Source organism: Methylobacterium sp. Leaf85 (assembly GCF_001422125.1).
Lineage (GTDB): Bacteria > Pseudomonadota > Alphaproteobacteria > Rhizobiales > Beijerinckiaceae > Methylobacterium > Methylobacterium bullatum.
The window spans coordinates 55,070-166,986 of the sequence record NZ_LMME01000031.1 but is presented as its reverse complement, the minus strand read 5'-3'; the positions used below and the strand labels follow the sequence as shown (position 1 = coordinate 166,986).

The window sequence follows — 111,917 nt, the reverse complement described above, 5'->3', positions numbered from 1 at the left end:
CGCCCGCGGCCAGTGTTCCCGCGCATGGATCAGCCCGTGCTGGAGGAAGTGCATGGTGACCACCAGGGCGGTGGAGGGCTCGCCCCGCGCCAGGGTGCCGACGACCATCGCGGCCGCCCCGAGCCCCGCGCCGCCGCCGCCGAGCCGGCGCGGCACGATCAATCCCGGCAGGCCGGCATTCCGGAGGTCGGCGATGTTGTCATGCGCGAATCGGCCGGCGCGGTCGTGCCCCTCGGCCCGTTCGGCGAAAAGCCGGGCGAGCCCTTCGGCGGTGTCGCGCAAAGGCGGGGAAAGGATCATGGGGGAGACAGGATTCTTCGGACGGATCGGAGGGCCGGGCGCACGGGACAGACCCGCTCGACGGCCCTGGCCGAGTGCCGGGATGGTCCCGCCGAAACCCTGTCCTGTCAACGAGAACGTTCTTTTTTAAGAACAATTGATCGGAGAAGGCTCTTACTGCCGCCGCACCCCGGTCCGGAAATCGTTTCCCCGAGGCTGATGGGCAAGGGGAGAAGGCCTGTATTGTCCCGCTCCAGCCGTCATCTGCCGCGCGCGCGTTCCGCCGGGATCGTTCGACAAAACAAACGGTCCTGCGGCGTCGACGGATGCGCTGCGGCAAGCAGGGGTGGCTCGGCGGCGTCGAGATCGTCGGGATCGGGGTCGGCGGCGGAGGCGAACTTGCCGAACTCCCAGCCGTCGATCCAATCCAGCCGCTCGGCGGATTCCTCGCCGCCCGGGGCGCGGTCGATGGTCTCGCCACGCCCGTAGGCTTCGAAACCCAGCCAGTAGAAATCCGGCGTCGCGGCGCTCGTCACGGCATTCTCCCTCTCCGGGAACGGTCATGCCATGGGACGGACCGCGCCACATCCTCCGGATGGGGTAGCGCGGTCATCGGTATCGGTGCGCGAATGTCGCGGTCAGGGGGCGGCGCCCTCGCATGTGAGGAGGTCGCGCTTGCGCGCGACGCCCCAGCGGTAGCCGGAGAGCGACCCGTCAGACCGGACCACCCGGTGGCAGGGTATCGCCACGGCGATGGGGTTGGCGCCGCAGGCCCGCGCCACGGCACGGGTCGCCGCCGGCGCGCCGATGGCGCGGGCGATCTCCGCATAGGTGGCGGTGGTGCCGATGGGGATCTTGCGCAGGGCGTCCCAGACCCGCTGCTGGAAGGCGGTGCCGCCGATATCGAGCGGCAGGTCGAGACCGCCCGAGGGGCGGGCCACGAACCCCACCACCTGCGCCATCCACGCATCGAAGGCCGGGTCGCCGCCGGAGAGCTCGGCCTTCGGGAATCGGTCCTGGAGGTCGCGGACGAGGATGTCGGGATCGTCCCCGAGCAGGATGGCGCAGAGTCCCTTGGCTGTCGCCGCCACCAGGATGGCGCCGAGGGCGCATTGGCCGATGCCGAACCGGATCGCGACCCCTTTGCCGCCAAGGCGGTAGACGTTCGGGGCCATGCCGAGGCGGTCCGTCGCGTCCGCATAGAAGCGGCTCGGCGAGGCGTAGCCGGCCTCGTAGATCGCCTGCGTCACCGATCCGGCCTGGCTCAGGCCCGAGGCGAGGGAAACCGCGCGCCGCGCCGCCGCATAGGCCTTCGGCGTCACGCCGGTGACCGCCTTGAACACCCGGTGGAAATGGAACGGGCTGAGGCCGGCCGCCTCCGCCAGGGCGCCGAGGCCCGGCACCGTCTCGGATTCGTCGATGAGGCGGCAGGCGCGGGCGACGGCCTCCGTCCGGCGCGCGGCGAGGCTCGGCTCGTCGGGCCGGCAGCGCCGGCAAGCGCGAAAGCCGGCCGCCTCCGCCTCGGCGCAGGTGGCGTGAAAGCTCACATTCTCGGGTCGCGGCGCACGCGCCGCGCAACTCGGCCGGCAATAGATTCCCGTGGTGCGCACCGCATAGACGAAGCGGCCGTCCGCAGTCCCGTCGCGGGAGGCGAGGGCGGCCCATCTCTCCGCGTCGCCGGCATGGGAAACGGAGAGGGCCTCCGGAGAGGAGGTGGATTCGCGGACGGACACCGGGGCGATCTCCTGATCGGGCGAGGCGTGCGCGCATGGGGCGCCGTCTCCTCCCGTCATCCTGGCCCGGAGCGCCGGGGATCGCATCCCGGTTCTTGCTCCGGCTTTCGCTTATTCGGTGTCAGGCGGTCCTCGGCGCGCCGACGGGGGCGGATTTCGCGCGCGTGCGGGTCTGGAACCGCGCGACCTTGCGGGCAACGAGCGCGAACAGCCCCGCGAGCGCCATCATGGCCGCATCGAACCAGAGGAAGCGCGGGTCGTGCCGCAGCAGGGCGCTTGGGCCGGGCGCGGCGGCGGCGGCGAGGTCCACCAGGGCCACGGCGAGGAACAGGGCGGCGGTGACGAGGGCCATCTCCCGCCACGCGGCCCGGTGAGGCCGGAACAGCGGAACCACGGCCATCACGATCCAGGCCGCGAAGAAGGCCCGGACCTCCCAGTCGAGGCGGCCCTCGAGGCCCGGAGGGAGGATCCGGTTGGCGAGGAAATACACCGCGATTCCCGTCGGCAGGCCGATGACGGTGCCGATGTTGAGGGCCTGCACCACGCGAAGGCCGAGGAACGCGGTCTCGCCCGGTTTCGGCAGCCGGGCGACGGACCACAGGATCAGGCCGCTCGCCACCATGACGCATCCCATCAGGCCGCAGAGGAAGAACAGGATGCGCAGGGCCGGCCCGGCGAAATGGGCCTCGTGCAGGCCGACCATGGTGGTGAAGGTCTTGGCCGCCGGTTTCAGCCCGCCCTGCAGGATCTCGACGATCTCGCCGGTGGTGCCGTCGAAGGCGATCTGCGGATGCTGGTGGGCGAGCCCGTGCGGCTCCTCGAAAATGGCGATCACGGTGGCCCCGGCATCGCCCGGATTGACGATGGACAGGCGCTCCAGCGGTTCGTGGATCGTCGCCACGGCACGGGCGACCATCGGGGCGATGGGTGCCAGGGTTCCGGGCCGGCCGAGGGGCGGGCGCTGCGTCGTGATCTGGGATGTCTCGGCGTAGAAGCGCGTCGCATCGCCCTTATAGGCGGCGGTGACGCCCCAGGGCATGTACATCATCGCCAGGGTGAGGATGCCCGTATAGGTGATCATCATGTGGAACGGCAGCGCCAGCACGCCGGTGACGTTGTGCGCGTCGAGCCAGCCGCGCTGGGCCGACTTGTCCCGGCGCAGGGTGAAGAAATCGGCGAAGATCCGGCGGTGGGTGACGATGCCGCTGATGAGCGCCACCAGCATCACCATCGCGCAGATGCCGACGATCCAGCGCCCCCAGAGCGGCGGCATGTGCAGCTCGAAATGGAAGCGGTAGAGGAAGTCGCCGCCCCTGGTCTTCCGGAAGGAGGCCGGCTCCCCGGTGTGCCCGTCGAGCTGGACGATGTTCGGGGGCGCCCCCGGCTTCGTCCGCCAGAACAGGTCGATGATCGGCCGGTCCGGCTGCGGCAGGCCGATGGACCAGGACCGCGCGCCCACGGCGTGCGCCTGGAGATGGGCGATCCCGATCTCGGCCGCGCGGGGCAGGTCGAGGGCGGTCCCCGCCGATTCCCGGCGCAGTTCCGGCTGCATCCAGGCCGTGATGTCGGTGCGGTAGTAGCTCGCCGTCCCGGTGACGAAGACGGCGAACAGCACCCAGCCGACCACGAGGCCGGACCAGGCGTGCAGCCAGGCCATGGATTGGCGAAGGCCGTTCTTCATGCCGCACATCCTCCAGGCATGTCGTTCTCGAGCGGTCTCGGCCGAGGCGCGGGCGGGCGCGAAGCCATGATCTACCAGCGATACCGGAGCGTCGCGAGCACGGTGCGCGGCGCGCCGTACCAGCACCAGGCCTGGAAGGCGCAGGATTGCACGTAGGTCTCGTCGAGGAGGTTCTGGGCGTTGACCTGCAACTGCACGCCCTTCAGGTTCGGCGACAGGTAGCTGAAGTCATAAGATGCCACGGCGTCGACGACGAGGTTCGCCGGCACCTTGATGCTGTTGGCGGCGTCACCCTGCGAGCCCCCGAGATAGCGGAAGCCGCCACCGAAGCCGAGGCCGGCGAACAATCCCGTGCGGACCTGATAGTTGCCGAAGAGGGAGACCGTGGTGTCCGGCACCTGGATCGGGCGCAGGCCGATCACTTCGGGGCTTCCTCCGGAATTGATGGCGTCGATCAGGGAAAATCCGCCGATGACGGTCAGGTTCTCGGTGACGTTGGCCCGCGCTTCGAACTCGACGCCCTGAACGCTCACCTCGCCGGTCTGTACCGAGAAGGTCTGCCGGTTTGGGGCAGGGTCGGGCGAGAGGGAGTTCTGACGCTTGATGTCGAAGGCGGCGGCCGTGAGCAGGATGTCGGTTCCCGGAGGCTGGTATTTGACGCCGACTTCGAACTGTCGGCTCGTGATCGGGTCGGGCAAACGGCCGAAGGTCGGGTCGCCAATATAGATCTTTCCGGAAACTAGCGGCTCGAAGGCCTCCGAGTAGCTAATATAGGGGGCAACGCCACTATCGAAGAGGTAAAGCAGGCTTGCGCGCCCGGTGAAGGCTTCGCTCGGCGCATCCTGTTCGCTGACGAGCTTGCCCGCCATGTCTCGGGTCGGACCGGTCTGGCTCGCCCAGTCATAACGCCCGCCCAGGGTCAGCGTCAGGCGGTCGATCTTGACTTGATCCTGGAAGTAGATCCCGGTCTGGTGAGCGGTGGTGTCGGAGTAGCCCGAGAAGGCCGGGAAGGGGATGTTGGTCAGCCCGTAGACCGGGTTGAGCAGGTCGAGGCTCTGGGGAACGGGCGGGAACGGGGTGCTGAACGTCTTGGTGTAGAGCGTCTGGTGATCGAGCCCGACGAGGACGGTATGGGCGACCGGGCCGGTCTGGAAATCGGCCACGAGATTATTGTCGTTGGTGAAGGCGTCGATGGCCACGTTGGTGCCGCCGGCGGCCCGTCCGAGGAAGCGACCGCCCCAGGCGAGGGTGTTCGTGGTGGCGTCGTAGAGGCTGCGGTAATCGCCGAGGGTGCGCAGGAAGCGACCCGACGAATGGACGCGGATCCCATCGTCGAAACGATGATCGAAGATATAGGTCGCCGAGGCCTGGGTGCGGTCGGAGCGCTCGATGTTCGGGTCGCCGTCGTAGAAGTTGCGCGGCAGGCGGCCGAGCGGTCCGTTGGCGACACCGAAATTCGACGGGAACAGCGTCCCCTTGGCGGGCAGGGCGCCGTAATAGCCGGAATAAGGGTCGCGCTGGTACAGGCCGATGACCGTCAGCGAGGTGTCGGCGGACGGACGCCATGTCACGCTTGGGTTGATGAAGCTGCGCTCGATGGAGGTGGTCTTGGCCGGCCCGTCGGCGTTCCAGCCCGCCGCGATGATGCGGTAGGCGAACTGGTCCGCGAGGACGCTGTGGCCCTCGATCGGGCCGCCGACATCGACGCCGCCGCGCACGGTGTTGTAATCGCCGCCCTGGATGAAGATTTCGCCGTGGCGGACGAAGGACGGAACCTTGCTGACGAGGTTGACGATGCCGCCCGGGCCCGACTGCCCGTAGAGGACCGAGGCCGGCCCCTTGATGATGTCGACGCGCTCCAGCCGGAACGGATCGACGGACGGCCCGGCGTCACGGTTGCCGGGTAGGCGCATGCCGTCGAGGAAGAGGGGGGCCTGGAAGCCGCGGATCAGGAACTGTTCGAGGCGGGTCGAGCCGGAGCCGCCGCGTTGCTCGGTGGTCACGCTCGGCGTGTAACGCAGGGCCTGATTGACGGTGAGCGCGTTCTGATCCTCGATCTGCTTGCGGGAAATGACAGAAATCGATTGGGCGGTTTCGAGAATAGGGGTGTCCGTCTTGGTGCCGACGACGCTTCGCGTTGCAGTATAGCCTCTCACCGGGCCGACGGGGCCGCCGGCATCCGCGCCCGATGCGCTCGGACGTCCACCGGCGCCATCGACCGACAAAGTATCGAGGGTCACCGCGTGGTCCGCGCCCTGCGCCGAGACCTGCGCCGAGACCTGCGCCATGACGGGTTTCGACAGAACCGCCAGGACGGCCACGCTCGACAGCATGGCAAGGAGGACACGACCGCGAACGGACGAGACCGCGGCTTGGCCGCGATGATTGAGCGAGAGTTGATTCAAGGCGGAACCCAATTTGCCAGGACTTGATGAGTTCAGAGGCGTTACAAAGAACGACTGATCTCTAATTCGTGTTCTGCATTCTTCTGGCGAAGAAGGTAATATGCATGCAAGTGCTATCTTCTGGAATTAGTATGGATCTAAAGTGGGATTTTATACTTCCGGTGGTGCCGAGTCGTCTGCCCCGGTGAAGTGATTTTGGACCCTGATCGAGGCTCTGCGCTCTGCTTCGTCTGGCTTGTGGGACCGCCCGCGGATTGCGTGTCCGGACGGCCGTCCCCGATTCGGTGATGAAGCGGGATCGCCGTTTCGATGTGGATCGTGACCGTCGCGCAACATTCCCGTATCGCTGCCCCGGTGTCGCCCTCCACACACGAGCGAGCCTGAATTTTAATCCGTGGTATATTGTATGCCTTGAATTTTGATGCATGATGGCCGGAGCGACGCCACGCATCACCAAGCAAGAATGGATTCAGGGATGGCACCAATGGATACCGCGACGGAACGCCAGGACCCGCCGTCGGCCAAATGGCGGCAACTCGCCTTCGGCGTCCTCTGCATGGCGATGATCGCCAACCTGCAATATGGCTGGACCCTCTTCGTCGATCCCATCGACGCCAAGTTCCATTGGGGCCGGGCGGCGATCCAGTTCGCCTTCACGATCTTCGTCGCGACGGAGACCTGGCTGGTGCCGGTGGAGGCCTGGTTCGTCGACCGCTACGGCCCGCGCATCGTGGTGTGTTTCGGCGGCGTGATGATCGCGCTCGCCTGGCTCATCAACTCCCAGGCCTCGTCCCTGTGGATGCTCTACGGCGCGGCGGTGGTGGGCGGCATCGGGGCCGGGTCGGTCTACGGCACCTGCGTCGGCAACGCCCTGAAATGGTTTCCGCATCGGCGCGGCCTCGCGGCCGGCGCCACGGCGGCCGGCTTCGGTGCCGGCGCCGCGGTGACGGTGGTGCCGATCGCCAAGATGATCGCCAGCAGCGGCTACCAGGACGCCTTCCTGTATTTCGGCCTCGGCCAGGGCGCCATCGTGGTCCTGCTGTCGTTCCTGCTGCGCAAGCCCTCCGTCGCGGTGCCGATGCAGCGCAAGAGCCTGCGCCTGCCCCAGACCAAGGTCGACCGCACGCCGCGCGAGGTGGTGCGGACTCCCGTCTTCTGGGTGATGTACGCGATCTTCGTGATGGTGGCCTCGGGCGGCCTGATGGCGGCGGCGCATATCGCGCCCATCGCCCATGACTTCAAGGTCGCCGACGTGCCCGTCAGCCTGTTCGGCCTGCAGATGGCGGCGCTGACCTTCGCCATCTCGCTCGACCGGATATTCGACGGGTTCGGGCGTCCGTTCTTCGGTTTCGTCTCCGACACGATCGGGCGCGAGAACACGATGTTCATCGCCTTCGCGACGGCCGCCGCCGCGATCGTCCTGCTCCTCGGCTACGGCACCAACCCGCTGGTTTTCGTCTTCTCGACGGCGATCTATTTCGGCGTCTTCGGCGAGATCTATTCGCTGTTCCCGGCCACCTGCGGCGACACGTTCGGCTCCACCTTCGCCACCACCAATGCCGGCCTGCTCTACACCGCCAAGGGAACGGCCTCGTTCCTCGTGCCGGTGGCGAGCGTCATTTCGGCAACCTACGGCTGGTCGGCGGTGTTCTCGATCATCATCGGGCTGAACGTGGCGGCGGCGGCCCTGGCGATGTTCGTGCTCCGTCCGATGCGGGCGCGCTACCTCGCGCAAGGCCCGGCGGCCGCTTCGGACACGATGGAGGAATCCGGCCCCGCCCGCCTCGCACGGACATCCGTCTGATCCGTCCGGATCGCGTCACCGGTCCGGCCTCAGCAGACCCGGCCCCCGGGGAGGGGCCGGGACTATCCCCCGACCCTTCGAGGACCGTCATGCACCTTCCCGCCATCCTGGCGCTCCAGACCGTTCCCTTCGCCGGCCTGATACTGGCCGGCAAAGAGGACAGGGACCTGTTCACGGTCGTCTATATCGCGGTCCTCGGGCTCATCCTGGCCCTCGACATCCTGCTCGGCGGCACTTCTGAGATTGCCACGGCCTTCGGAGGCGGGGTCCGATAGGGACACCCGCGCCCGGTCTCACTCCGGAACGCCGCACCGAGTAGATGGGCGACGGTCCGCGTTCCATTCCTGTCGGGTCAGGCGGCGCGGATGGTCGAGAGGAAGCGTGAGACCTCCGCGCCGAGATGCTCGGACTGGCGCGACAGTTCGGAGGCGGCGGACAATACCTGTCCGGCCGCCATCCCGGTCTCCTCCGAGGCCTGCGCCACACCGGCGATGTTGCCGGTCACCTCGTTGGTGCCCGCCGATGCCTGGGCGACGTTGCGGACGATCTCCTGCGTCGCCGCCCCCTGCTGCTCCACCGCGGCGGCGATCGAGGCCGCCATGTCGTCGATCTCGCGGATCCGCCCGGTGATGCCGCCGATCGCCATCACGGCCTGAGCGGTGACGCCCTGCACCTCGCCGATCTGGCGGCCGATTTCCTCGGTCGCCTTGGCGGTCTGGGCGGCGAGGGCCTTCACCTCGCTCGCCACCACCGCGAAGCCCCGTCCCGCCACGCCGGCGCGCGCCGCCTCGATCGTGGCATTGAGCGCCAGCAGGTTGGTCTGGCTGGCGATGGTCGAGATCATGCCCACCATGTCGCCGATCCGGGCCGACGTGGTTTGCAGGGCCTGGACCAGATGCACGGTCTGGTCGGCCTCGCCCACGGCCGATTGAGCGAGCATGGCCGAGCCGGACACCTGGCGACCGATCTCCTGCACCGACGAGCCCAATTCCTCGGCCGCCGCCGCGACCGTGTTGACGTTGGTGGCGGCCTCCTCGGCGGCCGCCGCGACGGTGGAGGACTGGGCCGCCGTCTCGTTGGCGCTTGCGGTCATCTGCTGGGCAGTGGCCTGGAGTTCGGTGGCCGATGAGGACACGGTTCCGACGATACCGCCGACGGCACGCTCGAAGCCGTCCGCCAGCTCCATCATCGTGCGCTTGCGCTCGGCCGCCGCAGCCTCGTCCGCCCGGCGCTTGATCTCGAATTCCTCGGCGGCCTTGCGGGCGACCATGGCCTTGATGCCCTCGACGGCCTTGCCGACGGCGCCGATCTCGTCACCACGGGCGGCCTCCTTGATCTCCGCATCGATCTCACCCCGGGCCATGCGCTGAAGAACGCTGACGAGGTTGCCGAGCGGGCGGATGACATGCGCGATGATCGTATACACACCGTACGCAATGGTAACGGCGGCCAGACCGAGCGCGGCCAGCAAGGTGAGCCGCGTCCAACCGGACGTCGCCTCGGAGCGCTGGTATTCCGCCTCCGCCTCATGCACCTGCAGCGTGGCCAGTTTCGTCAGTATCGGGTTGGTGGCCTGCAGGCCTTTCAGCAAGTCCACATGCGTCGTCTCGAATTCCGAACCGCCCCCGGCAGCGATGCGCTTGAGGATCTCGGCCATGATGACGGCGTTCCCGTCGATCCGCCCCTGCAGATCCTTGGCGAGGATCTCCTCTTCCGGTGTGAGGTAAGTCGCCAGATAGGCCGACCATTGCGTGGTGATGTTCGAGAGGTCTCGCTCGATCTTCTCCCTGGCCTGGGCCGGGTCGATCTGCCGGCCGCGCAACGCGCGCGAGACGTTGGTCAGGTCGTCATAGGAATCCCGGATGACGATGAATTGCCGGAGGGGGATGACACGATCGTCGAAGGTGGTTTTGAGGCTTTGGTGACTCCAATGCAAAGCAAGGTTAGCGATGCCCGACGTCGCCAGGAGAACCAGCCCGATACAAGCCAGAAGTGCTACAAGCCTCAGCTTGATCGTCATCTTCATTGCGAATGCTTTCAAATTATGCAGATTGGGTGTCGTGGATCCACAAATTGGTCCACAGCATCATTCAAGACGCTCAAACTCTATGCAAATTGCTTATAATCTTCTAAAAACTCTCGTTCAGGCGATGAACAATAAGTGTTCTGCGTCAATTTGGCGTCATGGGAAAACGGGCGGCGGCACAGCCTGACGCCGTCTACCCGCGAGCCTTCGACAATGGGTTCGGCGCGACATCGGCCCCGCTCGCGGGCGTCCGGCAACGAGCGAGCCCCAGGCGGTGCGCCGATCTCGCTCAGTTGGGCTGGTAGGTGTGCTCGTCCGCCGGGAAGCGGCCGGCGCGGACCTCTTCGGCATAGGCCTCCACGGCGCCCTCGATCTGCCCGCGCAGGGAGCCGAAGCGCTTGACGAATTTCGGCACCCTGTCGCTCAGGCCCAGCATGTCTTCGAGGACGAGGATCTGGCCGTCGCAGGCGGTGGAGGCGCCGATGCCGATGGTCACCGTGGTGATGGAGGGGGTCGTGGCGATGGCGCGGGCCACCGGCTCGACGATGCCCTCGAGCACGATGGCGAAGGCGCCCGCGTCGCTGATCGCCTGGGCGTCCTGCATCAGCTTGCGCTCGCCGTCCTCGCCGCGTCCCTGCACGCGGAACCCGCCCATCGTGTTCACGGATTGGGGGGTGAGGCCGATATGGCCCATCACCGGGATGCCCCGCTCCACCAGGAAGCTGACCGTCTCGGCGAAACGGGCGCCGCCCTCCATCTTGATCGCTCCGGCGCCGGTCTCCTTCAGCACGCGGGCGGCGCTCATGAAGGCCTGCTGCGGGCTCGCCTCGTAGGAACCGAACGGCATGTCCACCACGATGAGAGCCCTGGAGGTGCCGCGGATCACGGCCTGGGCCTGGACGATCATCATCTCCAGGGTCACCGGCAGGGTCGTCTCCATCCCGTGCATGACCATGCCGAGGGAATCGCCCACCAGGATGAAGTCACAATGGGGATCGAGGATGCTGGCGGTGTGGGCGTGGTAGGCCGTCAGCGCAATGATCTTGGCGCCTTCGGCCTTGCGCTTGGCGAGGTCGACAGCGCGGATGCGGCGTGACTGAACGACTTGCGACATCGATCTCAACCCGGTTCGCCGGCGGCGCGAAGGCCGGGGGCATGTCGGGGATGTCTATACGCTCGGAATGCCGAAATCACGCGCCGAGATGACGGTCGCGGGCGAGTGTATGCAAAGAATTCGGAGAGGCTGACTGATCTTATGCTGACGACGTGGCGATGGCGTCGCCTGTCGTCGCAACCCTTGCCGGGCGTTTCCTCCCTAGACGTCGGGCCGTCTCCGGTGGCTTTATTCTGCCACAATCGGAGCCGTGTCAACGGGTGACTTTAGTCCATAAGCCCCTGATGGTGCTGAATTCGTCGGCACATCGCGGTCTTCCGCATGGGGCCGCGTGGTATACCTCAGAAACGGGTGGTCAGGGCGGTCAGCCAGTCCGGCGAGGCCGTCACGAGGGCCGTCTCGAGACGCTTGTCGAGCCCCGTCAGAATCGCGAGCCCGGTGAGCACGAGGACGAGTCCGAGCGCGGCCTTGAGGCCCGTGCCGGCCCGCATCATCCGCGCCCGCCACGCCATCAGCACCCGTCGCGACAGCAGGCCGAGGCCGAGCAGGGGCAGGGCCGCGCCGAGGCCGAAAACCAGCATGGTTAGGGCGACCTGCGCCAGGTCCTTTCCCTGCGCGGCGAGGAGGGACGCGGCGCCCAGGGTCGGCCCCACGCAGGGGCTCCACACCGCCCCGAGCAGAAGGCCGACCGTGAACTGGCCCGCGAGGCCGGTGGTCGCGATGTCCCCGAAGCGTCGCTCCACCCGGTCGCTGAGAGGGCCGCCCGCGGCGGCGAGACGGATCTGCAAGGCGGGCACGATGAGGACGATTCCGACGAGTACGAGCAGGAGCGCCGCCACCGGGCGGAGGACGTCGCCGTCGATCCCGAGGCTGAATCCCACCGTCGCCACGAACAGGCCGAGCGCCACGAAGGACAGGGCGAGCCCGGCCGCCAGGGCCGCCGGCCCGAAACGATGCTCGGAGGCCGCGGTCCCGAGGACGATGGGAAGCAGCGGCAGCACGCAGGGGGAGAGGATGGTGAGCAGGCCGGCGAGGAAGGCGAGGCCGAGCGAGGCATTCATGGAAGGGACGTGTTCATGACAGGGATGCCCGCTGGATTCCCGGCGCCGCTCTAAAGGGCCTTCTCCACCAGCGCCTCGATCCATTCGCCCTGCGTCTCGCCCACGGAACGGCCGACCTCCTCGCGTCCCTTGAAGACGATGAGCGTGCTCTGCATGCGGGCATCGAACCGGCGCATGAGCGCCTTCTGCGTGTCGAAGTCGATCTCGTAGACCGCCAGATCCTTGAAGCGCGGCTGTTCGGAGAGAGCCTTCAGGAGCGGCCGTTGCGCCTTGCAGATCGGGCACCACGGGGCCGTCACCTCCACGATGACCGGCCGGCCGGCGCCTTGAGCGGCGGCGAAGGCCGCCTCGTCGAACGGTTCGGCCGCCGAGGCACCGTAGGGGGCGGCGGCGAGGAGAGCCGTCGTGAGGAGGAGGGCGCGACGGCTGATCATCGGGACTGTCTCGACAGTGAGGTGTGCGCGGCGTGAGGAACCGGCCTCGCTACCGAGGCCGGTTCCTCACGCCCGTCTTTATCGCTGCGCCTCGCCGGCGGGCGTCTACCTTTGTGCCTCGCCGGCGGGCTTTTATCTTTGCGCCTCGCCGGCGGGTTTGGCGGCCCAGGCGGCGTCGACCTTCAGGATCGTGGTGTCGTGCCTGTCCTGCCAGCCCTCGACGCCGTCGGCGAACCAGTAGACGCGGGTATAGCCGTTCTGGATGAGGCGCTTGCCGGCATTCCAGCTGCCCCAGCATTCGGGATGGCAGAAGGTGACCACCGGCTTCGTCTTGTCGCCACCGGTGAGGTCGGCGACGCGGGCGAGGAACTGCGCCTCCCGCGCCGGCTCCATGGGCGCCGCGCCGGCGCCGGGCATCCAGACGCTGCCGGGAATCGAGCGGTGGGCGGGCAGCCACGGCCGGTCGGTGGGGAAGCCCACCGGCTTCTGGTCGGCCATGGCCACGTCGATCATCACCGGTTTCTCGGCGGCGACCAGCCTGTCCAGGGCGTCGATATCGACCACCGACGCCCCCGTCAGGGTCTTGGGGGTGTAGGCCTTCGGCGGCCCGGTCCAGAACCCATCGGGCTCCGGCACGTTCACGGGCGAATCGGCGGGGCTCGCCGCCCAGGCCGGTGCTCCCGACAGGGCGGCGAGGGCGATGGCTGCGGCTCCGAACAGTCGGATCATGCGCGGCATCCTCCTCATCAGTTGCTCGGGGTCGGCGTGTTGAAGCTGTGTTCCCAGCGGCCCTGCTGGTTGTCCGTGGCCACCACCTTGATCGGACCCTTGGCGTCGGGCGCGAGGGCGAAATTGATCACCGGGTTCGACGCGATGGAGATGTCGCCGTTCATGGAGAAGACGAGCTTGCCGTTCGAGGAGACGTCGAGCGTGTTGATGTAGCGGGCCGGCGTGTAGTCGCGGGTGATCTGGTTCATCTGCATCCCGCTGAAATTCGGGTGACGGACCATCAGCGTCGCCTCCGTGGGCTTGCCCTGGCCGCCCTCGGCGAACTTCATCTTCATGTCGCCGGCTCCCTTCAGGGCCTCCTCGTCGCTCATCCCCATGGGGGCGGAACAGCCGCCCGAGGCTTTGACGAATTTCACGGCCTCGTAGAGCTTGCCGTCCTTGGTTTCGGCCACGGCATGGACGTTGGTGTAGTTGTTGATCCGCACCCGGAGCTTGACCTCGCTTGGGTCGGCGGCGGGGCCGAAGGTGATGTGGGCGGCATAGGGCGAGGGATTGTCGTCGATGATGAGGTGAACGGCGGCGATCCTGTTCTTCTCCGGCATCATCAGGGTGATCGGCACCAGGGAGGCGTCGAGGGCGCGCGGCGGGGCGTCGACCTTGATGAGCGCGTCGGTCGGCTCGATCGTGCGGTCGCCGAAGATGGATTTGGCAATGTCCCGCCAGCGCTCCAGCCGCTCCGCATCGGTGTCGCTGGAGCCGGCGGCGAGGGCGGAGCCGCCCATCAGCATGGCGGCGGACAGGCACAGGGCGGCGGTGAAGGACCGCTTGGTCGCGGAGATCGGTGTCGGCGCGTGGGTGGTCATGGCGTCTCTCCTCGTCGTGATGATGTGGCGCTGGCTCATTCCCACTCAAGCTCCTTGTAGGCCTGAGTGACGTTGCGGCCGTTATAGGTGTCGAACAGGACCCATTTCTCGCGCTCCGACCGGCCGATACTGTCGATCGCCTTGTCGATGGGTTGATCGGCGGCGATGGCCTTGCGGGTCTCGTCGCGGAGCATTGTGAGGTAGCGCGTCAGGTCGGCGAAGGCGGGCGCGGCATCGACCAGGGTCGGGCCATGGCCGGGTACGGCCTTCGTCGCCCCCAGTCCGGTCAGTGTCTCGACCTCCTTCAGCCAGCCCAGCAGGCTGCCGTCGAGGGACGGAATCCTCGTGACGAACAGGAGATCGGCCGGGAACAGGATGCCCGTCCGGGCATCGACCATGGAGAGGTCGCAATTGGTATGGGCGGTGCCGTGCGCCGTGAAGCGCAGGCTCCGTCCGCCGAGGTCGATCTCGGCCGTGTCGGCCACCTCCATCGTCGGGTAGACCGCCGATCCGGCCTTGTCGGCCCCGAGGATCTCCACGAGGCGCGTCCTGTAGAAGTCGCCCCGCGAATCGAGGGCCGACCGCAGGACATGGTGGCCGATGAAGACCGGCTTGTCCTGCGCGAAGGCCTGCGCGCCGAAGCAATGGTCGGGATGGACATGGGTCAGCACCACGTGGCTCACCGGCTTCGACGTGCGTTTCGCGATCTCGGCGCGCAGCCATTCGCCATCGGCAAGGCTGCCGCCGGATTCGGTCACGAGCACGGAGTTTTCGCCGACGACGAAGCCGATATTGGCGATGGCGTCGCCGTTCTCAGGCGTCGCCTCGGCATCGAGGCCGCGCCGCATGAAGATGCCCGGCCCGACTTCCTCCATGGTGAAGGAGTCCGCCGCCCGGCCGATTCTCGGCAGGCAGCACAGGCACAGCCCGCCGAACAGAGCGGCGCGGCGCGTGGCCAGGCTCCGCAGAGGCTGCGAAATCATGGCATATCCTGCGACGATCGCCCGGCGAAGCGACCTTTCATGAATTATCCTCCCGTTTTTATGGCTACCATCTAGTAGGTAGATTTGTGCCGCCGTCAACGGCATAAGTGCTGACGCGCGAAGTGCGTGCATCACGCCTTCGTGCCCCTCTCCCCGGTTCCGCGAAGCCCCCGACCATGATCGACCGACCATGAGAGACACCAGAGCGGAGCTGCTGGCCCAGGCCGAGATCCTGGTACGGGGCCGGGGCTATTCCGGTTTCAGCTATGGCGACCTCGCCGAGGCGGTGAGCATCCGCAAGGCGAGCATCCATCACCATTTCCGCACGAAGACCGACCTCGCCCTCGCTCTGGTGGAGGCCTACGACGCCCGCTACGACGCGGCGCTCGCCGCCATCGTCGCGGCCCAGCCGGACGCGATCGCGCGGATCGAGGCCTATGGCCGGCACTATCTCACCGGGGTCGAGGATGGGCTCGGCTGTCTCTGCGCCGTGCTCGCCATCGAGAGGGACACGCTGCCGGACGCCCTGCGCGCCGAGCTCGCCCGGTTCTTCGACAAGCACATCGCCTGGCTGGAGCGGGTTCTGGCCGAGGGCTGCGCCGACGGGAGCTTGCGCCCCGGTCTCGATCCGGCCGCCACGGCCCGGATGGTGGTGGCGACCCTGGAGGGCGCGCTCATGCTGGAGCGGCTGCTCGCCGGATCGGCCGGCTTCCGCCTCACCCTGGCGGCCTTGTGCGACAGTCTCAGGCCCCCTCGGATCGGGGGACCGAACGCTCTTTCATCGGAGCGGGGTGATACAATATAACAGCCACCATACAGCTGACGCGGCCCCCCCCGCGAACCCGAAGAGCCTCGCATGTCCGACAGCCCGACCACCGCCTCGCAAAAAATCCCCGTGACCGTGCTCACCGGCTATCTCGGAGCCGGCAAGACCACGCTGCTCAACCGCATCCTCACCGAGAACCACGGCAAGCGCTACGCCGTCATCGTCAACGAGTTCGGCGAGATCGGCATCGACAACGACCTCGTCATCGGCGCCGACGAGGAAGTGTTCGAGATGAACAACGGCTGCGTCTGCTGCACCGTGCGCGGCGACCTCATCCGCATCATGGACGGCCTCGTGAAACGGCGCGGCAAGTTCGACGCGATCATCGTGGAGACCACCGGCCTCGCCGACCCGGCGCCCGTGGCCCAGACCTTCTTCATCGACGAGGATGTGGGCGCCGCCGCCCGCCTCGACGCGGTGGTGACGGTGGCCGACGCCAAGTGGCTCGCCGACCGGCTCAAGGACGCGCCCGAGGCCAAGAACCAGATCGCCTTCGCGGACGTGATCCTGCTCAACAAGGCCGACCTCGTGGAGCCCGCCGACCTCGACCGCGTCGAGGGCCTGATCCGCTCCATCAACCCCTATGCCAAGGTCCACCGCACCAGCCGCTGCGACGTCGCCCTCGACCAGGTGCTGGACCGCAACGCCTTCGACCTCTCGCGCATCCTCGATATCGAGCCCGACTTCCTCGAAGAGGGCCACCACCATCACCATGACGACGAGATGCAGTCGGTCTCGGCCAGGATCGACGGCCCGGTGGACCCCGAGAAGTTCATGCCCTGGATCTCGACCCTGACCCAGGTCCAGGGGCCGGACATCCTGCGCTGCAAGGGCATCGTGGCCTTCCCGAACGAGCCCAAGCGCTTCGTCTTCCAGGGCGTCCACCAGATCCTCGACGGCGACCTCCAGGGGCCGTGGAAGGACGGCGAGGCCCGCGTCTCCCGCGTGGTCTTCATCGGCCGCAAGCTCGATCCGCAGGCGATCCGCGAAGGATTCTACGATTGCAAGGCGGCCTGACGGGCCTCGTCCGGAATCGAACCGATCGGGGGCGGGCGCATTGTCCGCCCGTCTCCTTTTCGCCCGGATGTCCCGATGACCTTGCGCTTCGCCTTCGCCTCCCTCCTCGCGCTGACGGTGGCGGTTCCCTTGGGGAGCGTGGCGCTCTCCACACCGGGGGCGGCGAAATATTCCATGGATCGCGAGAAGCGCTTCGGCGGGATGTGCAAGCCGCCGCTGAAATTCGCGGCCGGGGCCTGCGTCAAGCGGTGCCCCGCCGGTTATCGCGACACCGGCCGGGGCTATTGCCGCTTCAAGAACATGAACCGCTGAGATCCGTCCGCTCGTCTCTCGGACGGAACCGCCGATGACGGTGTCCTTTGCCCGATGGGCACTCCTGGCGGTCCTCTTGCCACTCGGTACCCCTGCGCTGTCCGCTCCCCGGGGAACGGCGCAATCCGCGAGCCAAGAAGAGCGGTTCCGCAGCATGTGCGAGCCGCCGCTTAAGCTTGCGGCCGGTGCCTGCGTCCGGGAATGCCCGGCCGGCTATCGCGACAGCGGTCTCGGCTATTGCAGCTTTCAGCGCATGAGCGACTGAGGGCCTCTTCGATCTGATTTCTCAGCGGATGCTCCTGCCAAAGTCGATCATCCCAGCAGACCACCTCATCCTGAGGTGCCGGAGCGTAGCGGAGGCCTCGAAGGAGCCCTCCAGTTGCCGCGCGATCCCTGGAAGGCTCCTTCGAGGCCGCTCCGCGGCACCTCAGGATGAGGTAAGGCCTTGGAAAAACACCCCAACCAGACTCTATGCGATCTGTCGGATGAGAGCGATTCTCCACGCCGGATCACGCTCGGCCATCTCGTCCGAACAGTCTTGACCCAGTCGCCAAGGTAGCGGCGAGTTGCTGAACCCTTCTCGATCGGAACCGCGATGATCCTGCGCCTTGCCTGCTTCACCGTTCTTCTGTTCGCGGTGTCCATTCCCACGGTTGCGATGGCCGGTCCGGCGCAGGATTACGAGTTCCGGCCGCGGAGCGTCCGCAATGCCTGTCGCCCGCCGCTGAAATTCGCGGCCGGCGCCTGCGTCCGCCGTTGCCCCGCCGGCTACCGCGACAACGGCTCGACCTGCGGGTTCAAGTCGATGCGGCGGTGAGCGGGTTCGCAGAACCCTCTACCGGTTCTGCTACCTGAAGCCTGCGATGTGTCGGAGGCCCGAGGTCGAAGGAGGTCAGGCGGCCTTCACCCCGGCCAGGAACGCCGACACTTCGTGGCCGAGGTTCTCGGAGTAGCGCGACAATTCCCTCGCCGCGCCGAGCACCTGGGTCGCGGCGGCCCCGGTCGAACTTGCTCCGATACGGACGTTCGAGATGTTGCTCGTCACCTCCTGGGTGCCTTGCGCGGCTTCCTGCACGTTGCGGGCGATCTCGCGGGTGGCGGCTCCCTGCTGCTCCATCGCGGCGGCGATGCCGTTGGAATAGGCCGACATGTCGGTGATGGACTTGCCGATGCGGGTGATGTCGGACACGACCTCGCCGGTCGCGCCCTGGATCTCGCCGATCTTGGTCCGGATGTCCTCGGTGGCCCTGGCCGTCTGCCCGGCGAGTTCCTTCACCTCCGTGGCGACCACCGCGAAGCCGCGCCCCGCCTCGCCCGCGCGCGCCGCCTCGATGGTCGCGTTCAGGGCGAGCAGGTTGGTCTGGCCGGCGATGGTCGAGATCATGGCCACGACATCGGTGATGCTGTCGGCGACCTCGGTCAGCTTCTTCACGTTGGCCTCGGTCCGGCGGGTTTCGGCCACGGCCTGTTGGGCCATGTCGGAGGATTGGGTCGCCTGGGTCACGATTTCCTGGATCGACGCGGACATCTCCTCGCTGGCGGCGGCGACCGTATGGACGTTGGCGGAAGTCTCCTCCGCCGCGCTCGCCACCGTGGAGGCCTGCTGGATCGACTGGTCGGCGGTCGCCGACAGGGACTGGGCGGTGGCCTCCATTTCGGTGGCGGCGCCCGCCAGCCCCTGGGTCAGGGCCGAGACATTGGCCTCGAACCGGGCGGTCAGGTCGCTGAGGGCGTCGGCCCGGCGCATCTTGGCCTGGTTCTCCGCCGCCTGCTCCCCCGCCATCCGGCGCGCGTCGATGGCATTGCGTTTGAACACCTCCAGGGCGCGTGCGAGCAGGCCGATCTCGTCCTTGCGCTCGGTGCCCTCGACGGTCACGTCGAGATCACCCGAGGCGAGCCGGCTCATGGAAGCCGTCATGCCCTTCACCGGACGGGAAACCCCCAGCACGACGATGGCGCCGGCGATCGCCATGGCCGACAGGAGACCGCTCGTGGCGGACGTGATCAGCAGAAGCGACGCCGACGCAGCAATCTGATCCGCGTGGTCGGCGCCTTCCTTCAACTCCTTGTCGATCACCGCGATCCGCTCCGAGATATGTTCGCGCAACTTCGCACGAAGGGGGGCTGCCTCCTTCTGCGCGATGTCCGTTCCCCTCTGCAGGTCGTTCTTCAGTCCGGCTTCCGTCGAGCGGGCCAGGATGGCGAAGTAGGCGTCCAGGGCGTCCCGCATTGTCGCGTTCCGCGCCACGCGTTCCGGCGTGTCGGCCAATTTCGCGAGGCCGGCCTGGGCGTCCCGCGCCGATTTGATGGCCGCATCCTGCCTGACCTTGTAGCCGTCCATTTTCTTGGCATCCTGTTCCAGCAGGATGTTGCGGTTCTGAACCGTCGCTTCGGTGACGCCGATCTGCAGGGTCAGGGCATGGTTCTGCCGGGCGGACTGGATCTTCACGATCTCCTGCGTCTGGTCGGCGATCCGGCCCATGGAATAGCGCGCGTAGGCCACGAGCCCCGCAGAGATCGCAGCCGTCAGGACCAGCGGGATGATGATCTTGACCAGAAGGCTGAGGTTGTTGAACGACTTCATCGAACCGATACCCAAAGGGGGAGGTGTGAACGGATGCTGACATCTTGCAAGAGAATGTCATAAGGAAGTATTAATTGAATTACTATGTATCATGTTTGATGCATGCTGTCGGTAATGTTCAGCAATACATCGTATTAATCCCGTATTTTACCGTATATTACGACCGATGCTAAGACAACGAGCGGCGTGGGATCGCATCCGGGCGCTGGATTCAAGTGCAATCCCGAGCAACCACCGATGATCCGCCGGGCGCCGAGGCATTCGATCCTCGTGATCTGCCGCATCGTCTCGGGGACGATGGACTTCGCCGGCGGGGGCGGCCTTCGATGCCGATGATCTCGGCCGGCCATGCCCGTTGACGGAACGAGGCGAATGCAAGGATTGGTTTACCATTCCGGCACAGGATCGAATCCGAGCCGGCTTGACGCTGCCGGCGGCTGTCGGCTGCTCGTTCCGGGCGCCGTAAGGCTCACGGAGAGCGACGCCCCATGATGTCCCGCGCGGAACGCACGCCCCTGACCGACTGGTGGTGGACCGTCGATCGCGGCCTGCTTGCCGGCCTCACCGCCCTGATGGTGGCCGGCCTCGTCTTCCTCATGGGCGGCGGACCGCCGGTGGCCGAGAAGATCGGCCTGCCGACCTTCCACTTCCTCAACCGCCAGGCGATGTACCTCGCCCCGACGATCCTCATCATCGTCGCGGTGTCGTTCCTGTCCCTCCGCCACATCCGGCGCGTGGCCCTGGCCACCTGGATCGTCGGCGTCACCCTCTGCATCCTCGCCGGCAAGTTCGGGCCGGAGATCAAGGGCGCGCATCGCTGGATCCAGTTCGGCCCCTTCGGCCTGCAGCCCTCGGAATTCGTGAAGCCCGCCTTCGTGGTCGTCGCCGCCTGGGCCTTCTCCGAGGGTGCGCAGCGCCGCGACATGCCCGGCGGCCTGCTGGCGATCCTGCTCCTGCCCGTCACCATCGTGCCGCTGATCCTGCAGCCGGATTTCGGCCAGACCATGCTGATCACCATCGTCTGGTGCTCGCTGTTCTTCGTGGCCGGCCTGCACTGGTTCTGGGTCGCGGGCCTCGGCGTGGCCGGCCTCGTCGGCGTCGGCGTCGCCTACCAGTTCCTGCACCACGTGCGCGAGCGCATCACCCGCTTCCTCGACAAGGATTCCGGCGACAGCTTCCAGGAATACTGGGCGCGCGAATCGTTCAATTCCGGCGGCTGGTTCGGCACCGGCCCGGGGGAGGGCGTCGCCAAGCGCCACCTGCCCGACGCCCATACCGACTTCATCTTCTCGGTGACCGGCGAGGAATTCGGCGTCCTCGTCTGCCTCGGCCTCGTCTGCCTCTTCGCCTATATCGTCATGCGCGGGCTGAAGCTGGCGCGACGCACCGACGACACCTTCTCGCGCCTGGCCATCACCGGGCTGACCACCCTGTTCGGCCTTCAGGCCTGCATCAACATGGCGGTGAACGTGCGGCTGATGCCGGCCAAGGGCATGACCCTGCCCTTCGTCTCGTATGGCGGCTCCTCGCTGATCTCCCTGGCGCTCGGCATGGGCTTCCTCGTGGCACTCACCCGCAAGCGGCCGCGCATGTCGACCCTGAGCCAGAAGCCCCCGGGCACCGCGCCCGCCACGGTCGCCGGAGTGATGCGGTGACCGTGCGGACAGCCACCATCCTGCTCTGTGCCGGCGGCACGGGCGGCCACCTCTTCCCGGCCGAGAGCCTCGCCCATGCCCTGCGGGCGCGGGGTGTGCGCGTGGTGCTCGCCACCGACGCCCGCGTCGATTCCATCGCGGGCGAGTTCCCGGCCTCCGAGATCGTCACCATCGCCTCGGCGACGCCGTCCGGCCGCTCCATCGTCAAGCGGGCGGGGGCGCTCCTCACCCTCGGGCGCGGCTTCGGCGTGGCGGCGCGCGAGATCCGGCGCATCGATCCGGCCGCCATCGTGGGCTTCGGCGGCTATCCCACGGTGCCGCCGGTTCTCGCCGGACAGATCCTGCGCGTGCCGACCATCCTGCACGAGCAGAACGCCGTGATGGGGCGCGCCAACGCCTTCCTGGCGCGGGGCGCGCGCGCCATCGCCACCGGTTTCAGGCAAGTGCGCGGCATCCCCCCGAAGGCCACGGCCCCGCGCACCCATACCGGCAATCCCCTGCGCCCCGCCGTGCTCACGGCGGCCGAGACCCCCTATCCGCCCTTGGGCGAGGCCGACGGCCTGCATCTCCTCGTCTTCGGCGGCAGCCAGGGGGCGGCGGTGATGGGGCAGGTGGTGCCCAAAGCCATCGCCCAGCTGCCCGCCGACCTCCGCGCCCGGCTGACGCTGGTGCAGCAGGTGCGGGCGGAAGACCTCACCGAGGTCCAGAATCTCTACCTGTCTCTCGGCCTCGCCGGTCTCGAGACGGCGCCGTTCTTCAAGGACCTGCCCGCCCGCATGGCCCGTAGCCATCTGGTCATCGGACGCTCCGGCGCCTCCACCGTGTCGGAACTCGCCGCCATGGGCCGGCCGTCGATCCTGGTGCCGTTGCCCGGCGCCCTCGACCAGGACCAGGCCGCCAATGCCGCGACCCTCGCCGGCATCGGCGCCGCGCTCGCCATCCAGCAGAGCGCCTTCACCCCCGACCGCCTCACGGCCGAGCTCCTCGACCTCTTCACCCATCCGGCAAAATTGACCGAAGCGGCCGCAGCCGCCAAAAGCGCGGGCATCCACGATGCCGCCGAGCGGTTGGCCGATGTCGTCCTCGAGACGGCGGCCCGCACCTGATTCCGAGCCGGGGCGCCCTCACGCGCTCCGCGACACGACGAGACTGGTTCACACCATGAAGCTGCCCGACAAGCTCGGCCCCATCCATTTCATCGGCATCGGCGGCATCGGCATGTCCGGCATCGCCGAGGTCATGTCGAACCTTGGCTATACCGTCCAGGGGTCGGACGCCAACGACAACGCCAACGTCCGGCGCCTGGCCGAGAAGGGCATGAAGACCTTCATCGGGCACGCCGCGCAGAACGTCGAGGAGGCCGCCCTCGTGGTGGTCTCCACGGCGATCCGGCGCGACAATCCCGAGCTCATCGCCGCCCGCGAGCGCCGCCTGCCGGTGGTGCGCCGGGCCGAGATGCTGGCCGAGCTGATGCGCTTCAAATCCTGCGTCGCCATCGCCGGCACGCATGGCAAGACCACCACGACGTCGCTGGTGGCGACGCTGCTCGACGCCGGCAACATGGACCCCACCGTCATCAACGGCGGCATCATCAACGCCTACGGCACCAATGCCCGCATGGGCGAGGGCGAGTGGATGGTGGTGGAGGCCGACGAATCCGACGGCACCTTCCTGAAGCTGCCCGCCGATGTCGCCATCGTCACCAATATCGACCCCGAGCATCTCGACCATTTCGGCTCGTTCGAGGCGGTGAAGGACGCGTTCCGGCGCTTCATCGACAACATCCCCTTCTATGGCTTCGCCGTCATGTGCATCGACCATCCGGTGGTGCAGGACCTCGTCGGCCATATCGAGGATCGCCGCATCATCACCTACGGCGAGAACCCGCAGGCCGATGTCCGCCTCATCGACGTGGACCTGCGCGGCGGCCAGAGCCGCTTCCGCGTCATGATCCGCGACCGCCGCCCCGGCTTCCGCATGGAGATGGAGGATCTGGTCCTTCCTATGCCGGGCAAGCACAATGCGTTGAACGCCACCGCGGCCCTCGCCGTCGCGCACGAGCTCGGCGTCGAACCCGAGGCCATCCGCAAGGCGCTGGCCGGGTTCGGCGGCGTCAAGCGCCGCTTCACCAAGACCGGAGAATGGAACGGCGCGCTGATCTTCGACGATTACGGACACCATCCGGTGGAGATCAAGGCGGTGCTGAAGGCCGCCCGCGCCTCCACCGAGGGCAACGTCGTCGCCATCGTCCAGCCGCACCGCTACACCCGGCTCGCCTCGCTGTTCGACGATTTCTGCACCTGCTTCAACGATGCCGACACGGTCATCGTCGCCCCCGTCTACGCGGCGGGCGAAGCGCCGATCGAGGGCATGGACCGCGACGGCCTCGTCTCGGGCCTGAAGTCGCGCGGCCACCGAGACGCCATCGCGCTGCAGCGCTCCGAAGATCTCGCCGGTCTCGTGGCGACCCGCGCCAAGCCCGGCGACTACGTCGTGTGCCTGGGGGCCGGCAACATCACGCAATGGGCCTACGCCCTGCCGGGCGAATTGGCGGCGTTGCAGGGGTGAGCCCCGCTCAGATCACCGGTGCGGCCGGGACGAGGTCTTCCAGGTCGACGCCGAGCGCGTCGGCCAGTGAGCGAAGGACGACGATGTCGCTCGTCCCGGTGCCGTCCTCAATGGCCGTCAGATCCGCGTGTGAAATGCCGCTGCGTGCCGCAAGTTCGGTCGTCGACAGGCCACGTCGTGCGCGCCAGAAGGCGAGCGGAGACGGTGCGTGGCGCAAGGCATCGAGATCGGCTTCATTCAGCAACTCGTCCTCGCCGGAAGCGAGCCGGGTCTGCGACGTGACCAATGTCTGCAGGTCCGATGCATCCTCGGCCAAAGCGGCCAGCCGCTCGAACTCGGCTTCGGGCATGATGACGATGGATTCGCCGGACGGTGTCTGCGTGCGCACGATGGTCATGGTGCTGGATCCTACCCGTAGATCGAGCCGCGGGGACCGACGGCATGCACAATGACCCGATCCGGCTCGATCGTGAAGATCACGCGCCAATCGCCGATCCGCAGGCGAAACCCCTCGGCCCCTTTCAGGGCCTTGATGTTGTTGGACAGAGCCGCGGGATCGTCGGCGAGGGTTCTCAGTTTCTCGCGTATCTGCGCTTCGGTGTTGGCCGGCATACGGGCGAGCGCCCGAGCCGCGGGACGGGTGTAGACGATCGTTCGGCCCATGCCACCACCTGTTGCAGCCGCCAACAACTTTCCGTTGAATATGCCGGAAGGCAAGGGATTCGATGACCGCCTTTCCCGACATCACCCCTGAGATCCGCGCCGCCGCTCCCGCCCTGCGCGGGCGGCTGCTGGCCAACCCGTCGCTGTCCGACCTCACCTGGTTCCGCGTCGGCGGGCCGGCGCAGGTGCTGTTCACGCCGGCCGACGAGGAGGATCTGGCCCATCTCCTCAGCGCCCTCGACCCCGCGCTTCCGGTGACCGTGATCGGCCTCGGCTCTAACCTGATCGTCCGCGACGGCGGCATTCCCGGAATCACCATCCGGCTCGGCGGCAAGGCCTTCGGGTCCGTCGAGATCGACGGCGAGACCCTGCGGGCCGGGACCGCGGTGCCGGACATGCGCCTCGCCAAGGCCGCGGCCGAGGCGTCCCTCGACGGGTTGGCCTTCTTCCGGGGCATTCCCGGCTCCATCGGCGGCGCGCTGCGCATGAATGCCGGCGCCCATGGCGGGGAGACCACCGACGTGCTGGTGGAGGCGCGCGGCATCGACCGCTCGGGAGCGCTGCGGCGCTTCACCCATGCGGAGATGGGCTTCACCTACCGCCACAGCGAGGCGCCCGAGGACGTGATTTTCACGAGCGCGCTGTTCCGGGGCCGTCCCGGCGACCGCCAGGACATCGAATCGGAAATGGACCGCGTCACCGCCGCCCGCGAGGCGGCCCAGCCGATCCGCGAGCGCACCGGCGGCTCGACCTTCAAGAACCCGCCGGGCGGCAAGGCATGGCAACTCGTCGATGCCGCCGGCTGCCGTGGACTGACGATGGGCGGCGCCCAGGTCTCGGAGATGCACTGCAACTTCCTGATCAACCGCGATGGCGCCACCGCCGCCGATATCGAGGGACTCGGCGAGGAAGTCCGCCGCCGGGTGCGCGAGACGTCGGGCGTCGAGCTGCATTGGGAGATCAAGCGGATCGGTTTGAACGCAGTGGCGTAAGCCGGTAAGACGTAAGGCGAGAGCCGGAGGGATGCATGCTGGATCGTAGCGTTCGCGCCGCCTATTCGAAGATCTCGGTCAAGAGCCAGACGGTGCTGCCCGCGGAAGTCCGCGAGCGGCTGGCGGTTGGGCCGGGGGATCGTCTGCGCTACGTCCTGACCGAGGAGGGCGTCCGCATCGAGAAGGCCCCTCCGGAGGGGGACGACCCGTTCGTGACCTTCACGGAATGGGCGGGCAGTGCGGACGACGAAGATTATGCCCACCTCTGATCCGGGCGGCTTCTCGCCTGGAGCGGTGATCGTCGTGCCCTTTCCCTATGCGGATCGCCTCGTCGAGAAGCGCCGGCCGGCCCTGGTCGTCTCCGGCGCGGATGTCGCGCGGGCCGGGTTCGTCTGGGTCGCGATGATCACCAGCGCCCGCAACGCCGCCATGCCCGGCGACCTCGCGATCGAGGATCTCGACGAGGCCGGTCTGGTCACCGCATCGGTGGTGCGTCCGATCAAGATCGCCTGCATCGAGCCGTCCCGCATCCTTCGCCGGATCGGCTCCCTCCGGGCCGATTCGGCGGACCTCGTGTTCACACGCATCCGCGCGCTGATCGGCGGCGCGTGACGCTCACCCGCACATTCGTTTCCCCGCCCGATTCTGGAGCTTCGCCCATGTCCAAGCACGTCGCCGTCCTCATGGGCGGATGGTCCTCCGAGCGTCAGGTCTCCCTGAACTCGGGCCGCGCCTGCGCGGACGCCCTCGAAGGGGAGGGGTTCCGCGTCACGCAGGTGGATGTCGGGCCGGACATCGCCACCGTGCTCACGGAGTTGCGCCCGGACGTGGCCCTCAACGCCCTGCACGGTCCGGCCGGCGAGGACGGCACGATCCAGGGTCTGCTTGAAATCCTGCGCATTCCCTACACCCATTCGGGCGTCCTGGCCTCGGCCCTGGCGATGCATAAGGAACGTGCCAAAACGATCATGAAGGCCGCCGGGGTGAGCGTTCCGGAGGGGCTGGTCGTTAACCGTCATGATGCCGCGAAGTCACACCCGTTAACTCCGCCCTACGTGATCAAACCCATCGCCGAAGGCTCCTCCATGGGCGTCATCATCGTCCAGGACGGGCGCTCCCATCCGCCCCAGATTCTCGCCTCGGACGAGTGGGTCTACGGGGAGCAAGTCCTTGCGGAGACTTACGTTGCGGGCCGCGAGCTCACCTGCGCGGTGATGGGGGACAAGGCCCTCGGGGTCATCGAGATCAAGCCCGCCTCGGGGGAGTGGTACGACTTCGATGCGAAGTACGCCGAGGGGGGGTCGATCCACGTCCTCCCGGCAGAAATTAAACCAAAAATTTACCAGCGTGTCCAAGAGTTGTCGTTAACGGCGCATCAAGCACTTGGATGCCGGGGCATCAGCCGTGCGGACCTTCGATACGACGACACACCGGGTGGAACCGGTGCCCTCGTCGTCCTGGAGGTCAACACGCAGCCCGGGATGACCAAGACGAGCCTTGTGCCGGAGATCGCAGCCTACGCTGGCTTGAGTTTCGGTGAGCTCGTCCGATGGATGGTGGAGGACGCTACTCTGGGTCGTTGAACGCCGCCGGTCAGGCTGGCGTCGACGGAACCCCCGCGCCCGGTCCGGGCTCGCTCGTCGCCGGTCTGGCGGCGCGCCTGCCGCGACTGGTGCGCCCCATGCTGCGCTCGCGCCGTTCGCGGCTCGGGCAGCCGATCGAGCGGCGCATCCCGCGGCACGCGGGCACGCTGACCCTCGCGGTCACCTTCGCCGTCCTGTCGGTGACCGGTTTCGTCGCCAGCGGCCGCTACGACCGCTTCGTGCTGGAGAACGGCCACGTCTCGGACGTCCTGGCCCGGCTGGCCGGTTTCGGCGTCGAGCGCGTCACCATTTCGGGCATCTCCCGTCTCTATGAGCGGGAAGTGCTGCAGGCGGCCGGCATCGACGGCCACTCGTCCGTGGTCTTCCTCGACGTCGCCGAAGCGCGCCAGCGCCTCCTCGATGTGCCGCTGATTTCCAGCGTCTCGGTGCGCAAGGTCTATCCGAACGAGATCGTCATCAACCAGGTCGAGCGCGAGCCCGCCGCCCTGTGGCAGCGCAATGGCGAGATCTCGGTCATCGCCGCCGACGGCACCGTCATCGACGAGATGCGCGACGACCGCTACGCCGCGCTCCCCCTGGTGGTGGGCGAAGAGGCCAACGAGCGCCTCAAGGATTACCTCGCCCTCATCGAGGCGGCGGGGGAACTCGGCGAGCGGGTCAAGGCCGGCACCTACGTGTCCGGCCGGCGCTGGACCCTGAAGCTCGACGGCGTCGACATCCGCCTGCCCGAGACCGGGGCCGCCGAGGCCCTGGCCCGCCTCGTCAAGCTCGAGCGCGACAGCCGCATCCTCGAGAAGGACATCATCGCCGTGGACCTGCGGCTGCCCGACCGGGTGGTGGTGCGGCTCACGGAGGAGGCGGCCGCCACGCGCGCCGAATCCCAGAAGAAGAAGCCGAAGGGCAAGGGAACCGAGACATGAGCCGTACGATCCGTCCGGCGCCTCTCGCGTCCCGCCAGCCCGCCCTTCCCGCCTCCTTCGCCCGGTAATCCGATGCACGCGCAACACGGCCTCACGCCGCGTATGAAACCGCTCTCCGCGCGCCGGAGCACCATCCTCTCGGTGCTCGACATCGGCACGAGCAAGGTGGTCTGCCTCATCGCCGAGCTCCAGCCGGCCGAGGCCCTCACCACCCTGCGCGGACGGACCCATTTCGCCCGCATCATCGGCATCGGGCATCAGCGCTCGCACGGCCTCAAGGGCGGTGCCATCGTCGATCTCGAGGCCGCCGAAGGGGCGATCCGCCAGGCGGTCCACGCCGCCGAGCGGATGGCCAAGGTCGAGGTCCAGTCGGTCATCGTCAACATCTCCGGCGGCCGCCTCGGCTCGCAGCATTTCGAGGCCCATGTCGGCGTCCGCAGCGGCACCGTCATGGGCGCCGACGTGGAGCGCGCCCTGGAGACGGCGAGCGCCCATGGCGTCAGCCCCGGCCGCACCGTGCTCCACGCCCTTCCCACCGGTTATGCCATCGACGGCCAGGGCGCGGTCATCGATCCCACCGGGATGATCGGCGAGTCCCTCGGCGTCGATCTCCACGTGGTCACGGCGGAGGCCGCCGCCGCCCGCAACCTGATGCTGGCGGTGGAGCATTGCCATCTCGGCGTCGAGGCGGTGATCGCCACCCCCTATGCCGCCGGGCTCTCCGCCCTCGTCGACGACGAGGCCGAAATGGGCGTCTGCGTCGTCGACATGGGCGGCGGCACCACCAGCTTCGGCGTGTTCGAGGGCGGTCACCTCGTCCACGTGGACGCCCTGGCGGTGGGTGGCCACCACGTCACGATGGACATCGCCCGCGGCCTCTCCACCCGGGTGGCGGCGGCCGAGCGGCTCAAGACCCTGTACGGCTCGGCGATCTCCACCGCCTCCGATGAGCGCGACATGATCGCGGTCCACGGGGTCGGCGAGGACGAGGGCGACGCCCCCACCCACGTGCCGCGCTCGCAGCTCGTACGGATCATCAAGCCGCGGGTGGAGGAGATCGTCGAACTCGTTCGCGATCGTCTCCGCAACGCGGGCTTCGCCGCCCAGGCCGGCCGCCGGGTGGTGCTGACGGGGGGCGCGAGCCAGCTCGTCGGTCTGCCCGAGGTCGCCCGCCGGGTGATGCAGGGCCAGGTGCGGATCGGCCGGCCGCTGGGCATCCGCGGCCTGCCGGAGGCCGCCAAGGGACCCGCCTTCTCCGCCGCGGTGGGCCTGCTGGTCTACCCGCAGGTGGCGCATGCGGAACATTTCGAGCCGCGGGGGCACAGCGCTCTCCTGGGCACCGGAACCGACGGCTACATCCCCCGCGTGTACCGTTGGTTGCGGGAGAGTTTCTAGAGACGAGGCCCGCCCCCGGAAGGGGGTGGGGCGACGACACAATCGGCGCCTTTGCGGAGGCGCTCATCGGCAACGCGAAAACGGCACGAAGGGCTCGACACCATGGCCATCTCTCTCCAGGCGCCTGACATCCGCGAACTCAAGCCCCGCATCACCGTCTTCGGTGTCGGCGGCGCCGGCGGCAACGCCGTCAACAACATGATCGAATCCGGCCTGCTGGGCTGCGAGTTCGTGGTCGCGAACACGGACGCCCAGGCGCTCACCTCCTCCAAGGCCGAGCGCGTGATCCAGATGGGCCTCGGCGTGACGCAGGGGCTCGGCGCCGGCTCGCACCCCGAGGTCGGCTCGGCCGCCGCCGACGAGGTCATCGACGAGATCCGTGACCAGCTCTCGGGCGCTCACATGTGCTTCATCACCGCCGGCATGGGCGGCGGCACCGGCACCGGTGCGGCCCCCGTCATCGCCCGCGCCGCCCGCGACATGGGCATCCTCACCGTCGGCGTCGTCACCAAGCCCTTCCAGTTCGAGGGCGTGCGCCGCATGCGCACCGCCGAGGCCGGCATCCAGGAACTCCAGGCCGCCGTCGACACCCTCATCGTGATCCCGAACCAGAACCTGTTCCGGGTCGCCAACGAGAAGACCACCTTCGCCGACGCCTTCGCCATGGCCGACCAGGTGCTCTATTCGGGCGTCGCCTGCATCACCGACCTGATGGTCAAGGAAGGCCTCATCAACCTCGACTTCGCCGACGTCCGCGCGATCATGCGCGGCATGGGCAAGGCCATGATGGGCACCGGCGAGGCGTCGGGCGAGAAGCGCGCCAACCGCGCCGCCGAAGCCGCCATCGCCAACCCGCTCCTCGACGACGTGTCGATGAAGGGCGCGCGCGGCCTGCTGATCTCGATCACCGGCGGCAACGACCTCACCCTCTACGAGCTCGACGAAGCCGCCACCCGCATCCGCGAAGAGGTGGATTCGGACGCCAACATCATCCTCGGCGCCACCTTCGACGAGAGCCTCGACGGCATCATCCGCGTCTCCGTGGTGGCCACCGGCATCGAGCCGGCGCTGATCACCGCGCATTCGCAGAACAACCCCGAGATCGTCCAGACCGAGCAGCGGATCGCTGAAGTGGCCGAGCGCCTGCGTGCGGAAGCGAGGGCCAGGGCGGCACAGCCCGCCCCCACCTTTCGTGCCCCCGAGCAGCCGCTGACCGCTCCGGCCTCCATGTCCCAGGCCCCCATGTCCCAGGCCCCCGCGCCCCAGGCGCAGATCCAGCCGCAGGCCCCGCGCCCCGCGGCCTCCGAGCCGGTGGCCATGGCCCCCGAGCCCCTGCGCATGGAAGCCCCCGCCGCCCCGACGGCTCGCGACGAGGTCGTCCTGACCCAGACTCAGCCGCGCACCGCCATGGCCTACGAGCCCGCTCCGGCTCCGGTCCAGGCTCCGGCCCCCGTGCAGCAGGCCGCCGGCCCGTTCGTGCCGCCGCGTCCGGCCGTGGCGGTGGCCCGCGCCCCGCGCATGCCGCAGATCCAGGACCTGCCGATGCCCGGCCAGGCCCAGCTCCGCGCCCAGCGCGGTGAGGAGCCGGCCGAGCCGGCCGGGGATTCCAAGCGGATGACCCTGCTGCGCCGCCTCGCCACCGTCGGCTTCGGCGGACGCCGCGAGGAGGCCGAGGCCGCCCCGCTGCCGCCCATGCGCGCTCCCGCCCCGCAGCCGGCCCCCCAGCCGGAATACGCTAAGCGGGCACCCGTGGCGGCTCCCCCGGCCTATCGTCCGGCCCAGGGCAACCTCGATGCACAGGGACGTGTGGCGCCCCAGCCCCGTCTGATGGATGACGACCAGCTCGAAATCCCGGCCTTCCTGCGTCGTCAGGCGAACTGAAACGCCACGCCGGACAGCCGCTGAGGTTTTTATGCAACAAGCCCGGGGTCTCAGGACCCCGGGCTTAACCTCGTTTTAAGTCCTTGTCCGGAAACGGTTATCCAGAACGTCTCCGGAAAGCGTGTCTGTAACAGAGCGTAAGAAAGCGTGATTTGGCTAACGCTTCGGCCGCCGCGTATACGATTTTTGGAACGAAAAAGGCGCGGCGGTTTCGCCGTCAGCGCTCGCAGGGGCTTCAAGCAGCGGACGGGTCAAAGAGGCGGCGCAATCCCGTAATCCAGGGAGAGCGAGCCTGATCACGGCCGAGGGCTAGGGAATGCGGACGAACCAACAGATCACTCTCAAGGGCCCGGCCACGCTGCGTGGCATCGGTGTCCATTCCGGGAAGCCGGTGGAGATCACTCTCCACCCCGCTGCGGCCAATCACGGTATCTGCTTCCTCCGTACCGGAATGCCCACGGGCCACGATCGGCTCATCAAGGCCCACCACGCCTGCGTCTCCGCCACCGAGTTGTGCACCGTCATCGGTGACGTGGAGAGCGGCGCGGTCGCCACCATCGAGCACCTGATGTCCGCCCTCTTCGGGCTCGGCATCGACAACGTCCTCGTCGAGATCGACGGGCCGGAAATGCCGATCCTGGACGGCAGCGCCCGCCTCTACGTCGAAGCCATCGACGCCGTCGGCATCGCCACCTGCGGGGCTCCCCGCCGCTGGATCAAGGTGCTCCGCACCGTCCGCATCGAGGTAGGACGTGCCTTCGCCGAGCTCCGCCCCATCGACCGGGGCTTCCGCCTCGACGTCGAGATCGATTTCGACAACCCGGTGATCGGCCGCAGCCGCAAGGCGATGGACCTGAACCCCGCCTCCTACCGCCGCGAGATCGCCGGCGCCCGCACCTTCGGCATGATGAAGGACGTGGAGCGCTACTGGAAAGCCGGCTTCGCTCTGGGCGCCTCCCTCGAGAACACCGTGGCCGTCGGCGACAACGCCGTCGTCAACCCCGAGGGCCTGCGCTACGCCGACGAGTTCGTGCGTCACAAGTATCTCGATGCCGTCGGCGACCTGGCCCTCGCCGGCCTGCCGATCCAGGGCGCCTACCGCTCCTATTGTGGCGGCCACCGGATGAATGTCGGCGTCCTCGACGCGCTGTTCGCCGACCGCGCCAACTACACCATCGTCGAAGCGCCCGGCGCCCGCCGCGAGACCACCCGGCCGGAATTCGGCGTCGGCCTCAGCCTCGCCGCCTTCGCCAGCGACCTGTAACCGACAAGCAACATCCTCGCTTCGAATACGTCCGCCGCTCGGCCGCCGCTTTCACGCCCAAATCGGACGCCACTGGTAAATCGTCCGTGACAAGAGGCGAGGTCGCGTGTGCCCCATCGAGGCACATGGGCCGTGGCACCGTGCCGTCAGCCGCTCGACCGACATTTGTGATGGCTTGACGATGCGGCCCCCTTGCCGGGCGCATCTGTTGGGGGAACCGGAATGCGTCTCAACGATCGTAACCGCGGGGCGACGGCAGCCGTGCTCCTGACGCTGTGTGGCTTCGGCCTCGGCGGCTGCGACGCCCTCGACTCGATCAATCCCTTCGCCGAGAAGTACAAGCCCGAGGTCATTCCCGACGTCCCGGCCGACAAGCTCTACAGCGAGGGCCTGGCCAAGATGGAGGACAAGGACTTCGAGGGCGCGTCGAAGAAATTCGGCGAACTCGACAAGGCCTATGCCTATTCCGACTGGTCGCGCAAAGCGCTGCTGATGACCGCCTACTCGAATTACGAGGGCGCCAAATACGACGACGCCATCAACGCCTCGAAGCGCTACCTGCAGCGCCACCCGGCGAGCAAGGACGCGGCCTACGCCCAGTACCTGATGGCGATGTCGCATTATAAGCAGATCCCCGACGTGACCCGCGACCAGGACCGCTCCGAGAAGGCGCTGGCCGGTCTGCAGGAGCTCGTCCAGAAATATCCGACCTCGGAATACGCGGCGGACGCCAAGGCCAAGATCCAGATCACCCGCGACCAGCTCGCCGGCAAGGAAATGGAAGTCGGCCGCTTCTACCTGGAGCGCCGCAACTTCCCCGCCGCGATCAACCGGTTCCGCGATGTGGTGAGCAAGTACCAGACGACCCGCCACGCCGAGGAAGCGCTGGAGCGTCTGGTCGAGGCCTACATGGCGCTGGGCATCACCGCCGAGGCGCAGACCGCCGCCGCCGTGCTCGGCCACAACTTCCCCGACAGCCCCTGGTACAAGGATGCGTTCGCGCTCCTCCAGAACGGCGGCCTGGAGCCCCGCGAGGAGAAATCCTCCTGGCTCAGCAAGGTCTATCGCGGCGTCATCGGCCGCACCGCGGACGCGCGCTAAGCGCATCGGCCCAACCCGCGACGACACGCATATCGGTCGCGGGCCATTTTTCGGGTGAAGCGGCCGCCGCTTCGCCGTAAGACGTGGCCACCGTATCCAACGAGGCCCACCCCGCGGCATGCTGAGTCAGCTCGCGATCCGCGACATCGTTCTCATCGATAAGCTCGCCCTGAACTTCCGCGAAGGCCTCAGCGTCCTGACCGGGGAGACGGGTGCGGGCAAATCGATCCTGCTCGACGCCTTCGCCCTGGCCCTGGGCGGGCGCGGCGATGGCGGCCTCGTGCGCCACGGCGAAGGGCAGGGCGGCGTCACCGCCGTGTTCGACGTGCCCCTCGACCATCCCGCCCGCCGCCTCGCGGCCGAGGCCGATCTCGATACCGAGGGTGACCTGATCCTGCGCCGGGTGCAGATGGCCGACGGCCGCACCCGCGCCTTCGTCAACGACCAGGCCGTGGGCGTGCAGGTCCTGCGGGCCATCGGCGCCACGCTGGTCGAGATCCACGGCCAGCACGACGACCGGGCGCTGGCCGATCCCGGCACCCACCGCGCCATCCTCGATGCTTTCGGCGGCTTGCAGGCTCCCCTCGCGGCGGTGGGCGAGGCGGCCAAGCGCGTGCGCGCCGCCCGCTCGGCTCTCGCCGAGCACCGCGCCAGGGTGGAGGCCGCCCGCAAGGAGGTCGATTTCCTGCGCCATGCCGCGTCGGAGCTGGAGACGCTCGATCCCCAGGCCGGGGAGGAAACCTCGCTGGCCGAGCGCCGCATGGTCATGCAGCAGAGCGAGAAGGTGGCCCGCGAGCTCTCCGAGGCGATCGAGGCGGCGGGCGGCCCGAATTCGGCCGTGTCCCATCTGTCCTCGGCCATGCGCAAGCTGGAGCGGCGGGCGAGCCAGATCCCGGCCCTGGTGGAGCCCTGCATCGCCGCCCTCGACGCCGCGCTGTCCGCCCTCGACGAGGCCCATTCCGTCCTCGACACGGCCCTGCGCGAATCCGAGTTCGATCCGCGCGAACTGGAGCAGGTGGAAGAGCGGCTCTTCGCGCTCCGCGCGGCCTCCCGCAAGTATCAGGTGCCGGTGGACGAACTCGCCGCCCTGCGCCAGCGCTACGAGGCGGACGTGGCCGCCATCGATGCCGGCGAGGAGGCCCTCGGCGGTCTGGAGGCGACGCTCGCCCAGGCGGAGGCGGCCTATGCCAAGGCCGCGACCAAGCTCGGCGAAGGCCGCCGCAAGGCCGCCAAGGCCCTCGACCTCGCCGTGAAGGCCGAGTTGCCGCCGCTGAAGTTGGAGCGCGCCCGCTTCATCACCGAGATCGTCACCGACCCCGAATCGCGCGACCCGGCGGGCTACGAGCGCGTCGAGTTCTGGGCGCAGACCAACCCCGGAACGCGGCCCGGCCCGATGATGAAGGTGGCGTCGGGCGGCGAGCTCTCCCGCTTCATGCTCGCTCTCAAGGTGGTGCTGGCCGACAAGGGCTCGGCCCCGACCCTGATCTTCGACGAGATCGATACCGGCGTCGGCGGCGCCGTGGCCGATGCCATCGGCGCCCGCCTCGCCCGTCTCGCGGCCGGCGTCCAGGTCGTGGCCGTGACCCATGCGCCCCAGGTCGCCGCGCGGGCCGAGACCCATTTCCTCATCGCCAAGGACCCGGTTAAGGGACGCGACCGAGTCGCCACCCGCGTCTCCGCCCTGGAAGCGCCCGCCCGCCGCGAGGAGATCGCCCGCATGCTGGCCGGCGCCACCGTGACCGACGAGGCTCGAGCGGCGGCCGCACGCCTGCTTCAATCTACGGATGCCTGACGCGCGATCTTAACCTTCGGTTAACCATCTTGCGCGATGGTATGGGTACGACGCAGAGAATCTTATGGAAACGCGTCGGCACATCGGGAGTTCGCGTGATGGATCTGGGAGACGGTGAGACCGATCCCCGGCCTGTGAACGAGTCGGACGGCATGCCGATTCTGACGAGTCCGACCCGCCACCATCTCGGTGGCACCCTCCGGGCGATCTACGAAGACACGTTCGATACGCAGCCGATTCCGGACAGCCAGATCGACCTCCTGCTGCGCCTCCGGCACAAGGAACGCGACCGCCGCCGCGTGGGCTGAGACGGTCACGGTTCCTTCACCCCGGCCGGCCCGTCGCCGCTACCAGCGGCGAGCCCCCGGCATGCGCTGGTATTCGGCGCCACGGATCAGCGTCATCACCGCGTCGAGCTCCGCCAGCAGGGCGCGCTCGTCCTCGGCGGCTTTCGCGACCTCGTCCGGATCGGTCCCGAACTGTCGTCGCTGCTCGGCACGGGTGAGCTCGAGCTCCAGATCCTCCCTGCGCGCATGCAGGGCGAGGAAATCGGCATCGCCATCACCCCCGGTGGGTGTCACACTCGATTCGTTCTCCAAGGTGCTGACCTTCCAGGACGGCTGGCGAGACGGGCTGCTCCGTCGTCGCCATCGCCGAATCGTATAACGCACGAGGCCGCAAAACCGTGCCGCTTCGTCCGGGCATCGGTCCACACCCCGCTTTCTCCCTGTCCCACACCGCTCATGCGGTCAACGGGTAGCCCCTGTCATCGATCTGTCATGGCTCCGTCATAGAGCCAGCATGATCGGGCGGGTAACGGTGCGCTGCAGCAGGATCGCTCTTGCAGCGCGGCACCTACAGCGCCTGGACAGATTACGGAGAGCCACCGTGAAACCCTTCCATTTCGCCCTCGCCATCGGGCTCGCCACCGCGCAGTTCGGCGCCGTCGCTCAGGCCGCCGACATCACCGGTGCCGGCGCGACCTTCCCCTTCCCGGTCTATTCGAAATGGGCGGAAGCCTACCGCAAGGAGACCGGCACGGGCCTCAACTACCAGTCCATCGGCTCGGGCGGCGGCATCAAGCAGATCCAGGCCAAGACCGTCGATTTCGGCGCCACCGACGCGCCGCTCAAGGGCCCGGCCCTGGAGAAGGACGGTCTCGTCCAGTTCCCCACCGTCATGGGCGGCGTCGTCACCGTGGTGAACATCGCCGGTGTCGAGCCGGGCAAGCTCAAGCTCACCGGTGAGCTCATCGCCGACATCTACGCCAACAAGATCACCAAGTGGAGCGATGCCAAGATCGCCGCGGTGAACCAGGGGCTGAAGCTCCCCGACTCGCCGATCACCCCGGTCTACCGTTCGGACGCGTCCGGCACGACGAGCATCTTCACCACCTATCTCAGCGCGGTCTCCGAGAGCTGGAAGAAGGAATTCGGTGCGGCCACCACGGTCAGCTGGCCCGCCGGCCAGGGCGGCAAGGGCAACGAGGGCGTCACCGCCACCGTCAAGCAGGTGCCGAACTCCATCGGCTACGTGGAATCGGCCTACGCCAAGCAGAACAAACTCAGCTATGCGCTGATCCAGAACAAGGCCGGCAAGTTCCCGGCTCCCGACGACAAGGCGTTCCAGGCCGCCGCCGCCTCCGCCGACTGGAAGGCCGCCCCGGGCTTCGGCATCTCCCTCGTCAACCAGGCCGGTGACGATGCCTGGCCGATCACGGCGGCCACCTTCATCCTCGTCTACAAGGACCCGGCCGATCCGGCCAAGTCCGCCGACGTGCTGAAGTTCTTCGACTGGGCCTACAAGAACGGCGACAAGCTCGCCACCGACCTCGACTACGTGCCGCTGCCGGACAACGTCGTCTCCCTCGTCCACACCGAGTGGAAAGAGATCAAGGGCAAGGACGGCAAGCCCGTCTTCTAAGGCAGCCTTCCAGCTGAACTCCGAAAACCGCGCAGGCCCGGCAAAAACGCTGGGCCTGCGCCACGAGTGGACGCGGTGTTCCACCTCGCCACTCGCTACCTCGCACTATACGAGCCCTCAAGGTGAAGAAGCAGACGTCGGATGGCCGCCTTGACTGAACAGATTTCGCTGGCCCGCACGGGCTCCCCCGCTCGCAAGAAGCCGGGCGGCCTCGGCGACCAGCTCTTCCGCGCCGCCTCCTACGCGTCGGCGCTGCTGGTCCTCCTCTTCCTCGCGGGCATCCTAGCCTCCATCGCCTATGGCGGCTGGCCGGCCTTCAGGGAGTTCGGCTTCGGCTTCGTCACCTCCAGCGCCTGGAACATCGGCCAGGAGCAGTACGGCGCCCTCGTGGCCATCGTCGGCACCCTGGTCTCGGCCCTTCTCGCCCTCGTCATCGGCGTGCCGATCTCCATCGGCATCGCCGTCTACCTGACCCAGCTCTGCCCCGGCTGGGCGAGGAAGCCCGTCTCGATGACGATCGAGCTTCTCGCCTCGGTGCCGAGCATCATCTACGGCATGTGGGGCCTGTTCATCTTCGCCCCGCTCTTCGCCCATTACGTGCAGATGCCGGTGTCGAGCCTCGTCGAGGGCCTGCCCATCGTCGGCACGCTGTTCTACGCGCGGGTTCCCTCCGGCGTCGGCATCCTCACGGCGGGCATCATCCTCGCCATCATGATCGTGCCCTTCGTCGCCTCGATCACCCGCGACATGCTCGACCAGATCCCCACCGTGCTGCGCGAGAGCGCCTACGGCATCGGCTGCACCACCTGGGAGGTGGTCCGCCACGTCCTGGTGCCGCAGGCGTCCGTGTCGATCATCGGCGCGGTGATGCTCGGCCTCGGCCGCGCGCTCGGCGAGACCATGGCGGTGACCTTCGTCATCGGCAACGCCAACCGCCTGTCCGGCTCGATCTTCGATCCCGGCTCCACCATCGCCTCGCGCATCGCCAACGAGTTCAACGAGGCCGACGGCCTGCAGCTCAACTCGCTGATGGCGCTGGGCTGCATCCTCTTCGTCATCACCTTCGTCGTCCTGATCGTCGCACGCCTGCTCGTCCGGCGCGTGAAGGTCGCCTGAGCCCTCTGGAGCCCGAACCATGGACGCCGTGAACACCCTCACCACCAACGACGCTCCGCCGCTCAAGGCCAGCCGCGTCCGGTCGAGCCGCCGCGTGGCGGACAAGCTGCTCATCGTCGGAAGCACCGTGGCGACGCTGATCGGCATCGTCGTGCTGGGCTCGATCCTGCTCATGCTCATCGTCGAGGGCGTGAAGGGCTTCTCGCCGCTGCTCTTCAGCGAACCGACGCCCGGCCCCGGATCGGAAGGCGGCGGCATCGCCAACGCCATCCTCGGCAGCGTGGTCCTGACCCTGATCGGCATCGTCATCGCGACGCCGGTGGGTGTCATGGCCGGCACCTATCTCGCCGAGTACGGCCGCCACTCGAAGCTCGCCGACGTGATCCGCTTCCTCAACGACATCCTGCTCTCGGCGCCCTCGATCCTGATCGGCCTGTTCGTCTACACCCTGATGGTGCGGCCGATGGGGACCTATTCGGGTTGGGCCGGCGGCGTGGCGCTGGCCATCATCGCCACCCCGGTGATCGTGCGCACCACCGAGGACATGCTCCGCCTCGTGCCCTCGACGCTCCGCGAGGCCGGCGCGGCTTTGGGCGCACCGCCCTCCGTCGTCATCAAGAGCATCACCTGGCGCGGTGCCAGCGCCGGCATCGTCACCGGCATCATCCTGGCGCTCGCCCGCATCGCCGGCGAGACCGCGCCGCTGCTCTTCACCGCGCTCAACAACAACAGCTGGTTCTCGCCCAACCTCATGGGCGGCATCCCGAACCTTCCGGTGATGATCTACCAGTTCGCCCTCTCGCCCTACTCGAACTGGCAGCAGCTCGCCTGGGCCGGCGCCCTCCTCATCACCGCCACGATCCTCGCCCTCTCGATCGTGGCCCGCTTCGTCATCAAGAGCGAGCGGGCGCGCTGACCCCGCGCCCCCGTCCCATCCCGCCCTCCACAAGGACACGCACCCGATGAACGCCGCTCCCGCGATCACGCAAGCTCAGCTGACCGGCCGCCACAAGGCCGACGAGCAGGCCCCCGTGCGCATCGCCGTGAAGGACCTGAACTTCTATTACGGCTCGTTCCACGGCCTGAAGTCGGTCAACCTCAACTTCCACGACCGCCAGGTCACCGCGCTGATCGGCCCGTCCGGCTGCGGGAAGTCGACCCTCCTGCGCACCTTCAACCGGATCTACAGCCTCTACCCCGAGCAGCGCGCCGAGGGGCAGATCCTCCTCGACGGCCAGAACGTCCTCGACGCCAAGGTCGATCTCAACGAGCTGCGCTCGCGCATCGGCATGGTGTTCCAGAAGCCGACGCCGTTCCCGATGTCGATCTACGACAACGTCGCCTTCGGCCTGCGCCTCTACGAGAAGCTGCCCAAGGCCGATCTCGACGTCCGCGTCGAGGAATCCCTGCGCAAGGCCGCCCTCTGGGACGAAGTGAAGGACAAGCTCAAGCAGTCCGGCATGGGCCTCTCCGGCGGCCAGCAGCAGCGCCTCTGCATCGCCCGCACCGTGGCCCAGCGTCCCGAGGTGATCCTGTTCGACGAGCCGACCTCGGCCCTCGACCCGATCTCCACGGGCCGCATCGAGGAACTGATCGAGCAGCTGCGCTCCGAGTTCACGATCGTCATCGTCACGCACAACATGCAGCAGGCGGCACGCATCTCGCAGTTCACGGCGTTCATGTATCTCGGCGAGCTGGTGGAGTTCGGCCCCACCACGCGGATCTTCATGAACCCCGAGAAGCGCCAGACCCAGGACTACATCACCGGCCGCTTCGGCTGAGCCCGCCGGGGCCGCGTCCGCGGCACCGGACCCGATCCTACGCGATGCAGGCCGCCCGAGGCGGCCTCGGTCGAGGAGTGCGAGCATGCCCAACCACATCGTCAGTTCCTACGATACGGAACTGGAAAACCTGCGCCGCTCGATTTCCGAGATGGGCGGGATCGCCGAGAAGATGATGACCGATTCCGGCAACGCCCTGGTACGCCGGGACGTGCCCCTGGCCCAGGCGGTGATCGGCGCCGACAAGCGCCTCGACGCCCTCCAGCACGAGATCGAGGAACGGGCGATCCTGCTCATCGCCAAGCGTCAGCCCCTCGCCATCGACCTGCGCGAGACGGTCTCGGCCATCCGCGTCTCGAACGATCTGGAGCGCATCGGCGACCTGTCGAAGAACGTCGCCAAGCGCGTGGTGGCCATCGCCGAGCAGATCCAGCCGCAGAAGATCGTCATCGCCGTCCAGCACATGGGCGACCTGGTGCAGGAGCAGCTGAAGGACGTCCTCGACGCCTATGCGAGCCAGGACGTGAAGGCCGCCCTCGACGTCTGGGAGCGTGACGACGCCATCGACGCGCTGTACAACTCGCTCTTCCGCGAATTGCTGACCTACATGATGGAAGACCCGCGCAACATCTCGTTCTGCACGCACCTGCTGTTCTGCGCCAAGAACATCGAGCGGATCGGCGACCACACCACCAACATCGCCGAGACGATCCACTACCTCGTCACCGGCACGAACGAACTGGCCGAACAGGATCGCCCGAAGAACGACGCATCGAACTACGCCACCGTGTCGTTGCCCGCCAGCGCCTGACCGTCCCTCCGATCGGGCCATTCCGGCACGATCGTCGCGCGGCCGTCCCGTGCGTGACGGGACGGCCGCCCTCACCCTGAAAACACCCGCATGAGTACGCGCATCCTGATCGTCGAGGACGAGGAGGCCCTCACCCTTCTCCTCCGCTACAACCTCGAGGCGGAGGGCTTCGTCGTCGACACCGCCGCCCGCGGCGACGAGGCCGATCTGCGCCTTCAGGAGCAGGTTCCCGACCTCGTCCTCCTCGACTGGATGATGCCCGGTCTCTCCGGCATCGAGTTGTGCCGCCGCATCCGCGCCCGGCGCGAGACCGAGCGGCTGCCGGTTATCATGCTGACGGCGCGCGGCGAGGAGGGCGACCGCATCCGCGGCCTCGGCACCGGCGCCGACGATTACATCGTCAAGCCGTTCTCGGTGCCGGAGCTGCTCGCCCGGGTCCGCGCGCTCCTGCGCCGGGCCAAGCCGAGCCACGTGGCGGACCTGCTCATCGCCGGCAATATCGAACTCGACCGCGTCAGCCACCGCATCCGCCGCCAGGGCCGCGAGATCCATCTCGGCCCCACCGAGTTCAAGCTCCTCGAATTCCTGATGCAGAGCCCCGGCCGGGTGTTCTCGCGCGAGCAGCTCCTCGACGGGGTCTGGGGCCACGACGTCTATATCGACGAGCGCACGGTGGACGTGCATGTGGGCCGCCTGCGCAAGGCTATCAACCGCCCGCGCCAGAGCGACCCGATCCGCACCGTGCGCGGCTCCGGCTATTCCTTCGACGAGATGTTCTCGACGGACGAGTGAAACCAGGGCGGTCAGTCCGAGTGACGAAAATCTTACGTTTGGTCCCCGCTCCCGGGGCTGCTTTCGACACTTGGCAGAACCCGGGCAGGGTGGCCGAGGGCTTCGACGGTCGGAATGACCCTGGCCGAATGAGTCTCATTCGGCCAAGGGCGTGTCGGGACGCCTACCCCAGCAGGAAATCGGCGTAAGTCAGCGTCGCCTTATCCCGGTTGTCGATGATGGCGAACTGGACCGCCTTGGCCGTGGTGCCGCTGCCATCGGCATCGTAGGACAGGGCACCGGTGTCGTGATCGTAGAGAATGCGGTCGTTCGCATCGATCTTGGCACCGGTCACACCCAGGTCCTTGAACGCCGCCGCGAGGTCATCGGCCGAGAGCGCCGCGAAGATACTCTTCGAGAGCTGGATCGTGTCGATCCCGGCCGAGAAATCGGTGATGTGGTCGATATTGGTCGCGCCGAGCTTCGTGCTGAACACGAAGGTATCCTCGCCGGCCAAACCCGTCAGCGTATCCGCCCCGAGGCCACCGTCGAGATGGTTGGCGCCGGCATTGCCCTTGAGATCATTGACGAGCGTGTTGCCGGTCGCGTTGAGGTTGCCGGTGCCGTTCAGCGTCAGGTTCTCCACGTGGGAACCCCCTAGCGAGAAGGACACCGACGCCTTGACGAGGTCGATGCCGGTGCCGTCGCTCCCCTCCACGGCTTTGTCGCGAATGTTGTCGACGATGTAGGTGTCGGAGCCGGCACCGCCGATCATCGTGTCCGCGCCCGTCTTACCGTCGAGGACGTTGACGCCGCCATTGCCCCTGAGGACGTTATCGAGCGAGTTGCCGGTGGCGCTGAGATTCCCGGTGCCGGTGAGCGTCAGGTGTTCCACGTGGGAACCCCCGAGCGAGAAGGACACGGATGCCTTGACGAGGTCGGTGCCGGCGTCGCTCAGTTCCACGACTTTGTCGCCGATATTGTCGACGATGTAGGTGTCCGATCCCGCGCCGCCGGCCATGGTGTCGGCCCCGGCCTTGCCGTCGAGGAGGTTGGCGGCGGCATTGCCGGTGAGAGTGTTGGCGAGAGCGTTGCCGGTGCCGTTGAGTGCAGCCGTGCCGACTAGCGTGAGGGTCTCGACGTTGGCCGCCAAGGTCAAGCTGATGGACGAGCGGACGGCGTCGATGCCGCGATCGGCCGCCTCGACGACAACGTCGCCGGCATTGTCGACGACATAGGTATCATTCCCCGCATACCCGGTCATCGTGTCGGCGCCGCCCTTGCCATCGAGGAGGTTGGCGCCGTTGTTGCCGACAAGCGCCTGAGCGAACTCGTTTCCGGTGAGGTTCATCGCGCCCGTGCCCGTCGCTTTCGCCGTGGCCAGGGTCTCGATCGCCTGTCCGGCAGCGAGGACGTAGCTGACGCTCGTCTTGACGGTGTCCTGCCCGGCATCCTTCGCTTCGAAGACGCGATCGCCGGATTGATCGACGACGTAGGTGTCGTTGCCGGCCTCGCCGTACATCCGGTCCGCACCGAGATGACCGTCGATGTCGTCGTTGCCGGCTCCGCCGTGGATCGTGTTGCTCAGGACGTTGCCCGTGAGACGGTCGTTGAACCTGCTGCCTTCGAGGTTCTCGATGCTCAGGAGGCGATCCTTTTCCGCCCGGATCGTCGTTATGACGGGAGGGGGGGTGACGATGCCTCCGGGGCCCTCGCCGGGGTAAGGGTCCGGTTGGAACACGGTCACCTTTTCGGGGACGATCTCCTGCCAGCCCTGCAAATCGAGGGAGACGGTCACGCCAACGGTCGCCGACTTGTAGCTCGCCGTGTCGCTGCCGGCGCCGCCATCGAGACGGTCGTTGCCCGCACCACCGTCGAGCACATCGTTGCCGGTGCCGCCGAGCATGATGTCGTCGCCACCCTTGCCGTAGAGGGTATCGTGGCCGTCACCATTGGCGCCGAAGACCGTATAATCGATGTTGCCACCGCCGCCCTTGAGCGTGTCGTTGCCATCACCTCCGATGAGCGTATCGTTGCCGGCGTAACCTTCCAGCGTGTTGGGCGCCTTGTCATATGTCAGGTGATCGATCTCGATCGTCCTGCCGATCGAGTCTGCGACATCGAACTTGTGCTGGCCGCTCGTCAGCTGTCGCAGGGTATCGACAGCCTTTTCAAGGTTTGTGACCCCTTTTTGTGGGTAAAAATACTCATTCAGCCAGCTGCTTTCCTTATCGTTGAATTGTTGTTCCAATCCGCGGCTCGTAAAAAGACTTTTTATAACGTCGTAATTTGTTATATCGCGGTCATAATAGTGTCCGGGGGCGCCTGGGATTGGTACCGCGGGCGTCAAGGCAGTGTCCATGAGTTTATGATCCGCCGATCCTTGCGCGCCGATCACGATTTCCTGCTGGTATGTTCTAAGGCCGCCCGCCTCACCGTTATCGTACCAAACATCGAGGAGAACATTGCCATTGATTAAATAGACTTTGGCGCCGATTTTGTCCTGATCGGGTTGTTTTGCAAATTCTAAAACTTCATTCTTATACGAGGCGACTGTTTCATGGAGTGCATTGATCCCCGCATTCAGTGTCTCCTTGAAGTCACCCGATGTGGCGCCGTCTTCGATCTCGCGAATGACGTTGATCCGAGCGGCGAGCGCAGACAGGAGGGCTGGCATGACGAGCCCGGCGTCTGCACCCGGCTTCCCGGCGAACTCGATCGCCATGGAGAGCGCATCGGTCGATTTATCGATCGCCAGGGATCGATAATCAGCGTGCTTTGGATCGGAGGGGCTCGTATTCATGTATTGGTCGAGATGTGATTTTGACGCCTGAGCAAGCGACGAAATCTCCATCTTATTATCGTAATTGATACCTTCGCCGAGCTGATTGATTTCCGCGAGGATTTCATCGCCTTGCCGAGAAAGCAAATCTAGCTTCTGATCCATTCCCTCAAGAAATGCCTGCGTCGGATCCTCTTCTTCGCCAAATATCGCCTTTAACTCGCTTGGAATTTCGAGGCCGGGAATCATGCCAATCAAATTGACGGCTGTATTTGCAATTGTCAGAACATCGCCGAAATAGCCAAGCGTCTTTCCGTTGCCCATTGTAAGTTTCCCCTCGGTAAAAATTTCTAAGGGCAATTGACCATTTTTCGACCTTTCGCATAGGGGCGGACGCTACCCAGGTGACCGAAACCCTTGGCGCAGCGTCTCATCGCGTCGCGTCTTGCTACGATGTTGCTGTTTAGTCTGTCCCCGCGCCGGCGAGATGCACGAGCGTCGGCTTTGAAAACTTCCGCAATCGGATGTCTCAGGATTCTCGCGTCGGAGGCGAAACGTCGGCTTCGGGCCGAAACGTCAGCGTCCCCTCGCCACCTGGCTCTGACCCTCAGGTCGGGACCATCCGCCGGATTCCGACGACTGGAGGGCGCGGGGGAGGGCGGAAGGCTTCGAGTCGACGCCGGCTCAGCGGTCGAAGCGGCGCATCGAACGGCTGTCCCGCTCGGCGTTGCGCCGGGTCCTGTCATCCGCTCTGGCCCGGTCGCGCTGGACCGTCTCCATACGCCGGAGCGTCTCCGTCTGCTCGCGGTGCGCCCGCGCCAGGTCGCTCACCGCGTTCATCGCACGCACCCGGTTCGCATCCTGTGCTCGTGCGTCGAAGGACCATGCCGCGAGCAGAAGGGCGAGGACGGCCGAGGTGGGGCGGGGCATCGGGCTGGGACCTTAGGGCAGGAGAAGGGTGGATCGGGCGTGCTGCCCGACATGCATCATAGTGCGTGAAATGCAGGGCTTCGCGGGATAGTGTGCATTCCATGCGCGGGCTGCATGAGTGGTATTTGGCGTTTGGTATACCAGCAAGGCGGGGAGGCTGTCATACATGCTGCAACGCAAACGCATCGCCACGAGGAACACCGATATGACCGCTCTCATTCTCACCGCCGTCGCCGTCGCCGCTGCCGCCAACATCTCCCTGGTGGCCTTCGTCGCCGATCGCCTGACCCCCACGACCAGCACCTCCACCGTCACGGCCGGTGAGCTCGTCCTCGTGAATGACAACGCTCCCGAAGCCCTGAAGCTCGCAGCCTGATCCACGTCGCACGGCTTCAACGTCACCGCCATCGGCCCCGCCTTACCAGGCGGGGCTTTTTCACGTCGCGTACCGCCATATACCCCGGCGCATGGCGGTCGAAAGGGGGGTCGCGTGGCGGTCGATCCGCCCGTCTCATCCGACGGGTTTCGGGGCCGGCGCTTCGCTCTCCCGCGCGAGCGAGGCGGCCTCGGCGAACCGGGCGCGGACCGCCTCGCTCATCCGGCCGAGGCCCAGATGCGCGGCCATCCGCCCCTCGACGCCGGGTGCCGGATCGAGGTCGCGGGCGAGGCCTGCGAGCTCTTGGAGCGGGATGTCGGCGGGGGCTCGCCCCTCTCCTTTAGCCGGCCGGAACCTCACCGGCCCGGCAGGGGAGGCCTCCGGCCAGAGCACGATGCGGTCGCCCTCGCCGGTATGGGGGCAGCGGGGATCGACGGCCCCCAGGGCGCGCTGGCGCAGGCGGGCCGTGATCCGGGCAAACCCGTGGGCGCGCAAGAGGCGCTCGGCGAGAACGTCAGCGAAAACAGGACCTTCGCGCGCGACCACCTCGGCCGCCATCGCCGCCAGCGTGGCCTCGTAACCCACCTCGTGGAACCGCGCGGCATCGGGAGAGAAGCCCGACAGGTCGGCGGGTTCATAGAGGCCGGGGGGCTCCACCTGCGGGATTTCGGGGGCGGCCGGCGCGATCACGACCGGCTCCGGCTTCGCCCTGTCGGCGTCGAGATCGGCCCGCAACGCCGTGTCGAGCCGGTCGAGGGCGCCTTGCGGATCGTTCCACCAATCGGTGCTCCAGACCCGGTGGATGCGCCATCCGAGGTCGGTGAGCACCCATTCGCGCAGACGGTCCCTGTCCCGCGCCGTCGCCGCCCGGTGATAGGTCGCCCCGTCGCATTCGACGCCCGCGAGGTAGCGCCCCGGAGCGTCGGGATGGACGATGCCGAGGTCGATCCGAAAGGCGGAAACGCCCACTTGCGGCACGATTCTCCACCCCCGCGCGGCCAAGGCCGCCATCACCGCGCCCTCGAACGGCGATTCGACGTCTCCCCCCGTCGGCGCGGCCGCCGTTTCGAGGGCGCGGGCGCCGTGTTCGGCAAAGGCGAGGAAGTGCTTGAAATCGCGCACGCCGCGGGCGCTGCCACGGCCGAGATCCACCTGATCGGCCCGCATCGACGCGAAGACCACGAGCTCCCGCCGGGCGCGGGTGATCGCCACGTTGAGGCGCCGGTGGCCGCCCTCGCGATTGAGCGAGCTGATCTGACCGGTGATTCGGCCCGTCGCGTCGGGACCCGCCGCCACCGAGAACAGGATCGCATCGCGCTCGTCGCCCTGCACGGTCTCGAGATTCTTCACGAAGACCGGCTCTTTCCAGGCCCGCCCGTCGAAGAACCGCTCCAACTCCGGCCTTCCCCGCCGCTCGGCATCGAGCAGGTTCTCGATCAGGCGCTGCTGCTCGCCGTTGAAGGTGACGATGCCCAGCGAGCGCTCCTCCGCCGCGAAGGCCGGGGCCGAGAGGCGGGCGACCACCTCTGCCACCAGGGCGCGCGCTTCGGGCCGGTTCACCCGCGCCCCGCCGCGCTCGTAGACCCCATCGGCCACGTGCTGGAGCCGCACCGCCCGGTCCTCGGTGACGGGGGAGGGGAAGGTGACGAGCCCGCCGCGATAATAGTGACGGTTGGAGAAGGCGATGAGGCTCTCGTGCCGGCTTCTGTAGTGCCAGGCGAGGCGCCTCTGCGGCAGGTTCGCCGCCAGGCACTCGTCGAGGATGCTCTCCTGATCGGCGATGTCGAGACCGTCCGAAATCTCGTCGACGCCGCGATCGCCCACATTGGTGGGCGGCAATTGTTCGGGATCGCCGACGATGACCACCTGCCGGCCCCGCGCGATGGCGCCGATGGCGTCCCAGGGGGCGATCTGCGAGGCCTCGTCGAAGATGACGATGTCGAAGGGCTTCGCCTCGGCCGGCCAGTATTGGGCGATGGAGAGCGGGCTCATCATCAGGCAGGGGGTCAGGCGGGTCAGCGCGTTCGGCATCCGCGCGAAGAGCTGGCGCAGGGGCATGTGCCTGGCGCGCTTGGTGATTTCGCGCGCCAGGGTACCCCATTCGGGATCGGTGCCGAAGGCGCCGGCGAGCGGCACGTCGCCGCCGATGCGGGCACGCACCGCCGCCCCGGCGAGGCCGGAGAGCCGGGAATCGGCTTCGCCGAAGCCCCGGATCGCCTCTTCGTGGCGCTGGCCCATGAAATCGCGCAGGCGGACGTCGTCGGTGACGGCATGGTCGATCCACCAGCGCGCATAGGCGCCCTCGAAGGCCGGGAGGATGGCGTCGTCCTGCAGCGTTCCCGCCTCGATCTCGGCGACCAGAGGACCGAGGCCCGCCTTCGTCGCCTCGCTCACCGCCCTCTGCCAGCTGGCCCAGGCCTGCGCCTTGGGCAGCGCCCTGCGCCAGCGTTCCGCCACCGCGAGGGTGCCGGCCACCCAATCGCCCTCCGTCTCCACCGGGCGGTCGGGCTTGGCCCTGCCGGCCAGACGCCCGAGCGTCTCGATCGCCTTCACGGCCGCGCTTCTCCGCGTCGTGAAATCCTCCTTTGCCAAGGCCAGGCTGTCGCCAGGTTCGAGCCTGCCATCCTCGGTGTCGAGGAACTCGGCGAGCCTCGCGCGGACGATGTCCGGGCCTCCGACGAGCGGCGCAATGGTGGTGATGACCGGTGCGAGCCGCGTCGCCCAGGCCATCGGAGCGGTGAACAGGTCGGCGGGGGCCGCCGGATCCGACCACGGATGTCCGAGTTCCGCGGTGGCGCTCTCCAGAACCTCCGCCAGAGCGGGTCTTGTCGCCTGCAGGGACTTGATCTCGGCGAGGGTGACGAGGTCCGGCCCGATATCCTCCGGTACGCGCCCTTGCGCGAAGGGGGCGAGGAGGTCGCGAACTCGGCTCAGACGCCGCCCCCGCAGGAAGAAGTTCGAGGCTTTCGCCTCGCGCCACTCGGCCAGCAGGCGGTCGAGGTCGCTGCCGAACACCGAGGGGGCGTAGGGGACGAAGAGCCGGGTGGTCAGCCGGGCGAGCGCGTCCTGTCGGGTGCGGCGGGCCTCGACGGCCTGGCGCAAGGCCGCGCCTCCGGGGCCGAGGAAGCGCAGGCCCATCCGCGCCTCCAGCCGGAACAGGGCGGCGGCGAGGGAGGAGAGCGCGCGCAGGCCGTCATAGGTCCGGCCGAGGGGCGTCAGGCCCATCGCCTCGGCGAGACGCTGGCCGGATGTCGGGAAGTCCGGCAGGGTGCGGGCGAGTTCGGGAACAGCCTGCTCCATCTCGGCCCGCCACAGGGGCGACCATGCGATGGCACCGATGCCCCGGAGGGGATGGTTCGCGATGTCCCCGACGATGGGGCGAAGGGCAGTCAGCTCCGCGCACTGGGCGCGCAGGCTCTCCCGGTGGCCGGGCGCGGAGGTCGCGTCCTTCGGCCAGACGAGGCTGAGCCCGTCCCGGCCGGCCTGCCGGTCGGCGATGACCCGCCCCATGGCCGTATGGGCGCTGAGGCCGTTCGGCCGGGTGGCGTGCAGGCTCTCCACCACACCGTTCAGGCCCTCCCGGCGGCGCTGGAGATCGGTGGCTGCGTCCTCCCAGGGGACGGGCTCGCCGCTCCTCGCGGCCCAGGCCTCGCGGAGTTGCGCGATGACGTGCGTCTTCTGGGCCTTGGCCGCATGGACTTCGAGGCAGCAGGCGCCCAGCCCCACCGCGTCGAGGCGCCGGCGCACCACCTCCAGGGCGGCGCTCTTCTGCGACACGAACAGCACCGTGCGCCCGAGCGCCAGGCACTGCGCGATCATGTTGGCGATGGTCTGGCTCTTGCCGGTGCCGGGTGGGCCGAACAGGACGAAATCCTTGCCCGAGGCCGCGGCGAGGATCGCCGAGACCTGGGAGGAATCGGCGAGGAGCGGCGTGAAGATGCCGGAGGGTGGATGCTCCGCGTCGAGGCGCTCCGGCACGGGAAAGCCAGTGCCGTCGCCGTAGGCCTGTTTCGGCGTGTCGAGGAGGTGGCGCACCACCGGGCTTCGCTTCAGGAGGTCCGTGCGCTCGCTCAGATCCTTCCACATCAGGAACTTGGTGAAGGAGAAAGCCGAGAGCACCACCTCGGTCGTGACCTCGAACCCTTTCAGGTCGCGGATATGGGTGCGCACGATCCGCCAGACGGCCTCGACGTCGATGCCGGATTCGTCGCCCGGCAAGCCCTCGGCGAAATCCGGCATGTCGAGGTCGAAATCCTGACGCAGCATCTCCAGCAGCGTCGGGTTGAGGCGCGCCTCCTCGTCGTGGCGCACCAGGCGGAAGCCGGCGCGGACGCTGGCGCGGGTCAGGGCCGCCGGCACCAGCAGCAGCGGTGCGCGGGCGGGCGGCATGCCGTTGCCCCGTGTCCAGGTGAGGAAGCCGAAGGCGAGGAAGAGGACGTTGGCACCGCCCTCCTCGAAGCTCCCGCGGGCGAGCCGGAACAGGTCGGTGAGGCGGGCCTCCAGTTCCTCCGTCCCGACATCGGCGGCGATCTCGCCGCGTTCGTCGTCCGACGCGCCGAGCGGTGCCTCGGAAGGGGGACGGGCGACGAGCCGGAAGGCGCGGCCCGCCGCGAGGGCGTCTTCGAACGCACCCGGCTCAGGGCAATCGAGGGTGAGCGATCCCTTGCCCGGTTTGAAGTTGAGAAGCTTGTTCCGCAGCGTCAGATCGAGGAGCCGCAGCTTCCAGGCTTCCAGCCGGTCGCGGGGCTCGCGACGGGGTAGATCGAGGCGGGGAGCAGGGAGATCCTCGACGAAGGACGGCGGCGCGCCGAGCGCCTGGACGAGCGCCACCGCGATCTCCGGAGCCGGCGCCTGTGCGCCGGGCTCGCCCGTATCGAGGGGGGAGATGCCGGATAGCCGGGCGCGCCGCAGATCGAGGACCATCTCCAGGGAGGATTCGGCATCCGCATCGATCAGGCGCGCGCCGGCCGCCACCGCATCCGCGAAACTCCCCGGCGGATCGGCGGTGAGAATTGTGGTCTCGATCAGGATCAGTTCCTGCAGGTCGCGGCGCTTCCGCAGGGCTTGGGCGTCGTCACCGACCTTTTCCGGCAGGGTCTCGTCCACGAGCCACAGCCCGAGGAGCGCGTGATCGCGGGTGAGGATCAGGAGCGGATTGAGCCCGGCCTGTTCACAGCAGGCGGCCCAGAGCAGGGTGAGGTCGAGGCAGGTGGCGAGCCGCCGCTCCACGATCGCGGCGGGCTCGCGGACCTTCTGTCCCGACCGTTCGAAACTCGCGGGCGGCAGGATGTAGGTGATCCGCAGGGCCGCCATCGCCGCGTGGATCGCTTCCGCCATCTCCCAGGCCCTGGCCCTCCTTCCGCTGCGATAGCCGTCGAAGGCGGTGCTCCGCCTTGCCCGTTCCAGAATCGCGGCGGCGGAGCGCAGGATGCCGTCCACGGCCGGGTCGTTGGGCCTGACGAAGGCCGCGAGCAGTTCGGGCGCCGCATCCGCGCCTCCCCAATGGGAGGGCGGCAGGAGCCGCAGGTCGAACTCCTCCCGGGCGAGCTCGCCCGCCCGATCGCTCCCCTCGGCTGGAGCCGTCAACGTCAGCGTGAGGGTACAGAGCCGGCTCTCCCGTAATCCGGCGAGGACCGCTCCGTCGATCCGCAGATCCGGCGCATCGATACGTTGGAGGCCCCCAGCCCCGATTTGCTGGATCGGCAGGGTAAGGGGGCGGAACAGCGGCGGAATCGCTGAGATGTGGAGCGTCACATCGGACAGGTCGGCCTCGCCGCCATGGGTCACGGTAATGTCCCGGATGAGGGGAATCCCGTTCTGCCAGGATGCGACGCTGGCATGATCGGCGATCGTGCAGGCGAGACCGCAACGCGTGCGAGCCCCCTCCGACGCTTCGAGCGTATCGTCCATCGCGCCCGGTTCCCCGCCATTCGGCAAGGGTTCTACAGGCGTGGCGTTCGCACCCGCAAGACTCGCCCGGCGACCGCACCGAAGCTCGTCGGGCTCACGGTTTGCCTGAACTCCCGTGGTTCGGCGTACTTGGAATCGTTCCACAACATAGTGATTGCCCGGACAAGACGAGGCTTTGTATAGCGTTGTGTGATCGGCAACTCGGCCAAGATACTGGTCGTCGCGGCGTCGAGGCCATCCGTTTCGCTGGCGTTGCCTTGCCGAGCCCGCCTGCCGTTCGTTCCTCGCAAACCGGTGCTGCCTGCCGATGACGGATACGACCAAGCCGAATGCACGGCCATCGCAGGGCCGCTACCGTCTGATGGTGGCGGGCCGGACCCTCCTGGCGATCTTCGGAGGCTATGCCCTTGCGGCCATTGCCACGGCCTTCCTGTCTTTGACCTTGCCCCTCGACCGGTCGGAAGCCGTCGCCGCCGCCACCCTGGCGAGCTTCGCGATCATGGCTGGTGCGGTGATCTGGGTCTTCTCCGCCCGTACTCTCGCCCGCGCGGCGATAGGGCTGGCGCTTCCGGCTTTGTGCCTGGGGGCCGGTCTCTGGCTCGCCCTCGGCAGCGCGGTGCAGCCCGCATGAAGCAGGGGTTTCGCCAATCGATGGCGTGGCTGCACACCTGGGCGGGGCTCGTCACCGGCTGGGTGATGTTCGCCGTCTTCGTCACCGGCACCGCCACCTACTACAAGTCCGACATTTCCCTCTGGATGCGGCCCGAATTACGCGCGCAGGCGGAATACGACGTGGTCCGGGCGACCGAACTCGGGGTCGCGTATCTCAAGGTCCATGCCCCAAAGGCGATGGCTTGGTATGTGGGCGTGCCGCAGACCGACAAGCCGTATATCGGCGCCTATTGGATGGTCACGCCGGACGGCGAGTTCGGCAAGGCGCTCCTCGATCCGGATACCGGTGCGCCGACAGAGGCCCGGGCGACACAGGGCGGTGACTTCTTCTACCGCTTCCATTTCGAATTGCAGATGCTCCCGGCCCTCGGCCGCTGGATCGTCGGCATCTGCGCGATGGTCCTGCTCGTCGCCCTCATCAGCGGCATCGTCACCCATCGCCGGATCTTCGCCGATTTCTTCACCTTCCGCCGTTCGAAATCCGCCCAGCGCGGCTGGCTCGACGCGCACAACGTCACCGGTGTTCTGGCGCTGCCGTTCCACCTGATGATCACCTATACGGGCATCGTCTCGCTCGCGCTCATGTACATGCCGTGGGGAATGGTGAGCGCCTACAAGGGCGACGAGATGCGCTTCTACGTCGAGTCCGGCCAGATGCCGGCCTGGCGCGCCGCCGAGGGCAAGCCGGCCGAGCCGGCGCCGCTCGGTCCTCTCATCCGCCGCGCCCAGGCCGAGGTGAGCGAGCCGCTCGAACTGGTCTCGATCAACAATCCCGGTGATGCCAATGCCACCGTGGTGGCGGTGTTCGAGGAGCCCCATGGGCTCGCCCATCGCCATCCGCAGATCGCCTTCCACGCGGTGACCGGGGAGGTGGTCGAACGGACCGGGCCGCTGAAACCGGCGGCGCATGCCTATACGAGCTTCGTCGGCCTGCACGAGGCGCATTTCGCCGGGCCGGCCCTGCGCATCCTGTTCTTCCTGTCCGGCCTGATGGGCTGTGCCGCCATCGCCACCGGACTCGTCCTGTGGACCGTGGCGCGGGCGCCGAAGGGCGTCGTCCGTCCCGCCCCCGGCTGGCGCCTCGTTCATGCGCTCAACATCGGCACGATTCTCGGCCTACCCACCGGCATGGCGGCGCTCTTCCTCGCCAACCGCCTCGTTCCAGTGGAATGGGCCGCGAGGGAATCCTGGGAAGGCGGTGTGTTCTTCGGGATCTGGCTCCTCGCCGCACTGATCCCCCTCGCTCGCCCGCATCGCCGGGCATGGGGCGAAATGAGCTATGCCGCCGCGCTCCTGTTCCTCGCCGTTCCTCTGGTCGATTGGGTGCAGACGGGATGTCGTGCCGACTTCCTGGGCTTCGACGCCGCCATGGTGGCGCTCGCGCTGGTCTTCCTCTTCGGCGCGCGCAAGCTCGGGCGCCACGAGGGGGCGCGGAGAGAGTCCGCCCGTACCACCGGAGATTTCGTCCGAGCATGACTCCCGTCGCCGTATCCCTCACCTCACTCCTGAGCTTCTCCGGTCTCGCCTGTCTCTGCCTGAGCATGGACCGGCATGGCCGGACCCTGTTCCACGGGCGCCCCTCCCGGCGGCGGGACAGAGCGTTCCGCGTGGCGGGTTGGCTTTTCATCGCCCTGGCCTTCGCCGCGGCCGTCATCACGGCGGACTGGAATTTCGGTCCGGTGCAATGGCTCGGCTCGCTTACCGGGGCCGCGCTCATCGTCGTGGCGCTGATGTCCTATCGTCCGGCCTGGATCCGCCCGGCGGCCATCGCCGCACTTCCTCTCGCCATGGCCATTGCCTTCTTCATCTGAGCTGGCGGCGGGTTCCAGCCCGATCGGATGGGCCTATGTGAAGGGCGGTTCGACAGGCTTTCACGAGGACGATCGATGGCGCTCGACCCTGCTCTCGCGGACCGTATTGCCACCTCGGTGGAGTTGGGCTTCGCCGAGCAGGTGGCCCATATCCAGGCCCTTGTCCGGTTCGGCTCGGTCCGGGGCGCCGAGCACGCGATTCAGGACCACGTCTTCCGCTGCCTGAGGGAGCGCGGCTACGCCATGGAGCAGGTCCGTATGGACCATGCGGCCATCAGCGCGCATCCCGGCGGGGGACGGATCACGCCGGAGCATTCCGATGTGCCCCTCGTCGTAGGCATCCACCGGCCCCGGCATGAGACCGGTCGCTCATTGATCCTGCAAGCGCATGTGGACGTCGTACCCCCCGGTCCCCTCGACCTGTGGAGCCACCCGCCCTTCGATCCGGTGATACGGGGCGACTGGATGTACGGAAGGGGTGCGGCCGACATGAAGGCCGGCCACGCCGCCAACCTTTTCGCTCTCGATGCGCTGGCCCGGATCGGGCTTCAGCCGGCTGCCACCGTGACGGTCCAGTCCGTGGTCGAGGAGGAATCCACCGGCAACGGTGCTCTGATGGCCCATCTGCATGGCTACCGGGCCGATGCCGTGCTGATCCCCGAGCCCGAGGACGAGAAGCTCGTGCGCGCCAATACCGGCGTGCTGTGGTTCACGGTCGAGGTGCGGGGCACGCCTGTCCATGTCCGCGAGATGGGGGCGGGAGCCAACGCCATCGACGCGGCCTACCGGGTGATCGGGGCCCTGCGCGAACTCGAGGAATCGTGGAACGCCCGCAAGACGGGACGCCGCCATTTCGAGGGTGAAGCGCATCCGATCAACCTCAATGTCGGCCGGATCGAGGGGGGCGATTGGGCCTCGTCGGTGCCCGCCTGGTGTCGGATCGCCTGCCGGATCGCGATCTATCCGGGCGTCGGCGCGGCGGATGCGGCACGCGAGATCGAGGCGGCGGTGGCGGACTTCGCCCGGACCGACGCGTTCCTGGCGAAGACGCCGCCGGTGGTGGCCTTCAACGGCTTCTTCTCGGAAGGCTACGAGCTGGACGAAGGCTCGGAGGCCGAGGCCGTGCTCGCCACCGCGCACAAGCGGGCCACGGGGACCGACCTTCGGAGCTTCATGTCGCCGAGCTATCTCGATACCCGCGTCCATGCCCTCTACGACCGGGTTCCGGCCCTCTGCTACGGGCCGATCAGCGAGAACATCCACGGTTTCGACGAGCGCGTCAGCCTCGCTTCGGTCAAGCGGATCACCACCGCGATGGCGCTGTTCGTGGCTGAATGGTGCGGGACCGAGGCGCTCGGGCGATAGGCGCGGGCGTCGCGGCCCGTGTTCCCGGGCGTGCTCCTGGCGAGGGGGCACGCGCGGGCCGTGTTGCCTCGCGTCAGCGAATGCCGCCGCTGGCGGTGATGTTCTCGCCGGTCAACCAACGGGCATCGTCTGACGCGAGGAAGGCGACGACCTCGGCGATATCGTCCGGCTGGCCGGCCCGGCCGAGCGGTGTCTGCGCGATGAACCCCGCTTCCATATCGGAGCCGACGATGCCGGCTGTGTGGGTGCCCTCGGTCACCACGAAGCCGGGGCTGACCACGTTCACACGGATCTTGCGTGGGGCAAGCTCGTTGGCGAGGACGTCCGAGATCGCGTTCAAGGCGCCCTTGGTGCCGGCATAGACCGCCGCGCTCGGCGTATGCACATGGGTGATAGCCGAGGAGATATTGACGACGCTGCCGCCTTCCCCAAGATGCTTTGCCGCCGCCTGAGTCGCCAGCAGGACGCCGAGCACGTTGACGTCGAAGAGACGGCGATAATGCTCTTCGGTGATTTCCTCGATCGACGCGAATTCATAGACGCCGGAATTGTTGACCAGCACGTCGAGCCGGCCGAACCGCTTCACTGCTGCCTCGACCAATTCCTGTGCCTGAGCAGCCTTGGAGACGTCCGCCTGGACTGCGATGGCCTTGCCCCCGGCCGCGGTAATGTCCGCGACCACGGTTTCGGCTCCGGCCTTGCTCGATGCGTAATTGACCACGACGGCCGCACCCTCCTTCGCCAGGGCTTTGGCGATCGCCGCACCGATGCCCTTCGATCCGCCGGTCACGACAGCGACCTTTCCGTCAAGCTTCGACATGTGTGCTATCCTTCGTCGGGAACCGGCTGCCGACTAGCTGTCTTGGTCCCATAGTTCGGAACTTCGGAACTAAACGAACGAAGATCAAGTCCCCATATGGACAAATTATGAGGCCCCTGTTTCACCCCGCGATCGAGGACGTCCAGCCGCAAGCGATCCTCCACGCCCTGTCCGATCCTCGCCGCGCGGTGATCTTCGCGCGGATCAGGAGCGCGGGCTGCGTCGAGGCCTGCTCGGCCTTGTCCGCAATGGGAGACCAGATCATCCCGAAATCCTCGCTCTCGAGCCATTTCAAGGTGCTGCGCGAGGCCGGATTGATCCACTGCGAACGTCACGGCGTGGAGATGCGGAACCGCTCGCGTTGCGCCGAGGTGGAGTCTCGCTTTCCGGGTCTACTGGCAGCGATCATGGCCGCCTACGCATCGAGCATCGACGCGAGCGCGTGCGGGACAGGCGAGTAACCGCCAGGGCCTCGCCTCGCCTCGCCTCGCGAATGCCGATTTGCTCTGAGGGACGCAGGACGTCGTCCTTCGGCCTACCGGCGTTCCTCGTGTCGTCGACGCCTTCGCTCATGCCGAGCCGGAGGCGAACGGTTGCCTTAGGTCGTCCTGTTCCTGCGCCGCAGACTGCGAGTTGACCGTAGGACAGTGTCACCGGCCCTCGCCGATTCCGCGCATCAAAGCGGCGGACCCGCTGCTGCGGCACGCGGGTCCGCGTGAGATGAGTGGCAGACACGCGGTCCATGCCCCTTGCCGGAACGCCCGACACCTTATATTGCGACGCGATAGCTCGATCCCGTGACCCGGCGCTGCCGGCCGCATCCCTGCGGCCCGTCGCGTGACGGGCTCTTCTCGCTGCCGGATACCTTATGAAGCTTCGCAACATCGCCATCATCGCCCACGTCGACCACGGCAAGACGACGCTCGTCGACAAGCTCCTGTCCCAGTCGGGGTCGTTCCGAGACAACCAGCGCGTCGAAGAGCGCGCGATGGATTCGAACGACCTCGAGAAGGAGCGCGGCATCACCATCCTGGCCAAGGCGACCTCGGTCGTCTGGAAGGATACCCGCGTCAACGTCGTCGACACCCCCGGCCACGCCGATTTCGGCGGCGAGGTGGAGCGTATCCTCTCGATGGTGGACGGCGTGATCGTCCTCGTCGATGCCGCCGAGGGCCCGATGCCCCAGACCAAGTTCGTGGTCGGCAAGGCCCTCAAGATCGGTCTGAAGCCGATCGTGGCGATCAACAAGGTCGACCGTCCAGACGCCCGCATCACCGAGGTGGTGAACGAGGTGTTCGACCTCTTCGCGGCCCTCGACGCCACCGACGACCAGCTCGATTTCCCGATCCTCTATGGTTCGGGCCGTGCCGGCTGGATGGCGACGTCGCCCGACGGTTCCCAGGAAGACGGCCTCGCGCCGCTCTTCGACCTCGTGCTCTCGCACGTGCCCCAGGCCAAGGTCGAAGAGGGTCCGTTCCGGATGCTCGGCACCCTGCTCGAAGCCAACCCCTTCCTCGGCCGCATCATCACCGGCCGCATCGCGTCCGGCACCGTGAAGCCGAACCAGGCCATCAAGGTCATGGATCGCACGGGCAAGCTCGTGGAGACCGGCCGCGTCTCGAAGATCCTGGCTTTCCGCGGCCTGGAGCGCGCGCCCATCGACATCGGCGAGGCGGGCGACATCGTCTCCATCGCCGGCCTCGTGAAGGGCACCGTGGCCGACACCTTCTGCGACCCGCAGGTCGAGACCCCGATCCAGGCCCAGCCGATCGATCCGCCCACCGTCACCATGTCCTTCATCGTCAACGATTCGCCCCTGGCGGGCACCGAGGGCGACAAGGTGACGAGCCGCATGATCCGTGACCGCCTGTTCAAGGAGGCCGAGGGTAACGTCACCCTCAAGATCGAGGAAGCGGCCGACAAGGATTCGTTCTTCGTCTCCGGTCGCGGCGAGTTGCAGCTGGCCATCCTGATCGAGACCATGCGCCGTGAAGGCTTCGAGATCGCCGTGTCGCGTCCTCGTGTGGTGCTCTCCAAAGACGAGAACGACAACGTCCTCGAGCCGGTCGAGGAGGTCGTGGTCGACGTGGACGAGGAATACTCGGGCGTCGTCGTGCAGAAGATGTCCGAGCGCAAGGCCGAGATGATCGAGATGCGGCCCTCGGGCGGTAGCCGCCTGCGCCTCGTCTTCCATGCGCCGACCCGTGGCCTCATCGGCTACCAGGGCGAGCTCATGACCGATACGCGCGGCACCGCGATCATGAACCGCCTGTTCAAGGCCTACGAGCCCTACAAGGGCGAGATGCCCGGCCGCCGCAACGGCGTGCTGATCTCGAACGACAAGGGCGAGGCCGTGGCCTACGCCATGTGGAACCTGGAGGATCGCGGCCCGATGATGATCGAGCCCGGCGCCAAGGTCTATCAGGGCATGATTATCGGCGAGCACAACCGCGAGAACGACCTCGAGGTGAACGTGCTCAAGGGCAAGAAGCTGACCAACATCCGCACCACCTCGAAGGACGAGGCCGTGCGCCTCACCCCTCCGATCCGCATGACCCTGGAGCGCTCGCTGGCCTGGATCCAGGACGACGAGTTGATGGAAGTCACGCCCAAGTCGATCCGCCTGCGCAAGACCTACCTCGACCCGAACGAGCGCAAGCGCTTCGAGCGCTCGGGCGGCGTCGCCTGAGGGGCGCCCACGATTTGAACCATACGAAGGCCGGGCTCATCGCCCGGCCTTTTCTTTTTTGAGCGGAGCCGGCGCCCTCACTCGGTCTTCGCCCGCTCACGCAGCAGGTACTTCTGCACCTTGCCCGTCGTGGTCTTGGGCAACTCTCCGAACACGATGTGGCGGGGCAGCTTGTAGCCAGCCAGCCGCTCGCGGCACCAGGCGATGAGGGCGTCGGCCTCCACGCTCGCATCGGGCTTCAGCTCTACGAAGGCGACGGGAGTTTCACCCCATTTCGCGTCGGGCTTGGCCACCACGGCGGCGGCCGCGACGGCGGGGTGGCGGAACAGGGCGTCCTCCACCTCGATGGACGAAATATTCTCGCCACCCGAGATGATGATGTCCTTCGAGCGGTCCTTTAACTGGACGTAGCCGTCCGGGTGCTTGACCCCGAGGTCGCCGGAGCGGAACCAGCCGCCTTTGAAGGCGGCCTGCGTGGCGGTGGGGTTCTTCAGGTAGCCACGCATCACCACGTTGCCGCGGAACATCGCCTCGCCCATGGTCTGCCCATCGGCGGGCACCGATTCGCAGGTCTCGGGGTCGCGGATGTCGAAGCCTTCGAGAACGGGGTAGCGCACGCCCTGGCGCGCCATTTTCTCCGCACGCGCGTCCGCATCGAGGGCGTCCCAGTCCCGGTGCCAGGCATTCACGACGGCCGGGCCGTAGGTCTCGGTGAGGCCGTAGAGATGGGTGACGTCGAAGCCGGCTGCCCCCATGGCGCCGAGCACCGCCTGGGGCGGGGGCGCGGCCGCCGTCAGGAAGGCGACGCGCCGGGGCAGGGGGCGGCGCTCGGAATCGGTGGCGTTGAGCAGCAACTGCATCACGATCGGCGCGCCGCACAGATGGGTGACGCTGTGCTCGGCAAGTGCTTGGTAGAGTGCGCCGGCCCGAACCTGTCGCAGGCAGACATGGGTGCCGGCCACCACCGACAGGGTCCAGGGGAAGCACCAGCCGTTGCAGTGGAACATCGGCAGGGTCCAGAGATAAACCGGGTGCTGCCCAAGATTGCCGGTGATGACGTTGCCGAGAGACAGGAGCGCCGCGCCGCGGTGATGATAGACCACTCCCTTCGGGTCGCCGGTCGTGCCCGAGGTGTAGTTCAGCGAGATCGCGTCCCATTCGTCCGCCGGCATCGCCCAGTCGGACGTCGGGTCGCCCCCGGCCAGCAGGGCCTCGTAGTCAACGGTGCCGATGGCGGTGCCTTCGCCGGTGAACACCGGATCGTCCACATCGATGACGAGGGGCTTTGCTTCGACCTGCTCCAGTGCGGGGCCGACGACCCGGCTGAACTCCCGATCGGTGATCAGCACCTTGGCCTCACCGTGGTCGAGGCAGAAGGCCAAGCCGGCCGCGTCGAGACGGGTGTTCAAGGTGTTGAGCACCGCGCCGGACATCGGCACCCCGTAATGGCACTCGATCATTTCGGGGGTGTTGGCGAGCATGACAGCCACCGTGTCGCCCCGGCCGATGCCGCGCGCTTTGAGCGCCGCCGCGAGACGTCGGCTGCGCTCGTAGAGGTCGGCATAGGTTCGGCGCAAGTCACCGTGGATCACCGCCACATGGTCGGGAAACACCCGCGCCGCCCGGTCGAGGTAACTCAGCGGTGTCAGCGGCTGGTGATTGGCCGGGTTTCGGTCGAGGTCCCGATCGTAGATCGACGTCGCGTCTTCTACGACCGAATCGGGGGCATTCATGGCGTCTGTCTCCCTTTGGAACACAGTACCCGCCTCACCGGTGCGCTCAATGGTCTTCGCGACTTGTGGACGAAGGGCATGTTTCGATCGAAGACCACGCCCTTCATCGTCATGACGCTTCAGCCGCCGCCAGGATCGGTCTCGTCATCAGGCGACTTGTCGCCCTGCGGCCCTTGTCCCGGTTTGCCTTCGGTCTTCTCATTGGGATCCATCACGGCATCGGGTGCCGAGTTGGCCGGCTTTCCCTGCGGTGGCTTATCGTTCTTGTCCACATCGTCCACCATGGGTGTTGCTCTCCTTATTCGAAGCGTCACGTCGTCCCCTGACGATGCGTCTCACCGCTTGCGGTCCGATTGGCCATTCGACGAACCGCCCACGGGAGTCGGGTTGCGCCCGGCCTTGTCGGCGTCCTTGTTCCAGTTCGCCTTCCGGTCGGCATCGCTGAGGCCGCCCGGATCGATGCCGGTGATGGCCGCCTGTTGCGCGGTCTGGTGTCCACCCTCCAACGCAGGCTCGCCCCGGGATCCGACATTGTTGGGCTTGCGCGTCGCGGCATCGGTGGGCTGCTTGTCAAAATCCGACATCTAGCTCTCCTCGTCCTTGCCGACGCTCGCGGTGGCGCGATCGATGGAATCCTTCGCCGCCGCGCTCTGAGGCTCAGCTTTCTGCGAAGCATCACCGATGGCCCGGATGTTCTCGGCCGGAACTTCCGCCTCCGTCTGGTCGATGGCGTCCTCACTCGGCGTCCCGGACGCGATACGGGCAGTCTCCGCCTCTCCCGAGGGATCGCCTTTGAGATCGGCTTGTGTGCGCGACGGGATGCCGACATCACGGGCATTGTCCTGGCCGGGATTTTGGCCGTTTCGATCGGTATAGGTGTCGAAATTCTTCAGCGAAGGGCGCTGGCGCGGCTCAACCGTCATGGTGTCCTCCAATGTTGGAGGTTCAACCACTCCATGGGCCGCGAGGTTGCGTCAGCCTCGATGGCCGACGAGGGCATGAGCGGCTCGCAGGACTTCGAGATCGTCGGGCAAGTCGAGGAGTTTCTCCGCCCGCGCGAGTGCATTGTCCGCCTCCCGGCGTGCGGCCGCCTGAAAGTCGGGGCCGCCAATGGCGTGAAGGGCGGCGAGCGCCTTTTGCAGGCGCACCCCAACCTCGGCGCAAGCGGCACCGTCGCGGCCGATGGGACGGAACGCGTCGGCGAACAGGTCCGCCACCTCGATGCCCGGTACCCGCAGGCGTGGGTAGATCTCGCCCCGTGTCGGAGCGGCCCAGCATTCGGCCCAGAGCGTCAGAACCCTTACTTGCGTCCCGATGACGTCGATCGGCGTGCCGGGATCGTTGATAGCCGCAGACAGCCCGCGCGAGGCGACTTCAGTAAGGACGATGATACCGAAGCGCGGATCATCGTCGAAGCTGCGCCTGTCGCCGATGACGAAGGCCCTGGTGATGCCGGCCAGGGTCGCGGCGTCGGGATTGCCGTCGATCTCTACCAGGAGTCGGCCCCGATGGACGAAGCTGCCTGGTAGGACCGCAAGGTGCAGGACGAGGTCCGACGCCTCGCCGAGCGCCTCCAGCGCCCCGGAATCCACATGCTGGATGTATCCCGTGCTCTGCGCTTGCACGGCGATCGCGCCCTCCGGTGCGGGGCACCAGGGCAGCCCACCGAGATAGGGTGCCTCGGCCCGCCGCCTGATCGCGGCACAGGCCGCCTCTTCGATGGCGTCGACGGTCTCGCCGACCCGGCCGAGATGGGCCAGGGTGTCGATCCAGCGTACCAGGGTGACGACCACCGAGGCGAGGACGACGAGGGTGAGGCCGAACAGGATGACCCGGCCCTGATCGCCGTAGAAATGGGTCTTGAGCGCGATCAGCCCGACCACGCTGTAGACGAAGGCGCCGATGAAGCTCGCCACCGCATTCTGCGCGCGGGTATCCTCCATCAGCAGGGTCACGGCACGGGGCGTCACGTTGCTGGTGGCGCCGCCATAGGCCTGCACCATGATCGAGAGCGAGAATGTCGCCACCGGCAACATGCTCGTCGCGAGCACGGACAGGATCTGGTCGACGGCGTCGGCGCCGATCGATCGGGCTATCTCGATGGGGATCAGCGGCGCGCCGAAGGCCGAGGCGAGCGCGGCCGCGACACCGGCTCCGCAGAATGCAGCCACCCGCAGCCAGGGGCGGCGGGTGGCGCGGCGGATCCGATACAGGGCAGTTGAGGACAAGGGCGGCCTTCAGAAAGGGGCTCGAAAGCCACAGGGAGAAAGCGCCGTCGTCCTGGAAAAGTCGGCCCCGTGGCAGGGCCGGCCGTCGGAGGTCAGATCCCCTCGAAGAGCGCCGAGGAAATGTAGCGCTCGGCAAACGAGCAGGCCACCGTGACGATGCGCTTGCCCTGGAACTCCGGCCGCGCCGCCAGTTTCAGAGCTGCGGCGACGTTGCCGCCGGTGGAGATGCCGCCGGGGATGCCTTCGAGTTTGGCGAGAAGCCGGGCGGTGTCGAAGGCTTCCTGGTTCGAGACCGTGATCACCTCGTCGATGACCTCGCGGTCGAGGTTGCCGGGGATGAACCCGGCGCCGATGCCCTGGATCTTGTGCGGGCCGGGCTGGCCGCCGGAGATGACGGGCGAATCGGTTGGCTCCACGGCGACGACCTTGAGGTTGGGCAGGCGCGGCTTCAGCACGCTGCCGACGCCCGTGATGGTGCCGCCGGTGCCGACGCCGGCCACGAACGCGTCGAGCTGGCCCTGGGTGTCGTTCCAGATCTCTTCGGCCGTGGTCTTGCGGTGGATCTCGGGGTTGGCCGGGTTCGAGAATTGCTGCGGCATGATCGCGCCGGGAATCTCGTTGAGAAGCTCTTCGGCCTTGCTGATCGCGCCCTTCATGCCCTGCGGGCCAGGGGTGAGGGCGAGTTCCGCGCCGAGGAAGGCCAGCATCTTGCGGCGCTCCAGCGACATGGTCTCGGGCATGACGAGGATCAGGCGGTAGCCGCGCGCCGCCGCCACGAAGGCCAGGGCGATGCCGGTATTGCCGGAGGTGGGCTCCACCAGCGTGCCGCCCGGCTTCAACTGGCCGGAGGCTTCGAGGGCGTCGATCATGTTGACGCCGATCCGGTCCTTCACACTGGCGATCGGGTTGAAGAACTCGAGCTTCAGCAGGATCTCGGCATCGACGCCGCGCTCCTTGGTGATCCGGTTGAGCCGGACCAGGGGCGTGTTGCCGATCGTCTCGGTGATCGAGCCGTAGATGTGGCCGTGGCCGGGTTTGCGGGACTGCGAGGGGCTGGTGTCGGCCATGACGAGATCTCCTGATCGGCTCTTACGCATTGCGAAGGCCTCGACAGGCCCTGCGCTCGGTGTGCGCCGGGATATCGCGTCGCTCTAGGCGAGGCAATCGGCAATGGCCGCAGGTCAAAGACAAATCTTCTCTGTCTTCAACAGTCTGAATCATCAGTAGAAATATTGATTTGCTTGGTGGGGTATCGGGAGAATTTAGTTCTCGCGATGCCGCGAGCGGCCTGTCATCCCAGATCTTCCGCGCAGTCGAGTGCCGATCAATGCCGGGATCGGGCGGCGTTCACGAGAACAGGACCATCGCGGACAGCACGAGCAGAGCCGCGCAAAGCGGCGTCGACAGCGCGATCCGGAAGGCTCCCGGATGCAGGCTCGGCGGGCAGGTGTAGACGGCCTGTTCGCGGACGCCGCTGCGGACGACGCTCCCCGTCGCCCATTCCAGTCGCTTCACCATTTCGCTTCCCCTCGCCTCAACCGCGATTGGCAGAAGGCGACGGGGGCATTGAACGAGGGGTAAAGCCGGGCTGGAGACCTCGGATCGTCGTCAACGCGGTCTTAAAGTGAGGTCGATCTTCGCGAAGGAGTCGGCGTCAGTTCGCCCGACGAATCTGCACCGAGGGTTGGGCAGGGCGTCGGGCCGCCCCGCCTGCGCCGTCATCGCTGTCCTTCCGACCTCGGTTTCCTTGCGACCGGTCGAGTCGTCCGTCTAACGCGAACGGTCATCGTAGCGCGTCTTCGCCCGAGGGAATGCGTCCGGTAACCGGCCGCGTTGCAGCGAAATCTAGAGCGCGCGATCGAACTTCAGCTCGCCCTTCTGGCTCTTGATCACCAGCTGCGACCCGACGAGGTCCCACTGGGCAGCGGTGCGCAGGGCGATGAAGAAGTCCTGCTCACTGGCACCGGTACCCTTGTCGCAGGGCTTCTTCGTGAGAGCGAGGGGGCCGACGGCGAGGTGCTGCTCGCGCAGGGGGAAGGCCGTGGCGGCGAAGGTGTTGCAACCGCCGTAGCCGCGGGCGCGGTACTGCTTGTCGATGATGAAGCTCGGGCGGTCGGTGCCGTTGAAGGGCTTGCCGTTCAGGCTCACCGCGGTCCAGGTCGCATCGAGGGGAAACATCTTCTCCTGAGGCTTGGCGGCCGGAACGTACTGCTTCTTCTCGGGCTTCTCGCGGTTGTCCTTGCCGAAGCCGGTGACGTTGGATCCCTGCGCCATTGCGCCCGTCGCCAGCATCCCCGCCGTCGCGGCACAAGCCATCGCGGCGAACAGCATCGCTCTCATCGTCCGGCCCTCCTTCGTCATCATCATTCGAACTCGCATGGTCGCGCACCGCGTCCCGGTTGCAAGAGTTCGGGCCGCGCGTTCCATGCGAAGCTCCGTGTCGGACGAAGCTCGCGCGGACGGCGTACGGACGCCCTTCGGATAAGATTCCAGCACAAATATGGTCAAGACTGTCTATCCCAGGTTTTCCTTGTCATCCCCTTCCAAACGTCGCTCCACGCTTACTCTACGTGAACAATCCCCCTGCGAGCCTCGTTAAAGCAGCTTAGAAGCGGGCGTGCGTTGAGCGCCATTGCATGACGGAGAGCTTCCTGTGTCGGGATTGGACGAGAACGGACGCGGCGGGGCAGGGCCGAACACGATGAGCCCGGCGCAATCGCGGGCCGCTCGCGGCATGCTGGGCTGGTCGGAGGCGGATCTCGCCGCCAAGGTCGGTCTGGCCGAGCAGGACGTGAAGGCCTTCGAGAATGGCACCGGCGATCCGGCCTCGGGCCGGATCGAGGCTTTGAGAAGCGTCCTCATGACCGCCGGCATCGTCTTTCACGAAGGCAGCGAGAGCGGGGTCGGCCTGCGCGCGACGGGCGGAGACGAGGGTACGCGCCTCGGCTCGCTGACCACGGAAAACGATCACTGAGGTTGCGGCTTCACTTCTGAGCCTCTTCAGGCGCCGCCGCGTCCCATCGCGAGAGCTTTCAGGTCGAAGGTCGGATCGGCGGCCTCGTCTTGGGTCGGCGACAGGCCGCGCGCGATGATCCGGCGGGCGGCCATATGCTCGGCCGCTGAATCCACCGTCTCGATTCCAGTGAGGTGCGGACCGCGATAGCGGAACACCGCAAAGCCCCCGGCGGTGGCGCGTCGCACCGAGACGTCGCTCGGAACCGGCAATCCCACCATCTGCAGCTTGTGGCCGCCTTGATCGCTCCAGAACCAGGGGACGGCATCGTAGGGGGCGGGGCGCCCGGTGATGCGGGCGGCGAGGCAGCGGCCGTGGTCGATAGCGTTCTGGACGGATTCGACGCGCGCCGTACCATGGGCGGCGAAGCGTGTGGGAAACCGGGCACAATCGCCGATGGCCGAGATCGACGGATCGTCGGTGAGAAGGACGGAATCGACGACGATGCCGTCCTCCACGTGAAGGCCGGCCTCGGCCGCGAGATCCTGGTTCGGTAGGACACCGATCCCGATCAGGACCAGATCCACCGGGCAGGTGGCGCCGTCCGACAGGACAATCGACGCGGCCCGACCGGCCCAGCCCTCTATGGCCTGCACGCCGCCGCCGAACAGGAAACGGATGCCGGCGCTCTCGTGGACCTCTCGGAAGAAGGTGGCGATCGGCTCGGACACCGCCCTGGCCATCGGGCGGTCGGCGGCCTCGATGACGGTGACGGACAGACCGCGCGCGGCGCAGATGCTGGCGAATTCGAGCCCGATGAACCCAGCGCCCACGATGGCGATGCTGCGCGCTTCGCCGATGGCCGCCTGGATCCGGTCGGCATCCGCGATCGAGCGCAGCTGATACACGCCCGCGAGCTCCGTCCCTGGCACCGGCAGAGGCCGGTTTCGCGATCCCGTGGCGAGGACGAGATGATCGTAGCCGAGGTCGCGTCCGTCGCTGAGGCAGACTCGGCGGGCCGCCCGGTTGATCGCAACGGCCTCGACCGAGGTCTCGCAGGCGATGCCGTGGTCCGCGTAGAAGCCCGGCGCACGCAGGAACAGGCCGGTGGCATCCACCTTGCCGGCGAGATAGGCTTTCGAGAGCGGCGGACGCTGATAGGGAAGGCTCGGCTCGTCGCCGATCATCGTCAGGAGTCCGCCGTAGCCCGCCTCGCGCAGGGAGGCCGCAGCCTGCAAGCCGGCCTGACCGGCACCGACGACGACGATCCCGGTCTCTCTCACGCCTCGAACTCCGCGGTGACCGAACTGACGGCCGGTGTCAGGGCCAGGCGCGGCAGCTTCCGACCGCCTTCCTTCACCGTGTAATCCCAGAACGCCGCCGCCGCCGGCCCGAGCACCTTGTCGGCGCGGCGGACCACGTACCAGTCGCGACGGATCGGCAATCCCTGCACGTCGAGCAGGATCATGCGCCCGCTCTCGACCTCGGCCGCCACCGTATGGCCGGAGATGAGGGCGATGCCGAGCCCGGCCATCACCGCCTGTTTGATCGTTTCGTTCGAGCCCGAATCGATCCCGAGTTTCGCGCGCTGGATCATGATGCCCGACATGAACTCTTCGAACACCGTGCGGGTGCCGGACCCCTCCTCGCGCACCAGGAAGGATTCCTCGGCCAGATCCGCCCGCGTGAGGTTGGTCCGCGTGCTGAGGCGATGACTCGGCGCCGCGATGATCACCAGTGGGTGCGCGCCGAACATCTCGGCCTCGATGGCGAAGTCGCGCGGCGGACGGCCCATGATGGCGAAATCGATCTCGTAGTTGCGCAGGGCCTCGACCATAGCGCCGCGATTGCCGACGACGAGGTTGATCTCCACCGCGGGGTAACGGTCGACGAAGCCGGCGATGATCTGGGGCGTGAAATACTTGGCGGTGGACACCACCCCCATGGCGACCCGCCCGCCGCTGCCACCCTTGAGGGTCTGGAGCCGGTCGGCGCAGGTCTCCAGGACCGTGTTGATGCTGTCGATCGCCCACAGCATCTCGCGCCCGGCATCGGTCGGCTTCAGGCCCGTGGGTGTCCGGTCGAACAGCAGCAGCCCCGCCTCTTCCTCCAACTGGCGGATGCGCGCATAGAGCGCCGCCGAGGTGACATTGAGTTCCTGGGCCGCACGGGTCATCGTTCCGAGGCGGGCGACCGCTGCGACGGCCTGGAGTTGCTTGAGCGAGAGGTTGCGCATCCGGCGTTTTTAGTTTTTTTGGAACCGCCCGCAAGTTTTTTCAGAATTCCTTCTTTGCACGGGGAATGCCCGTCTGGCGCTCTGGTTGAACCCGGCGCTATCGTGCAAAGGGCGGTGCTCCGGCCTTTCGACGGCCCGGAACCGAGACGGAAGATGAGCGGCCGGATGGTCTCCGGCGGGTCTGTGGAAGAGGACGTGAGCCGATGTCGTTGGGGTCTCTGGAAATTGGGTCGCGGCTCGACGCGTACCTCGCCCAGGCGGTCGCCGCCGATCAGGGACTCGCCGACGTTGCGGCGGTCATCGCAGCCTGTGCCGAGGCCGCTGTCGATGTGAGCGAGGTGATCGGCCGCGGCGCTCTGGGCGGCGGCGATCTCGCCGCGCAGGGTGAGCAGAACAGCGACGGCGACGTGCAGAAGGCCCTCGACGTTCTGGCGCACCAGCGCTTCACCGAGGCCCTGCGCGGCGCACCGGTGGCGGAGGTCGCTTCCGAGGAAGCCGAGGGCATCATGCTCCTCAACGCAGGCGCTCCCCTCGCCGTCGCCATCGATCCTCTGGACGGCTCGTCCAATATCGGCGTGAACATGGCGGTGGGATCGATCTTCGGCATCCGGCCCGTGGGCGCGACGGCGGAGAACCCCCTCGGCTCGTTCACGAGCCCCGGCACCGCCCAGCTCGCCGCCGGCTTCGTCACCTACGGCCCGGCGACCTCCCTGGTGCTGACGCTCGGCTTCGGCACGCAGATCTTCACCCTGGACCGGGCAGAGCGCGTGTTCCGCCTCACCAGCCCGCGGATCGAGGTGGTGGCCGCCGCCAAGGAATACGCCATCAACGCCTCCAACGCCCGGCATTGGGACACCCCGGTGAAGGCCTATATCGAGGATTGTCTGGCCGGTTCCGAGGGACCGCTGGACAAGAACTTCAACATGCGCTGGCTCGGCTCCCTGGTTGCCGACGCGCAGCGGGTCCTCCTCCGTGGCGGCGTATTCCTCTATCCCGGCGACAACCGGAAGGGCTACGCGCAGGGCCGCCTGCGCCTCCTTTACGAGGCCGCGCCCATCGCGATGCTGATGGAGCAGGCCGGTGCCGCGGCCACCGACGGTGCCAACCGCATCCTCGACATCTCCGCCACCGGCATCCACGAGCGCGTGCCGCTGGTGTTCGGTTCGAGCGAGGACGTGGCTTGCGTCGCCAAGTATTACGGTGGCCGCAACGCCGCCGCCGGCCGCTCGCCCCTGTTCGGCCAGCGCGGGCTGATGCGCAGCTGACCGGGGACAGGCTGGAACCGGTCGGGTATCGTACATGTCGGCGCGTCATCCCATCATCTCGGTCACCGGATCGTCGGGCGCCGGCACGACCTCCGTGCGCAACACGTTCGAGCAGATCTTTCGCCGCGAGGACGTGAGCGCGGTCTACATCGAGGGGGACGCGTTCCACGCCCTCGATCGCAACGCCATGCGCAAGGCCATGGCCGAGGAGCCGACCCTCAGCCACTTCGCGCCCCGCGCCAACCTGCTCCTGGAATTGGAGGAGGTGTTTCGCAGCTACGGCGAATCCGGCGGCGGGCGCACGCGCCACTACGTCCACGACGTCGCCGATGCGCAGGCCTACGGCGCCGAGCCGGGCACCTTCACGCCCTGGGAGGATTTTCCGCCGGGCTCCGACCTGCTGTTCTATGAAGGCCTTCACGGCTGCGTCGTCGACGACAATGTCGACATGGCCCGCTACGCCGACCTCAAGATCGGCGTCGTGCCGGTGATCAACCTCGAATGGATCCAGAAGCTGCACCGGGACCGCTCGTTCCGCGGCTATTCCACCGAGGCCGTCACCGACGTGATCCTGCGGCGCATGCCGGATTACGTCCAGACGATCTGCCCGCAATTCACCTGGACGGACATCAACTTCCAGCGCGTGCCCACGGTGGACACCTCCAACCCCTTCATCGCCCGCTGGATTCCCACCGCCGACGAATCGATGGTGGTGATCCGCTTCAAGGACCCGAAGGGCATCGACTTTTCCTACCTGATCTCGATGATCCAGGGCTCCTTCATGAGCCGTGCCAATTCCATCGTGATTCCGGGCGGCAAGCTCGACATCGCGATGCAGCTCATCCTGACCCCGATCATCATGCAGCTCGTGGAGCGCAAGCGCCGGCTCGCCTGAGACGACCCGACGTCCGCGCGACGGCACTTGCCGGACCGACAGAGTGAACGAGATAGACCGTATGACGACCCGCACGGCCGGCCCCATCATCTCTCCCTCCATCCTCGCGGCGGATTTCGCGGCTCTCGGCCAGGAGGTCCGTGCGGTCTCCGAGGCCGGGGCGGACTGGATCCATCTCGACGTGATGGACGGGCATTTCGTGCCCAACATCACGTTCGGCCCCGACGTGGTGAAGGCGCTCCGGCCGCACAGCGCCAAGGTGTTCGACGTCCACCTGATGATCGCCCCCGCCGACCCGTATCTCGCGGCCTTCGCCGAGTCGGGCGCGGATGCGATCTCGGTCCATGTGGAGGCCGGACCGCATATCCACCGCTCGCTTCAGACCATCCGAACCCTCGGCAAGCGCGTCGGCATCGCGCTGAATCCGGGCACCCCTGCGAGCGCCATCGAGCCCCTGATCGACATGGTCGATCTCGTCCTGGTGATGACGGTGAATCCCGGCTTCGGCGGCCAGAGCTTCATCCCCTCGACCCTGGAGACCATCGCCCGGATCAAGGCCATGACCGCCGGCAGTGCCATCGACATCGAGGTGGATGGCGGCATCACCGCGGAGAATGTCGGCCTCGCCGCAGCCGCCGGAGCCAACGCGTTCGTGGCTGGCAGCGCCGTGTTCAAGGGCGGGCCGGCCGGATATGCCGAGCGCATCGCTGCGATCCGGGCGGGCGCCGGCGGCACCGTCGCATGTTGAAGGCGCTGATCTTCGACGTCGACGGGACGCTGGCCGAGACGGAGGACCTGCACCGTCAGGCTTTCAACCGCGCGTTCTCGGAACTGGGGCTCGACTGGCACTGGTCGCCGGAGCTCTATGCCGACCTCCTCACCGTCATGGGCGGCAAGGAGCGGCTCGCCCATTACGTGGCCACCGAGCACGGCGAGCCGGATGCCGAACGCCGCGCCCAGATGAGCGAGATCCACGACCGCAAGACCGGGATCTACGGCGACCTCGTCACGAAAGGAGCCCTCGAACTGCGCCCCGGCATCGCGCGGCTCGTGGGGGAAGCCAAGCGCGCAGGCCTGCTCCTCGCGGTGGCGAGCACCACGAGCCGCCCCAACGTGGACGCGCTCCTCGCCGTCAACTTTCCCGAGGGCAGCCCCTTCGACGTGGTTGCCTGCGGCGACGAGGCTGAGCGCAAGAAACCGCATCCGGACGTGTTCGTCCTGGCCCTGACGCGCCTCGGCGTGGCGCCGGGGGAGGCCATCGCCTTCGAGGATTCGGTGGCCGGCATCCGCTCGGCGCTGGATGCGGGATTGCCCGTGGTGGCCACGCGAAGCCGCTACACCGGCGGACACAGCCTGGAAGGCGCTTTCTCGGCGGTGTCGGATCTCGGTGAGCCGGGGATGCCCCATACCCACCTCTCGGGAATCCCATGGGCAGGGGGCGTCGTCACCCTCGCGGGGCTGGCGGCCTGGCACGGGCGGGCGGGCTGACCCCCTTCGCCGGCCGGGGGAACAGCGTCGCCCCGGCGAGAAGACCGAGGCCGGCGGTGAGGGCGAGGCGCCACCAGGGTCGCCCGGCCCCGTCGTCTCGGGGGGATGTCGCCATGTTCGTATCCGCCGGGGTCGGAAAAGCCCTGTCCCGCCAACGCGGCGGGCGCGCTCGCGTTGCCTCCGTGGGCGGACCCGGCCTATAACCCGGCCAAATGCCGCTGCGGCGACGCATGCGTGCCCCTCCGTTCCACCTCCGTATCGATCCAAGGTCACGCCATGGCCGGCCATTCCCAGTTCAAGAACATCATGCACCGCAAGGGCCGCGTCGACGCGGTCCGCTCCAAGATCTTTGGCAAGCTCGCCCGAGAGATCACGGTGGCGGCCAAGCTCGGCATGCCCGACCCGGCGATGAACGCGCGCCTGCGCGCCGCCATCATCGCGGCCCGGGCCGAGAACGTGCCCAAGGACAATATCGAGCGCGCCATCAAGAAGGCCTCGGGCGCCGACGCGGAGAGCTACGACGAGATCCGCTACGAGGGCTACGGCCCGGGCGGCGCCGCCCTCATCGTCGAGGCGCAGACCGACAACCGCAACCGCACCGCCTCCGACGTACGCTCGGCCTTCACCAAGTCCGGCGGCAGCCTCGCCGAGACGGGGGCCGTCTCCTTCATGTTCGACCATGTCGGCGTGGTGGAGTTCGACGCGTCGGTCGCCGATGCCGACACCATGCTGGAAGCCGCCATCGAGGCCGGTGCCGACGACGTGCGCTCCTCCGAGGACGGCCACGAGATCACCTGCGCCCAGGATTCCTACGGCGAGGTCTCGAAGGCGCTGGAGGCCCGGTTCGGCGAACCGCGCCGCACGGCCTTGGTCTGGAAGGCGCAGAACACCATCGAGGTCGACGACGAGACCGGCGAGAAGCTGATCCGCCTCGTGGAGGTCATCGAGGACCAGGACGACGTCCAGAACGTCTACGTCAACTTCGCCCTCTCCGACGCGCTGGTGGCCAAGCTCGAAGGCTGAAGGGCCACCGTTACCCTTCCCCTCGATCTGAGGATTGCCAGAGACGGATCGATCCGAATTGGGTCGGGGAAGAGCGATCGTCCATGGCCTCGCCCTCGAACCGAGGAGGGAATTCACCCTCCCCGCGTGCGGGGCGAGGGGATGCACACGCCCTCGTCTCCGCGCACGACGGCACCGACGTGAGGCATCGCCTCGCCGCCTCTCCTCGTCAGGCCGGCTCGACCGTGATCGTCGGACCGGGCGGAGGTCTGGGATCGGCCGGAAGGACTGTCATGGTGGCGTGTCGCCCGACCGCTGCGGGGAAATCGCGGACCGGAACGGGACGTCCGGCGGCAGGCGAACGTGGTTTGGTTCGTCTTCGATCGGACGGGTATGGAACGACGACATCCGCATCCATCCCCCGATCCATGCGACGATACTGCGCTCGTGTCTCCGCCCGGGTCGTAAATGAAGTCCGGTGATGCGGGCCGACGTTGCATGCGTCGCGTCATCCAATAGCGTCAGGCGCGAATGACCGTCGAGCACCGTAAAGAGAAGACACCGGCGGTTTTGCCCGACGTTCTTCTGGACTTGAACGAGGTCCCGATCACCGAAGCGTTGGCAGGACGTCCCACCCGCCCTCCCGACTTCGAGGCGGAAGCCCATGTCCTCTCCGAACTGGCGCTGGAACTGACCGTCAGTCCCGGCAGCATCCTGCAGCGCCTCGTCGACCTGATCGTCGAGAGGGGGATCGCCGGATCGGCCGGCATCAGCATCCTGAGATCCCACAACGGAGTGAGCGCTTTCCGATGGGATGCTGTCGCCGGGCTATGGGCGGCGCGTCTCGGCGGCATCATGCCATACGAAGCGAATCCATGCGGCATCGTGGTGACCCGTAACACCCCCCTGCTGTTCTCGCGTCCGCACACCCACGTCCCCGCCGCCGCCGCCGAACCTTTCATCCACGAGGTTCTACTGATCCCTTTCCCTGCCCGCGACGAGCCTGTCGGTACCCTGTGGGTCAGTGCCCATGACGGGGAGCGTGCTTTCGATGGTGAGGATCTCAGGCTGCTCACGCGCCTGACGCGCTTTGCCTCCGCCGCCTACGTCATGACCGGGGCCCTCGATGAGGCGCAGGCTGCGAGGGAAGATCTGGAGCGGCGCGTCACCGACCGCACGAAGGCGTTGCGGGAGAGCGAGGAGCACCATGCGTTCCTGCTCCGCCTGAGCGACATTCTCCGGCCGCTCAAGGCACCGGCCGAGATCGCGGAGGCTGCGGCCCGGCAACTCGGCGATCACCTCAATATCAGCCGCGCTTGCTACGGTGAGATCAGCGAGGGTCGCTTGACGATCCAGCGCGAGCATGGCCGCGGTGTCTCTTCCATCGTCGGCGAGTATTCCTTGGACGCTTTCGACCCGGAGTTTCTCGCGGCCTACCGTGTCGGCGAAGTCGTGGCGGTGTGTGACGTCGAGACGGACGCACGTTTCGGCGCTGCCGCGAAAGCCGAACTCCAGTCACGAGGCATCGCTTCTTTCGCCGATGTCGTTCTGCTCGGGGACGGTCAGCGGACGAGCATCCTCTGCGCCCAACACGCGATCCCTCGTTCATGGACCGAGGCCGAGCGGTTCCTCATCCGCAGCGTCGGCGAGCGGATGCGGTCGGCGATCGAGCGTGCCCGTGCCGAGGTGGCGCTTCAGGAGAGCGAAGAGCGATTCCGTGCCTTCGTCACGGCGAGTTCGGACGTGATCTATCGGATGAGCCCGGACTGGTCGGAGATGCGTCGGCTCGACGGACCGGGGTTCCTCGCGGACGAGGGAAGCCTGGGCCAGGGCTGGGTGAACGGCACCATCCTGCCGGAGGATCGCCCCACCATCGACGCTGCCATCGACGGAGCGATCCGTGGCAAGCAGGTCTTCGAACTGGAGCATCGTGTTCGACGGACCGACGGCAGCGTCGGCTGGACGCACTCGCGCGCCGTTCCGATCCTGGCCGGCAACGGCGAGATCGTCGAGTGGTTCGGAGCCGCCAGCGACGTGACGGCACGGAAAACGGCGGAGGCGGCGTTACGCGAGAGCGAGGAGCGTTATCTCGGTCTCTATAATGCCCTCGACCAGGGTTTTTGCACCATCAGGGTGGCGTTCGACGGCGAGGGCAACCCGGCCGACTATCGGTTCGAGGAAGTCAGCCCCGCCTTCGAGGCGCAGACCGGCATCAGGGATGCGGCTGGTCGGTGGATGCGTGACATCACGCCCGGCCTGGACCAGTTCTGGATCGACGCCTACGGTCGGGTCGCCCTGACGGGAGTACCCGCGCGGTTCGAGGCCGGGTCCGAGCAGCTCGACCGGTGGTGGTCGGTCTATGCCTATCGCATCGGCGATCCGAATGCGCGCACCGTGGCGCTTCTGTTCTCCGACATCACCGAACGCAAGCGTACCGAAGCGGCTCTGCGCGAGAGCGAGGCGCGCCTCAGCCAGTTCGGCGAGGCCTCTTCCGACGTGCTCTGGATGCGCGACGCCGCGACGTTCCAGTGGATGTATCTCACACCCGCCTTCGAGACGATCTACGGCCTGGACCGAACGGCGGCCCTCTTCGGCGACAACATGGTGGGATGGGCCGATCTCATCGTGCCGGAGGACCGCGAGCGTGCGGTCGCCAATCTTCAGCGTGTCACGATGGGAGAGAGGGTCAGCTTCGAGTACCGCATCCGGCGGCCGACCAACGATGAGATCCGCTGGCTGCGCGATACCGCCTTCCCGATGCGTGACGCGTCCGGAACGGTGCGTTGGATCGGCGGCGTCGGGAGGGACATCACCGAGGAGAAGGAGAGGGCCGAGCATATGAGCGTGCTCGTCGCCGAACTGCAGCATCGCACCCGCAACCTCATGAGTATCGTGCGCGCCACGGCTGAAAAGACCTTGCGGAACAGCGCGGATCTGGCGGACTTCAAGGCACGCTACATCGTTCGTCTGGCCGCCCTGTCCCGGGTGCAGGGCCTTCTCTCCCGCCTCGCCGAGGGGGCGCGCATCACCTTCGACGAGTTGATCCGCAGCGAGGTCGCCGCCATCGACGGGGAGGGCGCGAGGATCGTTTTGAAGGGGCCATCCGGCGTCGCTCTGCGCTCGTCGACGTTGCAGACCTTCGCGCTGGCCGTGCACGAACTCGCGACCAACGCGGTCAAGTACGGTGCCCTCGCGCAACCGCAAGCGCGCCTCGAGATCAACTGGCACTTGGAGCATGCCGAACCGGAGCAGAGGCCGTGGCTGCACGTGGACTGGCGCGAGCGTGGCGTCGTCATGCCGTTGCAGACGGGCTCGCAACGGAATGGGGCGGGCCGCGAGCTGATCGAGCGGGCCTTGCCCTACCAGCTCGGTGCCAGGACAACCTACGTGATGGAATCCGATGGGGTTCACTGCACCATTGCGCTGCCCGTATCGGGACGCATGATGTCCGGGAAGATGGCCGATGCCTGAGGACACGCTCCAAGCACGACGCATCCTCGTCGCGGAGGATGAGTATTTTCTCGCGGACGAGCTGAGCAGCGCGCTGCAGGACGTAGGAGCCGAGATGCTCGGTCCGGTCGCCTCCGTGGAGGGCGGATTGCGCATGCTGGAACGAGGCGCCGCGCCGGACGGCGCATGCCTGGACGTGAATCTCGGCGGCGAGAACGTCTACCCGCTCGCGAACGCCTTGATCGCACGCGCCGTGCCGTTCGTGTTTACTACGGGATACGACCAGGCCGACGTCCCGGACGCCTACGCTCACATTCGCCGCCTGGAGAAGCCGGTCGAGGTCGCGACGGTGCTGAGAGCGCTGGAGGACCTTTTCAGATCCTGAGCAGGTTTCGCAGAAGCGGCCCCCGGTTCTGCGGCAAAAACCTCCTCAGTGGTCAGGGCCTGACGCTGGGTACCGCCGCGACATATGCCGAAGGTCGGGGCTTGGAAGCCAGTGTTGCCGTGGAGCATTTCGGCGGCCGGAAGGCCTCGGTCGGCGAGGGAGGGGGCATCCGCGGCCGGCCGTCTGGCCTATGATGGCGCGCCATAGGCAGTCACCGCGATACAGGCCCCCATGACCCCCATCCGCATCCTCGGCATCGATCCCGGCCTGCGCCGTACCGGCTGGGGGCTGATCTCCGTCGTCGGGGCGAAGCTGACTTACGTCGATTGCGGCGTGGTGACCTCGGACGGGGATCTGCCGCTCGCCCTGCGCCTGCGGGAATTGCACGAGGGCATCACCCGCGTGGTGTCGGGGTTTTCGCCCGACGAGGTCGCCGTGGAGGAGACCTTCGTCAACAAGGATGCGCAGGCCACCCTGAAGCTCGGGCATGCCCGCGCCATCGCCCTGCTGGTGCCGGCCCTGGCCGGGTTGCCGGTTTCCGAATACGCCGCCAACCTGGTCAAGAAGACCGTCTGCGGCTCCGGGCACGCCGAGAAGGTGCAGATCCAGGCGATGGTGAAGTTCCTGATGCCCAAGGCCGAGTTCAAGACCGCGGACGCGGCGGATGCCCTGGCCATCGCCGTCACCCATGCCAACCATCGCGGGGCGCATGCCCTGAAGAAGCTCCACGCCCCCGTCGCCGGGGTGAGCGGGCTTGCCGCCGCGCGGATCGCGGCGGCCCTGGCGAAGGGGTGAGCATTCTCCTCTCCCACCTTGCGGGAAGAGGCGGGGGCCGCACTGCCTGAAAAGCCTCCCCGCGCGGGGAGGCGACCGCTCACTGCGCCTTGAATTCGCCCTCGAGCCGCAGGGACACGTCGTCGCCGATCGCGGGCAGGAAGGCGTTGACGCCGAAATCCGAGCGCTTGATCACGGCCCAGCCGTCGAAGCCCACGGTATAGCGCTTGTCGATGGGGTTGAGGCCGGCCCGGTTGAAGGTGGCGTCGAACGCAACGGGCTTCGTCACGCCCTTGAGGGTGAGGCTGCCGGCGACGCGGGCCGTAGTTGGGCTCGTGGGCTCCACCAGGGTGGCGGTGAAGGTGGCGGTGGGAAACTTCTGGGTGTCGAAGAAGTCCGGCCCCTGGAGATGGCGGTTGAGCGTTTCGTTCAGGGCGTTGATGCTTCCCATGCCGATGGTCACGGTGAGCCGGTTCTTGCCTGGATCCTTGGGGTCGAGGTCGGCTTGTCCCGACACGTCGGTGATCTGGCCGTAATAGGTCGAGTAGCCGAGGTGGCTCACCGACCAGGTGATCTTGCCGTGGGCCGCGTCGAGCACGTAGCTGCCGGCCCGGACCTGGGTGGGGTCCGTGGTGGGGGCGGCATCCTGGGCCGGGTTCTGGGCCGGTGTCTGAGCATGGGCGTGGGCGGCGGCCATCACCATGAGGAGGGCGGCGAGGGGGGTGCGCATCGGGCGGTCACTTTCTCTCGGTGGCGTGTCGGACAGGCGGGCCTGTCCCTGGTAAAGACCCGTCCGTGATGACGGGATGACGCATGATCGGCAAGTTGAAGGGCGTGGTGGATTCCTACGGCGAGGATTTCGTGATCCTCGACGTGCAGGGCGTCGGCTACGTGGTGCATTGCTCCGCCCGCACCCTGCAGCGGATGCCGGAAGCGGGCGAGGCGGCCTCGCTGGCCATCGAGACCCATGTCCGCGAGGACATGATCCGGCTCTACGGCTTCCGGTCGGATGCGGAGCGCGAGTGGTTCCGCCTGCTCCAGACCGTACAGGGGGTGGGCTCGAAGGTGGCCCTCGGCCTGCTCTCGGTGCTGGAGCCGGAGGCCCTCGCCACCGCCATCGCCATGGGGGACAAGACCTCCATCGCCCGCGCGCCGGGTGTCGGCCCGCGCCTGGCTGCCCGCCTCACCGCGGAACTGAAGGACAAGGCGCCGGCCTTCGCGCCCATCGACCCCGCCGTGCTCGCCCTGTCCGGCGCGGTGGAGGACCGCACCGCGCCGCAACCCGCCGCCGATGCGATCTCAGCCCTGGTCAATCTCGGCTACGCCCCGGTCCAGGCCTCCGCCGCCATCGCCGCCGCGATGAAGGGCGCCGGGGAGGGGGCGGAGGCCAAGACGCTGATCCGCCTCGGGCTCCGCGAACTCGCCCGCTGAGCGCGGCGCGCCCGCATCCTTCGCCGGGAGGATCGGCTTTCGTCCTTCCGACGATCCGTGAAACCGGCTACTGATCCGAGCCCCGACTGGGCGGAACCGCTCTGCCGGGGTGAACATGACGGGCTTCTGGACATCGCTGGCGGCCGCGCTGGTCTCGTGCGCGGCGCTGGCACCGGCTCTGGCGGCCGATCCTGCGGGCGCACCGTCCCCCGCTCCGGATGCACCTTCACCCTTCTTCCTCTTTTCCGATACCCAGGTGAGCTATCATTACCAGTTCCCTGCCGCCGAGCCGGGCGTGCGGGTGCGGAACGCGGACGGGTCGTTCCGCTCGCGGGGTATCCCCAAGCAGATCTTCACCCTCTCGCATGCGAATGCCTGGGCCTACGGCACCAATCTCCTCTCCCTGGACATCCTGAAATCCGGCTCGCAGGAACGCGCTGGCACGACCAACGCCCCGGGCGGGCTCTTCCTGCGCGATGACGGCGCGACGGAGTTCTACGGCCTCTACCGCGGCACCCTCAGCCTCAATGCCCTCACCGGGACAAAGGCGTTCATAGTGCCCGGCCTCGTCAAGGACGTCTCCCTCTCCTACGGGTTCGACGCCAACACGAAGGACACCGCCTTCGGCCCGCGCAAGCGCAACGTCGTCGGCGGCCTGAACTTCGCCTTCGACGTGCCGGCTGGTTTCCTCAGCGCCTCGGTCCACGCCTACAAGGAGTGGAACCGCAACGGCTTCAACCCCTATCCGAACCGGGACATCAGCTACGACACCGTCCCCGAGATCGAGATCGCCTACAACTTTCCCCTGGCCTTCACCGGTCTGCCGCTCAGCGTCACGGGCATCAACAACATCGTCCTGCCCAAGGGGCGCGGTGTCCGCAATCCGTCGATCTTCGCCTTCAACCGCGAGACGGGGCTCGAATTCGTCTCCCGCACCAACCTCGTGCTCGACCTCGGCAAGCTCGTCTACGACCGGCCCGACCGCGTCGATGTGTTCATCGGTTTCCAGTACTGGCTGAACAAGTTCGGGAACCTTGAAACGGCGACCCTGAAGGGCACGGAAGAGAAGAGCTTCCTCGCCGGTATCGCGTTCCACGTCTTCTGATCCCGCCTCGCCACGATCGAGCCTTCTGGCCACAGGACGCGTCCGCGCGCCTTGCGCATTCGTCCCACGGCGGTTAAGTTGTTGAGATAGCAGTAGATTTTAAAAGTTCTAAAGAGGCGCGTAAGCCAATGATCGGGGAGGGGAATTTGCCGATGACGCAATTGTCTCGTCCGCGATCGACGCTTCCTGTTTCGTTCAGCGAGCTCCCATGATCGTCTGTTCCTGTAACGTGTTGTCCGACGGTGCCGTTCGCGCTTGCCTGAAGGACGGGCCCGATTGCCCGAGAACCCCGGCGCAGGTCCATGCCTGCCTCGGCTGCAGCCCGAAATGCGGCCGCTGCGCCCGGACCATCCGTTCGATCATGCAGGCGGCTCTGCAGGGTGCTCTGCAAGACGCAGTGGCGGAGGCCGGCCATGCGTGCGGAACGGGTTGCGCAAGCAGCTGTAGTTTGGTTCAATTCCAAACTGCGGGGGAGGGGATCGCCGCCTGAGGGCCTGTGCGAGGCCCCACGCTCCCCTTCGAGCTTGAAATAGCCGGACGGGAGTGAGTTTTATGAAGGGTGATGCGAAGGTCGTCGAGTACCTCAACAGAGGTCTGCGCAGCGAACTGACGGCCGTGAGCCAGTACTGGCTCCACTTCCGCATGCTGAACGACTGGGGCTACATCGACCTCGCCAAGTTCTGGCGTAAGGAATCCATCGAAGAGATGAACCATGCCGACCGGTTCATCGACCGGATCCTGTTCCTCGACGGGTTTCCGAACCTGCAGGAGCTCGATCCGCTGCGGATCGGTCAGAATATCGAAGAGATCATTGCCTCCGATCTCGCGGCCGAGACCGAGGCCCGCGCGCTCTATCTCGAAGCCGCGCAGTACTGCGATTCGATCAACGACCGCGTGTCGAAGATCCTGTTCGAGGAGCTGGCCGCCGACGAGGAGGGCCATATCGATTTCCTCGAGACCCAGCAGACCCTGATCGCTCAGATCGGCCTGGCGCTCTACGCCCAGAAGCATATCGGCGGCCTGGAAGCGATCGCTCCCGAAAAGGATTGATCCCAAGCTGAGCGCCGGCCCGGCCGGCGCTCAGCGGGCGATCACCCGATAGTAGATGTCGCGCAGGGGCAACACAGCCTGGATTGCCGCGAGATCGAGATTTGCATCAAGCCCCTCGATGATACGGAGCCCGCTCCAAACGCCGTCGACCCGGTCGAAGACTTCGATATGCGGTCTGTCGCGCGCCACCAGCACGTAGTGCTGAAGGGATCCGAGCTGCTGATAGACGTGCCACTTCTCGAAGCGGTCTCGGGCTTCCGTCCCCGGAGACAGTACTTCGAACAGGATGGTCGGGTTGTCCACCGAGGTCGTTCCCGGTTCGAGGTCGCCGCAGACGACGAGGACATCCGGCAACATCGCCGCATCGAGCGGTTTGCTCTTCATGTAGAACGTCTCGGTGAACGTCTGACAGGAAGATCCTCGGGCGCGAAATCCATTCTCAAGTCCGGTCGCGATGTTTTGGACGATGCGCCCATGCTCCCAGCGGGCTCCGACCATCATCCGCACGACGCGGCCGCCGATCAGCTCCCAGCGCTCGTTACGCGGCTTGTCGGCCAGCAGCTCCTCGAAATCGTCGAGGGCCATCATCTCGAATTGCTGTGAGGTGTCACTCATCGCGAACCCCCTGCGGCGGTCGCGTGCCGCCGATGGCGCAGTGTAGCGTGCCGGGCGGCGTTGTGCGACATCGGGCGAAACGCCCATCCACCGGAGCAGGCCCTGTGCCGGACCCCGACCGAGAGCCCGTGTGAGCAAGCTCCCCAGATCGCCGAAATCGCCCACCCTTCATCCGCTGCCGGAATCGCTCCTGACGCCGGAGCGGCGGCCGGACGACGTGGAGCAGTCGATCCGTCCGCTCAGCCTTCCCGAATTCATCGGGCAGCGCGCGGCGCGCGCGAACATGCAGATCTTCATCGAATCCGCGAAGAAGACCGGCTCGGCCCTCGACCACGTCCTGTTCGTGGGGCCTCCCGGCCTCGGCAAGACCACCCTGGCGCAGATCGTGGCCCGCGAACTCGGGGTGAACTTCCGCTCCACCTCCGGCCCGGTCATCGCCAAGGCCGGCGACCTCGCGGCGCAGCTCACCAACTTGGAAGAGCGCGACGTGCTCTTCATCGACGAGATCCACCGCCTCAACCCGGCAGTGGAGGAAATCCTCTATCCGGCCATGGAGGATTACCAACTCGACCTCATCATCGGCGAGGGGCCGGCGGCGCGCTCGGTGAAGATCGAGCTGCCGAAATTCACGCTGGTGGGCGCCACCACCCGCGCCGGCCTGCTCACCACGCCGCTTCGCGACCGGTTCGGCATCCCGATCCGCCTCGAATTCTACGATGTCGACGAGCTCGAGCTCATCGTCTCCCGCGGCGCGCGGGTGCTCGGCATCGGCATGTCGGCGGAGGGCGCGAACGAGATCGCCAAACGGGCGCGGGGCACGCCCCGCATCGCCGGGCGCCTCCTGCGCCGGGTGCGCGACTTCGCCATCGTGGCCGATGCTCCCACCGTCACGCGCGCCATCGCCGACCGCGCGCTCCAGCTCCTCGACGTGGACCCGGCCGGTCTCGACGTGATGGACCGGAAATACCTGACGATGATCGCCACCTCCTTCGGCGGCGGCCCGGTGGGGATCGAGACCATCGCGGCGGCGCTCTCCGAGCCGCGCGACGCCATCGAGGACATCATCGAGCCATTCCTGATCCAGAAAGGCTTCGTCCAGCGCACCCCGCGCGGGCGCATGCTGACCCCGCATGCCTACAAGCATATGGGTTTTGCCGTGCCCCGGCGCGATCCGGCCTCGCAGTTCGGGCTGTTCGGGTCGGCGGATCCCGATGGCTGAGGCAACCCGTGGCGTCTGCGTTCTGCTCCCTGCAAAGACAGTGCGATGACGGACGGGCAGCGTGTTTGAAGTGAGACGATGTGTGCACATCTCCTCTCCCCGCTCGCGGGGAGAGGAGGGCTAACGTCGGTCCGAACAGCAAGTCCTCTGCGATAGACCCGGCCGAAAGGCGACCTCCACCCCATGAGCTCCGACCCCGCATCCTCCCCGGTCCGGATCACCCGCCGCACCGTCGTGCTCGGCCTCGGCGCCGTGGCGCTCGCGGGCAGCGGTACGGCCGCCTACGGAATCGGTATCGAGCCGATGCGTCTCGCCATCACGCGCTACCGGATCACCCCGATGGCGCCGTGGCCGGCCGGCCTGACCCTGCGGATCGTTGCCGTCTCCGACATCCATGCCTGCGATCCCTTCATGACGCCTCAGCACATCCGGCGGATCGTCGAGGCGGCCAACGGCCTCGGCGGCGACGTGATCGTGCTGCTCGGCGACTACGTGAATGGCATGGACCGGCTCGCCGGCATCGTGGACTCCGCCGATTGGGCACCCGTCCTCGGGGCGTTGAAGGCGCCGCTGGGCACCTACGCCATCCTCGGCAATCACGATTGGTGGGCCGATCGCGCCGCCTGCGAGCGCGGGCACGGCCCGACCTTCGCCGGGGAGGCCCTGACCCGCGCCGGCATCCGCGTCCTCGAGAACGAGGCCCTGCCTCTGCGGGTGAGGGGACACGAGGTCTGGCTCGCCGGGCTCGGAGATCAACTGAGCTTCGAGCGCACATGGTGGCGCTTCGGTCTCCCCCGGAAGGGCAGCGACGACCTGCCGGCCACCCTCGCGGCGATCCCCGCCGGCGCGCCCTCCATCCTTCTCGCCCACGAGCCGGACATCTTCCCGCAGGTGCCCGCCCATGTGGCGCTGACCCTTTCGGGCCATACCCATGGCGGACAGGTCCGGCTCCTTGGCTACGCCCCCGTCGTCCCCTCCCGGTATGGGCGGCGCTACGCCTATGGCGATGTGCGCGAGCAGACCGACCTCGTGGTTTCCGGTGGCATAGGCATGAGCGGCCTGCCGGTGCGCTTCGGGGTTCCGCCAGAGATCGTGGTGGTCGACCTATCCTCGGAGCCCATGGCATGAACCCGGTTGACGATCGGATCGGCGAGGAGGCTCTGCCCTCCAAGACACAAGCAGTGAGGATCACGCGCCGGACGGTTCTCGCCGGCCTCGGCGGCATGGCCCTGGCAGGAGGTGCGACGGCCGCCTACGGCGTCGGCATCGAGCCCATGCGCCTGTCGGTGACGCGCTACGCCATCACGCCGAAGGGCCACTGGCCCGCCGGGCTGAAGCTCCGCATCGTGGCGCTGGCCGACATCCATGCGTGCGAGCCGTGGATGAGCGCCGCCCGCATCGCCGGCATCGTCGAGACCGCCAATGCGCTCGGCGGCGACCTGACGGTGCTCCTAGGCGACTACGTCACCGCGCAGAACTTCGTCACACGCTATGTCGAGGCCGCCGAATGGGCGCCCGAACTCGGCCGGCTCAGGGCGCCGCTGGGCACTTGTGCCATTCTCGGAAATCCACGATTGGTGGGAGGACCGTTCAGCGCAGGCGCGCGGGGCGGGGCCGACCATCGCCGGGGAGGCCCTGACGCGGGTCGGCATCCGCGTCCTCGAGAACGAGGCGATCCGGTTGGAAAAGGACGGGCGCGGGTTCTGGCTCGCGGGACTCGGCGACCAACTCGCCCTGCTGCCGGGCGCCAAGCGTCACGGCCATGCCCGCATCGGGGTCGACGATCTCGACAAGACGCTCGCCGCCGTGCCGCAGGGCGCGCCGACGGTCCTGCTGGCGCACGAGCCGGACATCTTTCTGCAGGTTCCGGCCCATGTGGCGCTGACCCTGTCCGGCCATACCCATGGCGGCCAGGTGCGGCTGTTCGGTTACTCTCCCGTGGTTCCGTCGCGTTACGCCAACCGTTACGCCTACGGCCATGTCCGCGAGCAGGCGGATCTCGTCGTCTCCGGCGGCCTCGGCAACAGTATCGCGCCGGTTCGCTTCGGCGTTCCCCCCGAGATCGTCGTGGTCGACCTATCCTCGGAAGCCATCGCATGACCTCTCATCGCATCGATATCCGCGTCTATTACGAAGACACCGATTTCTCAGGTTTTGTCTATCACGCCAATTATTTGCGCTACATGGAGCGCGGCCGCACCGAGCTGCTTCGCGCCCTCGCCATGGAGCAGGTCGACCTCGCGCGCGATGCCGGGTTGATCTTCGTGGTGCGGCGCATGGTGCTGGACTTCCTGAAGCCGGCGCGGATGGACGACATGCTCGCCATCATGACCACCGTCGTCGAACTGCGCGGCGCTTCGATGCCGATGATCCAAGAAGTGCGGCGCGGCGACGAGGTCCTGCTCAAGGCCGAGGTCACCGTGGCGGCGGTGCGCGATGGCCGCGCGGTTCGTCTTCCGGACAGCCTCCGCCGGGCCATGGCGCAGCGTTTCGCGACTCCGTCGCTTTAGGCCCCGGCGGGGCCGGCCCGGCTTTCGGTCGGCAAAGCGATGCGTCGAGGACAGTGAGACGTCCGGCAGGAGAGAATCCGACACTTCCTCATAGTTCATTAACCTTGACGGCCGAGGAAGGTGCGGCGTGCATTTTGCGATGCACCCCATACTTTCGACAGATTCACCAGCGATCTGGGGAACATACCGCCCGGGTCAGGTGGAGCGCGGGAGTCGACCTCCCGGTCGACCCGGGACGAGGACGAACGCATGAATCCCGCCGATGCCATGCAGGCGCTGCCGCCGCCGGACATGAGCTTGTTCAACCTGTTCTGGCACGCTCATTTCGTGGTGAAGCTGGTGATGGTGGGCCTGCTCGGCTGCTCCGTCTGGTGCTGGGCCATCATCGTCGACAAGACCCTGCTGTTCCGCCGCACCAAGACCGAGATGGATGCGTTCGAGGAGGCGTTCTGGTCCGGCCGCTCCCTGGAGGAGCTCTACCGCTCGTTCAACGACCGGCCCGCCACCAATCTCGGCGCCCTGTTCGTGGCCGCCATGCGCGAATGGAAGCGATCGTTCGAGGGCTCCGGCCGGCAGATCCAGAGCCTGTCCCAGCGCATCGACAAAGTGCTCGACGTGACGATCCAGCGCGAGGTCGAGCGCCTCGAGTCGCGCCTGCTGTTCCTCGCCTCCATCGGTTCGGCCGGCCCCTATGTCGGCCTGTTCGGCACGGTCTGGGGCATCATGACATCCTTCACCGCCATCGCGGCGTCGAAGAACACCTCCCTGGCCGTGGTCGCACCCGGCATCGCCGAGGCCCTGTTCGCCACCGCCATCGGTCTGTTCGCGGCCATCCCCGCGGTGCTCGCCTACAACAAGCTGCAGTCGAACGTGTCGAAGGCCCAGTCGCGGCTCGAGGGCTTCGCCGACGAGTTCTCCGCCATCCTCTCGCGTCAGATCGACGAGCGCCTGTCGCTCGCCGCCTGATCCCGCATTCTTAGAAGCATCGAGGCACGATCATGGGCATGGCCCACGGAGCGGCGCAGGGTGGCAGCAGGCGGCGTCGCGCGCGGCGCGGCGGTGCCATCAACGAGATCAACATGACGCCGTTCATCGACGTCGTGCTCGTGCTGCTGATCGTGTTCATGGTGGCCGCGCCGATGATGACGGTGGGCGTGCCCCTCGACCTGCCGCAATCCAAGGCGAGCCCGCTCAACTCCGATTCGACGCCGGTGACCCTGTCTATCCGCCAGACCGGCCAGGTCTTCCTCGGCGAGGCCGAGCTCACCGACGACACCATCGTGCCGAAGCTCGTGGAGACCTCCAAGTCCGGCTTCGAGGAGCGCGTCTTCGTGCGCGGCGACAAGCGGGTGGATTACGGCCGCGTGGCCCAGGTGATGGCGATCGTGACCGGAGGCGGCTTCAAGAAGGTCGCCCTCGTCACCGAGCCGGACCAGAAGTAACGGGCGCGGCGGATCGTGAAGCTTCCCTCCAAATTCCGGGAACCGGGCGTCTGGGTGTCGAGCGGCGTGCATGTCGCCGTGCTCACCGTGGCGCTGATGTCCGTCGCCGCTCCCGCCCTGCCCGACGCCCAGGAAGGCGTGCCGGTGGAGGTGATGACCGAGCAGCAATTCTCGGAACTGACCAAGGGCGAGAAGAACGCCGACAAGCCGATGCCCGACGCCAAGCCGCGCGCCGACAAGGTCGCGGAGAAGGTCGAGGAGCGCGAGCCCGAGAACGCGAAGGTCGATGCGCCCGCGCCCCCGAAACGCCCGGCCGACATGAAGGTCGCCAGCGCCGAGGAGATGCCCCTGCGCATGCCCGACCACGAATCCGAGAAGGAAGCGGCGGAGGCTGCCGCCAAGGCCGAAGCGGCGAAGCTCGCCAAGGAGGCTGCCAAAGCCGAGGCCGCCAAAGCGGCGGAAGCCAAGGCTGCGGCGGAGGCCAAGGCAGAGGCCAAGGCCGCCGCCAAGGCTGAGGCGGCCAAGGCCGAAGCAAAGGCCGAGGCGGTGAAGGCCGCCAAGGTCGAGGCCGAGAAGCGCGAGAAACTCGCCGAGCTCATCGAGCGCCAGGAGGCCGAGGCCATCGCCAAGGCGGAGGCCGCCAAGGCCGAGAAGGCCAAGGCCCTGGCGGAAGCCAAGGCCCAGGCCGAAGCCAAAGCTCTGGCCGAGGCGAAAGCGCGTGCCGATGCGAAGGCCAAGGCCGAAGCGCTCGCCAAGGCGGAGAAGGCCGAAGCCGAGGCGGAAGCCAAGGCCGAAGCGAAGGCGAAGGCCGAGGCCGAACGTCAGCAGGCCGTCGCTGAAGCCAAAGCCGCTGCGGATGCCAAGGCCCAGGCTGAGGCGAAGGCCAGGGCCGATGCCGCCGCGAAGGCCAAGGCGAAAGCCATGGCGGATGCGCGCGCCAAGGCCGATGCCGAGGCCAAGGCGAAGAAGCAGGCCGAGCTCGCCGACAAGTTCAGTTCCGGTGACATCAAGCAGCTGCTCGCCTCGCGGGCACCCTCGCAATCCACTGGCGCGACTGGCCACGAGGTCCAGCGCACGGCCTCGCTGGGAGCCGCCAGCGGTACCTCGCAGCGCCTCTCGCCCTCCATGCGCGATTCGCTGATCGGGATGCTGACCCAGCAGATCGAGCGCTGCTACTCGGCGCCCCCCGGCGCGTCGCAGGGCGTGGTGCTGCCGATGCTCGATATCCGCCTCTCGGCCAACGGTTCGCTGAGCACCGAGCCGCGGATCATGCGCGGCGGCGCCAACGCCGTGGATCGTTCCCTCGCCGAGGCCGCGCTCCGTGCGGTGAAGCGCTGTGCGCCCTACAAGATCCCGCCCCAGTTCGCGCCGTACTATGACGACTGGAAGGCGATCAACGCGGAATTCGAGTTCTCGCGGGTGTGATACAGGTCGGTGATCCTTCCTTCGGATTCGTCCAATCCCTCTCCCTCATCCTGAGGTGCCGAAGCGTGAGCGAAGGCCTCGAAGGAGGCTTCCAGGGCCCTCGTGCCGGCTGGAAGCCTCCTTCGAGGCCCGCTGACGCGGACACCTCAGGATGAGGTCGAGGATAGGAAGAACCGACGCTCCCAGAATCCCTGTTCAAGGTTTTCGGAATCTCTTCATGACCGACATTCTTCACCGGCGGCTCGCCTCGCCCCTGGCGTCGCTCCTCGCGGTGCTGGCCTTCGTGCTCGCCTTCGCCGTGCCCGCACAGGCGCAGCTGAACCTGCGGATCGGCGGCGGCTCGTTCCAGCCGATGCCCATCGCCGTGGCCGATTTCTCCGGCGATCCGAGCCTCGGCCTGCTGGTGTCGAGCGTGGTGACCAACAATCTGCGCCGGTCCGGCTATTTCGTGCCCCTGGAGAAGGGGAAGTTCCCTGAGAATCCCGGCTTCGATGCGGTGCCGGGCTTCGACAAGTGGCGTGCCGCCGGCGCCCAGGCCCTCATCACCGGCCGGGTCGGGCGTGATCCTTCGGGCAAGCTCAAGGTCGAGTTCCGGCTCTGGGACGTCACCTCCGGCCAGCAGCTCACCGGTCAGCAGTATGGCGCGGACGTCGCCAACGCGCGCCGCACCGGGCACCTCATCTCCGATGTTGTCTATACCAAGATCACCGGTCTCGGCGGCTGGTTCGACAGCCGCATCGCCTTCGTCGACGAATCGGGATCGAAGGAGAATCGCCGCAAGCGCCTGATGGTGATGGACCAGGACGGCGCCAATGTCCGTGCGCTGACCAACGGCGAATCCGCCGTGGTGGCACCGCGCTACTCGCCCTCGACTCAGGACATCGCATTCATGACCCAGGCCACCGGCCAGCAGCCGCGTGTCCAAGTGATCAACCTGGAGACCGGCGCGCGTCAGGCCATCGGCCGGATGGATTCCATGAGCACCAGCCCGCGCTTCGCGCCGGACGGTCACCACCTCGTCATGAGCGTGCAGCAGGGCGGCAACGCCGACATCGTCAAGATGGATCTCGGCTCGAAGGCGCAGACGCCGATCACCAACGGCAACGCCATCGATACCTCGCCGACCTATTCTCCCGACGGCGGCAAGATCGTGTTCGAATCCGATCGCGGCGGCTCGCAGCAGATCTATGTGATGGGAGCCGACGGCTCGAACCCGACCCGAATCTCTTTCGGCGAGGGCTCGGCCTCGCAGCCGGCCTGGTCGCCGAAGGGCGACCTCATCGCCTTCACCCGGCAGCGCAAGGGCGGCTTCGCCATCTGCGTGATGAAGCCCGACGGTTCGGGCGAGCGCGTGCTCACGGAAGGCTTCCACAACGAAGGGCCGACCTTCGCGCCCAACGGCCAGTACGTGCTGTTCTTCCGCGATCCCGGCGGCCAGGGCGGCGGCAAGCTCTACATGGTCGATATCACCGGCAAGGTGGAACAGCCCGTCCCGACGCCGTCCTACGCCTCCGACCCGACCTGGTCGCCGCTATTGGCTGGGAAGTAGGGGCTACCAATCGGGCTCGAGGCGAGACGGACCGGAACCCGTATCCCGTCCTGCCTCGGTCAGAAAAGCCGACTGTTTGCGCAGGGCGCGCGGCAGCGCGGCCAGAGCCGGATCGTCGAAGCGCAGATGCGGTAGGCGGTTCGTCACGAGGGACGCGACGAGGTGGGCCTGAGCCCGGTCGCGTTCGCGCTTAAGTGGATCACGGTCCTGGCGTCCAGCGAGCCAGAGCTTGTGCAGAGCGAAGGCGCGCGGGTCTGGGACGATCATCGTGAGCGGATATCCGCGGGCATCGATGACCGTGGCTGTCGCTTTGGGGCTGTTGACGAGCCAGGCCAGCCCCTCGATCTCGACGGCTTCCAGGTCCGTCGCCTCCGCGCCGATCCGGCTCCGTCCCCGCTTGCCCATGAGGTCTTTCGGTGCCGGCGTGATCAGGTCGACCATGTAGCCGTCGCGGTTGATGGCGCGGAAACCGCCCTGTCCCATGACTTCGAAGGAATGGTCGACCCTGCGCAGGAGCCCTGCCACGCCCGTGAGTGACACCTCCGGGGCCATCAACCGGAGGGAGCGGCGTGCGTCGAACAGCAGGTCGACATCGGCCGTTGCGAGATGTGCTCCGGCGATCTGGACGCCGGCAAAGCGCTCATAGGCGAACAGGGCATTCGTCCCCACCACCTCGATACCTGAGCCGATCAGGTTCGCCCTGCCCAAGGCACGCAGGATGCGCGCTGCGATAAGGGGCAGACGCCCGAGGTTGAGGGCTCGATTGACCGGGGCCATGGCGTCGAGACGTGCGGCAAGACCGGCCATCCTCTCCTGCAGTCTCGTGCGGCCATCATGAAACTGAAGGGCGATCGCCTCCGTCTCCGCTCCGCGCGGCCCCAGGGATTTCCATGCGTCGCGTCGCTTGCGGTAGAGATAGTCCCGTCCGCCCACCGTTTTCCACGACATCGAGCCTGAGAACCGCCGGTCCAACTCTCCCTGCGTCATCGCGTATCCGGAGAAGACCTGTTCGACATCGATAGTCTGTCGTGCCTGATCCCCGCTTAAATCTCTGAAAAACATGAGATTATCCCTCAAGCGTCCGATTTCGGTCTTCGGAGGGATAATGCGCCGATGGCGCTGGAGAAGCCATTGGTCCGACTGCGTTTATTCATTCCGCGACGAACATTCGTCCGGCATGGAATCATCGCTCACGCTCCGTTGCATCGTGTCTTTCATCACTCCGCCGGCAGCAGCCGGTCCCGCCCCTTGAGGGCCGGGAACAGGCGGCCCCACAGCACTGCCACGAGGATCGTCGCGAGCCCGCCCGCCACCACGGCCGGCACCGCGCCCACGAGGGCGGCGAGCGTGCCGGATTCGAACTCGCCGAGTTCGTTGGAGGCGCCGATGAACACCGTGTTCACCGCCGAGACCCGTCCGCGCATGGCATCGGGCGTCTCGCCCTGTACGAAGGTTTGGCGCACGTAGACGCTGATCATGTCGGCCGCCCCCGTGACGAACAGGCAGGCCATCGAGAGCGGCAGCGAGGTGGACAGGCCGAACGCCGTGATGGCGAGGCCGAAGACCGCCACTGCCTGCAGCATCCGCTGGCCGGCATGGCGTTCGAGGGGGCGATAGGCGAGGAGAATGGCGGTGACCACTGCGCCTGCCGCGGGCATGCTTCGCAGGGCGCCGAGCCCGAGGGGGCCGACATGGAGGATCTCGGCGGCGAAGATCGGCAACAGGGCGGTGGCGCCGCCCAACAGCACGGCCACGAGATCGAGGCTGATGGCGCCGAGCACCACCGGCTGCGACCGAATGTAGGACAGGCCGGCCGAGAGGGTGGCCCAGGTGACGGGCGGGCGCTCCGTCACGGCAGCGGGGCGGAAGCGGATCGCGACCACGAGGGCGCTCGCCAGGGCGAAGCTCGCCGCCGCTGCCCCGAACACGGCGGCGGGCCCCAGCATATAGAGAAATCCGCCGGCGGCCGGGCCGAGGATCGATGCGCTCTGCCAGAGCGAGGCGTTCCACGCGATGGCCGATCCGAACAGGGGGCGCGGCACCAGGGTCGGAAGAAGCGCCTGGAGCGCTGGGTTGGCGAAGGCGCGCGACGTGCCGATGACGACGACGAGGGCATAGATGGGCCAGATCGAACCGGCGCCGGACAAGGCGATGGCGACGAGACCGAGATCGGCCGCGGCCAGGGTCGCATAGGCGATCGCCGTCACCAGACGCCGGTCGTAGGTATCGGCCACGTGCCCGGTGATCAGGGCGGAGAGCATTGCCGGAAGGAAGCTCGCGAGCCCCACGAGGCCGAGGGCGAGAGCCGAGCGGGTCAGGTCGTAGACGAACCATCCCACCGCCACGGCCTGCATCTGGTAGGCAAGGCCGGTGAGGAACCGCGCGGCGCCGTAAAGACGGAAATCGCCGTTGCGGAAGACCGACCAGCGGGGCGCGGCGGGTTCTGTCATGAGGGATGGGCCAAGGGCGTGAAGGGAGAGCCGCACCGCATCGTCTCGACAAGGCCGAGGGTGCGACAGTGATGCCGCGGCTACGCCGCATGCGAAGTGCTGCCTTGTCGAATTGCTAATCTATCGGCCGAATAATTGCTGGTCGGGACGGAGCGTCATCGGGTTGTGCCAGCATGAACCAAACTAGCCTTGGGCTGAACCCGGAAGGCCAAGCTCAGCTTCCTGCTGACGTTCAAAATATCGTGGCTTCGTCTTCACGCGGCTCGATCCGTGCGTTCCAGAGGAGCGACATTCCGCAGGTCTGCCAGTTGTTCTCGCAGACATTCCGCCTGGGCAGGAGCTATCGGGCTGCCAAGCTCGCCGCCTGCCTGGAGGCGACGTATTTCGATCCTCCTGGTTATACCGAAGGCACCGGCTCCATCGTCCACCTGGACCGGAACGGGGTATTGGATGGCTTCATGGGCGTCATCGCCATGACCATGGTCGTCGGGGAGCGGACCCTGCGCGCCGGCATCCTCAGCGCCTACATGGCCGCCGATCCCGACAACAACCCCGGCATCGGCGTCAGCCTCATCCGGGGCGTCACCGCCCGCGATTTCGACCTCCTCTTCACCGACACCGCCAACCGCACGTCCCTCGATATCGCCCGTGCCACCCGCTTCGTGATCCTGCCGGCGCAGAGCCTCGAATGGGTGAAGATCCACCGGCCCGCGGGGACGGCGGCGTATTTCCTCGGCAAGCGTCTGCCCCGGCTCGCGCGTTGGATCGTTCCGATGGCCCGTGCGGCGGATAGCGTAATCCGGCGATTCCTGCCCTCCGGCTTCCCACGCCCCGACGGTATCGTCTCGCGTCCCATCGCCGCCGCCGATTTCGCGGAGGCCGCCCGTCCCTTCCTCGCTCACTACGATCTCAAGCCGGACCCGACCGAACTCGGCTGGTTCGTCGAACAGGCCGGTCTCCAGACCAAGTATGGCCCCCTCCAGATCCGCGAGGTGGTGGACCGGACCTCCCGCCGGATCGGGTTGTATCTCCTCTACGCCCGCCGGGACGGCGTCGCCTATGCGCTCCAGCTATTGGCCCTGCCCAACCGTGAGGAACTCGTCGTCGGCCGGATGTTCGCCGACGCTGCTGAATTCGGGGCCGTGGCCGTGCGCGGGGCGACCTCACCCGACCTGATGAAGGGGCTCTTCCGCCAGAAGGGGCTCTTCTATCACCACGTCATGGGAACGATCGCCTGGACGCGCGATCCGGAGGTGGCGGCGACACTTCGCGGCGGCAACGTGTTTCTCGGCGGGATCGCCGGCGAGACCTGGGCCCGGATCGTCACCGAGGATTTCTCGTAACGGGGCGGATTCCTCAGGAGGCGTATTTCACCGTGCAGCCATAGGGCTTCGCGGTCCTCACGCTCACCGGCTTGCCGGCGGCGATCTCGGTGAGGGCGAGATCCACGTAATTCTTCGCGGTCTTGAGGTCGTCGAGATTGGCGGAAGGCTTGTCGTCGATGCCGCCCTGGTAGAGCAGGGTGCCGTCACCCGAGACGATGAACATGTGAGGCGTCGTTTTGGCGTCGTAGGCGCGGCCGATCGTGCCGGCTGGGTCGAGGATCACGGCGGTAGGGGCGGCCCCCCGGGTCTGGGTCAGGCGGTTGGCGGCCTGTCCGTCCACCGCGCCCTGCTCGCCGGGGGCGGAGGAGATGACCGACAGCCAGACGATGCCGGCCTCGGTCCACTTCTTCTGCAGGGTCTGCATCGCCTGTCCGCCGTAATGCTTCATCACGAAGGGGCAATCGTGGTTGGTCCATTCGAGGACGACGGTCTTGCCCCTGTAATCCTCCAGCCGGACGGTGCGGCCATCGGCATCCGTGCCGGTGAAGAGCGGAGCGGGCTTGCCCACCTGCGGCCCCGCCGCCATCGCCTCGCCGATGGGCAAGAGTCCGACGAGCACGGCAGCGAACGCGGTTGCGAGAATCATCCGGCGGGGCAGGGCCATGGCTCTCACCTTTTCGTGGTCTCGAGGGTGGCGCGCCGGTCGGCGGCATTCGCCGGGATCTTGGATAGCTCGTCGAGGACGATGCCCGATGTCAGGATCTGCGGCAGCACGATGGGCTCGCCCGTGCCGGTATAGAGCAGGTAGAGCGGCACGCCGCTGCGGCCATGCTTCTCAAGCAGAGCGGTGATCTCTGGGTTCTGGTTGGTCCAGTCACCCTTCAGATAGGTCACGTCACGCGCCTTGAACGCGGCCTTCACGCTCTGGGTGCCGAGCGCCGTGCGTTCGTTGACCTGACAGGTGATGCACCAGGCCGCCGTCATGTTGACGAAGACCGGCTTGCCCTCGGTCATGAGGGAATCGAGGCGGGCCTGGGTGAAGGGGGCGATGCCTTCGGCCGTCGCATTCTTGCTATTCGCCGAGGCCCGGTCCTGGTCGAGGCCGAAGGTCAGCGCGAGGGTCGCCGCCAGGGCCGCGACGGAGGTGAGGCGGGCGAGCCCGGCGCCGATGCCACCCGCGTGGCGGGCCCGCTCCCAGGCCCAGGCGGCGAGGCCTACGAGGACGAGGCCGATGAGCGCGGCCAGGAGGCCGGCCGATCCGACCTGCTGCGACAGTACCCAGACGAGCCAGGCCACGGTGGCGTAGATCGGGAAGGCGAGCGCCCCCTTCAGCGTTTCCATCCAGGCCCCCGGCCGTGGCAGGCGGCGGACTGCCGCCGGCCATGTGGTGAGGACGAGGAAGGGCAAAGCGAGGCCGAGGCCGAGGCTCGCGAACACCGTGAGGCTCACCAGCGGTGCCTGCGTCAGTGCGAAGCCTACCGCCGAGCCCATGAAGGGGGCGGTGCAGGGGGTGGCAACCACCGTTGCCAGGATGCCGGTGAAGAACGACCCTTCGAGCCCCGCCCGCCGGGTCAGTCCATCGCCGAGCCCGGTTATTCCTCCGCCCAAATGGACCACGCCGGAGAGGCTGAGGCCCATGGCGAAGAGCAGGTAGGCGAGGCCCGCCACCACGAGGGGCGATTGCAGCTGGAAACCCCAGCCGATCCCGGCGCCCGCGCCCTTGAGGGCGATGAGCAGCCCCGCCAGGGAGAGAAAGGCGGCGAGGACGCCGGCGGTGTAGGCGAGGCCGTGAAGGCGCACCCGGGCGGCCGGCTCGCCCGAATGCTTGACGAGGCTCAGCACCTTGATCGACAGCACGGGAAAGACGCAGGGCATCAGGTTGAGGAGGAGCCCGCCGAGGAAGGCGAGGCCGGCCGCACTCCACAGGGTCAGGCTCTCCTCCGACGAAGTGTTTCGCGATGCGGAGTCCGATGCCGTGGGAATCACCCCGGTGGGTGCGGCGGCCGGCGCGTCGCCGATGGCATAGGAGCGCTGGACCGTACCATCGGCGGTCTGCTCGTCGAAGGTGAGGACGCCGGGAAGCTCCGTGGGGGCGGGCTCGCCGGGTGTCGCCCGCGCAAGGCTCAGACGGAACCCCTTGTCGTCGATGGTCAGGGTCTGTGGAGCGGCGTTCTCGATCGCCGTCTCGGAATAGGGGAAGAAGGCCGGTTGGCGGATCGCGTCGGGTTTCAGGCCGGGCGCGTCGGCGGTGAGGACCAGCCTGTCGCCCTCGCTCGTGAGTGTCACCGGCCAGGGCGAGGGAACGGGGAGGGCCGCGCGGGCATCCTCGAACAGCAGGATATTGGTAGCCGAGCTTCCCACGCTGGTGCCCGGAGCGGCCACCGGCACGCTGAGCTTCAGATCGGCGGAACCCGGAATGCATTCGCGCTCGCAGACGAGGTAGGTGAGCTTGGCCGTCAGTGTCACGGGCTTGCCGGGCGGAAGCACCGCCGGGGGGGTCACCTCGGCCAGCAGCACTGTCTCACCCTCGAAACCGAAATTCACCAGATGCGCCACCGGGATCCGGCTCGGCGTCGGCCACTGGATCGCGCCCGCCGTGAAGCCCTGGGGAAGCGACCACGCCACCTCCGGCGACAGGCCGGAATCGCCCGGATTGCGCCAGTACACATGCCAAAGCGGGCGCATCACCATGCGGATACCGATGGTGAAGGGTTCCCCGGCCCGGATCGCCCCCGGCTCGGCCACGAGGTTCGCCTTGACGAGATCGGCCGGCGGCTTGAGCCCCTGCGCCGAGGCCCCCGTGGCACCGATCAGCGCGAGAAGCAGGAGGGCGAGGGGCCGGATCATCGAAACCTTGAGGCGGAGGAGCGGGGCACCGGACATGGCACCCTGACGCCTAGATATGGCCGTTTGGTGCCGCGGTAAAACCGTCGGCACCCGATTGCCCTCGACGGAATCGCCGCGTTGCAGTGCCTCACGCGAGTCGGCGAGGCTCACAGGAAGCGCCGGGGGTCGAAGGGCGCGAGGGGTATTTCCGGTATCGCGCCGCCAACGAGCTGGGCGACGAGGCGTCCGGTTCGCGCCGAACCGACGAGGCCCACATGGCCATGGCCGAAGGCGTAGACGACATCCATGGTCTTGCGCGCCGGGCCGATGCAGGGCCGCCCATCCGGCATGCTCGGGCGGTGACCGAGCCAGACTTTCAGGCGATCGGCCGGTATCGGGTTCGGTAATCCGGGAAACATCGAAATGAGGTGGTCGCGCAGGATCTCGGCACGCTTCCAGTTGGGAGCCGCCGCCAGCCCCGCGAACTCCACCTGACCGGCCGCACGCAGGCCGCCATTCATGAAGTTGACGATCATCTTGGCGTCCGAGGCCATGACCGGCGTGCGCGGCCCCGCCTCGGCGCCCTCCACCATGACGTGGTAGCCGCGCTCGCTCTCCAGAGGCAACGGATCGCCGAGGGAGGCGGCGAGGGGCTTCGACCGGGCGCCGGCAGCGACGACGGAGCGGTCGCAGGGGATCTCGCCGTGTTCCGTCGTCACGGCGGCGAGGCGTCCGCCTTCCAGTCGGAATCCCGTCGCACGGGTGGCGACCAGGGTGGCGCCGCGCGCCTGTGCCAGTTCGGACAGGGCGGCGACGTAGCCGCCGGGATCGCGGCAATGGCCGGCCTCCTCGACCACGAGGCCGAACGTGTAGCGCCTATGCAAGGAGGGTTCCCTCTGCCGCAACTCGTCGGCCGAGAGTTCGAGCCACGTGACGCCGACCTTGCGCCTGATTGCCCAGGACCGCGCCTCGCGCTCGAAGGCCGCCCGGTCGGGATAGACGTGCAGCACGCCGCGCCGCTCGACGAGCTGCGGGACACCCGCCTCCTCGGCGAGCGTCGCGTGGAGCTTCGGCGCATCGAGGAGGAGTGTCCGCATGGCGCGGGCGGTGCGCTCGATCCGGGCCGTGGTGGCGGCGGCGAGCAGAAACCGCGTGAGCCAGGGCATGACCTTGGGCAGGTAAGCCCAGCGGATCGAGAGCGGACCGAGCGGATCGAGGAGGAAGGAGGGCACCCGCTTCCACATGCCGGGCTCCGCCGGCGGGATGACCGAATGCGACGAGAGCCAGCCGGCATTGCCATAGCTCGACGCCTGCTCGCCACCGGGAGAGCCGGGATCGACCACGGTGACCCGGTGGCCCGCCCGCAGGCATTCGATGGCGCTCACCGTCCCGACCGCGCCGGAGCCGATGACGACCACGTGGAGGTCCGTCTGGGCGGTCATGTCGTGTGTTCCTGTGTGGGCATCCTCTCCACCTTCGGCATGACACGGCCGCTGCGGCACCCATCTCGGATCGATCCGAAGTCGATCGTAAGGCCTTGCCAACCATCCCCATCATGCTCTCGATGTGGACGGGGACCGCGAGGTCGCAATGGAGAAACCAAAACTGCCAGTTTCTGACTTACCCGCGACTTTTCACGAATGCGAACATCGCGATGATGAGGGGCCAAAGGCTAAAGCCGAAGGCGGCGAGGACGCCGAATCGGACAGGCGCGGAAGATAGCGGAGCGAGGCGGAAGCTGATCGCCCGCGTCGCCAGACCCGTATAGAGGCCGATGACTCCGACCATCAGGATCGCGAAACCTAACGGCCCACCTGCGCCATTGCTGCTGTGGAGGCTATTCACGGCAAACGACGTGACGAGCAGGCCCGCGAATGCCGCCAACCCGATGTGCCTCCATCGGCGCAGCAAGAGAGCGAGGACGAAGGGGCCTCCGTAAAGTGCGACAAGGGGGCCATAAAAGTCCTTCATCTCAAGGGGCCTTTGGCTTGGCTCTCCTGAAGGATCACGCGTCTGCGTCCTTCATCCGACGCAAAGGCCGCGTCGCCGCTTCGAGCCACACCCGCGTCTCCCCGTCGAGATCGGCGCTCAGGGCCTCCCGCACCCGCGCGTGATACGCATCGATCCAGGCGATCTCGGCCTCGTCCAGTAGCGAGAGGTCGATGAGGCTGGCATCGTAGGGGGCGAGAGTCAGGGTCTCGAAGCCGAGCATCGGCCGGTCCCCGCCGGGGATCGCGCGCTCCTCCACGAGGACGAGGTTCTCGATGCGGATGCCGTAGGCGCCGGCCCGGTAATAGCCCGGCTCGTTGGAAAGGATCATACCGGGCGAGAGGGCGGTGGTGCCGGTCTTGGCGATGCGCTGCGGGCCTTCATGGACGGAGAGGAATGCGCCGACACCGTGGCCGGTGCCGTGATCGAAATCGAGCCCCGCCCCCCAGAGCGGCGCGCGGGCGAAGGAATCGATCTGCGCGCCGGTGGTCCCCTTCGGGAATATGGCCCGCGCGATGGCGACATGGCCCTTGAGCACGCGCGTGAAGCGGTCGCGCATCTCCTCCGTCGGCGTGCCGATCGCGATGGTGCGCGTGATGTCGGTGGTCCCGTCCGCATATTGCGCGCCCGAATCGACGAGGAAGAGTTCGCCCTCGCCGACCGTCCGGTCTGTGTCGCGGGTGACGCGGTAATGCACGATGGCGCCGTTGGGGCCGCTGCCCGAGATGGTCGGGAAGGAGATGTCCCGCAAAAGGCCGGTTTCGCCGCGAAGATCCTCCAGCGCGTCCACGGCGGCGATCTCGGTGAGGAGGCCGCCCGGCGCCTGCCGCGAGAGCCAGGCGAGAAAGCGGGTGACTGCGATCCCGTCGCGATGATGGGCCGCGCGCGATCCGGCGATCTCGCCCGCATTCTTCACCGCCTTCATCAGCGTGATCGGATCCGGGCCGGGATCGACCCGGCCCCCGGCCTGTTCCACCAGTGTCGCCAGGGCCGACGCGCCGGTGGCGGAATCGAGCCTGATCCTGGACGCTCCGGCAGCGAGAGCGGCGAGGGCGGCGTCGAAATCCGCCCGCCCGGCGATGTCCGCGGAGGGCGAAAGCGCCTCCCGCAAGGCGGGATCGATGGCCGACGAGGTGAGATACAGAGCGGCACGCCCGGTCCGGGGGACGACGGCATAGCCCAGCGCCAGGGGCGTATGCGCCACGTCGCTGCCGCGCAGGTTGAACGCCCAGGCGAGATTATGCGGATCGGAGATCACCAGGGCGTCGCAGCCGCCGCGCCCGAGCGCCTCGCGGATGCGGCGGAGCTTGGCCTCGACGGAGTCTCCGGCGAGTTCGAGGGGATGCGCCACCACCGCGCCTGCGGGGGCGGCGGGCCTGTCGGCCCAGACCGCATCGACGGGGTTCTCCGCAACCGGTGAGATGCTGGCCCCGGCCTTGGCCGCCGCCTTCTCCAATTTGGCGACGCCCTCGGCGGTGTGGAGCCAGGGATCGTAGCCGAGCACGGCGCCCTGCCTCAGGTGCTCGCCGATCCAGGCCTCGACACTGGTCTCTGCGAGCTGAACCGGGGTGAGGATCGTGGTGTCCACCTGTGCCGGAGCCTGGAGCGTGTAGCGCCCGTCCACCACCAGGGCCGCTTCGTCGGCGAGAATCACGGCGGTGCCGGCCGAGCCGGTGAAGCCTGTGAGCCAGGCGAGGCGCTCGGCATTCGCGGGCACGTATTCCGACTGATGCTCGTCGGCGCGGGGCACCACGAACCCGTCGATCCCCGCCCGCCGCATTGCCTCCCTCAGGGCGGCGATGCGCGTCGCGCCCTCCCGGTGGCTCGGATCGTCGAAGGTCTGGAAGCGGGCGCGGCTCATGGGATCGAGAGTTACGCGCCGCCGGACGAGGCGGCAACCGCCCTCAGAGCGGGCGCGGTGCCGCTCCGCCGCGCTTGAGCACCAGCGTCGCCCAGCCCTCGATCAAGCCATGCCAGGCGAGGTGGAAGCCGCGATGGCGATAGGTGGAGAGGACGCCGGGCACGTCGCGTTCGATCAGCCCCGAGAGGATGAGCACGCCGTGATCCGCCACCGTCGCCGTGAGGGTCGGCGCGAGGCGCTTCAGGGGCCGAGCGAGGATGTTGGCGAAGACCACGTCGAAGCGCCGGCTCCGGTTCGCGCTCGCATGGCGCACGCCGGGTCCGACATAGAGCCGGACGAGGCCGCCGAGACCGTTCAAGCGGGCATTGCCCTTGGCGGTGGAGACCGCCTCGGGGTCGAGGTCGCCGGCATGGACCGGCTGATGCAGGGCTTTGGCCGCCGCGAAGGCGAGGATGCCGGTGCCGGTGCCCACATCGAGAACATGCGCGGGACGGCCCTGCTTCAGGATGCCGGCCAGCGCCTTTAGGCAGCCCAGCGTCGTGCCGTGGTGGCCTGTGCCGAAGGCGAGGGCCGCCTCGATCTCGATAGCCAGATCGTTGGGCCGCACAGTGTGGCGGTCATGCGCGCCGTGGACGAGGAACCGCCCGGCGCGGACGGGATTCAATCCTTCCAGGGAGGCGCGGACCCAATCCTGCTGATCGATGGTCTCGAACACGGCCGCATCGGCCTGTTCGCCCACCAGGGGGCGGATCAGGTCGCGGACCATCTCCTCGTCCGGAGCGTCGGCGAAATAGGCCTCCAGCCGCCAGGTCTTGCCGTCCTCCGCCTCGAAGGCGGCCACCGCCGTCTCCGTCGGATCGAACATCTCGCCGAGGATGTCGGTCATGGCGCGCGCCGACCGCTCGTCCGTGAGGAGGCGCAGCACATGGGTGGGGCGGTTGGGATGAAGGCCTTCGAGCATGGTGCGGGCTCTAGCATCCGCGGGGATTGCCCGCCACCGTCGCGGAACCGAACCCGAACCTTCGCGTTTTTCTGCGCTTCTCCTGTCGTCCCTGCGGCGTTCGAGGGTGCGGTGTTGAGTACGAACCAGAAGAAAAACATAACCCGGGCCCCCGTGGCCATCGTCGGCAGGAGGACCGCCAGACGCCTCCGTGCGAGCGGAGCCACGGGGTTGCTCGATTCCGAGCCGCATTTCGAACCGATTCCGGGTTCGATGCTGGTTCTCTTGAGTCGGCTCCATCGCGCCGAACGCCGGATCAAGCCGGAGGACGAACCGAACGCCCCCTGAGCGCATGCCCTCATGGGTGGCCGCGATTCGTGCTATCCGCGCTTGTGATTGGCTGGTGCGGTTCGCGAGGATCGGATTGCCGCGAGAGGGATGCGCGTCTCCATGATCCAGGCTAGCGGCATTCGAAGCTCGGGCATGCGCTCCTCCGAGACCGGCGTCTGATTCGCATCCCGTGCTCGATTTCACCCCCGACGAATGGAGCGCCATCGGTCTGAGCTTGAAGGTCGCCTCCGTGGCGACGCTGGCGAGCCTCTTTCCCGGTCTCGGCATCGCCATGCTCCTGGCGCGCGGACGTTTCCCCGGCCGCGCGCTCTTGGACGGCCTGGTCCACTTGCCCCTGATCCTGCCTCCCGTGGTGACGGGCTATCTCCTGCTGCTGTCGTTCGGGCGGCGCGGCACCTTCGGCGCGGCGCTCGCCGAGGTCGGGATCGTGTTCTCGTTCCGCTGGACCGGAGCGGCTCTGGCCTGCGCGATCATGGGGTTTCCGCTGATGGTTCGGGCCATGCGCCTGTCCATCGAGGCCGTGGACCGGCGCCTCGAACAGGCCGCCGCCACCCTCGGAGCAAGGCCGAGCGCGGTCTTCCTCACCGTCACCCTGCCGCTCGCCATGCCCGGCATCCTCGCCGGTTCGGTGCTCGCTTTCGCCAAGGCGATGGGCGAGTTCGGCGCCACCATCACCTTCGTCTCCAACATCCCCGGCGAGACACAGACGCTGCCCTCCGCGATCTACAGCCTGACTCAGGTGCCGGGCGGGGAGGGGGCCGCGTTGCGCCTCACCCTGATCTCGGTGGCCCTGTCGATGGCGGCCCTCCTCGTCTCAGACCTGCTGGCCCGGCGCCTCGCGGTCCGCCTCGGCACGGGGTGAGGAGACCCATGTCCGCCACCCGCGACCCCGCTACGCAGGACTCCGTTACCCTCGACATCGATGTGTCGCTCACGCGGGGGGCCTTCAGCCTCGACGTCGCCTTCACCGCCGGCCCCGGTCTCACCGCCCTGTTCGGCCGTTCGGGCTCGGGCAAGACCACGGTGATCGATCTCGTCGCCGGGCTGGCACGGCCCGATCGGGGCCGCATCGCGGTGTCGGGCGAGACGCTTCTCGACAGGGAGCGGGGGATCGCCGTTCCGGCCCATCGTCGGCGCATCGGGGTGGTGTTCCAGCAGGCGCGGCTGTTGCCGCATCTCAGCGTGCGTCGGAACCTGGGCTACGGCCGGGCCTTCGCGCGGAGCCGCAGCGACGGGATCGCCTTCGACGGCGTCGTCGATCTCCTCGGCATCGGCCATCTCCTCGACCGGCGGCCGGCGGGGCTGTCGGGTGGCGAGGCGCAAAGGGTGGCGATCGGCCGGGCCCTGCTCAGCCGGCCCCGGCTCCTGCTCATGGACGAGCCCCTCGCCGCCCTCGACGAGGCCCGCAAGGCCGAGATCCTGCCCTATATCGAGCGCCTGCGCGACGAGGCTGGTCTGCCCATCGTCTATGTCAGCCATGCGGTCTCGGAGGTGGCGCGGCTGGCGCGCACCGTCGTGGTGCTCGAGACCGGCCGTGTCGCCGCCGTCGGCACGGCCGATGCGGTGCTTCGCCGGGCGGACCTCCTTGCCGCGCAGGGGGGAGAGGCCGGCGCGCTCCTCGACATGGTCGTGGGCGAGACCGATCCCGAGACCGGCCTGACGCGCCTGAGCGGGCGTGCCGGTCGGCTCTCCGTTCCCCGCCTGACGCGGAGCCCCGGCACGGCGGTGCGCATCCGCGTGCCGGCGCGTGACGTCCTCCTCGCCACGCAGCCGCCGCTGGGTTTGAGCGCACGCAACCTGCTCGAAGGGCGCGTCGTCTCGATCCACGCCCTCGGCGAGGCGGCGTCCATGGTGGAGATCGACTGCAACGGCGTCCTGCTGGCGGCCCGCCTGACCCGCGCCTCGGTGCGCGATCTCGCCCTCGCGCCCGGCCGCGCCGTCTACGCCGTGGTGAAAAGCGTCGCCTTCGATCCCGAGGGTGTCGGCACGGCGAGGCCGGACGCGGTGGAAATCTGACCGCGCGCTGGCCTGATTCTTAAAAAACTATCTATCCCCTTGAGAATTCCTTTCTCATCTTCGGGGACAGTGGTGGGTAATCGGCGGGTTTTAAAGACTGGTTTACCCTCGCCGTCGTTTTTGGTTGCATGCCACGACCACCTTCGAAAGGGCGTGCAATGACGATCCTCAGTATTTCTCCGATGTCGATGCCCACCGTCGCGCCAGTCGCTCCGATCGTGAATGCCCCGGCTCCGGTGCGTAAAGCCGGCCCGGCGACGACGGTCGGCACGCCGTTGGATCCACCCGTGCGCTTCGATGTTCGGCTGGACGACGCACCCGTCGCCGACGATCAGGCGCCGAAGCCCGACACAGAGGCGCCGACGGCCGATGAGCGCCGCATAACGGTGGATCAGGACACCAAGAGCCTCGTTTATCAGGTGGTGGACCCGAATTCCGGTGATGTCGTCGTTCAGTTGCCCGAGGCCACGATCCTTCGAGCCCGCGCCTATGCGGAGGCGACGGCGATGCGGGCGAAGGAAGATCAGCACCCCCTCGATCGAACGGCCTGACGGGAACTGGGGCCGGAAGCACAAGCCGAGGGAGGGTGGGCAAGCAAGGTCGTAGCTCGGGCTACGACCTTTTCGTCGTTGGCCCGTAGAGCCGGCGTCGTTGTTCACAGGAAGCTGAGAGACCCCTCCAGCGGGTTAGCCGAGGAAACCGGCACTGGTTAGCCCGGCGGCCATGGTATCGCGACAGCCGATCCAGCGTGCCGGTATGCGTCGCGAGGCGTACGCACGCTTCCAGAGGGGCACCCTCGTGCGTCAGGTGCGCAGCCCGGCGGCGATCTGGTGATTGATGTTGATGAGGGCCGATAGCTTCTCCGCCTTCGGGTCGATCATCGTGTCGATCATCCGCTTGAAGACGAAGGTCGAGAGTTCGGCAATGCTCGTCTTGATTTCGATCGGCAACTGGCTCTCGGGAGCCGTCGCGGCACCGGCAATGATCGTCCAGACTTTCTGATTGAAGTTCAGGGCCTCGTTCAACGCTCCCGACTGGTTCTGCCAATCTTCCTGGATCGTCTGGAGCCGGCCCGCTGCCTTGATAAGGACGGCTGCCTCCGCCTCCCGAGGCGACAACGCGGTCTGCGCGACCCGTGCATAGGCACTGGCTCCGTAGGACATGGTCGATCCTTCTCCCGAAGCGGCCGAGCTGATTCGAGCCGCTGGAGGCAGACGTTGACGGGGTAAGGTTAAAATCTGGTAGCGGACGGATTTCGCCCCAATCATGCCGATAAGCTGGCGGAGGACGTGGAGTGAGGTGGATGACCTCGCCTTGTCCGACTGGATCGACCGACACGATGGCGTGCGCTGCAGCAAGGGAACGACGCCGGACGGCATTGTGCAACGTATCAGTTAGATTTTGCGGTCATGCTGCGTCGAAGCAGACCCGCGCTGCGGGCGGGCACGACTTTTCACAGACATGATGAATTTTCTGCTCGGTACGCTCGCCGGAGGGCTCATCGCCGGGGTCGTCACCATCGTCGCCGTCCGGCAGCCCGAGGTCCAGGCCAGGCTCGGCCTCTATCCCGTCTCGTCGGCGCTGCTACTCCCGGCGGCTCCGCCGCGCATCGAGCCCCCTTGCAGTCTCGTCCCGGCCCGACCTCAAGGCGATCAGAGCATCGGCCACCCGGACATGCTGTTCTCCAAGCGACGCTTCTGGTTCGTGGCCCCGTAATGGGGCCGACGATCACAGGCTGCTGAGGAGGAACATCACCATCGTCGTCGCCACGGTGGTCGAGAGGAACCCGCACAGAGCCGCCGCGAAAGACGGGCCGGTCGCCGACGAGTGGGCGGCGTGGGACGAGAGCAGGGTGAGATCGCTGTGCTGGGCGGAAGCGTTCATGACGGAAGTCTCCCGACGGACAAGCTTTCCGTCGTTCGTGAAGCTGTGACGTGGGGATGGCGGGGCGGCTGTGCGTCGCCGCACCGGACAGGCGGATGCAGAGGCAATTCGCAGTAGAGCGGATGCCGATTTGAGTTCGAATTGTCAGTCGGATGAGGCGAGAACGCAGTATCCGCGTCCGATCTCACCGTTCAGTCGCAACGATTCACCGATTTGGCGGCCCGCAAAGCCCGCGTTTCGCTGCGAAGATCGATGGCGACGATGCCGGCACCGCAATCCTCGAAGGCTTCCTTCGCGTCCTCGTACCGATCGCCGACTTCGTCGAGGGTGTCGCACACCCGGTCACGGTTGCCGAGACGTGCTTCCTCGCGAGCTTGGTATCGCAGCGCCGCGGCTTCCTGGATCTTCCGTTCCCCCTTGAGGCAGGAGGGCGCCGCGAGGGTGGGGGCGATCATGCACAGCACGAAGCCAAGAGCGGCGATGGGCGTTGCAGGAGCGAAGCGCATGGGAGAATCCGATTGTGCGTCTCGTTGAAGGTGGTCTGTCCGTCTTTCGACCCAGGCGACTTGGTCCGGTCGGTGCCTCATCAAGTTCAAGGCCAGTGATCGGTCGTCATCGTCGAGTCTGCCGTTCAAACGGCGAACTCACGGCGAAGGTTCCGCAGGTTTCTTGCGCCGGCGAGAGGCCAGAATCCGGTCGAGGCGCACCGGGGCACAGGCATGAACGTCGACCCCGACATCGTATTGCCGTGGGGCCGGCGCGAGCTTGCCGTGGGAATGGCCGTGGAGATTGAGGGCGCCGCGGCCGATGCCGTTCCAAGTTCGGAACGCGTAATGGCAGAGGACGAGCCGCCGCCCTTCCACGTCGATCTCGGCATAATGGCCCACCGAGGCCCAGTCCCGCAGGGCGAGCGTACCCGGACCGTCATTGTTGCCGACGATCAGGTGCTTCACGCCGTTGAGAGCGCCGACGATGTCGGCGATGCGCGCGTCGGAGGGGCCGACCGCCACGTCGCCGAGATGCCAGATGGTGTCCTCCGGCGCGACCCTCTCGTTCCAGTTGGCGATGAGGCCGGCATCGTGGGCCGCGAGGTCCGGATAGGGACGCCGGTCGATGTTCAGCGCACGCCTGTCGCCGAAATGCGTATCGCTGGTGAACCAAACCGCCACGACCCCGACCGGCTCAGCCGCCGGGCCGGAAGCGCATGGGAACGGTGACGGCGAGGCTGCTCACGGAGACGCCGGGAGGAGCCGCCGGCAGCGAACCGCGCACGGCGGCCAGCGCCGCGCCGTCAATGACGCTGATGCCGCTGCTGCTGGCGAGCCCGGCACTGAGGACCTGACCCGAGCGTGAGACGGTGAAGCGCACCACGGCGGTGCCCCCCGCCGTCCCCGCCGCCGCGTTGCGGTTCATGCGGCCGTTGATGGCCGAGGCCAGGGCTCCCTGCCATTGGCGCAGGGCACTCGGATCGTTGCCGGAGGCGGACGAGCCCGTGCTCGCCTGCCGGGCGGAGGAGGCCGAACTGGCGGGCCCGCCCTCCTGAGCGGCGCGCCTCATGGTCTCGCGTGCGGCTCTGAGCTTGGCTTCCTTGGCCGCCTTCAGCTTCGCCTCGCGGATGGCCTCGCGCTTGGCCTCCAGTTCCTCCCGGCGCTTCGCCTCGATCTTGGGATCGGGCTTCGGCTTCGGTTTGACGATCTCGACGGGCTTGGGTGGCTTCACCGGCTCGGGCGGCTTGGCCACGACCGGCGGCGGGGGAACGAGGGGCTCGGCCACCTCGGCGGTGGAGGTCACCACCTGCTCTTCCGGCGGCACCTCCGTGATCGTGTCGGGCGTGACCACGGGCTGGGTCTCGTCGGGGGGGATCTCGGCGGTCTCGGGCGGCGTCACCTCCGCCATGTCGGGCGGTTGCACCTCTTCCACCACGTCCGGCGTCTCGACCGGGGTCTCCTCCGCAGGGGGAGGCACTGCCTCCGTCATGGCGGGAGCCGACGGGGCTTCGGCCTCCGTCGATTGCGGCGCCAGATCGATGGTGATCGTGTTCTCGCCGGGGGGCGCCTTGGGCGGCTGACCGAACAGCATCATGCCGGCCAGCACCGCCAGGTGCAGGACGAAGGCCACGAGGAAGGCGGCAGCGAGTCCCGTGGGACCTTTTGGTCCGGGTTCACGTGTCGAGACGAGGGCGCTCATTGGGTCTACCGCGGTGCTCCACTCGCCGCGGGGGCAGCCGGAAGCGCTCCGCCCGGGGATTGCGCGATGAGCGACACCTTGGTGAAGCCGGCCTGGCCGACGAGGCCCATCACTTCCATGATCTTGCCGTAGGGCACCTCCTTGTCGCCGCGCACCAGCATGACCTGGGTCGGGTCTTCCGCCGCCAGCGCCTTCAGGCGCGGCATGATCGTCTCGGGCGTCAGCTCGTCCTTGGCCAGGAACGGCTTGCCTTCCTTGTCGATGGAGATTTCAAGCGGCTTCTTCGCCTGAGCGACCTTGGCGGCCGTGGTCTTCGGCAGTTGCACGGGCACGCCCGTCGTCATCAGCGGCGCCGCGACCATGAAGATGATCAGCAGCACCAGCATCACGTCCACCATCGGAGTGACGTTGATCTCAGACATCGGCGCCGAGTCGAGGTCGTCCTCGTCGTCGCCGCCGCCGCTGGCGCGGACCGAACCCATACCCATCGTTCGCCCTCCGGGGCATCGGCGGCCGGCTCGATGGCCCGCCGCATGTCGTCACCGTGCCGCCGCATTCGCGCCGGCCATGGAATGTTCAGAGCGTCGAGAGAGCCGTGCTACTCGGCGGCGGCGGCGTGCGGCACGCTCTTGCGGTCCCGCGCGAGGCGGTTGCCGAGGGTGCCGATGCTCGCGACGAAGGCGGATTGCACTCGGCCGAGATCGTTGGTCAGCTTGTTGTAGGCCATCACCGCCGGGATCGCGACGATGAGGCCGATGGCCGTGGCGAAGAGGGCCTCGGCGATGCCGGGGGCCACCACGGCGAGCGACGTGTCCTGGCTCTGGGCGATGGACGAAAACGAGTTCATGATGCCCCAGACCGTGCCGAAGAGGCCGATGAAGGGGGCGGTGGAGCCGGAGGTCGCCAGAAGCGGCAGGCCGCTCTGGAGGCGCTTGACCTGCAATGTGAGGGCGGCCCGCATGGCGCGCTCGATACGGTCGCGGCGCTCGGCACGGGTCTCGGTGGCATCCTGGTCGCGCCAGGCCTCGAGACCGGCCTGAACGATGCCCGCATCGATCCCCGATCCCGTCGCTTCGAGCGAACCGCCGGAGCGGACCAGGGCATCGAAGGCCTTAGCCTGACGCTTGGCGGCGGCGAAGCGGACGAGCTTTTCGAACACCACCGTCCAACAGGCGATCGAGGCGACCACCAGCAGGATCATGACGCTTTTGACGATCGGGTCCGCCTGGAGAAACAGGCCGATGAAGGAGAAGTCGTGGGCGGCAGCGGCCGGCGCGGAAGTCGGATCCATGGCGGGCTCCTCGGGTTTCGTTGGGTGGCGATCGCCGAGGGGCGACCGGATCGGCGTTCGGACGGGCCGTCGGCCCGCCCGCGGGGTCAGCGCGTGAACGTCGCGCTCGTCTTGCTCTCGGTTTCGATCCGGTCGAGGCAGCTCTCGCGGCTGGCCTCGCCGCCTTCGCAGGCGAGGACGTCGTTGAGGAGGATGCGGCCGATCTTCGGGCAGGCGAGGGATGGGAAGTCGAACAGCCGAACCATCGTCTTGCGGTCCTGGATGGGGCCGAGTTCGACGGCGAGGCGCTTCTGCGCGACGCCTTCCGTATCGAAGGCGAAGAGATCGAGCTTGAGGGATTTCAGCGCGGTGCCGCGGCTATTGTCCACGAGGAGATAGGTGCGGCAGGCCTCGCCCGCCGGCTCGAGCCGGTTGAGTTCGAGCTTCAGGGCGGGAGGCTTCGCATCCTGGGCGACGGCGGAGCCAGCCCATCCCAGCGTGAGGGCGGTGGCCACCAGGGCGGCGCCGACGGCCCGGACGGGAGAAAGAGTTGGGAAGTCGATCACGCAGTGCGCCTCTTTCATAACGGTCCGGTTCTCCTCGGTTGCGGCAGTCCCTGGTCGCCTGCGTCGAAACGCCATGGCAAACGAGAAGCGCCGAGACCCCTGGCAGGGCTCGTCTTCGGCGGTTCCTCGGGCAATGAGCGCGACGCTCGCGTTCCGGTGTCGCTCCAGCCTGACCCGTGGCGCCCGGCTTGCGCACCGCCGCATCGTTCGACGTGGCGCGGAGTATCCGAATTGATCCGGCAAGATCAAGCTTTGGGCTGAAAATCAGAGCAGTTCCAAACTGTTACTGCGACGCTCCACGCGGGCATCGTCGATTTCCTAAACGTCCCAAATAAGTTGCCTGATCGTCCCGACCTCTCGCGCTTACTCCCGAACCGCAATCATCCTCTCCACCGGATGCGATGGTGTTCCGGGCGGACCTCTCCCGTTGGGGGGGCGGACGGTGCGAGGAGCCGGCGGTGAGCCGAACCCTTGATGCCGCTTTTCCACATCTCCATATCGCGATGACCGGCAGGCTACCGCCGGGAGGAGTGCTGCAGCAGGCGGGCTCCGACAGTTCGAAGTGCCTCATTCTATCTATCGACCCTTGGGCTTCGCGAAGGACAAGATCACGTGACGACACGGCCTTCTCCGTTCGGACATCCGTTTCTTCTCGGCTTCGACGAGATCGAGCAGGCCCTCGACCGGGTGTCGAAGGCGGCCAATGACGGGTACCCGCCCTACAACATCGAGCGCGTTCAGCGCTCCGACGACGAACCCGAGCGACTTCGCATCACCCTCGCGGTGGCCGGCTTCACGCGGGACCAACTCGACGTGATGCTGGAGGAAAATCAGCTCGTGGTGCGGGGCCGCCAGGTCGACGACAAATCGCGCCAGTTCCTGCATCGCGGCATCGCTGCCCGCCAGTTCCAGCGCGCCTTCCTTCTCGCCGACGGCATGGAGGTGGTGGGCGCCGACCTGTCGAACGGACTTCTCTCCATCGACCTCACCCGCCCGGAGCCGGAACGGATCGTCCGGAAGATCGCCATCGCATCCCGCGACGACGTCTAGGAGCGCGACCTACCTACCCGGTGACGGCCAGCGAACGGAACCGCACCGGACCAAGCTCTGCCTCGAAAGGAGGGCATCATGACCGATTTCAACCCGAATCCGATCACCCCGGCCGATCTCGACCCCGCCGAGTTCAACGCTGCCGATCTCGCGGCTCTCGGCGAAGGGCACATCGCCTATGTCCGGCCGATCCGCTCCGACGAGGTGAAGCGGCTGTTTCCGCAGGCGCCTGACCTGACCCCGGGCATGGACCTGTTCGCCCTGCTCTCGGCCAGCGGCAGCCCGATCCTGCTGGCCGATTCGCGGGACGTGATCGTCGCCAACGCGGTGGCGAACGATCTGCACGCCGTGAGCCTGCACTGAAGAACGACCCGCCTCGCGGCTCAGCCGATCTCCGCCACCGCCGCCAGCAGCCGTGCGAGATCCTGCGGCCGTGACAGGCGGTGGTCGCCATCGGCGATGAGGGTGAGGACAATGCCGGAAGCCGGCAGCCGTTCCACCGTCGCGAGGGCATGGGTGTAGGGCACGTCCGGATCGCGCATGCCCTGCAGGATATGCACCGGGCAGCCCGGATCGATCGGACCGCCGAGGAGAAGATGCCGGCGCCCGTCCTCGATCAGCGCCATGGTGGTGGGCACCGGCTCCGGCCCGTAGTCGGTGGGCCGCATCCACACCCCCTCCCGCTCCATCGTCGCGCGGATATCGGGTGGAAAACGCTCCCACATCAGGGTCTCGGTGAAGTCGAGGGCGGGAGCGATCAGCACCATGCCGGCCAGGGGGGCGTCGCCCCGGAGCGCCCGCGCGCGCGCCGCGAGGCAGGCGATCCAGCCTCCCATCGACGAGCCGACGAGGATGGCCGGCCCCGTCACGGTGGCGTCGAGGACCGCCATGGCGTCTTCGAGCCAGGTCGAGATCGTCGATTCGGCGAACTCTCCCTCCGATTCGCCGTGCCCGGTATAGTCGAACCTGACGAGCGCGCGGCCATGGTCCCGCGCATAGGCGTC

109 protein-coding genes and 1 pseudogene (2 of these 110 running past the window's edge) are annotated in these 111,917 nt (G+C 67.5%); 61 read left to right on the top strand and 49 right to left on the bottom strand.

All coding sequences use genetic code 11. The annotated features are described in order from the left end of the window. The 5 genes from ASF08_RS17115 to ASF08_RS17095 all read right to left on the bottom strand — a co-directional run. Positions 1–300: the 5' portion of an acyl-CoA dehydrogenase family protein gene (locus ASF08_RS17115; RefSeq protein WP_056147546.1), read on the bottom strand. Its footprint begins 843 nt before the window's first position; 300 of the gene's 1,143 nt are visible here — the first part of the coding sequence; its start codon is at positions 298–300; its stop codon lies beyond the left edge, outside the window. Between the two features lie 239 nt (positions 301–539). After that, positions 540–815: a hypothetical protein gene (locus ASF08_RS17110; protein ID WP_056147543.1), complete on the bottom strand. Its 276-nt coding sequence runs from the start codon at positions 813–815 to the stop codon at positions 540–542. Between the two features lie 102 nt (positions 816–917). Then, a complete protein-coding gene (gene ada / locus ASF08_RS17105; protein ID WP_244474566.1) occupies positions 918–2,072 on the bottom strand; it encodes a bifunctional DNA-binding transcriptional regulator/O6-methylguanine-DNA methyltransferase Ada in 1,155 nt (384 codons plus the stop codon). 61 nt (positions 2,073–2,133) lie between these two features. After that, complete coding sequence (locus ASF08_RS17100; RefSeq protein ID WP_056147540.1) at positions 2,134–3,693, bottom strand: PepSY-associated TM helix domain-containing protein; 1,560 nt, start codon at positions 3,691–3,693, stop codon at positions 2,134–2,136. A 71-nt stretch (positions 3,694–3,764) separates the two neighbouring features. Then, positions 3,765–6,026 carry a TonB-dependent siderophore receptor gene (locus ASF08_RS17095; RefSeq protein ID WP_443136825.1) on the bottom strand — a complete coding sequence of 754 codons (2,262 nt, stop codon included), beginning with the start codon at positions 6,024–6,026 and terminating at the stop codon, positions 3,765–3,767. 556 nt (positions 6,027–6,582) lie between these two features. On the opposite strand from ASF08_RS17095, the gene oxlT reads away from it, so the two are divergent. After that, on the top strand, positions 6,583–7,902 hold the full coding sequence (gene oxlT, locus ASF08_RS17090) for an oxalate/formate MFS antiporter (RefSeq protein WP_056147534.1): 1,320 nt from the start codon (positions 6,583–6,585) through the stop codon (positions 7,900–7,902). Positions 7,903–7,991: 89 nt separating this feature from the next. Continuing rightward, a complete protein-coding gene (locus tag ASF08_RS17085) occupies positions 7,992–8,177 on the top strand; it encodes a hypothetical protein (RefSeq protein ID WP_056147533.1) in 186 nt (61 codons plus the stop codon). Between the two features lie 77 nt (positions 8,178–8,254). On the opposite strand, the gene ASF08_RS17080 is transcribed toward ASF08_RS17085, so the two are convergent. The 7 genes from ASF08_RS17080 to ASF08_RS17050 form a co-directional block, all read right to left on the bottom strand. Continuing rightward, entirely contained in the window at positions 8,255–9,928 is a 1,674-nt protein-coding gene (locus ASF08_RS17080) for a methyl-accepting chemotaxis protein (RefSeq protein ID WP_056147525.1), read from the bottom strand. Positions 9,929–10,217: 289 nt separating this feature from the next. After that, on the bottom strand, positions 10,218–11,042 hold the full coding sequence (gene panB / locus ASF08_RS17075) for a 3-methyl-2-oxobutanoate hydroxymethyltransferase (protein WP_018041911.1): 825 nt from the start codon (positions 11,040–11,042) through the stop codon (positions 10,218–10,220). A gap of 341 nt (positions 11,043–11,383) precedes the next feature. Next, the gene (locus ASF08_RS17070) at positions 11,384–12,103 is read right to left on the bottom strand and encodes a cytochrome c biogenesis CcdA family protein (protein WP_056147522.1); all 720 of its coding nucleotides are present in this window, start codon (positions 12,101–12,103) and stop codon (positions 11,384–11,386) included. Positions 12,104–12,153: 50 nt separating this feature from the next. Then, the gene (locus tag ASF08_RS17065; RefSeq protein ID WP_056147517.1) at positions 12,154–12,537 is read right to left on the bottom strand and encodes a thioredoxin family protein; all 384 of its coding nucleotides are present in this window, start codon (positions 12,535–12,537) and stop codon (positions 12,154–12,156) included. Between the two features lie 132 nt (positions 12,538–12,669). Beyond that, on the bottom strand, positions 12,670–13,275 hold the full coding sequence (locus ASF08_RS17060; protein WP_187273419.1) for a rhodanese-like domain-containing protein: 606 nt from the start codon (positions 13,273–13,275) through the stop codon (positions 12,670–12,672). Positions 13,276–13,283: 8 nt separating this feature from the next. Next, positions 13,284–14,129 (bottom strand): quinoprotein dehydrogenase-associated SoxYZ-like carrier, encoded by an 846-nt coding sequence (locus ASF08_RS17055; RefSeq protein ID WP_056147515.1) that lies wholly within the window; start codon positions 14,127–14,129, stop codon positions 13,284–13,286. Between the two features lie 35 nt (positions 14,130–14,164). Further along, complete coding sequence (locus ASF08_RS17050) at positions 14,165–15,112, bottom strand: quinoprotein relay system zinc metallohydrolase 2 (protein WP_200931874.1); 948 nt, start codon at positions 15,110–15,112, stop codon at positions 14,165–14,167. 190 nt (positions 15,113–15,302) lie between these two features. Here ASF08_RS17050 and ASF08_RS17045 point away from each other — a divergent pair, with 190 nt between their 5' ends. From ASF08_RS17045 to ASF08_RS17030, 4 genes are all read left to right on the top strand, one after another. Further along, positions 15,303–15,917 (top strand): TetR/AcrR family transcriptional regulator, encoded by a 615-nt coding sequence (locus tag ASF08_RS17045; RefSeq protein ID WP_056147512.1) that lies wholly within the window; start codon positions 15,303–15,305, stop codon positions 15,915–15,917. Positions 15,918–15,968: 51 nt separating this feature from the next. Continuing rightward, positions 15,969–16,955: a CobW family GTP-binding protein gene (locus tag ASF08_RS17040; protein ID WP_056147509.1), complete on the top strand. Its 987-nt coding sequence runs from the start codon at positions 15,969–15,971 to the stop codon at positions 16,953–16,955. Positions 16,956–17,030: 75 nt separating this feature from the next. Then, on the top strand, positions 17,031–17,267 hold the full coding sequence (locus ASF08_RS17035; protein WP_018041919.1) for a hypothetical protein: 237 nt from the start codon (positions 17,031–17,033) through the stop codon (positions 17,265–17,267). A gap of 595 nt (positions 17,268–17,862) precedes the next feature. Then, positions 17,863–18,084, top strand: a complete 222-nt coding sequence (locus ASF08_RS17030; protein ID WP_056147507.1) for a hypothetical protein — start codon at positions 17,863–17,865, stop codon at positions 18,082–18,084. Between the two features lie 75 nt (positions 18,085–18,159). Here the strand turns inward: ASF08_RS17030 and ASF08_RS17025 are convergent, their stop codons facing one another. Further along, positions 18,160–19,851 carry a methyl-accepting chemotaxis protein gene (locus ASF08_RS17025; protein ID WP_056147904.1) on the bottom strand — a complete coding sequence of 564 codons (1,692 nt, stop codon included), beginning with the start codon at positions 19,849–19,851 and terminating at the stop codon, positions 18,160–18,162. A 488-nt stretch (positions 19,852–20,339) separates the two neighbouring features. On the opposite strand from ASF08_RS17025, the gene ASF08_RS17020 reads away from it, so the two are divergent. From ASF08_RS17020 to murC, 3 genes are read left to right on the top strand one after another with little or no spacing between them, the layout of a single operon-like run. Further along, positions 20,340–21,506, top strand: a complete 1,167-nt coding sequence (locus ASF08_RS17020; protein WP_018041921.1) for an FtsW/RodA/SpoVE family cell cycle protein — start codon at positions 20,340–20,342, stop codon at positions 21,504–21,506. After that, on the top strand, positions 21,503–22,612 hold the full coding sequence (gene murG / locus ASF08_RS17015; RefSeq protein WP_056147504.1) for an undecaprenyldiphospho-muramoylpentapeptide beta-N-acetylglucosaminyltransferase: 1,110 nt from the start codon (positions 21,503–21,505) through the stop codon (positions 22,610–22,612). The genes ASF08_RS17020 and murG overlap by 4 nt, the downstream gene beginning before the upstream one ends. A 55-nt stretch (positions 22,613–22,667) precedes the next feature. Then, positions 22,668–24,074, top strand: coding sequence for a UDP-N-acetylmuramate--L-alanine ligase (murC, locus tag ASF08_RS17010; protein WP_018041923.1), 1,407 nt, complete (start codon positions 22,668–22,670; stop codon positions 24,072–24,074). A 7-nt stretch (positions 24,075–24,081) separates the two neighbouring features. On the opposite strand, the gene ASF08_RS17005 is transcribed toward murC, so the two are convergent. Both ASF08_RS17005 and ASF08_RS17000 read right to left on the bottom strand, forming a co-directional pair. Beyond that, positions 24,082–24,471 carry a helix-turn-helix domain-containing protein gene (locus tag ASF08_RS17005; protein ID WP_056147501.1) on the bottom strand — a complete coding sequence of 130 codons (390 nt, stop codon included), beginning with the start codon at positions 24,469–24,471 and terminating at the stop codon, positions 24,082–24,084. A gap of 11 nt (positions 24,472–24,482) precedes the next feature. Further along, positions 24,483–24,737, bottom strand: coding sequence for a type II toxin-antitoxin system RelE family toxin (locus ASF08_RS17000; protein WP_082473252.1), 255 nt, complete (start codon positions 24,735–24,737; stop codon positions 24,483–24,485). A gap of 62 nt (positions 24,738–24,799) precedes the next feature. Between ASF08_RS17000 and murB the strand changes: the two genes are divergently transcribed. The 11 genes from murB (at position 24,800) to ASF08_RS16945 (ending at position 35,994) form a co-directional block, all read left to right on the top strand. Further along, positions 24,800–25,729, top strand: coding sequence for a UDP-N-acetylmuramate dehydrogenase (gene murB, locus ASF08_RS16995; RefSeq protein WP_056147498.1), 930 nt, complete (start codon positions 24,800–24,802; stop codon positions 25,727–25,729). 35 nt (positions 25,730–25,764) lie between these two features. Continuing rightward, positions 25,765–25,998, top strand: coding sequence for an AbrB/MazE/SpoVT family DNA-binding domain-containing protein (locus ASF08_RS16990; RefSeq protein WP_056147485.1), 234 nt, complete (start codon positions 25,765–25,767; stop codon positions 25,996–25,998). Continuing rightward, positions 25,985–26,341 (top strand): type II toxin-antitoxin system PemK/MazF family toxin, encoded by a 357-nt coding sequence (locus ASF08_RS16985; RefSeq protein WP_056147482.1) that lies wholly within the window; start codon positions 25,985–25,987, stop codon positions 26,339–26,341. The genes ASF08_RS16990 and ASF08_RS16985 overlap by 14 nt, the downstream gene beginning before the upstream one ends. Positions 26,342–26,388: 47 nt before the next feature. Continuing rightward, positions 26,389–27,312, top strand: coding sequence for a D-alanine--D-alanine ligase (locus ASF08_RS16980; RefSeq protein WP_056147480.1), 924 nt, complete (start codon positions 26,389–26,391; stop codon positions 27,310–27,312). Next, a complete protein-coding gene (locus ASF08_RS16975) occupies positions 27,279–28,253 on the top strand; it encodes a cell division protein FtsQ/DivIB (RefSeq protein ID WP_026175605.1) in 975 nt (324 codons plus the stop codon). Before ASF08_RS16980 ends, ASF08_RS16975 begins: the two co-directional genes overlap by 34 nt. A 72-nt stretch (positions 28,254–28,325) precedes the next feature. After that, positions 28,326–29,648, top strand: coding sequence for a cell division protein FtsA (gene ftsA / locus ASF08_RS16970; protein ID WP_056147477.1), 1,323 nt, complete (start codon positions 28,326–28,328; stop codon positions 29,646–29,648). Between the two features lie 102 nt (positions 29,649–29,750). After that, complete coding sequence (gene ftsZ / locus ASF08_RS16965; RefSeq protein WP_056147473.1) at positions 29,751–31,529, top strand: cell division protein FtsZ; 1,779 nt, start codon at positions 29,751–29,753, stop codon at positions 31,527–31,529. A 316-nt stretch (positions 31,530–31,845) separates the two neighbouring features. Beyond that, on the top strand, positions 31,846–32,793 hold the full coding sequence (gene lpxC, locus ASF08_RS16960; RefSeq protein ID WP_018041932.1) for a UDP-3-O-acyl-N-acetylglucosamine deacetylase: 948 nt from the start codon (positions 31,846–31,848) through the stop codon (positions 32,791–32,793). Between the two features lie 222 nt (positions 32,794–33,015). Next, the gene (locus ASF08_RS16955; RefSeq protein ID WP_018041933.1) at positions 33,016–33,894 is read left to right on the top strand and encodes an outer membrane protein assembly factor BamD; all 879 of its coding nucleotides are present in this window, start codon (positions 33,016–33,018) and stop codon (positions 33,892–33,894) included. Positions 33,895–34,012: 118 nt separating this feature from the next. Then, positions 34,013–35,686, top strand: a complete 1,674-nt coding sequence (gene recN / locus ASF08_RS16950; protein ID WP_056147471.1) for a DNA repair protein RecN — start codon at positions 34,013–34,015, stop codon at positions 35,684–35,686. Between the two features lie 98 nt (positions 35,687–35,784). After that, complete coding sequence (locus ASF08_RS16945) at positions 35,785–35,994, top strand: hypothetical protein (protein WP_018041935.1); 210 nt, start codon at positions 35,785–35,787, stop codon at positions 35,992–35,994. Positions 35,995–36,033: 39 nt separating this feature from the next. Here ASF08_RS16945 and ASF08_RS16940 read toward each other — a convergent pair whose 3' ends face one another. Then, complete coding sequence (locus ASF08_RS16940; protein WP_026175607.1) at positions 36,034–36,267, bottom strand: hypothetical protein; 234 nt, start codon at positions 36,265–36,267, stop codon at positions 36,034–36,036. Between the two features lie 307 nt (positions 36,268–36,574). On the opposite strand from ASF08_RS16940, the gene pstS reads away from it, so the two are divergent. From pstS to phoB, 6 genes are all read left to right on the top strand, one after another. Next, on the top strand, positions 36,575–37,609 hold the full coding sequence (pstS, locus tag ASF08_RS16935; protein WP_056147468.1) for a phosphate ABC transporter substrate-binding protein PstS: 1,035 nt from the start codon (positions 36,575–36,577) through the stop codon (positions 37,607–37,609). Between the two features lie 141 nt (positions 37,610–37,750). After that, a complete protein-coding gene (gene pstC, locus ASF08_RS16930) occupies positions 37,751–38,725 on the top strand; it encodes a phosphate ABC transporter permease subunit PstC (RefSeq protein WP_018041938.1) in 975 nt (324 codons plus the stop codon). Between the two features lie 19 nt (positions 38,726–38,744). Next, positions 38,745–39,641, top strand: coding sequence for a phosphate ABC transporter permease PstA (pstA, locus tag ASF08_RS16925; RefSeq protein WP_056147466.1), 897 nt, complete (start codon positions 38,745–38,747; stop codon positions 39,639–39,641). 46 nt (positions 39,642–39,687) lie between these two features. Beyond that, on the top strand, positions 39,688–40,506 hold the full coding sequence (gene pstB / locus ASF08_RS16920) for a phosphate ABC transporter ATP-binding protein PstB (protein WP_018041940.1): 819 nt from the start codon (positions 39,688–39,690) through the stop codon (positions 40,504–40,506). An 85-nt stretch (positions 40,507–40,591) separates the two neighbouring features. Then, on the top strand, positions 40,592–41,317 hold the full coding sequence (gene phoU / locus ASF08_RS16915) for a phosphate signaling complex protein PhoU (RefSeq protein WP_018041941.1): 726 nt from the start codon (positions 40,592–40,594) through the stop codon (positions 41,315–41,317). 90 nt (positions 41,318–41,407) lie between these two features. Continuing rightward, positions 41,408–42,109 (top strand): phosphate regulon transcriptional regulator PhoB, encoded by a 702-nt coding sequence (gene phoB / locus ASF08_RS16910; protein WP_018041942.1) that lies wholly within the window; start codon positions 41,408–41,410, stop codon positions 42,107–42,109. Positions 42,110–42,272: 163 nt separating this feature from the next. On the opposite strand, the gene ASF08_RS16905 is transcribed toward phoB, so the two are convergent. Then, entirely contained in the window at positions 42,273–45,194 is a 2,922-nt protein-coding gene (locus ASF08_RS16905) for a calcium-binding protein (protein WP_082473251.1), read from the bottom strand. Between the two features lie 360 nt (positions 45,195–45,554). After that, positions 45,555–45,800 (bottom strand): hypothetical protein, encoded by a 246-nt coding sequence (locus ASF08_RS16895; protein ID WP_056147458.1) that lies wholly within the window; start codon positions 45,798–45,800, stop codon positions 45,555–45,557. 205 nt (positions 45,801–46,005) lie between these two features. Between ASF08_RS16895 and ASF08_RS16890 the strand changes: the two genes are divergently transcribed. Continuing rightward, the gene (locus ASF08_RS16890; protein ID WP_198290806.1) at positions 46,006–46,176 is read left to right on the top strand and encodes a hypothetical protein; all 171 of its coding nucleotides are present in this window, start codon (positions 46,006–46,008) and stop codon (positions 46,174–46,176) included. A 135-nt stretch (positions 46,177–46,311) separates the two neighbouring features. Here ASF08_RS16890 and ASF08_RS16885 read toward each other — a convergent pair whose 3' ends face one another. Next, on the bottom strand, positions 46,312–52,086 hold the full coding sequence (locus ASF08_RS16885; protein ID WP_056147452.1) for a DUF3320 domain-containing protein: 5,775 nt from the start codon (positions 52,084–52,086) through the stop codon (positions 46,312–46,314). A 307-nt stretch (positions 52,087–52,393) separates the two neighbouring features. Between ASF08_RS16885 and ASF08_RS16880 the strand changes: the two genes are divergently transcribed. The 4 genes from ASF08_RS16880 to ASF08_RS16865 all read left to right on the top strand — a co-directional run bounded on the left by ASF08_RS16880 (position 52,394) and on the right by ASF08_RS16865 (position 55,934). Beyond that, positions 52,394–52,717 (top strand): hypothetical protein, encoded by a 324-nt coding sequence (locus tag ASF08_RS16880; protein WP_018041949.1) that lies wholly within the window; start codon positions 52,394–52,396, stop codon positions 52,715–52,717. Continuing rightward, a complete protein-coding gene (locus tag ASF08_RS16875) occupies positions 52,714–54,234 on the top strand; it encodes a PepSY-associated TM helix domain-containing protein (RefSeq protein ID WP_056147448.1) in 1,521 nt (506 codons plus the stop codon). The genes ASF08_RS16880 and ASF08_RS16875 overlap by 4 nt, the downstream gene beginning before the upstream one ends. Continuing rightward, on the top strand, positions 54,231–54,569 hold the full coding sequence (locus ASF08_RS16870; RefSeq protein ID WP_056147446.1) for a DUF3325 domain-containing protein: 339 nt from the start codon (positions 54,231–54,233) through the stop codon (positions 54,567–54,569). The genes ASF08_RS16875 and ASF08_RS16870 overlap by 4 nt, the downstream gene beginning before the upstream one ends. A gap of 75 nt (positions 54,570–54,644) precedes the next feature. Then, positions 54,645–55,934 (top strand): ArgE/DapE family deacylase, encoded by a 1,290-nt coding sequence (locus ASF08_RS16865; RefSeq protein ID WP_056147443.1) that lies wholly within the window; start codon positions 54,645–54,647, stop codon positions 55,932–55,934. Between the two features lie 73 nt (positions 55,935–56,007). Here ASF08_RS16865 and ASF08_RS16860 read toward each other — a convergent pair whose 3' ends face one another. Then, positions 56,008–56,754 (bottom strand): glucose 1-dehydrogenase, encoded by a 747-nt coding sequence (locus ASF08_RS16860; RefSeq protein ID WP_056147438.1) that lies wholly within the window; start codon positions 56,752–56,754, stop codon positions 56,008–56,010. 107 nt (positions 56,755–56,861) lie between these two features. Here ASF08_RS16860 and ASF08_RS16855 point away from each other — a divergent pair, with 107 nt between their 5' ends. Together ASF08_RS16855 and typA are read left to right on the top strand one after the other, a co-directional pair. Then, on the top strand, positions 56,862–57,215 hold the full coding sequence (locus ASF08_RS16855; RefSeq protein ID WP_018041954.1) for an ArsR/SmtB family transcription factor: 354 nt from the start codon (positions 56,862–56,864) through the stop codon (positions 57,213–57,215). Positions 57,216–57,622: 407 nt separating this feature from the next. Beyond that, positions 57,623–59,443 carry a translational GTPase TypA gene (gene typA / locus ASF08_RS16850; protein WP_018041955.1) on the top strand — a complete coding sequence of 607 codons (1,821 nt, stop codon included), beginning with the start codon at positions 57,623–57,625 and terminating at the stop codon, positions 59,441–59,443. A gap of 77 nt (positions 59,444–59,520) precedes the next feature. On the opposite strand, the gene ASF08_RS16845 is transcribed toward typA, so the two are convergent. From ASF08_RS16845 to ASF08_RS16820, 8 genes are all read right to left on the bottom strand, one after another. Further along, positions 59,521–61,176: an acyl-CoA synthetase gene (locus ASF08_RS16845; RefSeq protein WP_056147435.1), complete on the bottom strand. Its 1,656-nt coding sequence runs from the start codon at positions 61,174–61,176 to the stop codon at positions 59,521–59,523. Between the two features lie 119 nt (positions 61,177–61,295). Beyond that, the gene (locus ASF08_RS25390) at positions 61,296–61,460 is read right to left on the bottom strand and encodes a hypothetical protein (protein ID WP_200925866.1); all 165 of its coding nucleotides are present in this window, start codon (positions 61,458–61,460) and stop codon (positions 61,296–61,298) included. 51 nt (positions 61,461–61,511) lie between these two features. After that, positions 61,512–61,760, bottom strand: coding sequence for a hypothetical protein (locus ASF08_RS16840; RefSeq protein WP_056147424.1), 249 nt, complete (start codon positions 61,758–61,760; stop codon positions 61,512–61,514). Further along, the gene (locus tag ASF08_RS16835) at positions 61,761–62,099 is read right to left on the bottom strand and encodes a hypothetical protein (protein WP_056147899.1); all 339 of its coding nucleotides are present in this window, start codon (positions 62,097–62,099) and stop codon (positions 61,761–61,763) included. Between the two features lie 51 nt (positions 62,100–62,150). Beyond that, entirely contained in the window at positions 62,151–63,404 is a 1,254-nt protein-coding gene (locus ASF08_RS16830; RefSeq protein ID WP_056147419.1) for a DUF2254 domain-containing protein, read from the bottom strand. Between the two features lie 92 nt (positions 63,405–63,496). Next, positions 63,497–64,471 carry a cysteine synthase A gene (gene cysK, locus ASF08_RS16825; protein WP_018041961.1) on the bottom strand — a complete coding sequence of 325 codons (975 nt, stop codon included), beginning with the start codon at positions 64,469–64,471 and terminating at the stop codon, positions 63,497–63,499. 280 nt (positions 64,472–64,751) lie between these two features. After that, positions 64,752–64,922: a hypothetical protein gene (locus tag ASF08_RS25385; RefSeq protein WP_200931873.1), complete on the bottom strand. Its 171-nt coding sequence runs from the start codon at positions 64,920–64,922 to the stop codon at positions 64,752–64,754. 327 nt (positions 64,923–65,249) lie between these two features. Continuing rightward, positions 65,250–65,744 (bottom strand): META domain-containing protein, encoded by a 495-nt coding sequence (locus ASF08_RS16820; RefSeq protein ID WP_026175611.1) that lies wholly within the window; start codon positions 65,742–65,744, stop codon positions 65,250–65,252. A 313-nt stretch (positions 65,745–66,057) separates the two neighbouring features. On the opposite strand from ASF08_RS16820, the gene ASF08_RS16815 reads away from it, so the two are divergent. Continuing rightward, on the top strand, positions 66,058–66,378 hold the full coding sequence (locus tag ASF08_RS16815) for a helix-turn-helix domain-containing protein (protein WP_238253774.1): 321 nt from the start codon (positions 66,058–66,060) through the stop codon (positions 66,376–66,378). A gap of 26 nt (positions 66,379–66,404) precedes the next feature. On the opposite strand, the gene ASF08_RS16810 is transcribed toward ASF08_RS16815, so the two are convergent. After that, a complete protein-coding gene (locus ASF08_RS16810) occupies positions 66,405–67,640 on the bottom strand; it encodes an NAD(P)/FAD-dependent oxidoreductase (RefSeq protein ID WP_056147416.1) in 1,236 nt (411 codons plus the stop codon). Beyond that, a complete protein-coding gene (locus tag ASF08_RS16805) occupies positions 67,637–68,593 on the bottom strand; it encodes a LysR family transcriptional regulator (protein WP_018041966.1) in 957 nt (318 codons plus the stop codon). Before ASF08_RS16805 ends, ASF08_RS16810 begins: the two co-directional genes overlap by 4 nt. 203 nt (positions 68,594–68,796) lie before the next feature. Here ASF08_RS16805 and ASF08_RS16800 point away from each other — a divergent pair, with 203 nt between their 5' ends. From ASF08_RS16800 to ruvC, 8 genes are all read left to right on the top strand, one after another. Further along, positions 68,797–69,858: a class 1 fructose-bisphosphatase gene (locus ASF08_RS16800; protein ID WP_056147412.1), complete on the top strand. Its 1,062-nt coding sequence runs from the start codon at positions 68,797–68,799 to the stop codon at positions 69,856–69,858. Positions 69,859–69,892: 34 nt separating this feature from the next. Then, positions 69,893–70,753 (top strand): phosphoribulokinase, encoded by an 861-nt coding sequence (locus ASF08_RS16795; RefSeq protein WP_018041968.1) that lies wholly within the window; start codon positions 69,893–69,895, stop codon positions 70,751–70,753. Positions 70,754–70,814: 61 nt separating this feature from the next. After that, the gene (rpe, locus tag ASF08_RS16790; protein ID WP_056147408.1) at positions 70,815–71,501 is read left to right on the top strand and encodes a ribulose-phosphate 3-epimerase; all 687 of its coding nucleotides are present in this window, start codon (positions 70,815–70,817) and stop codon (positions 71,499–71,501) included. After that, positions 71,495–72,241: an HAD-IA family hydrolase gene (locus tag ASF08_RS16785; protein ID WP_056147407.1), complete on the top strand. Its 747-nt coding sequence runs from the start codon at positions 71,495–71,497 to the stop codon at positions 72,239–72,241. The genes rpe and ASF08_RS16785 overlap by 7 nt, the downstream gene beginning before the upstream one ends. 276 nt (positions 72,242–72,517) lie before the next feature. Beyond that, positions 72,518–73,264 carry a YebC/PmpR family DNA-binding transcriptional regulator gene (locus tag ASF08_RS16780; RefSeq protein ID WP_018041971.1) on the top strand — a complete coding sequence of 249 codons (747 nt, stop codon included), beginning with the start codon at positions 72,518–72,520 and terminating at the stop codon, positions 73,262–73,264. Positions 73,265–73,861: 597 nt separating this feature from the next. Then, complete coding sequence (locus ASF08_RS16775; RefSeq protein ID WP_210166704.1) at positions 73,862–76,714, top strand: PAS domain-containing protein; 2,853 nt, start codon at positions 73,862–73,864, stop codon at positions 76,712–76,714. Next, on the top strand, positions 76,707–77,078 hold the full coding sequence (locus ASF08_RS16770) for a response regulator (RefSeq protein ID WP_056147390.1): 372 nt from the start codon (positions 76,707–76,709) through the stop codon (positions 77,076–77,078). Before ASF08_RS16775 ends, ASF08_RS16770 begins: the two co-directional genes overlap by 8 nt. 231 nt (positions 77,079–77,309) lie before the next feature. Beyond that, entirely contained in the window at positions 77,310–77,873 is a 564-nt protein-coding gene (ruvC, locus tag ASF08_RS16765; RefSeq protein ID WP_018041974.1) for a crossover junction endodeoxyribonuclease RuvC, read from the top strand. 79 nt (positions 77,874–77,952) lie between these two features. Here ruvC and ASF08_RS16760 read toward each other — a convergent pair whose 3' ends face one another. Beyond that, positions 77,953–78,582 (bottom strand): YceI family protein, encoded by a 630-nt coding sequence (locus ASF08_RS16760; RefSeq protein WP_056147387.1) that lies wholly within the window; start codon positions 78,580–78,582, stop codon positions 77,953–77,955. 83 nt (positions 78,583–78,665) lie between these two features. Between ASF08_RS16760 and ruvA the strand changes: the two genes are divergently transcribed. From ruvA to bfr, 4 genes are all read left to right on the top strand, one after another. Beyond that, a complete protein-coding gene (gene ruvA / locus ASF08_RS16755; protein ID WP_018041976.1) occupies positions 78,666–79,283 on the top strand; it encodes a Holliday junction branch migration protein RuvA in 618 nt (205 codons plus the stop codon). A 115-nt stretch (positions 79,284–79,398) separates the two neighbouring features. Further along, on the top strand, positions 79,399–80,388 hold the full coding sequence (locus ASF08_RS16750; RefSeq protein WP_244474565.1) for a hypothetical protein: 990 nt from the start codon (positions 79,399–79,401) through the stop codon (positions 80,386–80,388). 208 nt (positions 80,389–80,596) lie between these two features. After that, positions 80,597–80,878 carry a (2Fe-2S)-binding protein gene (locus ASF08_RS25890; RefSeq protein ID WP_082473248.1) on the top strand — a complete coding sequence of 94 codons (282 nt, stop codon included), beginning with the start codon at positions 80,597–80,599 and terminating at the stop codon, positions 80,876–80,878. A 62-nt stretch (positions 80,879–80,940) separates the two neighbouring features. Beyond that, positions 80,941–81,438: a bacterioferritin gene (bfr, locus tag ASF08_RS16745; protein ID WP_018041978.1), complete on the top strand. Its 498-nt coding sequence runs from the start codon at positions 80,941–80,943 to the stop codon at positions 81,436–81,438. Positions 81,439–81,468: 30 nt separating this feature from the next. Here the strand turns inward: bfr and ASF08_RS16740 are convergent, their stop codons facing one another. Further along, the gene (locus tag ASF08_RS16740; protein WP_338011752.1) at positions 81,469–82,140 is read right to left on the bottom strand and encodes a Uma2 family endonuclease; all 672 of its coding nucleotides are present in this window, start codon (positions 82,138–82,140) and stop codon (positions 81,469–81,471) included. A 43-nt stretch (positions 82,141–82,183) separates the two neighbouring features. Here ASF08_RS16740 and ruvB point away from each other — a divergent pair, with 43 nt between their 5' ends. The 8 genes and pseudogenes from ruvB (at position 82,184) to tolB (ending at position 90,198) form a co-directional block, all read left to right on the top strand. Then, the gene (ruvB, locus tag ASF08_RS16735) at positions 82,184–83,272 is read left to right on the top strand and encodes a Holliday junction branch migration DNA helicase RuvB (RefSeq protein WP_187273365.1); all 1,089 of its coding nucleotides are present in this window, start codon (positions 82,184–82,186) and stop codon (positions 83,270–83,272) included. A gap of 183 nt (positions 83,273–83,455) precedes the next feature. Beyond that, entirely contained in the window at positions 83,456–84,400 is a 945-nt protein-coding gene (locus tag ASF08_RS16730) for a metallophosphoesterase (protein WP_056147378.1), read from the top strand. After that, positions 84,397–85,372: pseudogene (locus tag ASF08_RS16725) on the top strand (metallophosphoesterase). The gene ASF08_RS16730 and the pseudogene ASF08_RS16725 overlap by 4 nt, the downstream one beginning before the upstream one ends. Next, positions 85,369–85,782 (top strand): tol-pal system-associated acyl-CoA thioesterase, encoded by a 414-nt coding sequence (gene ybgC, locus ASF08_RS16720; RefSeq protein WP_018041983.1) that lies wholly within the window; start codon positions 85,369–85,371, stop codon positions 85,780–85,782. Before ASF08_RS16725 ends, ybgC begins: the two are co-directional and overlap by 4 nt. Before the next feature lie 249 nt (positions 85,783–86,031). Beyond that, positions 86,032–86,748: a protein TolQ gene (gene tolQ / locus ASF08_RS16715; RefSeq protein ID WP_018041984.1), complete on the top strand. Its 717-nt coding sequence runs from the start codon at positions 86,032–86,034 to the stop codon at positions 86,746–86,748. 32 nt (positions 86,749–86,780) lie between these two features. Next, a complete protein-coding gene (locus ASF08_RS16710) occupies positions 86,781–87,224 on the top strand; it encodes an ExbD/TolR family protein (RefSeq protein ID WP_026175616.1) in 444 nt (147 codons plus the stop codon). 15 nt (positions 87,225–87,239) lie between these two features. Further along, complete coding sequence (gene tolA / locus ASF08_RS16705) at positions 87,240–88,649, top strand: cell envelope integrity protein TolA (protein ID WP_018041986.1); 1,410 nt, start codon at positions 87,240–87,242, stop codon at positions 88,647–88,649. 217 nt (positions 88,650–88,866) lie between these two features. Further along, entirely contained in the window at positions 88,867–90,198 is a 1,332-nt protein-coding gene (tolB, locus tag ASF08_RS16700; protein ID WP_056147372.1) for a Tol-Pal system beta propeller repeat protein TolB, read from the top strand. A gap of 3 nt (positions 90,199–90,201) precedes the next feature. On the opposite strand, the gene ASF08_RS16695 is transcribed toward tolB, so the two are convergent. Both ASF08_RS16695 and ASF08_RS16690 read right to left on the bottom strand, forming a co-directional pair. Further along, the gene (locus ASF08_RS16695) at positions 90,202–91,005 is read right to left on the bottom strand and encodes a nucleotidyltransferase family protein (RefSeq protein WP_082473263.1); all 804 of its coding nucleotides are present in this window, start codon (positions 91,003–91,005) and stop codon (positions 90,202–90,204) included. A gap of 410 nt (positions 91,006–91,415) precedes the next feature. Continuing rightward, positions 91,416–92,648 (bottom strand): MFS transporter, encoded by a 1,233-nt coding sequence (locus ASF08_RS16690; protein ID WP_056147893.1) that lies wholly within the window; start codon positions 92,646–92,648, stop codon positions 91,416–91,418. Positions 92,649–92,890: 242 nt separating this feature from the next. Here ASF08_RS16690 and ASF08_RS16685 point away from each other — a divergent pair, with 242 nt between their 5' ends. Beyond that, positions 92,891–93,991 (top strand): hypothetical protein, encoded by a 1,101-nt coding sequence (locus tag ASF08_RS16685; protein WP_056147365.1) that lies wholly within the window; start codon positions 92,891–92,893, stop codon positions 93,989–93,991. A gap of 13 nt (positions 93,992–94,004) precedes the next feature. On the opposite strand, the gene ASF08_RS16680 is transcribed toward ASF08_RS16685, so the two are convergent. From ASF08_RS16680 to ASF08_RS16655, 6 genes are all read right to left on the bottom strand, one after another. Next, the gene (locus tag ASF08_RS16680; RefSeq protein WP_056147362.1) at positions 94,005–94,637 is read right to left on the bottom strand and encodes a redoxin domain-containing protein; all 633 of its coding nucleotides are present in this window, start codon (positions 94,635–94,637) and stop codon (positions 94,005–94,007) included. A 5-nt stretch (positions 94,638–94,642) separates the two neighbouring features. Further along, the gene (locus tag ASF08_RS16675; RefSeq protein WP_056147890.1) at positions 94,643–96,820 is read right to left on the bottom strand and encodes a protein-disulfide reductase DsbD family protein; all 2,178 of its coding nucleotides are present in this window, start codon (positions 96,818–96,820) and stop codon (positions 94,643–94,645) included. Between the two features lie 146 nt (positions 96,821–96,966). Then, positions 96,967–98,241, bottom strand: a complete 1,275-nt coding sequence (locus tag ASF08_RS16670; RefSeq protein WP_056147359.1) for an NAD(P)/FAD-dependent oxidoreductase — start codon at positions 98,239–98,241, stop codon at positions 96,967–96,969. A 178-nt stretch (positions 98,242–98,419) separates the two neighbouring features. After that, entirely contained in the window at positions 98,420–98,683 is a 264-nt protein-coding gene (locus tag ASF08_RS16665) for a hypothetical protein (RefSeq protein ID WP_156629627.1), read from the bottom strand. Between the two features lie 121 nt (positions 98,684–98,804). Next, positions 98,805–100,649 carry an aminopeptidase P family protein gene (locus tag ASF08_RS16660; protein WP_056147354.1) on the bottom strand — a complete coding sequence of 615 codons (1,845 nt, stop codon included), beginning with the start codon at positions 100,647–100,649 and terminating at the stop codon, positions 98,805–98,807. A gap of 43 nt (positions 100,650–100,692) precedes the next feature. Then, positions 100,693–101,610 carry a 50S ribosomal protein L11 methyltransferase gene (locus tag ASF08_RS16655; RefSeq protein ID WP_056147351.1) on the bottom strand — a complete coding sequence of 306 codons (918 nt, stop codon included), beginning with the start codon at positions 101,608–101,610 and terminating at the stop codon, positions 100,693–100,695. 499 nt (positions 101,611–102,109) lie between these two features. On the opposite strand from ASF08_RS16655, the gene modB reads away from it, so the two are divergent. The 3 genes from modB to ASF08_RS16640 all read left to right on the top strand — a co-directional run bounded on the left by modB (position 102,110) and on the right by ASF08_RS16640 (position 104,507). After that, positions 102,110–102,802: a molybdate ABC transporter permease subunit gene (gene modB / locus ASF08_RS16650; RefSeq protein ID WP_056147349.1), complete on the top strand. Its 693-nt coding sequence runs from the start codon at positions 102,110–102,112 to the stop codon at positions 102,800–102,802. A gap of 8 nt (positions 102,803–102,810) precedes the next feature. Next, positions 102,811–103,956 carry a molybdenum ABC transporter ATP-binding protein gene (gene modC / locus ASF08_RS16645; protein ID WP_056147345.1) on the top strand — a complete coding sequence of 382 codons (1,146 nt, stop codon included), beginning with the start codon at positions 102,811–102,813 and terminating at the stop codon, positions 103,954–103,956. 158 nt (positions 103,957–104,114) lie between these two features. After that, positions 104,115–104,507: a hypothetical protein gene (locus ASF08_RS16640; RefSeq protein ID WP_018041999.1), complete on the top strand. Its 393-nt coding sequence runs from the start codon at positions 104,115–104,117 to the stop codon at positions 104,505–104,507. Between the two features lie 252 nt (positions 104,508–104,759). Here the strand turns inward: ASF08_RS16640 and flaF are convergent, their stop codons facing one another. Then, entirely contained in the window at positions 104,760–105,119 is a 360-nt protein-coding gene (gene flaF / locus ASF08_RS16635) for a flagellar biosynthesis regulator FlaF (protein WP_018042000.1), read from the bottom strand. A 298-nt stretch (positions 105,120–105,417) separates the two neighbouring features. Between flaF and ASF08_RS16630 the strand changes: the two genes are divergently transcribed. Then, positions 105,418–105,672 carry a hypothetical protein gene (locus tag ASF08_RS16630; RefSeq protein WP_056147340.1) on the top strand — a complete coding sequence of 85 codons (255 nt, stop codon included), beginning with the start codon at positions 105,418–105,420 and terminating at the stop codon, positions 105,670–105,672. A gap of 12 nt (positions 105,673–105,684) precedes the next feature. Here the strand turns inward: ASF08_RS16630 and ASF08_RS25380 are convergent, their stop codons facing one another. The 7 genes from ASF08_RS25380 to ASF08_RS16600 all read right to left on the bottom strand — a co-directional run bounded on the left by ASF08_RS25380 (position 105,685) and on the right by ASF08_RS16600 (position 109,881). Next, positions 105,685–105,840, bottom strand: a complete 156-nt coding sequence (locus ASF08_RS25380) for a hypothetical protein (protein WP_018042002.1) — start codon at positions 105,838–105,840, stop codon at positions 105,685–105,687. Between the two features lie 191 nt (positions 105,841–106,031). Next, entirely contained in the window at positions 106,032–106,346 is a 315-nt protein-coding gene (locus tag ASF08_RS16625; RefSeq protein WP_027170868.1) for a hypothetical protein, read from the bottom strand. Between the two features lie 138 nt (positions 106,347–106,484). After that, positions 106,485–107,009, bottom strand: coding sequence for a metallophosphoesterase family protein (locus ASF08_RS16620; protein ID WP_056147337.1), 525 nt, complete (start codon positions 107,007–107,009; stop codon positions 106,485–106,487). Between the two features lie 13 nt (positions 107,010–107,022). Then, the gene (locus tag ASF08_RS16615) at positions 107,023–108,027 is read right to left on the bottom strand and encodes an energy transducer TonB family protein (RefSeq protein WP_056147334.1); all 1,005 of its coding nucleotides are present in this window, start codon (positions 108,025–108,027) and stop codon (positions 107,023–107,025) included. A 5-nt stretch (positions 108,028–108,032) separates the two neighbouring features. Next, positions 108,033–108,515: a protein TolR gene (gene tolR / locus ASF08_RS16610; protein WP_056147332.1), complete on the bottom strand. Its 483-nt coding sequence runs from the start codon at positions 108,513–108,515 to the stop codon at positions 108,033–108,035. Positions 108,516–108,625: 110 nt separating this feature from the next. After that, on the bottom strand, positions 108,626–109,318 hold the full coding sequence (locus tag ASF08_RS16605; protein ID WP_056147329.1) for a MotA/TolQ/ExbB proton channel family protein: 693 nt from the start codon (positions 109,316–109,318) through the stop codon (positions 108,626–108,628). 86 nt (positions 109,319–109,404) lie between these two features. After that, positions 109,405–109,881: a hypothetical protein gene (locus tag ASF08_RS16600; protein WP_018042008.1), complete on the bottom strand. Its 477-nt coding sequence runs from the start codon at positions 109,879–109,881 to the stop codon at positions 109,405–109,407. Between the two features lie 594 nt (positions 109,882–110,475). Between ASF08_RS16600 and ASF08_RS16595 the strand changes: the two genes are divergently transcribed. Together ASF08_RS16595 and ASF08_RS16590 are read left to right on the top strand one after the other, a co-directional pair. Next, positions 110,476–110,913, top strand: a complete 438-nt coding sequence (locus ASF08_RS16595; protein ID WP_056147326.1) for an Hsp20 family protein — start codon at positions 110,476–110,478, stop codon at positions 110,911–110,913. 78 nt (positions 110,914–110,991) lie between these two features. Continuing rightward, a complete protein-coding gene (locus tag ASF08_RS16590; protein ID WP_018042010.1) occupies positions 110,992–111,276 on the top strand; it encodes a DUF1150 family protein in 285 nt (94 codons plus the stop codon). A gap of 20 nt (positions 111,277–111,296) precedes the next feature. On the opposite strand, the gene ASF08_RS16585 is transcribed toward ASF08_RS16590, so the two are convergent. Then, positions 111,297–111,917: the 3' portion of an alpha/beta hydrolase gene (locus ASF08_RS16585; RefSeq protein ID WP_056147323.1), read on the bottom strand. Its footprint extends 159 nt past the window's final position; 621 of the gene's 780 nt are visible here — the last part of the coding sequence; its start codon lies beyond the right edge, outside the window; its stop codon occupies positions 111,297–111,299.

What these genes read in the sequence shown, in the direction of transcription:
- ASF08_RS17000 (WP_082473252.1), bottom strand. Translation starts at nt 24,737, where the DNA reads ATGGGCCGAACGATCGTCTACACCCGTCCCGCGGCTCGGGCGCTCGCC.
- ASF08_RS17095 (WP_443136825.1), bottom strand. Translation starts at nt 6,026, where the DNA reads ATGCTGTCGAGCGTGGCCGTCCTGGCGGTTCTGTCGAAACCCGTCATG.
- ybgC (WP_018041983.1), top strand. Translation starts at nt 85,369, where the DNA reads ATGACCTCTCATCGCATCGATATCCGCGTCTATTACGAAGACACCGAT.
- ASF08_RS16730 (WP_056147378.1), top strand. Translation starts at nt 83,456, where the DNA reads ATGAGCTCCGACCCCGCATCCTCCCCGGTCCGGATCACCCGCCGCACC.
- pstC (WP_018041938.1), top strand. Translation starts at nt 37,751, where the DNA reads ATGGCCGCCTTGACTGAACAGATTTCGCTGGCCCGCACGGGCTCCCCC.
- ASF08_RS16800 (WP_056147412.1), top strand. Translation starts at nt 68,797, where the DNA reads ATGTCGTTGGGGTCTCTGGAAATTGGGTCGCGGCTCGACGCGTACCTC.
- ASF08_RS16670 (WP_056147359.1), bottom strand. Translation starts at nt 98,241, where the DNA reads ATGACCGCCCAGACGGACCTCCACGTGGTCGTCATCGGCTCCGGCGCG.
- ada (WP_244474566.1), bottom strand. Translation starts at nt 2,072, where the DNA reads ATGACGGGAGGAGACGGCGCCCCATGCGCGCACGCCTCGCCCGATCAG.
- pstA (WP_056147466.1), top strand. Translation starts at nt 38,745, where the DNA reads ATGGACGCCGTGAACACCCTCACCACCAACGACGCTCCGCCGCTCAAG.
- ASF08_RS16605 (WP_056147329.1), bottom strand. Translation starts at nt 109,318, where the DNA reads ATGGATCCGACTTCCGCGCCGGCCGCTGCCGCCCACGACTTCTCCTTC.
- ASF08_RS16675 (WP_056147890.1), bottom strand. Translation starts at nt 96,820, where the DNA reads ATGATCCGGCCCCTCGCCCTCCTGCTTCTCGCGCTGATCGGTGCCACG.
- ASF08_RS17070 (WP_056147522.1), bottom strand. Translation starts at nt 12,103, where the DNA reads ATGAATGCCTCGCTCGGCCTCGCCTTCCTCGCCGGCCTGCTCACCATC.
- ASF08_RS16835 (WP_056147899.1), bottom strand. Translation starts at nt 62,099, where the DNA reads ATGACGGTTGAGCCGCGCCAGCGCCCTTCGCTGAAGAATTTCGACACC.
- ASF08_RS17085 (WP_056147533.1), top strand. Translation starts at nt 7,992, where the DNA reads ATGCACCTTCCCGCCATCCTGGCGCTCCAGACCGTTCCCTTCGCCGGC.
- ASF08_RS16865 (WP_056147443.1), top strand. Translation starts at nt 54,645, where the DNA reads ATGGCGCTCGACCCTGCTCTCGCGGACCGTATTGCCACCTCGGTGGAG.
- ASF08_RS17050 (WP_200931874.1), bottom strand. Translation starts at nt 15,112, where the DNA reads ATGATTTCGCAGCCTCTGCGGAGCCTGGCCACGCGCCGCGCCGCTCTG.
- modC (WP_056147345.1), top strand. Translation starts at nt 102,811, where the DNA reads ATGTCCGCCACCCGCGACCCCGCTACGCAGGACTCCGTTACCCTCGAC.
- ASF08_RS25380 (WP_018042002.1), bottom strand. Translation starts at nt 105,840, where the DNA reads ATGAACGCTTCCGCCCAGCACAGCGATCTCACCCTGCTCTCGTCCCAC.
- ASF08_RS17025 (WP_056147904.1), bottom strand. Translation starts at nt 19,851, where the DNA reads ATGAAGTCGTTCAACAACCTCAGCCTTCTGGTCAAGATCATCATCCCG.
- ftsA (WP_056147477.1), top strand. Translation starts at nt 28,326, where the DNA reads ATGCACGCGCAACACGGCCTCACGCCGCGTATGAAACCGCTCTCCGCG.
- ASF08_RS16615 (WP_056147334.1), bottom strand. Translation starts at nt 108,027, where the DNA reads ATGAGCGCCCTCGTCTCGACACGTGAACCCGGACCAAAAGGTCCCACG.
- ASF08_RS16625 (WP_027170868.1), bottom strand. Translation starts at nt 106,346, where the DNA reads ATGCGCTTCGCTCCTGCAACGCCCATCGCCGCTCTTGGCTTCGTGCTG.
- ASF08_RS17055 (WP_056147515.1), bottom strand. Translation starts at nt 14,129, where the DNA reads ATGACCACCCACGCGCCGACACCGATCTCCGCGACCAAGCGGTCCTTC.
- ASF08_RS16660 (WP_056147354.1), bottom strand. Translation starts at nt 100,649, where the DNA reads ATGAGCCGCGCCCGCTTCCAGACCTTCGACGATCCGAGCCACCGGGAG.
- ASF08_RS17060 (WP_187273419.1), bottom strand. Translation starts at nt 13,275, where the DNA reads ATGCCGCGCATGATCCGACTGTTCGGAGCCGCAGCCATCGCCCTCGCC.
- ASF08_RS16905 (WP_082473251.1), bottom strand. Translation starts at nt 45,194, where the DNA reads ATGGGCAACGGAAAGACGCTTGGCTATTTCGGCGATGTTCTGACAATT.
- ASF08_RS16945 (WP_018041935.1), top strand. Translation starts at nt 35,785, where the DNA reads ATGGATCTGGGAGACGGTGAGACCGATCCCCGGCCTGTGAACGAGTCG.
- ASF08_RS17020 (WP_018041921.1), top strand. Translation starts at nt 20,340, where the DNA reads ATGATGTCCCGCGCGGAACGCACGCCCCTGACCGACTGGTGGTGGACC.
- ASF08_RS16875 (WP_056147448.1), top strand. Translation starts at nt 52,714, where the DNA reads ATGAAGCAGGGGTTTCGCCAATCGATGGCGTGGCTGCACACCTGGGCG.
- ASF08_RS17030 (WP_056147507.1), top strand. Translation starts at nt 17,863, where the DNA reads ATGATCCTGCGCCTTGCCTGCTTCACCGTTCTTCTGTTCGCGGTGTCC.
- ruvC (WP_018041974.1), top strand. Translation starts at nt 77,310, where the DNA reads ATGACCCCCATCCGCATCCTCGGCATCGATCCCGGCCTGCGCCGTACC.
- ASF08_RS16845 (WP_056147435.1), bottom strand. Translation starts at nt 61,176, where the DNA reads ATGAATGCCCCCGATTCGGTCGTAGAAGACGCGACGTCGATCTACGAT.
- ASF08_RS16600 (WP_018042008.1), bottom strand. Translation starts at nt 109,881, where the DNA reads ATGAAAGAGGCGCACTGCGTGATCGACTTCCCAACTCTTTCTCCCGTC.
- ASF08_RS16990 (WP_056147485.1), top strand. Translation starts at nt 25,765, where the DNA reads ATGCTGGATCGTAGCGTTCGCGCCGCCTATTCGAAGATCTCGGTCAAG.
- bfr (WP_018041978.1), top strand. Translation starts at nt 80,941, where the DNA reads ATGAAGGGTGATGCGAAGGTCGTCGAGTACCTCAACAGAGGTCTGCGC.
- ASF08_RS16640 (WP_018041999.1), top strand. Translation starts at nt 104,115, where the DNA reads ATGACGATCCTCAGTATTTCTCCGATGTCGATGCCCACCGTCGCGCCA.
- ASF08_RS16655 (WP_056147351.1), bottom strand. Translation starts at nt 101,610, where the DNA reads ATGCTCGAAGGCCTTCATCCCAACCGCCCCACCCATGTGCTGCGCCTC.
- cysK (WP_018041961.1), bottom strand. Translation starts at nt 64,471, where the DNA reads ATGGCCGACACCAGCCCCTCGCAGTCCCGCAAACCCGGCCACGGCCAC.
- oxlT (WP_056147534.1), top strand. Translation starts at nt 6,583, where the DNA reads ATGGATACCGCGACGGAACGCCAGGACCCGCCGTCGGCCAAATGGCGG.
- tolB (WP_056147372.1), top strand. Translation starts at nt 88,867, where the DNA reads ATGACCGACATTCTTCACCGGCGGCTCGCCTCGCCCCTGGCGTCGCTC.
- ASF08_RS16740 (WP_338011752.1), bottom strand. Translation starts at nt 82,140, where the DNA reads ATGGGCGTTTCGCCCGATGTCGCACAACGCCGCCCGGCACGCTACACT.
- rpe (WP_056147408.1), top strand. Translation starts at nt 70,815, where the DNA reads ATGACGACCCGCACGGCCGGCCCCATCATCTCTCCCTCCATCCTCGCG.
- recN (WP_056147471.1), top strand. Translation starts at nt 34,013, where the DNA reads ATGCTGAGTCAGCTCGCGATCCGCGACATCGTTCTCATCGATAAGCTC.
- ASF08_RS17100 (WP_056147540.1), bottom strand. Translation starts at nt 3,693, where the DNA reads ATGAAGAACGGCCTTCGCCAATCCATGGCCTGGCTGCACGCCTGGTCC.
- ASF08_RS16860 (WP_056147438.1), bottom strand. Translation starts at nt 56,754, where the DNA reads ATGTCGAAGCTTGACGGAAAGGTCGCTGTCGTGACCGGCGGATCGAAG.
- ASF08_RS25385 (WP_200931873.1), bottom strand. Translation starts at nt 64,922, where the DNA reads ATGGTGAAGCGACTGGAATGGGCGACGGGGAGCGTCGTCCGCAGCGGC.
- ASF08_RS16805 (WP_018041966.1), bottom strand. Translation starts at nt 68,593, where the DNA reads ATGCGCAACCTCTCGCTCAAGCAACTCCAGGCCGTCGCAGCGGTCGCC.
- murB (WP_056147498.1), top strand. Translation starts at nt 24,800, where the DNA reads ATGACCGCCTTTCCCGACATCACCCCTGAGATCCGCGCCGCCGCTCCC.
- tolQ (WP_018041984.1), top strand. Translation starts at nt 86,032, where the DNA reads ATGAATCCCGCCGATGCCATGCAGGCGCTGCCGCCGCCGGACATGAGC.
- ASF08_RS17040 (WP_056147509.1), top strand. Translation starts at nt 15,969, where the DNA reads ATGTCCGACAGCCCGACCACCGCCTCGCAAAAAATCCCCGTGACCGTG.
- ASF08_RS16590 (WP_018042010.1), top strand. Translation starts at nt 110,992, where the DNA reads ATGACCGATTTCAACCCGAATCCGATCACCCCGGCCGATCTCGACCCC.
- ruvA (WP_018041976.1), top strand. Translation starts at nt 78,666, where the DNA reads ATGATCGGCAAGTTGAAGGGCGTGGTGGATTCCTACGGCGAGGATTTC.
- ASF08_RS16630 (WP_056147340.1), top strand. Translation starts at nt 105,418, where the DNA reads ATGATGAATTTTCTGCTCGGTACGCTCGCCGGAGGGCTCATCGCCGGG.
- flaF (WP_018042000.1), bottom strand. Translation starts at nt 105,119, where the DNA reads ATGTCCTACGGAGCCAGTGCCTATGCACGGGTCGCGCAGACCGCGTTG.
- lpxC (WP_018041932.1), top strand. Translation starts at nt 31,846, where the DNA reads ATGCGGACGAACCAACAGATCACTCTCAAGGGCCCGGCCACGCTGCGT.
- ASF08_RS16980 (WP_056147480.1), top strand. Translation starts at nt 26,389, where the DNA reads ATGTCCAAGCACGTCGCCGTCCTCATGGGCGGATGGTCCTCCGAGCGT.
- ASF08_RS16855 (WP_018041954.1), top strand. Translation starts at nt 56,862, where the DNA reads ATGAGGCCCCTGTTTCACCCCGCGATCGAGGACGTCCAGCCGCAAGCG.
- ASF08_RS16985 (WP_056147482.1), top strand. Translation starts at nt 25,985, where the DNA reads ATGCCCACCTCTGATCCGGGCGGCTTCTCGCCTGGAGCGGTGATCGTC.
- tolR (WP_056147332.1), bottom strand. Translation starts at nt 108,515, where the DNA reads ATGGGTATGGGTTCGGTCCGCGCCAGCGGCGGCGGCGACGACGAGGAC.
- ASF08_RS16870 (WP_056147446.1), top strand. Translation starts at nt 54,231, where the DNA reads ATGACTCCCGTCGCCGTATCCCTCACCTCACTCCTGAGCTTCTCCGGT.
- ASF08_RS16750 (WP_244474565.1), top strand. Translation starts at nt 79,399, where the DNA reads ATGACGGGCTTCTGGACATCGCTGGCGGCCGCGCTGGTCTCGTGCGCG.
- ASF08_RS25390 (WP_200925866.1), bottom strand. Translation starts at nt 61,460, where the DNA reads ATGGTGGACGATGTGGACAAGAACGATAAGCCACCGCAGGGAAAGCCG.
- typA (WP_018041955.1), top strand. Translation starts at nt 57,623, where the DNA reads ATGAAGCTTCGCAACATCGCCATCATCGCCCACGTCGACCACGGCAAG.
- ASF08_RS16690 (WP_056147893.1), bottom strand. Translation starts at nt 92,648, where the DNA reads ATGACAGAACCCGCCGCGCCCCGCTGGTCGGTCTTCCGCAACGGCGAT.
- ASF08_RS16680 (WP_056147362.1), bottom strand. Translation starts at nt 94,637, where the DNA reads ATGGCCCTGCCCCGCCGGATGATTCTCGCAACCGCGTTCGCTGCCGTG.
- ASF08_RS16890 (WP_198290806.1), top strand. Translation starts at nt 46,006, where the DNA reads ATGACCGCTCTCATTCTCACCGCCGTCGCCGTCGCCGCTGCCGCCAAC.
- ASF08_RS16770 (WP_056147390.1), top strand. Translation starts at nt 76,707, where the DNA reads ATGCCTGAGGACACGCTCCAAGCACGACGCATCCTCGTCGCGGAGGAT.
- ASF08_RS16975 (WP_026175605.1), top strand. Translation starts at nt 27,279, where the DNA reads ATGGATGGTGGAGGACGCTACTCTGGGTCGTTGAACGCCGCCGGTCAG.
- ASF08_RS16885 (WP_056147452.1), bottom strand. Translation starts at nt 52,086, where the DNA reads ATGGACGATACGCTCGAAGCGTCGGAGGGGGCTCGCACGCGTTGCGGT.
- phoB (WP_018041942.1), top strand. Translation starts at nt 41,408, where the DNA reads ATGAGTACGCGCATCCTGATCGTCGAGGACGAGGAGGCCCTCACCCTT.
- murC (WP_018041923.1), top strand. Translation starts at nt 22,668, where the DNA reads ATGAAGCTGCCCGACAAGCTCGGCCCCATCCATTTCATCGGCATCGGC.
- ASF08_RS16710 (WP_026175616.1), top strand. Translation starts at nt 86,781, where the DNA reads ATGGGCATGGCCCACGGAGCGGCGCAGGGTGGCAGCAGGCGGCGTCGC.
- ASF08_RS16760 (WP_056147387.1), bottom strand. Translation starts at nt 78,582, where the DNA reads ATGCGCACCCCCCTCGCCGCCCTCCTCATGGTGATGGCCGCCGCCCAC.
- ASF08_RS16895 (WP_056147458.1), bottom strand. Translation starts at nt 45,800, where the DNA reads ATGCCCCGCCCCACCTCGGCCGTCCTCGCCCTTCTGCTCGCGGCATGG.
- ASF08_RS17035 (WP_018041919.1), top strand. Translation starts at nt 17,031, where the DNA reads ATGACCTTGCGCTTCGCCTTCGCCTCCCTCCTCGCGCTGACGGTGGCG.
- ASF08_RS16780 (WP_018041971.1), top strand. Translation starts at nt 72,518, where the DNA reads ATGGCCGGCCATTCCCAGTTCAAGAACATCATGCACCGCAAGGGCCGC.
- panB (WP_018041911.1), bottom strand. Translation starts at nt 11,042, where the DNA reads ATGTCGCAAGTCGTTCAGTCACGCCGCATCCGCGCTGTCGACCTCGCC.
- pstB (WP_018041940.1), top strand. Translation starts at nt 39,688, where the DNA reads ATGAACGCCGCTCCCGCGATCACGCAAGCTCAGCTGACCGGCCGCCAC.
- ASF08_RS16840 (WP_056147424.1), bottom strand. Translation starts at nt 61,760, where the DNA reads ATGTCGGATTTTGACAAGCAGCCCACCGATGCCGCGACGCGCAAGCCC.
- ftsZ (WP_056147473.1), top strand. Translation starts at nt 29,751, where the DNA reads ATGGCCATCTCTCTCCAGGCGCCTGACATCCGCGAACTCAAGCCCCGC.
- phoU (WP_018041941.1), top strand. Translation starts at nt 40,592, where the DNA reads ATGCCCAACCACATCGTCAGTTCCTACGATACGGAACTGGAAAACCTG.
- ASF08_RS17005 (WP_056147501.1), bottom strand. Translation starts at nt 24,471, where the DNA reads ATGACCATCGTGCGCACGCAGACACCGTCCGGCGAATCCATCGTCATC.
- ASF08_RS17045 (WP_056147512.1), top strand. Translation starts at nt 15,303, where the DNA reads ATGAGAGACACCAGAGCGGAGCTGCTGGCCCAGGCCGAGATCCTGGTA.
- ASF08_RS16795 (WP_018041968.1), top strand. Translation starts at nt 69,893, where the DNA reads ATGTCGGCGCGTCATCCCATCATCTCGGTCACCGGATCGTCGGGCGCC.
- ASF08_RS17080 (WP_056147525.1), bottom strand. Translation starts at nt 9,928, where the DNA reads ATGAAGATGACGATCAAGCTGAGGCTTGTAGCACTTCTGGCTTGTATC.
- ASF08_RS17065 (WP_056147517.1), bottom strand. Translation starts at nt 12,537, where the DNA reads ATGATCAGCCGTCGCGCCCTCCTCCTCACGACGGCTCTCCTCGCCGCC.
- ASF08_RS16820 (WP_026175611.1), bottom strand. Translation starts at nt 65,744, where the DNA reads ATGAGAGCGATGCTGTTCGCCGCGATGGCTTGTGCCGCGACGGCGGGG.
- ASF08_RS16955 (WP_018041933.1), top strand. Translation starts at nt 33,016, where the DNA reads ATGCGTCTCAACGATCGTAACCGCGGGGCGACGGCAGCCGTGCTCCTG.
- ASF08_RS16695 (WP_082473263.1), bottom strand. Translation starts at nt 91,005, where the DNA reads ATGGCCGGTCTTGCCGCACGTCTCGACGCCATGGCCCCGGTCAATCGA.
- ASF08_RS25890 (WP_082473248.1), top strand. Translation starts at nt 80,597, where the DNA reads ATGATCGTCTGTTCCTGTAACGTGTTGTCCGACGGTGCCGTTCGCGCT.
- ASF08_RS16785 (WP_056147407.1), top strand. Translation starts at nt 71,495, where the DNA reads ATGTTGAAGGCGCTGATCTTCGACGTCGACGGGACGCTGGCCGAGACG.
- ASF08_RS16880 (WP_018041949.1), top strand. Translation starts at nt 52,394, where the DNA reads ATGACGGATACGACCAAGCCGAATGCACGGCCATCGCAGGGCCGCTAC.